Consider the following 100,405-nt stretch of genomic DNA (forward strand, 5'->3'; position numbering starts at 1 on the left):
TAGACATCCATCCGGGCGCGAGAATTGGGAAGAACTTCTTTATCGATCACGGATTTACGGTCATCGGTGAAACCGCCGAGATCGGCGACAGCGTCACTATCTATCAGTGCGTGACCCTGGGCGGTACAAATCCCACAAACGGCAAGGGCGGTAAACGCCATCCGACGCTTGAAGACAACGTGATCATCGGTTCAGGCGCGCAGATCATCGGCCCAATCACGGTCGGTGAGCGCGCGCGGGTGGGAGCCAGCGCCGTGGTGATGGAAGATGTCGCCGCAGGCGCGACGATGGTGGGCTTCAAGGCGCGCTCGACTCTGGTTCCGGCCGAGGAGTGGATCAAGGAGTTCATTCCGTATGGCTCTACGCCGCAATGCGAAGACGCCGAGGGCAATCGCGTCGATTGTATTGAGAAGCTCGAAGGCGAACTGGCTGCGTTGCGGGCCGAACTGGCCGCGCTGAAGGCTTCCGTGAACAAGCCGCAGCCTCATGAGCCGGTGCAGGCAAGCCTGGATCTTGGCGGTGCGAAGAGCGGGACGCACGACGAATGAGTTCAGGCAGCGGGCCGCGGGGCCACGGAGCCGGTGCAGCAACAATGGGTCAGGTCCTGGCTTTCCCTGGCGCCTCACCCAATGGCCAAAGGGCGCAGGTCGCGTTCGAACGCGACGAGTTGCAGCGCATCCTTGATCTGTACGGACGCATGGTCGCAGCTGGGCAATGGCGGGACTACGCGATGGACTTTGAAAAGGCCTTTGCAAGCTTCTCCGCCTTTCGTCGCGCCGCCGAGCGCCCTCAGGCGCGGATCGAGAAGCGTCCCGCCTTACGGGTCAAGCAGGGCATGTGGACGCTGTTCGGCGAGCATGGCCAAATTTTGAAGCGCGGGCACGAGCTTGCCAACGTGCTTGCGCCGATCGAAAGGCGACTGCTCAAGGCGGTCGAGGACGAGTAGGCTCCGTTCTGATCGCCCTAAAGCGCGGGGCGTGTGGTTGCGAGCGGGACCACCATTTCCGGTTTCGGCAGCTTGGCCTGCACGGTTTCCGGCAAGGCGCCGACCACAGCCGCGCGGATGGTCTGCCAGAACGCCGAAAGGCTGAGGAGAGCTGAACCGATGATGAGCGCGGTCAGCGCGAAGCCCAGCTCAACCGCCCCGAACTCGCGGAACAGAAAGGCGAGGGCGAACAGCACATAGGCCAGAGCCGAAACCAGCAGCGCGCGCCGGTCGATCGCGAGAGCCACAAGGCCAAAAGCGATGTACACTCCCAGCACCGCGAACGCCGCGCCAGCCGTAATCACGCCTTCGGTGACGCCAATAAGCGCGAAAACCGGGTGCGCGATCAGCGGCGCCGCGACAAGGTGCATCCAGAAGGCGACATCGCTGCGCCGCGTGGTGCGCTCCAGATCCGACATGTCCCAGCGCATGGCTAAGGTGAAGACGACACCGCCTGCGACCAGAACCGAGACCAGAAAGGTCGGCGTGTCGGGCTCGATCTGGAGGACGCCCGCCAGCGCAAACAACAGCGACACAACCGCAACGCCCGTTGCGGCGGCGACGGTGATCGGTACCTGGAAGCGGCGCCAATGAAGCAGGGCCGCCCCGGCCGCAATGAGCCCGGAAAGCACAATCAGAAGCGCGCCGATCCCTTCATCCACGTTGGCTCCAAGCGCCATCCCGACGCCAAAGACGCTGACAAAAGCGCCGCCAACGAAGGCGAGAAGGAGCAAGATCGAAGGGAGAGCCATGCGCCGCGCGCGGGTGAAGAACTCGGACAAGGGCCAGGCCGTCACTGTAACGAACAGGCCAGCCAGAGCGGCCGATACGCCCGTCGAATATCCATTTGCCGCGCGCCACGCCTCGCGCTGCGCATCGCTGGGCTCGGGCACCCGGTTGAAGAACTCAAAGGCCGTTTCGACCGGTGCGATGACGCCACCCAGAGCCTGTCCGATCGCACCTACGGCGACCAGCAGGATCACGATCCCGATCGCAACGAAGATATCGTTGAAGCTGTTGATCAGCTTGAAATTCTCTTCCGACTGCCGGGGAAGGGCGCGCGCCCGGCTGATGTGGGAGCGAAAGCTGGCGGCGGCTTCGGCGCTCAGCGCTCCAGCGGCTACAGCCGAATTGATGTCGTCTTCGGAATACATGTCGCGCCCACTCCAACGTGTCGAAGCAAGGCGGGTACGCCAGGTGTGTTATCATGTCAATACACGCAAGGTGTAGTGCCCCCCAGATTTGGACGGCCAAAAAGACTAGGGGCGAGAAGCTATCGAACGCTTCCCGCCCCTTTGGGTGTTTCGGCAACTCTGGCCTGAGGGCTTAGCCGCGCGCGCTTGACGGGCCGGTGCCCGTCACCTTTTGCATCGCCGTTAGGATGGCGCCCGACTGCTCGGAACCCGATTGCGGCGCTTTGAGGTTGGTGAATTCGTTGATCTTGTCCCAATTCGCGGCGAAGCCTTCCACGGTCCGCTCGCCATCGGGTAGCCAGACTGCATCGTTCATGACTACCCAGGCCGAATGGAATCCGCCCGCGCCCGCGCCCACGATCTGGTTGGTCGGCGCATCTTCGCTGACCAGGAAGAGCGCGGCGGGAACCACGTTTTCAGGCGCAAACAGCTTGAAGGCTTCTTCGGGGAAGAGGTCTTCGGTCATCCGTGTGCCCGCGACCGGGGACAGCGAGTTGACGCGGATATTGTATTTCGCGCCTTCAAGCTGGAGCGTCTTGGTAAATCCGGCCAGGCCCAGCTTGGCCGCGCCGTAATTCGCCTGGCCGAAATTGCCGAACAGGCCGGTCGAAGACGCGGTCATCAGCACGCGGCCATAGCTTTGCTCGCGGAAGGTTTCCCAGCACGCCTTGGTGACGAAAGCCGAGCCGGTGAGGTGGACTTTCAGGACGAACTCAAAGTCGTCCGGGGTCATCTTGGCGAAGGTCTTGTCGCGCAGGACGCCCGCATTGTTGATGAGGATGTGGACGCCGCCCCATTTCTGCTTGGCGTCGGCGACCATCTTTTCCATCTGATCGTATTCGGTGACAGAGCCGCCATTGGAGATGGCCTCGCCGCCCATCTTCTCGATTTCCTCGACAACCTCGAGCGCCATGTCCGAATGGCCCGTTCCGTCGCGCGCGCCGCCCAGATCGTTGACGACAACCTTTGCGCCGCGCTTTGCCAGTTCCAGCGCGTAGGCACGACCGAGACCGCCACCGGCACCGGTTACGATCGCGACCTTGTCCATAAAGTCGATGCTCATGAGAATTCCTCCCTCGGGGGTTTATGAAGGCGCGCGCTTGACGCGCGCGTAAAGCCATCCGTGCGCGCTGCGTGGCACTTTTGCGGCGGCCTTGCAACCTGATGATTGTACAATTCGAAGGAGGGCTGAATGCCGTAACGGCATCATCGCGATCAGAGTCGGGCAAGAGATGGGAGGAGCTGGTCGAGCGAATCGATGACAGCGTCCGCGCCGAATTCTCCGGCCGGTGCATCGCAATACCCATAGGCGGCCGCGATCACCGGCACCCCAGCGGCCCGGGCCGCCTTCATGTCGTAGGAACTGTCGCCGACAAACGCGAACGCGCCGGGGTTTTCGGAATTCTCAGCGCACCGTTTGCGCGCTTCGAGGATAGGATCGGGATGCGGTTTGGAGCGAAAGATGCCGTCCGGACCTTTGCCCATCGTGTCGCCTCCGATCACCGTTTCGAACGGGTCGAGGAAATCGAGTTCGGTCAGAATCGAGCGGGCAAAGCTCTCGAACTTGTTCGTGACCACCGCCATTTTGACCCCGCGCGCGGCGAGCCCGGCGACGGCTTCGCGCGCGTGGGGGTAGGGCTTGGTGTAGACCGCGTTATTCTCGGAATAGAAGCGCAGCATCGCCTTGTAGAGCGAGCGGAAATCATCGCCTTCAAGCCCTCCGGGAAGGCCGCCTTGAGCGTTCACCGCCTGGGCCAGCATGATCTTCGCGCCTCCGCCAATCAGGTCCTGACTCGATTCCATCGCCACCGGCGCAAAACCGCCGAGAGCCAGTGCGTGGTTCACTGCGGCGCCAAGATCGCGGAAGGTGTCGAGCAGGGTTCCGTCAAGGTCGAACCCGACCGTCTCAAAAGGTATATCGGTCATGCCTTGGCGCCGTGGTGCAAACGACTTCAAACCGCAAGCATTTGCTGCCAAGCGGCGCGCAGCTTAAGGAGTGTGCATGACCGATTTCGCCGCCATCATCCTCGCCGCGGGCAAAGGCACGCGCATGAAAAGCGATCTGCACAAAGTGCTGCACCCGATCGCGGGCAAGGCTATGCTCCTGCATCTGCTCGACAGTCTGGCCGAGCTTTCACCGACTCGTACGGTGGTCGTGGCGGGCGACCGGCGTGATCAGCTCGAAGCAGCGCTCGCGGGCTATGACATCTCCACCGCGCTGCAAGAACCGCAATTGGGCACCGCGCACGCCGCGCTTCAGGCCAAGCCGGCGCTGGAGGGTTTTTCCGGTCATGTGCTGGTATGCTTTGGCGATGTGCCGATGGTGCGTGCCGAAACGGTGCAGCGTTTGACTGCGGCGCTGGAGGAGGGGGCAAAGGTCGCGGTGCTCGGTTTCCGCCCTGGCGACCCACTCGCTTATGGTCGGATTATCGCCAATAGCGATGGGACCGTGCGCAAGATGGTCGAATTCAAGGATGCGACCGAGCGTGAGAAGAAGACCCGCCTCTGCAATGCCGGGCTAATAGTCGCGCATTCCGACGATATGTGGCCGCTGCTTGAGGCTGTCGGAAATGACAATGCGCAAGGCGAGTACTACCTTCCGGATGTCGCGACCGGTGCGATCGCGCGCGGTGACAAGGTTGTGGTGGTTGAATGCGAGCCGGAAGAAGTCGCTGGCATCAATTCGCGCGCCGAACTCGCTGCCGTCGAAGCGTGGTGGCAGTCGCAGCGGCGCGAGCGGGCGATGGCGGACGGAGCGAGCCTGCGCGCGCCGGAAACCGTCTTCTTCAGCCACGACACCGTGCTGGGGCGCGACGTTACGGTTGATCCTCACGTCGTGTTCGGTCCCGGTGTGACCATCGCCGATAATGTCCACATCAAGGCCTTTAGCCACATCGAAGGGGCACAGATCGCCAGGGGTGCAAGCGCGGGCCCCTTTGCCCGACTGCGACCGGGTGCGATCATGGAAGAGGGCAGCTTTGTCGGCAACTTTGTCGAGATGAAGAAGGCGGTGCTCGGCAAGGGCGCCAAGGCAAGCCACCTGACCTATCTCGGCGATGCGACAATCGGAGAGGCCGCCAACATCGGAGCCGGGACGATCACCTGCAACTACGACGGCTATTTCAAGTATCAGACCACGATTGGGGAACGGGCCTTCATCGGTTCGAACAGCGCTCTGATCGCGCCGGTGAATATTGGCGCCGACGCAATCGTCGCCGCGGGATCGACCGTCAGCCGCGATGTCGCGGCGGGTGAACTTCGGATGGTGCGCGCCGAACAGCTCGTCAAAGACGGTTGGGCCGATCGCTTTCACGACACGATGAAGCGCAAGAAGGAAGCGGCGAAGAAAGACTGACCCAAGGAGGCTACCCATGACGCCAATCCTGTTTACCGCAACGACCAAGCCCGATGAGGCGCGGGATTTCTACACACAAGTGATGGGCTTCGCGCTAACCGAGGACAGCCCCTTCTCGCTCAGCTTCGATGCCTGCGGAACCATGTTGCGGGTGCAAAAGGTTCAGGACTTCACGCCGCTTCCCTTCACTCTGTTCGGTTGGCAGGTCGACGACATTGCCGCCAAGATTGACGAATTGCACGGCCGCGGAGCCGTCTTTGAACGCTTTGATTTCATGGGACAGGACGAGCGCGGTGTCTGGACGGCTGCCGATGGCGCGAAGGTGGCGTGGTTCAAGGATCCGGACGGCAACACCTTGTCTCTTAGCGAGTTCGGCTGATTGTCTGAGAGCGATCTCACCTGCTGGCTCTGTGGGCGCCCGTTCGAAACGCTTATCCAGTGGCACCATCCAGTGCCCAAGTCGAAGAAGGGGCGCAGCACCGTTCCTCTCCATCCGATCTGTCACAAGACTATCCACGCCAATTTCACAAACGCCGCGCTTGCGAGGATTGGCGATGATCCGGATCGTATCCGAGGGAACGAAACGATCGCGCGGTTTGTCCAATGGGTAGCGAGCAAGCCTCCCGATTTTCACGCCCCGACACGGCGATAAGCGATGATCCGGGAACCTTTGGCCAGCGCAACGGCTGGTGAAAGGCATGGCGAAAGGATCATGGATATGGGTTGGCCTGAGCGACTTGGCATCGGACTTGGTTTGGCGATTGGTCTGGGGTCGCTCGCGAGCGTGACTTATGCTCAGTACCGCGATCGCGGCGAGGGCCCGGCCTTCGACCTGATCCTTTCCGACGGGGCCTTCGAGCTGCGCGATTACGCGCCCATGATCGTCGCCGAGACGACCCATTCGGGCGACCGCCGCAGCGCCAGCGGCAAGAGCTTCGGTCGACTTGCTGCGTATATCTTCGCAAAGGACCGTCCGGAGGGGGGCGAGACCATCGCGATGACCGCCCCGGTCCTTCAGGAGGAGACGCGGGACAACATCTGGCGCATGCGGTTTGTGATGCCGGAGCGCTACACTCTGGAAACGCTTCCCGCCGCGCCCGATGATATTGCGCTGACCCAGGTGCCCGCGCGCCGTGTCGCGGCGGTCCGGTTCAGCGGCAACGGGTCAGCGCGTGATCTTGCGCGGATGGCCGCGTCCTTGAGCGAGTGGATCGCAAGCAGGGGCCTTAAACCCAAGGGCGATGTCGAATACGCCTTTTACGATGCGCCGATGGTGCCGGGGCCGCTTCGGCGCAACGAAGCGCTGATCGAAGTCGTCGCCGAATAGGGCGGCCCGGCGTTACGCGGTTTCGTGTTTTCGCTCGGTTGCCACTTCGTTGGCGTTAACGGGCGGGAAGCTGCGCTCCCATTGCTCAAACTCACCGCGGCTCAGCAGATAGCGCTCGCGCGCTTCGTGGAAGCTGATGACCCGGTCGTGCACCGCCTGGACCACATCGGCCTTGCGGGTATCGGACCAGTGCACGCGGTGGCTCTTGGGCAGGCCATACTGCTTGATGACATCGGCGATAGACATGTCGCGGGGGTACGCCATTTCCTCATTTCTCCTTTTTCGCCCCACCTGGTTGATCGGGGTGATCGCCTTCGTGGTGATGGGAGAATTGCCGGAGACACTTAACGAGATCTTTCGAAACATGGTTAATTTTGGGTTAACCGCCTTCCTTGTGCTTGGCCTGCGGTGAACGGAGGCAAAAGTGTCGGATGCGTTTACATCTCCACCAAGAAGGGCTCCGGCGCCGACCGCGCCGAAGCCCTTTTCCTGACCCGATTGCGCGGCCCTATCCGCCCTCGCGTTCGTCCATCAGACGCTGCATCAGGTAAACGAACTGGAGCGCCTGGAGCTTGGCGCGCTGCTCGTTATCGACACCGCCCGAATGGCCGCCCGTCGTGTCCTCGAAGTAAAGGTAGGGCTGATCGAGCCCTTTAAGCTTGGCGGCTCCTTTGCGCGCGTGAGCGGGGTGGGTGCGGTCATCGGCGGTCGAGGCCCACAGGAACGGCATCGGGTAATCCACGCCCTCCTCGATCTTCTGATAGGGCGAGTAGCCGTCGATCCAGGCGCGCTGTTCGGGAATGCGCGGATCGCCGTATTCGCCAATCCACGAAGCGCCGCGCCCGATCAGGTGATAGCGCACCATGTCGAACAGCGGGATCTGTACGATCGCCGCGCCGAACAGGTCCGGGCGCTGTGTAAACGCGGTCCCGACCAGCAGGCCGCCTTGCGAGCCGCCCTGGATACCCAGATGCTCCGGCGAGGTGAAGCCGCGCGCCACCAGATCCTCGCCCACCGCGATGAAGTCGTCCCAGGTGCGCTGCTTGTTCTCGCGGATCGCGGTTTGGTGCCACATCGGGCCGAACTCGCCCCCGCCGCGCAGGTTCGCGAGCACATAGGCGCCGCCCTTCTCCAGCCACATCTTGCCCGTGCTGCCGAGATAGGCGGGCAGGCGCGGGATCTGGAATCCGCCATAGCCGGTCATCAGCGTCGCGGTCTCACCGGTCAGCTCCATGCCAGCGGGCTTGACGATGAAGTAAGGGATCTTCGTCCCGTCCTTGCTCGTCGCTTCATGCTGTTCGACATCCATGCCTGTGGGGTCGAAATAGGCGGGCGAGGTCTTGATCACCCTGGGATCGGAAGACCCGTCGGTGTAATAGAGCGTCGTCGGATTGAGGAAGTCGGTGACCGTGAACATGATCTGCTCGCTCTCATCCGAGCTTGCCGCGATGCCGACGGTCGCGTTGTCGGGCAACTCCACCTCTTCGCTGGTCCACGCGCCCCCTTCGTCATTGGCAACGAAGTTGAACTTCAGAACCTTGCCCACGACGTTGTCGAGCAGGCCGACATACAGCGCCCCCGCCGTAATCGCTCCGCCGCGTTTGGTCTGGCGTTCACCGGGCGCCCAGACGAGGGTCTTGGCCGCTGCGTTCGGGTCCTTCTTCCATTCTTCAAGTTCCATGGCGATGAGGCTGTCCGCGGGGAAGGTCTGTCCATCGACTTCCCAATCCTCATCGGTGGTCATCAGCATGTGCCCATCCACAATGCCGTAGGGCGAGGCCTTCTTGGGGATGTCGAGCTTCACCCACTCGTAATCCGGATTGAGCCAGAAATACTCGCTCTCGTGAAAGCTGATGCCGCGAAACGCCGTCGTCGCATGGATCGTACCGGTGTTGTCGCGCACAAGGTTCGCGCCCGCCCACACATCGCTCGGCTCGCCGCGGAACAGTTCCTTGGCCTCGGCGATGTCCGTGCCCCGCTTCCACACGCGGGTGGTGAAGGGGTATTCGCTGTCCGTGAGCGTGCCCTCGCCAAAATCGCGGCCAACGAACAGCGTGTCTTCGTCGAGCCACTGAACACCGCCCTGGCTCTTCTCGGCCAGCTCGAACCCGCCTTCCACGAAGGTCTTCGTGGTCATGTCGAATTCGCGCATGATGGTTGCGTCTTCGCCCCCGTCGGAAAGCGCGATCATGCACTTTTCAAGCTTGGGCGGTAGGCAGGTTGAGCCCTTGTAGACCCATTCCTTGCCTTCCGCGGCCGCCAGCGCGTCAACGTCGAGCACGGTTTCCCATTCCGGCTCCTCGCTCTGATAGCTTTCCAGCGTCGTGCGGCGCAGCAGGCCTTTGGGGTTCTGCTTGTCCTGCCAGAAGTTGTAGAGCCCATCGGGGCGGAAGCTCACATAGGGAATGCGGTCTTCGCTGTCGAAGATGGCCAGCGCCTCGGCCTTGAGATCCTCGAAACGCGCATCGGTTTCCAGCATCGCAAGCGTGCGCTTGTTCTCTTCCTCGACCCAGGCCAGCGCTTCCTCGCTGCGGGCCTCTTCGAGCCAGATATAGGGATCCTCTTCGGGGCCGGGGATGGGCGCCGTTTCGGCGTCCTTTGCGGCGTCGGTGTGACCGTCGGCGGCGGCGGGCGTCGCGACTGTCATTGCCAGCGCTGCCGTGATTGCAAGGGTGGATACAAGCTTCAAAAGTCCTCTCCTGTGAGAATTGCTGACCGCGTTTTTGCCGGGGATGAGATCGCTTGTGAAGGGCGAATGTGGACGCGCCCGCGCCCTCGGTTCGTCGCATGTGGAGAACGGTTGGAACACATGGAACACTGTCCTGGAGTCAAAAAACCCGGCGTCGGCCCGGCGGTCTTCGGGCCGGCCGGACGAGCGGTCGGTTCGGTGGGAGAGGCGCGCGCGATGAGCATGTCGCGCAGGCTGCCAAAAGCCGCGCCAGTAGGAAAACGCAAAAGCGGCGCGCCGACGCAAAAAAGGGCGACCATATGGCCGCCCTTGCAATGGTTGCGTTTCCGGAGGCGCGTTACCCCTCGACATGCTCCGCGAGCACGGTCAGGCCAGCATTGCCCACCTCGGCAAAGCCGCCGCGCACTTCAATCGTCTCGGGCGCGGCGCCCGGCGTCTTGTAGACCTGCACCGCGCCATCGCGGATTGTGCTCATGAAAGGCGCGTGCCCTTCGAGCACGCCGAATTCGCCATCGGTGCCGGGCACGACGACCATGTGGACGTCCTCGCTGCGAACTAGCTTGGCGGGCGTTACGAGTTCGAAGTGAAGTGGCATTCTTCAATCCTTTTATCCCCTCCCGTTCGGGAGGGGCAACGAGACTTGGCAGCTTGCTGCCTAGTCGCAGTGGGGTGGGTGGGCGAAACAACGGGCGTCGAACCCCCACCCCCAACCCCTCTCCAAGGGGAGGGGAGTCTCAATTACGCGTCCTCGGCCATCTTCTGGGCTTTCTCGACCACCATGTCGATGCCGCCGACCATGTAGAAGGCCGCTTCGGGCAGGTGATCGTACTCGCCGTCAACCACCGCCTTGAAGCTCTTGATGGTGTCCTCAAGCTGCACGAAGATGCCGGGGATGTTGGTGAAGACCTCGGCCACGTGGAAGGGCTGAGAGAGGAATTTCTGGATCTTGCGGGCGCGGGCGACGGTGAGCTTATCCTCTTCGGAAAGTTCGTCCATGCCAAGGATCGCGATGATATCCTGCAGGCTCTTGTACTTCTGCAAGGTCTCCTGGACCTTGCGCGCGGTCTCGTAGTGCTCCTGTCCGACAACGCGCGGCTCAAGGACGCGGCTGGTGGAATCGAGCGGGTCGACCGCCGGATAGATGCCCAGTTCCGAAATGGCGCGGTTGAGCGTCGTCGTCGCGTCCAAGTGCGCGAACGAGGTGGCCGGAGCCGGGTCGGTCAAGTCGTCCGCGGGCACGTAGATCGCCTGGACCGAGGTGATCGAACCCTTGGTGGTCGAGGTGATGCGTTCCTGAAGGTTGCCCATGTCGGTGGAGAGAGTAGGCTGGTAGCCCACCGCCGACGGGATACGACCGAGCAGCGCGGACACTTCCGACCCCGCTTGGGTGAAGCGGAAGATGTTATCGACGAAGAACAGGACGTCCTGGCCTTCCTGATCGCGGAAGTATTCCGCCATGGTCAGGCCCGAGAGAGCGACGCGCGCGCGTGCGCCCGGAGGCTCGTTCATCTGGCCGAAGACGAGCGCCACCTTGGAGCCATCGCTGATCGCGTTGCCGTCCTCATCCTTGGCGATGACGCCCGCGTCGAGGAATTCGTGGTAGAGATCGTTGCCTTCGCGGGTGCGCTCACCAACGCCCGCAAACACGGACACTCCGCCGTGACCCTTCGCGATGTTGTTAATGAGTTCCTGGATCAGCACGGTCTTGCCGACGCCCGCGCCGCCGAACAGGCCGATCTTGCCGCCCTTGGCGTAAGGGGCGAGCAGATCGATGACCTTGATGCCGGTGACGAGGATTGCCGCGTCGGTCGATTGATCGACAAAGGGCGGAGCCTCGGCGTGGATCGGTGCGGTCATGTCCGCGCCGACCGGCCCGCGCTCGTCAATCGCTTCGCCGACGACGTTCATGATGCGGCCCAGCGTCTTGGGGCCGACGGGCACGCTGATCTGCGCGCCGGTGTTGATCACTTCGCTGCCGCGCGTGAGGCCTTCGGTTGAATCCATCGCGATCGTGCGCACTGTGTTCTCGCCAAGGTGCTGCGCGACTTCGAGAACCAGCGTCTTGTCGCCGTTCTTGGTTTCAAGCGCGGTGAGGATCGCGGGCAGTTCGCCTTCGAACTGCACGTCGACGACAGCGCCGATGACCTGGCTGATAGTGCCAGCGGTGGTCAGGTTTACAGGTGCGGTGGCCATTATCTGGGTTCCTGATGCGTGAGATTAGGCGCCTTGGGCGCAAACGGTTTCGGGTTCGAGGAGGACGTATTCGCCATCCACCTCGGAAAGGACGCCTTCGTGGCGCAGGTAGTCGTCATCGCCGAGGCCGTATTCGCAGGTGAAATCGTGGCTGCCCATGCCCTGCGCGAGGCAGGTCGCCTTGTTGACCGGCTTTTGCGACGGGCAGGCGGCGGCGAACTTCTCGGCGAAGACATCGCGATCGGGCGGGCTGAGCTTGCCGCCCTTCTCGATCGCGGCCTGAACTTCGCGAGCGGTCGGAGCCTGCGGCTCGGCTTCTTCATTCGCGCCTTGCGAACAGGCGCTAGCGGCCAGGGCGAGCGGGGAGAGGATAATAAGAGTGCGGATCATAGTGCTTCTGCGCCTGCAATGATTTCAATGAGTTCGGTGGTGATCGCGGCCTGGCGGCTGCGGTTGTACTGGATGGTCAGATCCTTGATGAGCTCGCCCGCATTGCGCGTGGCGTTGTCCATCGCGGTCATCGAGGCGCCGTGCTCGGACGCCTCGCGCTCCAGCAGCGCGCCGAAGAGCTGGGTCTTCACGTATCGCGGCAGGAGCGCTTCGAGGATTTCCTCCTCGCCCGGCTCGTATTCGACCACCGCGCCGCTGTCGCCCGCCGCTTCCTCGGGGGAGGGGACCGGGATCAGCTGGTCGATGGTCGGGTCCTGGCTGAGCGCGGTCTTGAACACCGGATAGACGAGGTGCGCGACATCGAACGCGCCCGCCTCGAACATCTCCAGCAATTCGGTCCCGATCGCGTCGGCTTCGTCAAAACCCGGCGTCTTGACGGTGCTCGTGTCGAAGTGCTTGCCGATGCGATCGGCAAAGTCGCGTTTCAGGGGCGCACGGCCTTTCTTTCCGACCAGATAGAACTCGACCTGCTTGCCCTGGCCGATCAGGCTTTGCGCCTTGGCCTTCGCGGCCTTCACAAGATTGGAGTTGAGCGCGCCGCACAGGCCCTTGTCGGTGTTGACGACGACAATCAGGTGCTTGGTGTCCGAGCCTGTGCCGCTGAGCAGTTTGGGCGCGTTGTCGCCGGAAACCTTGCTCGCAAGGCTCGCCATGACGGCTGCCAGACGCTCCTGATAAGGGCGCGCGGCTTCGGCAGCGCTCTGAGCGCGCCGCAGCTTGGCCGCGGCGACCATCTGCTTGGCCTTGGTGATCTTTTGGGTCGATTTGACCGAGTTGATCCGACCTTTGAGTTCCTTGAGACTTGGCATTCCCTTGCCCCTAATCCGTTCGCCCTGAGCATGTCGAAGGGCTGTTCTTCACTTTTGACGTTCGTCCGAAAAGAAGTGCAGTGCTTCGACGGGCTCAGCACGAACGGGTGTGGAGGTTGCTCCTTGTAATCTTACGCAAACTGCTTCGCGAACGCGTCCAGCGCGGCGACGGTGCGATCCTTTACATCGCCGTCGAACTTCTTCGTCTCGCGGATCTCGTCGAGAATGTCGGCGTGGTTGGCGCGGATGAAGGCGAGCATGTGCTCTTCGTATTCGCCCACGCGGCTCACTTCGACATCGTCGATATAGCCGTTGGTTCCCGCAAAGATCGACACGGTCTGCTCTTCGAACGGCATCGGCGAGAACTGCGCCTGCTTCAAAAGCTCGGTCAGCCGCGCGCCGCGATTGAGCAGCTTTTGCGTCGCCGCATCGAGGTCCGAGCCGAACTGCGCGAACGCCGCCATTTCGCGGTATTGCGCAAGGTCGAGCTTCATCGAGCCCGAAACCTTCTTCATAGCCTTGGTCTGCGCGGCACCGCCCACACGGCTGACCGAGAGACCCACGTTGATTGCCGGGCGGATGCCCTGATAGAACAGGTCGGTTTCCAGGAAGATCTGACCGTCGGTGATCGAGATCACGTTGGTCGGAATGTAGGCCGACACGTCGCCAGCCTGCGTTTCGATGATCGGCAGCGCGGTCAGCGAGCCGTGGCCGTTATCCGCGTTCATCTTGGCCGCGCGCTCAAGCAGGCGGCTGTGGAGGTAGAACACGTCACCCGGATAGGCTTCGCGGCCCGGAGGACGACGCAGCAGCAGCGACATCTGACGATAGGCGACGGCCTGCTTGGAAAGGTCATCATACACGATCACCGCGTGCATGCCGTTGTCGCGGAAGAATTCACCCATCGCGCAGCCGGTGTAGGGTGCGAGGTATTGCAGCGGGGCGGGCTCGGACGCGGTGGCGGCGACCACGATGGAATATTCCATTGCGCCGTTCTCTTCGAGCTGCTTGACGATCTGGGCAACCGTCGAACGCTTCTGACCGACCGCGACATAGACGCAGTAGAGCTTCTTGCTCTCATCATCGCCTTCGTTGATCGGCTTCTGGTTGATGAAGGTGTCAATCGCGACCGCGGTCTTGCCGGTCTGGCGGTCGCCAATGATGAGCTCGCGTTGGCCACGGCCCACGGGCACCAGCGCGTCGATGGCCTTGAGACCGGTCTGCACCGGCTCGCTTACCGATTCGCGCGGAATGATGCCCGGCGCCTTGACCTCGACGCGGCGGCGCTCGGTCGTCTCGATCGGGCCTTTGCCGTCGATGGGATTGCCCAGCGCGTCGACCACGCGGCCCAGCAGGCCCTTGCCGACCGGCACGTCCACGATGGTCTCGGTGCGCTTGACGGTGTCGCCTTCCTTGATCTCGGCGTCGGAGCCAAAGATCACCGCGCCGACATTGTCGGCTTCGAGGTTGAGCGCCATGCCCTGAACGCCGTTGGCAAACTCGACCATTTCCCCGGCCTGCACCTTGTCGAGGCCGTGGATGCGGGCGATCCCGTCGCCGACGCTGAGCACGGTGCCCACTTCGCTGACTTCGGCCTCTGTGCCGAAATTGGCGATCTGGTCCTTGAGAACCTTCGAGATTTCTGCAGCGCGGATTTCCATCGGATTTGTCCTTTAAGCCTTCATGGGCCGTATCTGGGATCAGGCCTTCATGGCCTGGGCAAGAGAGTTCAGGCGAGTGCGGATCGAGGCGTCGATGCGTTTCGATCCAATGGTGACGACAAGACCACCGAGCAGGTCGGGGTCGACATCGGCGGACAGCATGACCGTGCGCCCTTCGCGCGCCGTCAGCTTGTCCTTGAGAGTGCTTAGCTGCGCGTCGGTCAGCGGATGCGCGCTGGTGACTTTCGCGGTGACCTCGCCGCGTTGGGCTGCGGCAATGGTCTTGAACGCGGCGATCATATCGCCCAGCGCGGACAGGCGGCGGTTGGCCGCGAGTACGCCGAGAAAGTTCGTGGTAAGCTCGGAAAGATCGAGATGCCTGGCCACAGCGGCCATGCCCTCTCCCTGCTCTTCGCGGGAGAGCTGGGGATTGGTCGTGACGTTTGACAGCGCATCCGATTCGGCGATCGCCGCATCCAGCTTTTCAAGGTCGGTTTCAACCGCGGTTACGGTTCCGTTTTCGCTCGCAAGCTCGAACAAGGCCGACGCGTAGCGGCCTGCTAGGCTAGCCTGAATACCGGCGGAAATATCCACGCGCTCGTTCTTCCTTCTCGGGAGGCGGTAAAAGTGTCTCGTCTCGCCTTGAACATTGGTGTGTCCCACAAGGCGCAAGAAAGCGTCCCCGTCCAAGGCTGGCGCGCGCCTAGCACCGGGGAAATCATGATGCAAGCCGCCCTCTGGACACATGGACCATTGTCGGTAACTTTAGCCTACAAAGGGGCGAAAAGTCCGATGGGAGAGAGATGAATGAAACTGACCGCGATGGCGCCTGAATGCGGCGTGGAAGTATCCGGCGTGGAGCTGGCAACCTGCAACGACGCGCAGATGCAGGACATCAAGAACGCGATCTACGAGCATGGCGTTGCCGTGTTCCGCGATCAGGAGTTTACGCCCGAAGAGCACATTGCCTTCGCCAAGCGCTGGGGCGGGATCGACATCAACAACTATTTCCCCTTGAACGAGGCCTATCCCGAGATCGCGCTGGTCAAGAAAGAGCCCGATCAACAGACCAATATCGGCGGCGCGTGGCATACCGATCATTCCTACGATCAGATACCCGCAATGGGTTCCATTCTCGTCGCGCGCGTTCTCCCGCCCGCAGGCGGCGACACGATGTGGGCGCATATGGGCGCGGCCTATGATGCGCTGCCCGACGATCTGAAAGAAGAGATCGAGGGGCTTGAAGCCTTTCACACCGCCGATCACGTCTACAAGTCGGACGGCCTCTACGCGCAGACCGATCAGGGCAAGAGCCTTCGCGGGCACGATGTCGATACCGGAGCGGTGCACCCCGTGGTGATCCGTCACCCGCACACCGGACGCAAACTGCTCTACGTGAACACGGCTTTCACGATTCACTTCGTCGGCCAGACGCGCGAGGAGAGCCTTCCGCTCTTGTCGAAGCTGTTTGCCGCGGCCCTGACCAAGACCAATCAATGCCGCCTGGAATGGAAGCCGGGTACGGTCGCGATCTGGGATAACCGCACGACGTGGCACAACGCGATCAACGATTATCAGGGCCACGCGCGCGAAATGCACCGTATTACGCTTTCGGGAGAGGCGATCGCGGCTTAGATTGAAGCGCTCACGCTTCGCTGATTGACTGTCGAGCATCCTCAAACGTCGTCATTGCGAGCGAAGCGAAGCAATCCAGGGGCGTTCCGCTCAGCGCTCTGGATTGCCGCGCGGCTGCGCCGCTCGCAATGACGAAAGTGGGTAAGTTGGATGGAACGTGAGCAGGAGGCTGCCTTTCCCAAGCTCCGTCTTCGGGGCAGCCGCCGTTCGCTAAACTCCGTGAGACGCCTCCGTGCGATGGCAATAAGCGCGAACTTGGGCGCAAAGTGCGGTTCGTACGTCGCCATCGAGGATTATCCACTATTCCGCTTCCTGCGGAACGCCGCGCGCGGCCTCGCAGATATAGACGAGGCGTTCGTTGGGACGCTCGGGCAGGATCGAGAGTATCGCCGATTGCTGTTCGCCCAGAACGCGCGCCGCGTCGGTCACACCGCAGGCGGGCGGTGTGTAGGCGTCGCGGATCGCGCGCGCATTCTTCATGGCCGCGCGGCCCAGCAGATACCGATCGGTCCGGAAAATCCGGGTCTGGGGATCGTAGGAGTTGATCGAAACGGCGGATTCGTCGTTCGGGACGAACACGCGGGTCCAGTCGCCATTGGCAAAGCCGTATTGCGTGCGCGAATTGACACAGCCATCGGCGGCCCAGTCGAATTCGACATCGTCGGTGCGCGCGCCGGTCACCCGGCTGCGTTCCGGGATGAAGGTGCAAAGCAGCGTTCCCTCGCTCGCGAGCGAGGGCTGGGCCGGCGTTTCGTCCTCGCCTGTCTCCAGCTCGCCCATGATTGAAGCGACGCGGTCCTCAAGCTCGGAGAAGCCGGGGCGCGTGATCCATACGAGCGCCATTGCGATGAGAAACGCGCCCGAGAGCCCGGCTGCGATGATCACGCGCGGTTGCGGCACAGCCTGCGCGGAGCCGTCGGCGCCGCTGGCGGATCCCGCTTGCCGCAAACGCACAGCGACTGCCGCGCAGACGAGCGCCAGCAACAGCAGGACAAGGGCCAGCGCCACCGCGTTGTCGCGCGCCTCGGTAATGTCGAGCAACGCCTGCAGGCGCGCCGCCTCGCGCGCCTCGCGCGCCTTTGCCTCGCGCGCCGCGATACGCTCGCGCGCCTCGGCGCGCTCGGCTTCGAAGCGCGCGCGTTCGGCCGCGTTCAGCTCCGCGAACGAGCGACACGGCGCCGTGCTCGTGTTGGGCTCGACGTCGTTGGCGCGCAGGAATGGCAGCAATTCGCGCAAGGACACAGCGAAGTAGAACTCCGCATCCGAACCATCCGAATCCGCGCCGAACGAATTGACGCCGACCACGCGCCCGCAGGAATCGAGCAGCGGGCCGCCCGAATTGCCCCGCGCAATGGGCGCGGTGTGAAGCAGCGTATCGAACTGGCGGCTGGGGCGCTGACCGGAGAGAAAGCCGCGAGTCTTTACCGGCGGTTGCGCATCAAAGATATCCGCAAAGTCGAGCCCCTGCGCCAGATCCACGTTCATCGGATAGCCGACCGCCGAAACCTCTCCCATATCGCCGCTGACCACGCCCGCTATCGTCAAGGCGGGCAGGCGCAGGCCATCCTCGGCGATTTCCAGCAAGGCCAGATCGTTGCGCGGTGACACCGATATCGCGCGCGCAAAGGCGCCGTTGCCGGCCTCGCCCACGCTTTCGGAAGGAACCACACCGATGCGCAGCGTGTCGTCCTGCAAAGCCTCGCGGATGACATGGGCGTTGGTGACGATCAGCGTGGGCGTTACCGCAAAGCCGCTGCCGTGGCTCACCGGGATCACCGCTTCCTCGCCCTCGGGCCCCTGCGTGCCGATCAACACAACGCGCACGACCCCGCGCGCCGCCGCTTCGACGTCGGCGGAATCGGCGTGCGCGGGCGATGTCAGCAGCGCCATCAGCGCCGCAAAAATCCAGAAGGCCTGTTTCATTCGGCCTCCCTTTAGGCGCGCTGCGACATTGACCGCAAGCTTCGGGACGCGCCTGTTCCCTCTCTGGGTTAAGCGTGAAGCCATCAGGAAAGGCACCGCGCTATGGACTATGTCATCGAAGGGCTCGATCCCGCCGCATTCAAGCCCTATTTCGGGCTTGACGACACTCAGTTGAAAAGCCGCAACGCCGCCCGTTTCCAGGTCGATGCAAAGCCGGGCTATCCGTGCCGCGTGAGTCTGGAGGATGCCCAGGTGGGAGAGACCGTTATCTTGCTCAATCACGTCAGCCGGGCCGACAACACGCCGTACCGCGCCAGCCATGCTATCTTCGTGCGAGAAAGGTTGGGCGAAGGCGCACGGTTTCGAAATGCGGTTCCTGAGGTGTTTCATTCCTGTATCCTCTCGCTGCGCGGCTTTGATGAAGCGGGCATGATCATCGATGCACGGCTGAGGCAGCCGGGAGAGGCGGACAGCGATTTGCGCGGCTTGTTTGAAAATGACGCTGTCGTGGAGATCGACGTTCACAACGCGATACGCGGGTGCTTTTCGGCACGGGCAAGGAGGGCGTGATGGTCCAACGCTCCGGTCTTACAGATGATGATTGCTGGCGCATTGCGCTTGCCAAGGATCGTCGTTTCGATGGTGCGTTCGTGACGGGCGTGCACTCGACCGGTATCTATTGCCGCCCAAGCTGCCCGGCGCGCGCGCCGCTTCGGCGCAATGTACGCTTCTATGCGACACCGCAGGACGCGCGCGCGGCGGGGCTAAGGGCGTGCAAGCGCTGTTCGCCCGACACCCAAAGCGCCGAAGAAGCCTGCGTCCTGGCGGCGATCGCCGCAATTCGATCGGGAGAGGCGGCAACGCTTGCCGCCCTGGCCGATCTGACGGGGTACTCGCCGACACACTTCCAGCGCTTGTTCACCCGCACGGTCGGTCTCTCTCCCGCCGCGTTCGCGCGCGCCTTGCGAGAGGACCGGGTCAGGCGCGAACTCGCTGGCGGAGCGGCGGTGAGCGACGCGCTGTACGCCGCGGGATATTCAACGCCGTCGCGGTTTTACGCCGAGATGAAAGGGAAAATGGGAATGAGCGCGAGCGACTGGTCGAATGGCGGCGCGGGCCGTCGCATTCATTGGAGCGTTATCGAAACCTCGCTCGGCCCGATGCTGGTGGCCGCGACATCCAAAGGCGTGTGCTGCCTTTCCTTCAACGAGTGCGAGACGGAGCTTCGCGCGCGCTTCCCCGAGGCCGAATTGGTCGAGGCCGGGGAGGACTTTGCCACCTTGTTCGACCGCGTGGTGGCCGCGGTCGAGAAGCCGGGAACGGGGGGCGGCGCGGCGATCCCGCTCGATGTCAAGGGCACCGCCTTTCAGCAACGCGTCTGGAACGCTCTGCGCCAGATCCCGCCTGGCGAAACGCGAAGCTACGGCGAACTGGCCGCCGCGCTCGGCAATCCCAAGGCCAGCCGCGCGGTCGGCAGCGCAAACGGTGCGAACAACATCGCCGTGCTGATCCCGTGCCACCGGGTGGTGCAGGCGGATGGTTCAATTGGTGGCTACGCCTATGGGTCGCAAATCAAGCGCGAATTGCTGCGCCGCGAAGGGTCCGAGATCGATGAGAATCCAGAAAACCTGTTGTGACCCGGAACGATTCTGAACTTGAGCGTTCACTTATTGCAGCGCGGGGGTCGGCCCCGTGGCAATCAGGGAAAGCGCCGGAATGTCAGATTATCCGCTCGACCTCGCGACCGAGCTTGAACCGGTCGGTGAGACCCGCCTCAAATCGTCGGCGGGGGAGGCGTATTGGAACTTCACCTCGGCCTTTGGCGGGTGGGCGCTGGCGCTGGGCTACAGCGCGGTGCAAAAGGCAAGTCCGCAGACCGGAGCGCTGGCGAGCGCAGTGGCGTCGTTCTTGAAGCCGTTGCCGGAAAGCGGTCTGATGATCGATGTTCGCGCGCTTCGCGAGGGGCGACGCACCAATTTCATGCGGGCCGAGTTCGCGAGCGAAGATACGCCCGACACCCCCGTCTTTACCGCCGATTACGTTTTCAGCGATATGAAGATGAAAGAACTCGACTATACGTGCGACTTTCCCGATGTGAAGGCGCCGGAGGATGCAGCCCGCCTGCCCGACAACCCTGGCCCCAAATTCCTCAGTCGGTACGAACAGCGCGTCGCGCTCGGCCAGCCCTTCAGCGCGCAGGAGCGCCCTCATTCCGCCTTCTGGGTGCGCGATGCAGCGGACAGGCCCTGGGATGCCAAGGCGCTGCTGGCGCTGTCGGACACGCCGATGCCGCGTACCTTCTTTGTCGATCCGACACCGCGCTTTGGCTCGACGGTGCAATACGATCTGCATGTGATGTGCGGCGCCGATGATCTTGCCGCGTGCGGGAGCGACTATCTGCTGGTCGAAGCCTCCAGCGATCGGGTTTTCTCGGGCCGCTTCAGCCAGGTGACGCGCATCTGGTCGCGCGAGAAGCGCTTGCTCGCGATCTCCAACCAATTGGCCTTTTACTGAGCCGACGTCGGGCGCAAGCCTGCGTCTTACGCGTTCTTGATGGTCAGCCCGCCGTCCACCGGGATCACCGCGCCGGTGATAAAGCTCGCCGATGGCAGCACCAGCGAAAGCGTTATGTGCGCCACCTCTTCCGGGAAGCCATAGCGGCGCAGGGGCACGCGGCGTTTGGCGTAGATCTCTTTGTGCTCTTCGGGAATGGCCTCGGTGATGCCGGTCCGGATCGGGCCGGGGCACACGCAGTTGACCGTTATCCCTTCGCGGCCCAGGTCCACCGCCATGCCGCGCGTAAGGCCGATGACGCCGTGCTTGGCCGCGACATAGGGCGAGTTTCCGGGCGTTGCGCCCTGCCCTTCGGTCGAGGCGATATTGACGATACGCGGATGCGCGCTTTGTCTGAGGTGGGGAAGGCTTGCACGGATGATGCGCTGTTGCGCGGTGAGCATCGCCTCAAGGCTGTCGCTCCAGACTTGCGGGTAGTGCTCGTCCTCGATCAGCGCGTGGCGCGCAAATCCGGCGTTGTTGACGACGATATCGAGCCCGCCGAACGCGTCGACTGCGGCGGCGATCGCGGTCTCGATCGCGGACGGATCGGTAACATCCAGCGCCATCGCAAGAGCATCGCCCGGATAGCCCGCCTCGGCGATTTCCTGCGCGACCGCATCGCACTTGGCTTGATCAAGATCGGTCACCGCCACCTTTGCGCCCTGTGAGGCAAACAGATGCGCGCTCGCGCGGCCCATGCCGCTCGCCGCGCCGGTGATGATGGCGGTGTGCCCGGCAATCGAGCGGCTGAGATCCTTGTAGGGTTCCATCAGGCGCCCCTCAATCGAGCTTTGGCGGAAAGCCGGGTTCGGCCTTGGCCATGGCGCGTTGATACGCTTCGCGCGCGCCGATGCGTTTGAGGTAGGCTTGCAGATTGGGCTTGTCGTCGATCGGCTGCTCGCGAAACGCGCGGCTGGTGGTGAGCTGGAACACCATCATGATGTCCGCCGTCGTCAGCTGCGACCCGCCGAAGTAATCGGCCTCGCCCAGCCGCCGCTCGATCTGCGCCCAGGCGTTGTTGACGCGGTTCATCATCGGCTCGGGCATCTCCGCCCCTGCAAAGGCGACCGCGATCTGCATCATCCCGTTGGTCATGAAGGTCGCGTTGGCGAAGTGGAACCAGTAGAGATGATCGGCGAAGTCGGGGTGATCGGGGCCGGGCACCAGATCGCTGTCGGGCGCGTACTTGCCGATGATGTACTCGACGATGGCGCCGCTCTCGCCCAGCAGCACGTCACCGTCTTCGATCAGCGGCGCGATCTGCATGGGGTGGAGCGCCTTCAACTCCGGCGGGGCGAGGCGCGTTTCGGGATCGCGATTATAGAGCTTGAGATCGTAATCGAGCCCGAGTTCCTCGCACAGCCAGACAATGCGTTCGGACTGCGAAATGCGCAGGTGATGAATGGTGAGCATGGCTTTGAGAATCTCCTCTAGTTCTCGCGCGCCCACCCTTTGCGAGCCGGCTGGAGAGAGTCGAGGAATTTGTCGGCGCTTTCGAGATACTCGCGCTTTTTTGCATCGCCCATCCGGTCCCAGGTCGCGTAAATGCGGCCGATGCGATGGTTGCTTTCAAGCCGCTCGCGGTGGCGGTCCATGAAGTGCCAGTAGAGCGGATTGAACGGGCAGGCGCCTTCGCCGGTCTTCTTGCTGACCGAGTACGTGCATTCCTTGCAGTAGTTGGACATCTTGTTGATGTAATTGCCGCTCGCCGCGTAGGGCTTGGTCGCGAGCTTGCCGCCATCGGCGTAGAGGATCATGCCCGATACGTTGGGTAGCTCGACCCATTGATAGGCGTCGGCGTACACCGCGAGATACCAATCCTGGACATCGGCGGGATCGATCCCGGCGATAAGGCAGAAATTGCCCAGCACCATGAGCCTTTGAATGTGGTGCGCGTGCGCGTCCTCGTGGGTGGAACGGATGCAGTCGGCAAGGCAGCGCATGTCGGTTTCGCCGGTCCAGAAGAACTCCGGCAGCGGGCGCGTCGCCTCAAGCGCGTTGTCACTTTCGAGACCCGGCATGTGCAGCCAGTAAAACCCGCGAATATATTCGCGCCATCCGATGATCTGGCGGATGAAGCCTTCGACCGAATTGATCGGCGCGCGGCCTTCCTCGTAGGCTTGCTCGGCGCGTTCGCACAGGTCGAGCGGGTCCAGAAGGCCGCAGTTGAGGCTGGTCGAGAGCATTGAGTGATACATGTCGTCCTGCCCGTGGACCATCGCGTCCTGATAGGGACCGAACTGCTCGATACGCTGTTTGAAGAAGGCGTCGGCGGCCTTGTTCGCTTCGTCCGAGGTGACTGGCCAGTGAAAGCTTTCAAGGCTGCCGAAGTGGTCGCCGAAGCGATTCTCGACCAGATCGATCACCTCGCGGGTGATGTCGTCGGGTTCGAAATGCGGGACGGCGGGCGGGTCCATATCCTCTTTTGGCGGCTCGCGATTGTCCTTGTCGTAGTTCCAGTCGCCTCCCTTGGGTTTGCCGTCATCGGTCATCAGGATGCCGGTGCGTCTGCGCATCTCGCGGTAGAAATGCTCCATGGTCAGGTGCTTGCGACCCTCCGCCCATTCGCGAAAGGTTGCGTGGTCGCAGACAAACCGGTCATCGGGGAATATCTCGACCTCGCAGGCGAACTTGTCCGGCCATTCTTCGAGCGCCTGTTGCACGCGCCACTCGCCCGCTTCGGTTATGTGGACGGCGCGCGGTTCGTGGCGTTCGATCGCGCGCGCGACCTCGCCGGTGAAGCTGCCCGAATTGTCTTTATCGTCGAGCTTCACATAATCGACGCTCCACCCGTCGTCGCGCAGCTCCTTCGCAAAATGACGCATCGCCGAAAAGACGAGGACAATCTTCTGCTTGTGGTGTTTGACGTAAGCGGCCTCGTCCCAGACCTCCATCATCAGGATGACGGTATCGTCTTTGGTCCGGCCCCGGATGCTCGAAAGCGTGCGGGTCAATTGATCGCCGAGGATCGGGACGAGGATCGGAGTTCGAGCGGGCATGGTGGCGAAACGCGCGGGTGGCCGCTTCGCTCCCGGACCGGGATTTGATCGATCAGGGTTCGGCCCTGGCGGCGGCGATCTCCTTCGCCGGCGCTGCGGTCGGCTCGGTCGGCCTGGGCTCGGCGCCGAAATCGGCCCGCTTGAAAGCGTCTGAAGGGACAAACCGGAATTTCGAGGTGCCTTGCCGGTAAAGCACCGAGCCTGTGCAGTTCGTGTCGCGTTTCATATGGCCATCTGAGGCGAAAGCCTGGCGCGCTTCCTCTTCGCTTTCGCGAAAGTAGATCTCGTTGACGTGGTTGCCCGTCGGCCCGTTGATCCATTTGTAGGCGGTTGGCGAGCGATCGCGCAGATAGCCCAGCCAAGCGCCGACGACCGCGTTGGCGTGCGCTTGCGAAATCGCGCTTGGACCATCGAAGATGATCGGGTCATATGTGCTGACCTTGTAGACCGGCTTCTTGCATCGTTCCGGGTCGTAAGGTTCGTAAATGGCGAGCATCACGTACCACGTCTTGCTGGCCTCAGCGTGGTCTGGCGCCGGTTCTGGGGCGGCGGAGGGCACCGTGGCCTTACGCTGTGAAGCTTCTGGCGATGGGGCCCTGGCCGCTTGGGTGGGCTCTGTCTGAGCTAGAGCCGGGAGCGCCAGAGTGGCGCTTGCTACGAGGCCCAGCCATACCGTTGCATGCTTCATATTGCCCTCATGCGTTACCTTCCGACCGGCACCATTCGCACATGAGGATTAGGATAGGGCTAAAGTAACGAACGAGCCGACCTGTTTACACAAAGCTGTAAGGGTCAATGTCGATCCCAACACGCACGCCGGGTGGGAAGTCATGTGCGTCCAGCCAGTCGCGTATTGTCGCCTGCAGGTTGGCGGTTCGGCGCGCGTTGATGAGGAACCGGTAGCGATAGCGACCGCGCAGCAACGCCATCGGGGCAGGGGCTGGTCCCAGGATGTAGAGATCATCGGCGTGGGGGCGTGTATCGCCAAGTCTGGCGGCGGCGGCGCGCGCTTCGCGTTCGTCTTCGCTCGAAAGAATGATGGACGCCCAGCGGCCAAAGGGTGGGGCGCCTGCGTCGCGCCGCGCGTCGGTCTCGGCGGCGTAGAAGGCGTCGCGGTCTCCATTGGCGAGCGCGGCGATGACGGGCGCGTCGGTGTGGCGCGTCTGGATCAGCACTTCGCCCGGCTTGGACCCGCGTCCCGCGCGTCCGGCCACTTGCGCGACCTGCTGGTAGGTGCGCTCTGCGGCGCGCAAGTCTCCGCCTTCAAGGCCCAGGTCTGCGTCGATCACACCGACGAGGGTGAGCTCGGGGAAGTGGAAGCCTTTGGTGACGAGCTGCGTTCCCACGATCACGTCGATCGCTTTGTTCTGCACCTTCTCGAGGAAATCCGCCGTGCGCTCGGGCGAGTTGAGCGTGTCCGAGGTCGCAATGGCCACGCGTGCCTCGGGGAAGAGCTCGCTGACCTCGTCTGCGATGCGCTCAACGCCGGGTCCGCAGGCAACCAAGGCGTCTTTTTCGCCGCATTCCGGGCATTCGTCCGGAACCTGTCCCTCGAACCCGCAATGGTGGCAGGCGAGGCGGCTGGAGAGCCGGTGCTCGACCAGCCAGGCCGAGCAATTGGGGCATTTGAAGCGGTGACCGCAATTGCGACACAACGTCAGCGGCGCGTAGCCACGGCGATTGAGAAACAGAAGCGACTGCTCGCCGCGCGCAAGGCGGTCCTCAAGGCCCTGGACCAGTGGTTGCGCCAGCCAGCGACCCTCGCCCGGCTTGTCGATGGTGAGATCGACAAGCTGAATTTCGGGCAATTGCGCCCCGCCAAACCGACTGGGCAGATCGAGCTTTTGATAGATCCCGCTCGCCGCCATATGCAGGCTTTCAAGCGCGGGCGTCGCGCTGGCAAGTACCACGGGCAGCCCTTCGAAACGGGCGCGCATCACCGAGACATCGCGCGCGTTGTAGCGCACGCCGTCATCCTGTTTGAAACTCACCTCGTGTGCTTCGTCGACGACGATGAGGCCGAGGTTCGCATAAGGCAGGAACAGCGCCGAGCGCGCGCCGACGACGACTTGCGCGGTCCCCTCGCTGATCGCGCGCCACGCGCGCCGTCGTTCGGTCGATTTGAGCGAGGAATGCCAAAGCACAGGCGCTGCCCCGAAGCGCTGCTCAAAGCGCGACAGGAAGTTCTCGGTCAGCGCAATCTCGGGCAGCAACACCAGCACCTGCCGCCCCATCCGGATTGCGGCGGCGATGGGTTCGAAATAGGTCTCTGTCTTGCCTGAGCCTGTCACTCCGTCGAGCAGGAAAGGCGCGTATTCCTGGGCTTCGACCGCTTTCACTAATGTCTTTGCGACCCGCAGCTGGTCGGCTGAAAGCGCGGGCTGGTAGAAGTCCGGTTCGGCGGGCGGGTAGGGGCGGTCTATGGCCACCGTCACCGGCTCGATAACGCCTTGATTGACGAGACCGCGCAGCACGCCCTCGGACACGCCGGCTATCCCGGATAGCTCGCGAATGGTCGCCTGCTCGCCCTCGAGCGCCTCGATAGCGACCGCGCGTTGCGGCGTCATGCGCTCGGGCACACCGCCGCTCAGGCGATACTCGGTGGTCGTGCTCGGCCCACCCAGCGCGCCGCCGCTCGAAAGCACCATCCGCGCTACATTGGCCATGGCGGCGCAGTAATAGTCGGCGGTCCATTCGATCAGGCGACGAAGCGGCTCAGACAGCGGCGGGACGGGCGAGACCTCCAGAATCGCGCGCAGCTTTGCGGCGGGGACTTCGGCGCCCGGCAAGCGGCCTTCATCCCAGACAATGCCGGTGACTTTGCGCGGACCCAACGGGGCGACCACAACACTACCGGGCTCGACGGTGCAGCCCTCGGGCAGCTTGTAATCCAGCGGGCCCAGAGCCGCGTTCAGAACCAGCAGGCGAATGCGTTGCGTCACGCCTCCTCTTATGGGCGCAGCGCCGTGTGCGGTTCAAGCGGTGCGGCGACGCAATCGACTGGTGATTGCAGCGTTACGAGCACCCCTTGCGCATCGTAAACTGAATGTGGGGACGCCCTGCGATGCGCCAGCCGCCGCCTTCAAAAGGCCCCTTTAGCCACCAGCGCGGACGCCTTCTTCATTCGACGCCGGATAAGCGCGGTCTTGCTCAAAACGTGGAATGCAGACCCAGTATCGGCGCGTGGCCCACGGTCTCAACTTCCCGTTGCTCGAGATCGTATTGCATCAGATAGCCCGCTTTCAGCTTGAGATTTTCGCTCACTTTGTGCGCCACGGCGATCTGAGTCCGCATCTCGGACTTGCCGATATCGCCTCCCGGATTTGAATTGCGCAGAGTGACGAAGCTCTCGATATCGGGCGAGAAGAACCAGGTTTTCCGACCGTCGAGCGGAATATCGGCGCCGATGCGGGCGCGCACACGGAGCCCCATCCGGCCGCCTGAGTTTTCAGCGAAGCGTTGTTCCAGCCGCAGACGCATCCGGGCTACGCTATATCGGCCGGTGGCTTGCTGCATGGTGCGGACTTCGTCGCGCCGTCCGTCATTGATGCGCCGTTCCACAGCCCCGGCCAGGGTCAGGCCCGAGCTTACCTTTTGCTTGGCCCACAGGCGAAAGAAATAGGTGTCAGGGCGCCCTTCGCTCTCGCGTCTGAGGCGCTGTGCGGTTTCCAATTTGACCGATGTGTCCTCATCAAGGGCAACAGCAATGGTGGGATTGAACCAGAATTCGATGTCATCGTCGGTTGCGTGAGCGGCGCAGGGCGTCGTGGCCATCAGAGCAACCCAGCATGCGTGTAAAACAGGTCTTGAGGTGAGAGGCATTGGAAAAATACCCCTTTGCCGGGCATGTCTTGCTCCGACGCGCGACCCCTCTCCCGCGAGCCCGAGCAGACGTTCAAAAATTCATGAAGAGCATGACATTGGCGATGTGGTCCGACCGGTCACGTCCATCGCGAAAGACGTGCTGATTGAGATAACCTGGTACGGCCTCAACACCGCGGGCGATGGGTATCGAAATCCCTGCAAAATTGCGCCACAAGGCCAGCCCGCCGCGCTGAACTGGCGTCTCATTGAGCGCGACAAGCGGCTCGGTGTAGACAACCAGCTTGTTGCGTGCGTTCAAGGGCGCCCTGAGCTGAACAAAGTTGCGAAAACGCCAGGCGAGTTCGCCGTCCTCTTCGAAGGTGCGTTGCTCCAGCCGCGTGCGCGAGTGGAGAGTTAATCCGCCTTTCTCGACCAGGTGGATGTTCAACTCTTGATAGAAACGATGTTCGTTGACTTCGGCCGGGCCCTCTGGATCAGTCAGGATATAGGCGTACCCACCGCCAAGATCGACGCGCTTTGAGATCCGGTATCCCACAAAGCTGCGCAAAAGCAGCTGGCCCAGCCGGTCCGCATCGTTGGTAAAACGCTCCTGCGCTTCGCCGCGTATGTAGACATCGTCGGTGATATCGATCGAGGCAAATTGAGCGCCCCAGATGTTGAAATCGTCCTCATTGGCGCTGGCAGGCGCAGCGGTGAGGGCCGTAAGAATGCCAAGGGCAAAGGCGCAGCGCATCGGAAAAATCCTGTTTGGCGAGAGGCGCGCTGCGCGGGCAAACTGTCGATACCGCGCTGGCCTCACAGGCGACGCTATGCCATCGCTCGCGTCAACCGAGTCGTAACCACGTTCTGAGGGAAAACGCGCGTATGAAATTCTTCGTCGACACCGCCGAGATTGACGACATCAAGGAACTGGCCGCCACCGGGTTGCTTGATGGCGTCACCACCAATCCCTCGCTGATCCACAAGTCGGGCCGCGATTTCATGGAAGTCACCAAGGAAATCTGCGGGATCGTTGATGGGCCGGTGAGCGCCGAAGTCGTCGCGCTCGATCACGAAACGATGATGAAAGAGGCCGAGGTGCTGCGCAAGATTGCGGACAATGTCTGCATCAAGGTGCCGCTGACCGTCGATGGCCTCAAGACCTGCCGCGCGTTGACGGGCGATGGCACGATGGTGAACGTCACGCTGTGTTTCTCCGCCAATCAGGCGCTGCTTGCGGCCAAGGCGGGCGCGACCTTCATCTCGCCTTTTGTCGGACGCCACGACGATAACGGTTTCGACGGGATGGACCTCATCAGCGATATCCGCCTCATCTACGACAATTACGACTTCGAGACGGAAATTCTCGTCGCGAGCGTGCGCCACGTGACCCACGTTCTGGAAAGCGCAAAGATTGGCGCGGACGTGATGACCGCGCCGCCCAAGGTGATCCATGGCCTGTTCAAGCATGTCTTGACCGACAAGGGGATCGAAGGATTCCTCAAGGACTGGGAAGCGACCGGGCAGAGCATTATCTGACCGCTCTGCGCTCCTGCGAAGGCAGGAGCCTAGCGAGATTTTTCGCAGCCCTGGCTTCCTGCTTTCGCAGGAAGTCACGAGTTGCTAACGAAAACCCATATGTCAGAAGAATCCCCCCTCGATCAGTTCAAACAGGCGCTTACCGGCGCCGCGCGCGCCATTTCGCACGATCCCGATGTCGAAGTGGCCTGGAGCGCGGACGTGCCGGGCGCGTCGGGCAACCGCTTTCGGGTGCCGCTGCCGGGGCGCGACCTGCCACCCGAACAGATCACCGAAGCGCGCGGCTTTGCTGACAGCTTTGCCTTGAAGCTGCGCCATCACGACGCCGGCCTGCACGCAGGCGCCGCTCCGCCCGAGCCGGTCGCGCGCGCGTGCTACGACGCGATCGAGCAGGTGCGCTACGAAGCGATCGGCGCCAACCGGTTTGACGGGATCAGGGACAATCTCGACGCGGCGACCGAGATGCGCACCTCGGGCGATTCGATCGTGCGCGCCTACAACGCCGCCGAAGTGCCCTTGCAGACCGCGCTGGCGCTGATGGTGCGCGAGGCGCTGACCGGGGAAGCGGTGCCCGACAAGGCCGAGCGGGGGGTGAGCCTTGTCCGCTCCGATATCGAGGCCAAGATCGGCGGCGATTTCTCCGCGCTGCTCGACAATCTCGACGATCAGGAGGCCTTCCAGAAGCTCTCGCTCGATATCCTGCGCGATCTCGATCTCACCCGCCCGACCGAAACGCCCGACGAAACCGATCAGGACGAGGGTGACGAGGAGGATGGCCAGGACGACGATCAGCCCGGCGATGACGAGCAGGAAGGCGACGCCGATCCGCAAAGCGCCGAGGTTGCGGGCGATATGGCCGAGGGCGACGGCGAGGGCGAGGCGGACAGCGATCTCACCTCCGATGAAGAGATGCAGGATGGCGAGCCGAGCGAAGAGGGCGATGCCTCGAACGCGCCGGTGCGCCCCAATCGTCCGCCGCCCGACATTCCTGAAGGCCTCGACTACAAGGCCTTTACCGAGAAGTTCGACGAGGAGATCGAAGCCCCCGAACTGTGCGACAGCGAGGAGCTTGATCGCCTGCGCGCTTATCTCGACAGTCAGCTAACCGGGCTGCAAGGCGTCGTCACGCGGCTCGCCAACCGCTTGCAACGCCGCCTGATGGCGCAGCAGAACCGCAGCTGGGACTTCGACCAGGAAGAGGGCATTCTCGACGCCGCGCGCCTTTCCCGCGTGGTCGTCTCGCCGGGGACCGCGCTCAGCTACAAGGTTGAGCGCGATATCGAGTTTCGCGACACGGTGGTGACGCTGTTGATCGACAATTCGGGCTCGATGCGCGGGCGGCCGATCAGCATAGCTGCGATCAGCGCCGACATTCTGGCGCGCACGCTGGAGCGCTGCGGGGTCAAGACCGAGATCCTCGGCTTCACCACCCGCGCGTGGAAGGGCGGACAGAGCCGCGAAGCGTGGCTAGCCGATGGCAAGCCGCAAGGGCCGGGCCGCCTCAACGACCTCCGGCACATCATCTACAAACAGGCCGACGAGCCCTGGCGCCGCGCGCGCCGCAATCTCGGCCTGATGATGCGCGAGGGGCTGCTGAAGGAAAACATCGACGGCGAAGCGCTACTCTGGGCGCACAGCCGCCTGATCTACCGCCCCGAGGAACGCCGCATCCTGATGGTGATCTCCGACGGCGCGCCGGTGGATGATTCGACGTTGAGCGTGAACAGCGCAGGCTATCTCGAAGCGCATTTGCGCGGCGTGATCGAGTGGGTCGAAAAGGTAAGCCCCGTGCAACTGGTCGCCATCGGCATCGGCCACGACGTGACGCGCTACTACCGCCGCGCGGTGACGATCATGGATGTCGAACAACTCGGCGGCACGATCATGGAGCAACTCGCGGAGTTGTTTGAGGATGAGAAGGGGCCGGGGAGGGGGCGGCGGTGAAGCTCTGGGTCCCAATCTCGCTGGCACTCGGCATGCTCTATTGGATGTGGGTGGATTCTCAGCTCGGCGTAACCGAGCCATGGGACTCTGAGCATTTCTGGTCGTACTACCTTCCCGCCTTGCCAATTGGCTTCCTGATCGGGTTTGTATCCCGGCAGCGAAGCGTGTTGATTGGTGGGATATTCGTTCTTGCCATGTTGCCGGTGATGGCACTCCAATCCGGTGTGGGGCCTCTGATCGCGGTGGGCATTTTGCTGCTCCTTTTCCTGTCAGCCCCGGCGGCTGTCTCAAGTTGGGTAGGAGGTCACCTCAGGCAGAAGCTATCTGGACCCCTGCCTTCGCAGGGGTGACGAAGAAAGAGAATCGATGAACGTCACCGAAGCCGTCACCAGCCGCCGCTCTGTGCGGGAATTCCTCGACAAGCCGGTCGAGCTCGAAACGATCCGCCGCGTCATGGACAAAGCCCGCTGGGCGGCTTCGGGCTGCAATTATCAGCCTTGGGAAGCGACCATCCTTACCGGTCAGCCGCTCAAGGATCTGCAGGCCAAGATCACTTCCACGCCGCCGCAACAGCTCGAATACGATTGGGACGCTCCCAAAACCGAGGACGCTTACAAGGAGCGTCTCTACGGCATTTCCAAAGGCATGTTCGAAGCGCTCGGCATTGCGCGCGACGATGGTGCGGCGCGCATGGCGGCGATGGGCCGCAACGCCACCAGCTTTGATGCGCCCGCGGTGATGTTCGTCTACTTCCCCAGGCTGATGAAAGAGCCGCAATGGTCCGATACCGGCATGTGGCTGCAAACGGTCGCGCTGCTGCTGCGCGAGGAAGGGCTCGATAGCTGTTTTCAGGAATTCATGGCCTACTACGCCGACGTAATCCGCGACCACCTCGGCCTCGATCACGAGCGCTACATGTTCTTTTGCGGCATGGCCATCGGCTATCGCGATCCGGACGCGCCGGTGAACAAATTCGAGCGCGAGCGTGTGCCTTTGGAAGAGCAGGTCAGGTTCGTCGGGTTCTGAGCTTCGTCATTGCGAGCCGTAGGCGAAGCAATCCAGGGCGATCGAGCCCGGCGGCTCTGGATTGCCGCGGCGACTGCGTCGCCTCGCAATGACGATGCGATTGACGGGTCGCTAAACGCTGGGCAAAGCGCAGTGTAGCTATGACCGATGATACAACATCTCATGATCTGTGCCTGTTCAACTCGCTGACCCGCGAGCTTGAGACCTTCACCCCCGTCCACCCCGGTGAAGCGCGTGTCTATTCGTGCGGGCCGACGGTCTACAACTATCAGCATGTCGGCAATATGCGCGCCTATGTGTTCGCCGATACGTTGGGGCGCGCACTGCAATACAAGGGCTATAAGCTCACCCACGTCGTCAACATCACCGATGTCGGCCACCTAACCTCGGACGCCGATGAGGGTGAGGACAAGATGGAGAAGATGGCGGCGCTTCAGGGTAAGTCGGCTTGGGATATCGCGGCCTTCTACCAAGCGGACTTCGAGCAGGATTTGCGCCGTCTCAATATCGAGCCCAAGCAGCATCCGCGCGCGACCGAATATGTCGACAAGATGATCGAATGGGGCAAGAGCATCGCCGACAAGCATTGCTACGAACTCGACAGCGGGCTCTACTTCGACGTCTCGACGATCGAAGATTACGGTCGGCTTGCGCGCGCCGTTACCGAAGATGGAGAAGGCCGCATCGACACGGTCGAGGGCAAGCGCAACGCCGCCGATTTCGCAATCTGGCGCAAAACGCCTGAGGGCGAAACACGCCAGATGGAGTGGGACAGCCCGTGGGGCAAAGGCGCTCCTGGCTGGCATCTGGAATGCTCGGTGATGGGCGAGGAATTGCTGGGCTTTCCCTTCGACATTCACACCGGCGGGATCGATCACCGCGAGATCCACCACCCCAACGAGATTGCGCAGAACCAGGCCTATTGCTGCGCGGGCGGGCTGTCCGAGGCGAGGAATTCGGGCGCGAACATCTGGATGCACAACAACTTCCTGGTGGAACGGTCAGGCAAGATGTCGAAGTCGTCGGGCGAGTTCCTGCGGCTGCAATTGCTGGTCGACAAGGGCTTTCACCCGCTCGCCTATCGCCTGATGTGCCTGCAGGCGCACTACCGCAGCGAGCTGGAGTTCAGCTGGGAAGGGCTGGAAGCGGCGCTGACCAGGCTGAAGCGGATGGTGATGGCGGTGCAGACGCTCAAAGCCCGACATGCTGAACTCGTTTCAGCATCCATCGCCGACGCTGCGCCATGGATGGCGGATGAGGGATGGACCCTGAAACAAGTTCAGGGTGACGGCTGGGGCAAGCTTGGACCATCCCTTGAGAAATTCGACGGCGCCATTTCGGATGATCTGAACACTCCCGTCGCATTGACGGCACTGGATGATGTTCTCGGAATGAAGAAGGTTGACCCTGTCAAGAAGGGCAAACTCGCCGCTGCCATGGACGAGGTTCTTGGCCTTAACCTGTTTGGTCTCACACGCGTAGACTTGCGCATCCGACCGGTCTCAGCCGAGATCACCGAAGCCGAAATCGAGGACGCGCTCGACCGTCGCAAGGCCGCGCGCGCTCAGAAGGACTTTGCGACCTCCGATGCCATCCGCGATGAACTTGCGGCCAAGGGCGTGGAGGTGATGGATGGCGATCCGCTGGGCTGGGAGTGGAAGCTCTCTTGATCCGTCATTGCGAGGAGCGTAGCGACGAAGCAATCCAGAGTTCGTAGCAGAGCGGCTCTACGTTGCCTCGCTTGGTTTATCCAAAGCGACTGCTGCAAGCGGTCAGCTGAAGGGCTCGCAATGACGAGGGAGAGGAAAGCATGACCAAACTCGCCATTTCCGGTCTCATCCGCCCGCTCCTTGAACCTCGATTTCCCGGCGATCTCGACGTGCGCTGGTTCATGACCAAGGAGGAGGCGATCGATGCTGTCGCCGACGCTGAAATCGGCTGGTTCGACATGAACGAGCAGGACGCGATGGCTGAGACATTGCTCGCGGCCAAGAAGCTCAAATGGCTCAATTCGATCTACGCCGGGCTCGATTTCCTGCCGATGGACGTGCTGATCGAGCGCGGGATTACCGTTACCAACGGCGCCGGGATCAACGCCATCACGATCGCCGAGTATGTCGTGATGGGCATGCTCGCTATGTCCAAGGGGTACCGCGACGTCGTGCGCGCCCAAGACCGCCGGGAATGGCTTACGGATTCGCCCGGCAAACGCGAACTCTACGGCTCGGAAGCCCTGTTGCTGGGCTATGGCGCGATCGGCAAGCTCATCAAGCCGCGGCTGGAAGCCTTCGATGTCGAAGTGACGGTGGTGCGCCGGACGCCCGCCGAGGGCGCGCTGACGCCCGATCAATGGCGCGGCAAGCTCGGCGAATTCGACTGGGTGATCCTGGCTGTTCCCGCAACGCCCGAGACCGACAACATGATCGGCGCGGACGAGTTGGCGGCGATGAAGCGGGACGCGGTTCTGGTCAACATCGCGCGAGGGGCGGTGGTCGATCAGGAGGCGCTGGTCGCGGCCCTTGAGGCGAAGTCGATCGGTGGGGCGTTCCTCGATGTGACCACGCCCGAGCCGCTGCCCGCCGAACACCCCTTGTGGGGCCTCGACAACGCGCACATCACCATGCACCTGTCCGGGCGTGCGCAGGACAAGATGTTCATCCGCAGCGCCGAGCGGTTCCTCGACAATCTCCAAAAATACCGCCGAGGAGAGCCGGTGTCCCCGATCTTCGATCCCGCGCGCGGATACTAAGGCGCGAAAACCCCTATCCTATTGCCAACCGCTTGACTCGCGTCCTCGGAAAGCTCCACGGGTCGTCGCGACTGTTACTCCGGGATCGAACACAGCCACAGTAATCCAGCGCCGCGCGTCTTGCGGCGCGTCCGGCCATGGAGACGTCCACGTGAGCGATACCAAGAAAGCGTCAGACCTGTTCATCGAGTGCCTTGAGGCGGAAGGCTGCGAGTACATCTTCGGTGTTCCGGGTGAGGAAAACCTCGATCTGCTTGATTCGCTTAGCCGAGCAAAGCGGATCAAGCTGGTGCTGACCCGCCACGAACAGAGCGCGGCGTTCATGGCCGCCACCTATGGTCGGCACACCGGCAAGGTTGGCGTGTGCCTCGCGACGCTCGGGCCGGGCGCGACGAATCTTGTAACCGGCGCGGCTTACGCAACGCTGGGCGGTATGCCCATCATGATGATCACCGGCCAGAAACCGATCAAGCATTCCAAGCAGGGCCGTTTCCAGATCCTTGACGTGGTCGATATGATGGGGCCGATCACCAAGTTCACGCACCAGCTAGCAAGCGGCGACAATATCCCCAGCCGAGTGCGCGAGGCGTTCCGTTTGGCGCAGGAGGAAAAGCCCGGCGCAACGCATCTGGAATTGCCCGAGGATATTGCGGACGAGCAGACCGGCAGCCGTCCGCTGCAACCCTCGCTGGCTCGGCGCCCCTCCGCCGAAGCGAAGGCGGTTCGCATGGCGGTTGAGGCGATCGAGCAGGCGCGCAAGCCCGTGCTCGTTATCGCGGCGGGGGCAAACCGCACGATGACGGGCCGGATGCTCAACCAGTTCATCGAGAAGACCGGTATTCCCTTCGTCACGACGCAAATGGGCAAAGGCGTCATCGATGAACGCCACCCGCTGTTTCTGGGCTGCGCGGCGCTCTCCTCAGGCGATTTCTGCCATCGCGCGATCGAGGACGCGGACTGCATCATCAATGTAGGCCACGATGTTATCGAGAAGCCGCCGTTCTTCATGCGTGACGCCTTCGACGATCCCAAAGAGGGCGGCACGAAGGTCATCCATATCTCGAACAAGACCGCCGAGGTGGATCCCGTCTACTTCCCCCAGATCGAGGTGATCGGCGATATCGCCAACGCGATCTGGCAGATCAAGGAAGCGATAACACCCCAGCAGACCTGGAATTTCGACCCCTTGCTTTGCTATCGCCGCGCGGAGGTCAGACACTCCGAACCGCTGGAGCAGGATGCGCGTTTTCCCATCTTCCCCCCTCATCTCGTCAAGCAAGTCAGGGAGGCCATGCCCGAAGACGCCATCATCTGCCTCGACAACGGGATCTACAAGATCTGGTTTGCGCGTAATTACACCGCCTACTTTCCCAACACGGTGCTGCTCGACAACGCGCTCGCCTCGATGGGGGCGGGGCTGCCATCGGCGATGATGAGCGCGATGCTCTATCCCGAGCGAGCGGTCATGGCGATCTGCGGCGATGGCGGCTTCATGATGAACAGTCAGGAGATGGAAACCGCGGTGCGCCTTGGGCTAAATCTCACCGTCCTCATCTTGCGCGACGATGCCTACGGAATGATCCGCTGGAAGCAGGCGAATATGGGCTTCGCCGATTACGGGCTGACCTATGGCAACCCCGATTTTGTCAAATATGCCGAGAGCTATGGCGCGAGCGGCCACCGGGTGGAATCGTCTGAACACCTGACCGAACTGCTCGCCTCATGCCGGAATACGCCGGGGGTTCATCTGATCGACTGCCCGGTCGATTACAGCGAGAACGACCAGATCCTGAACCATGATATCAAAGAATTGAGCGCGGACCTGTAACGCGGATCGGCACTGGAGAAGAGCCATGTCGCAGTTGAAAGACACCTACCCTCTCTATCTCAACAACAAGGCCGCGCAGCCCAACACCGATCTGGAAGTCACGGACAAGTACACCGGTGAGGTTGCCTTTCGCACGGCGCTCGCCGACCCTGAAACGATCGACACAGCGATTGTCGGCGCAGTGGCGGCGACCGAGCCGATGGGGAAGCTGGCGGCATACGAACGCCAGGATGTGCTGATGCACTGCGTCGCCCGCTTCAAGGAGCGCTTCGATGAACTGGCCTACGCCTTGTGCGTGGAGGCGGGTAAGCCGATCAAGGATTCCGAAGGCGAGGTCACACGGCTGATCGACACCTTTCGGATCGCGGCCGAAGAGGCGGTGCGCATTTACGGGGAGATCATGCCGCTCGACATTTCCGCGCGCGCCAGGGGCTATTCCTCGATGTGGAAACGCTATCCGATTGGCCCGTGCAGTTTTATCTCCCCTTTCAACTTTCCGCTTAATCTCGCGGCGCACAAGATCGCGCCTGCCCTTGCGGTGGGCTGTCCGTTCGTGATGAAGCCCGCCTCCAAGACGCCGCTTGGCGCGCTCATCATGGGTGAGGTGCTGGCCGAATGCGACATCCTGCCCGAAGGCGCTTTTTCGATCCTGCCCGCGCGCCGCGATGGGGCGGACCTGTTTACCGAGGATGAGCGCCTCAAACTGCTGAGCTTCACCGGCTCACCGGCGGTGGGCTGGGCCCTGAAAGCCAAGGCGGGCAAGAAGAAGGTCGTTCTGGAATTGGGCGGCAACGCAGCGGTTATTGTTGATCACGATGCGGACCTGGAAGACGCGTTGGAGCGGATCATCTTCGGGGCGTTTTACCAGTCCGGCCAGTCGTGCATCGGGGTCCAGCGAATCCTCATTCACGAAAATGTCTATGACCGCTTCAAGGAGATGCTCGTCGCGAAGACCAAGACGCTCGTGGCAGGTGATCCCAAGGATCCCGACGTGTTCATCGGCCCGATGATTTCCGAGGGCGAGGCGACGCGCCTGAAAGGCTGGATCGATGAAGCCGTCGAAGCGGGCGCGAGCCTTTTGTGCGGAGGCGGGTTGTCGCGTGGCAACATGCTGGAGGCGACGCTGCTTGAGAATGTCGACCGGGACGCGCGGGCGCTGAACGACGAGGCGTTCGGTCCGCTCGCGGTCCTGATCAAGTTCGCGGATTTCGATGAGGCGCTCGCTGAAGTAAACCGCTCCCAATTCGGCCTTCAGGCCGGCATCTTCACGCGCGACCTGTTCAAGATGTTCGACGCCTGGGACCGACTGGAAGTGGGCGGCGTCGTCATCAACGATGTGCCCAGCTACCGGGTCGACAACATGCCCTATGGCGGCGTCAAGGACTCGGGCCTTGGCCGCGAGGGCATCCGCTTCGCGATGGAGGACATGAGCGAAATCCGCAATCTGGTGGTGCGGCGCGCTTAGCCCGCTGTACCTGAGGAGGCGCTTACACCTCCTCAAGCAGCAGCAGGACGCACGTCACCACCATGCGCTCATCGGCGCCGAAGCGGTGGTCCACTTCGCGCACGCTGGCGTCGGCGACCAGTTGTCCGGGAATGCGGAATTCGTGCTCGGGCAACTCGGCGATGAAGGTCTCCCCGGCTTCGACCGCGTCGCAGCCGTCAAAGTCGAGCACGACTTCATGGCGGGTGCCGGTGAAGGTGATCGACGACCACGCGCTTTCTTCATGCGTCACCACTTCGCCGTGGCTTTCGGCGAGCGCGAGCAGCGCCGCCCGCAGACGGTCTGCGGTCGAGCGGCGCGGGCGGTAACGCGCCGGGCGCGCTGGAGTTGCATTCGCGGCTTTATCCGATTCGGCGGATTTGGTTTCGAGCAATTCGATTTCAAACATGGGCAAACCCCTTCGTTTCGCTGGCGGCTTCGGTTGGGACGGGGGCTGGGTCCGGAACTGAGGCCGGGACTGGGGCCGGGGCCGCGACTGTGCGATAGCTTGCCATCCAGGCCAGGGTGCGCGCCTCGGTCTCGGCGCGCGGGATCCGCCCCATCCGCAAGTCGAGCACAAAGCGAGGGTCGTGCGCAGCGAGGCGTCCGAACTTGGTGGCTGGCATATCGTGCTCGCGCAGGAATTGTTCGACTTTCCGAATCAGCATGACGGTGGTTCTCCCTGTTGTTTGTGTGCGGGTGGGTGGTGGTTCACCGAGCGACCGATCCCGCGAATCGCCCGGTGTTCTTGAAACGTTCCACGCGAAATCCTACTTGTCTAGGAAAAATCCTTCATGTAGGAAGAATGGCATGACCAAATCGACTGAAACTCCGCTGTCCGGCGCCCGTGCGCGCCTTCTCGCACTCTCGCAGGAGCGCGGGGCAAGCCTCTCGAGCCTGTCCGAGATGCTAGGTCGCAACCCGAGCTATCTCCAACAATTCATTCGCAAAGGATCACCGCGAAAGCTGGAGGAGAGTGATCGCCGCACACTGTCGCAGTTCTTCGGTGTGGATGAGAATGAGCTCGGTCCTGAAGGGTCTTCTTTAAAGGAAAAATCCTATATCAGGCGGCAGGATGATCTTACGCCGAGCTATGTTGACGTGCCGCGGCTCGCGATTGGCGCGTCCGCCGGGCCGGGTTCGCTGCCCGATGCTGAGGTCGTGTTCGACGCGTTCAAATTCTCACGGCGCTGGCTAACCGAGCAGGGGCTGGAGCACGGGCAGTTGTCGGTGATTACGGTCGAGGGCGATTCGATGGAGCCGCTGCTCAATGACTGTGACGAAATCCTGGTCGATCGCTCGCAACGCGCGTTTCGCGATGGCGTGCACGTCGTGCGGCTGGGTGAGACGCTGATGGTCAAACGCGTGGCGAGCGCTGGGGCGGGGCGGTTCTCGCTGCTAAGCCAGAACCTGGCCTATCCGCCGGTCAATGTGGAGGCTGACGAGGTGGAGATTATCGGTCGGGTTGTGTGGAAGGGCGGGCGGATTTAGATGGGCGCCATGACCGACCAACCGCTTCCCCCCATGCGCGCGGCAATCCTTCCCGTGACGCCGCTCCAGCAGAACTGCTCCCTCATTTGGTGCACCAGGACCATGAAGGCCGCGCTGGTCGATCCTGGGGGCGATCTCGACAAGTTGAAAGCTGGCGTCGCCAAAGCGGGCGTGACGCTGGAAAAGCTGCTCATCACGCATGGGCATCTCGATCATTGCGGGCAGGCGGGGATGCTCGCGGATGAGCTTGGGCTACCGATCGAAGGCCCGCACAAGGATGATCTGTTCTGGATCGAGCAATTGGACGATGACGGCGCGCGCTGGGGGATGGAAGCCAAGACGTTCACACCCACGCGCTGGCTTGAGCATGGCGACACCGTGACGGTCGGCGATCTCATGCTCGATGTCATCCATTGCCCCGGCCACACGCCCGGGCATGTGGTGTTCTTCCATCGGCCGAGCCGGTTTGCGATTGTCGGCGACGTGCTGTTCCAGGGCTCGATCGGGCGCACGGATTTTCCGCGCGGCAATCATCAGGATCTGATCGATTCGATCACCCAGCGCCTCTGGCCGCTCGGCGAAGACATCACCTTCATCCCCGGACATGGTCCCACCAGCACGTTTGGTCAGGAACGCAAGAACAACGCGTTCGTCTCGGATTACGCTTTGTCCTGATCGCCCGATGCGGCCTTGTTCATCGCGTGGCTCTCGCGCTTGAGCGGGTGCGACACGGGGCAGACTTCCTGCACATAACCGTCGAGCGTGTTGGTCAGGTTTTCGCGCACGATCCGGTAGTGAACGAACTGCCCGCGCTTTTCGCTTTCGATCAATCCGGCGTTTTGCAGCACGCTGAGGTGCTGGGAGACCGCGGGTTTGGAGATGTCGAAGCGGTCCGCAATCTGCCCCGCTGTCAACTCGGTCTCCGAGAGATAGGCGAGGATCTTGCGGCGAACGCTGGATGCAAGGGCTTCAAAGACTTTCTGCATCGCCCCGATATATAAGCGCTTGCCTAATTGCTTACTGGTTTGCGGGTAGCGCTGGGAGAACGATAAGGGTTCCGCGGGATGGAGCGCGGCCAATGACGCGCGAGACAAGGCCCTTCGCACAATACTTGCGCTCCAGAAAAATTTCGCTATAGGCAGCGGCTTTCCGACACAACCGGGCCGGAACGCTGCGCGACAACGCTTGCGCCGCCTGCTGCGGACCCCTAAGTGCGGCATCGAGTTACCTGAGCGCCCCGCGCTGCAAACGCATGAATTTTGAGGAATTGGTGTAGCCATGGCTGTCCCAAAGAGAAAAGTATCGCCCCACCGCCGTGGCAATCGCCGCGCGCATGACGCGCTGAAGGTTGAAGCCTTCCACGAATGCCCGAATTGCGGCGAACTCAAGCGCCCGCACAATGTGTGCGGCCATTGCGGCTATTATAACGGCCGTCAGGTGCTGATGCCCAAGGGCATCTGATCACACATTTGAGTGAAGGATAAACGGCATGGCCCTTCCGCGTATCGCTCTTGATGCGATGGGCGGCGATGAGGGTGTGCGCGTCATGATTGAGGGCGCGGCGCTCGCTCGGCGTGATCACGACGCGTTTCAATTCCTGTTAGTCGGCGATCAGGCGCGTATCGAGCGCGCGCTGGATAATCACCCCGGTCTTCGCGGCGCTTCTGAGATTCTTCATTGCGATGACGTCGTGGCGGGCGACGAGCTGCCCAGTAAGGCCTTGCGCCGATCCAAGACGACGTCGATGGGACTGGCCGTGAACGCGGTGAAGGCGGGCGATGCGGGTGCGGCGGTGAGCGCAGGCAACACCGGCGCTCTGATGGCGATGAGCAAGATCGCGCTGCGCACTATGCCCGGTATCGACCGGCCGGCGCTCGCAGCCTTGATGCCGACGCTCGAAGAGCACGATGTCGTGATGCTCGATCTGGGCGCCAACACAGAAGCGGACGCGCGCAATCTGGTGCAGTTTGCCGTCATGGGTGCGGCCTATTCGCGGATCGTGAACGGTTTCGAACGTCCGCGCGTGCGCTTGCTCAATATCGGTACCGAAGAAATCAAGGGAACCGACGCTCTGCGCGATGCGGCCGCTCAATTGCAGGCGGCGAGCGAAGACGAAGTGGGTGGTCTGGCGCTGGAATTTGCCGGGTTCGTCGAATCCGACAAGATCAATCGCGGGGAAACCCATGTGGTCGTCACCGACGGGTTTTCGGGCAATATCGCGCTCAAGGCGATCGAAGGCTCCGCTCGTTTCGTGACCGACCTCTTGCGGCAGGCGTTCACCAGTTCGCTGCGCTCCAAGTTCGGTTTTCTCGTCTCGCGCCCGGCAACCGAGCTGCTGCGCCATCATCTCGATCCCAACAATCATAACGGCGCGGTCTTTCTTGGCCTGAACGGCGTGATCGTGAAGAGCCATGGCAGCGCCAACGCCAAGGGTGTGAGCCATGCGGTGGCTGTCACCGCCAGCCTTTTGTCGAACGCACTGACGGAACGGATTGCCGAGGACCTAGCGCGGCTGGGAAGCGATTGGGGCAACGGCGCCGGAGCCGGTACCAGCGCAGGTGCCGGAACCTCGTCCTCGCCAAGCCAAGCGTCGGATAAAGAGCAAACCGCGTGACAGGTCCAACGCCCGGCGCCCGATTGCTGGGCTCAGGCTCAGCTCTGCCGCCGCGCGTCGTCACGAACGCGGAACTCGCTGAGAAGATCGACACCAGCGACGAGTGGATCGTCGCTCGCACGGGCATTCGTCAGCGGCATATTGCCGGTGATGGGGAAACCACCGCCACGCTCGCGACACAGGCGGCGCGCGCCGCTCTCGATGACGCTGATCTGACACCGGCTGATATCGATCTGATTATCGTCGCAACGGCGACGCCGGATAACACCTTCCCGGCAACCGCGACCAAGGTGCAGCACGCGCTCGGCTGCAACGGCGGACCGGCCTTCGACGTTGCGGCGGTGTGCTCAGGATTTCTTTACGCGCTGGCGACAGCCGATTCGCTGCTTCGGACCGGGGGAGCGACTCGCGCGCTTGTCATCGGCGCGGAAACGTTCAGCCGTATCCTCGACTGGGAGGACCGCACGACCTGCGTCCTGTTCGGAGACGGCGCGGGTGCCGTGGTGCTTGAGGCGCCGGGCCTCGACACCGCGCGCAAGGGCGAGGCTGGGATCCTCGCAACCCGCCTTCACGCCGACGGCGCGCAGCACGATCTGCTTTACGTTGATGGCGGCCCGTCAAGCACGCAAACGGTTGGGCACTTGCGGATGAAGGGACGCGAAGTGTTTCGTCACGCGGTCGTCAATCTCGCCGGGGTTCTCGGTGAAGTGCTTGAAGACGCTGGCGTTTCGGCTGAAGAGATCGATTGGGTCGTGCCGCACCAGGCCAACGCCCGCATCCTTGATGCCACAGCGAAGAAGCTGGGCATTCCGCCTGAAAAAGTGATCGTGACGGTTGATCGCCACGCCAATACTTCCGCCGCTTCGGTGCCGCTCGCGCTCGACGAAGCGCGCCGCGACGGTCGCATAAAGGCCGGAGACCTGCTCATGCTCGAAGCAATGGGTGGCGGTTTCACCTGGGGAGCCTGCCTCCTGCGGGCCTGACGGCCAGGCGGCTTCACGTCGACATTTGTGCACAGGCAGCGTCTGACGGGCGTGTTATGTTGCGGGAATAGTGGGAAAGTTGTATGTTTCTCACACGCTTGGGTCGCACCAAAGAGAAAGGATCGCGCGCAATGCGTTCAGTTGGAACTCTGACACGGGCCGACTTGGCTGAGACCATCAATCGCAAGATGGGTCTTAGTCGAGCGGAATCGCTGGAGCTGGTGGAATCGATCCTCGACCATATGTGCGACGCGCTGGCCAACGGCGAGAATGTGAAAGTGTCCGGGTTCGGCAGTTTCGTTCTGCGGGACAAGAATGAACGGATCGGTCGCAACCCCAAGACCGGCGTCGAAGTGCCGATTACGCCGCGCCGGGTCATGACGTTCCGCGCCAGCCAGCTCCTCAAAGAACAGATCGCCAAAGCCGGTTAGCGCGCGAAACCATGGCGGAATTCGACGACGGCAAGGACGAGAACGCGCTTCGCACGATTGGTGAGGTCAGCGAAGCGCTCGAGATAAAGCCGCACGTCCTGCGGTACTGGGAACAGCAATTCTCGCTTCTCAAGCCCCTGAAACGCAGCGGTGGGCGTCGCTATTACCGGCTCGACGATGTCAAGCTGGTCGAAGAAATCGATCGGCTGGTCAATCAGGAAGGCTATACGCTCAAGGGCGCCGAAGCCGTGTTGCGGGCTCGAAGCAAGTCGGAGCTCGATCGGCGCAGCGGAGAGGACCGCCGAAAGGGGGACCGCCGCGCAAACGAGGGCGCGAACCCCGATACGCACGTCACTGTTGAAACGCTCAAGCCCGATCACTCGGAGACGATCGCGGCGCTCAAGGCTGTCCGGGACCGGCTGGCCAAAGCGATCAAGGCCTGAGGATCGCTGTGCGCGCGCGTCGTTGACAGGCGAGGGCGCGGGTCACTCCGCGGCCATCAATTCCGCTTCACCCAGGTCAACGCTGACGAGGCGCGAGACCCCTTTTTCGGCCATAGTTACGCCAAATAGGCGATGCATCCGGCTCATCGTGACCGCGTTGTGCGTGACGATTAGATAGCGCGTGGTTGTTGTGCGCACCATCGAATCGAGCAGATCGCAAAACCGCTCCACATTGGCATCATCAAGCGGCGCATCAACTTCGTCGAGCACGCAGATCGGCGCCGGATTGGTGAGGAACAAAGCGAAAATGAGCGCGGTCGCGGTCAGCGCCTGCTCGCCGCCTGACAGGAGCGAAAGCGATTGCAGGCGCTTGCCCGGCGGCTGAGCGAAAATCTCAAGGCCGGCTTCCAGGGGGTCATCGCTGTCCACCAGCGCAAGATGGGCCTGGCCGCCCTGAAACAGGCGCGGGTAGAGCTCCTGAAAATGGGCGTTCACCTCTTCGAAGGCCGTGCGCAAGCGTTCGCGCCCTTCGCGGTTGAGATTGCCGATCGAACCGCGAAGGCGCGCAACCGCTTCGGTCAGCTCGGCCTGTTCGGACGCGTTGGCGCCGTGCTCCTCCTCGATCCGCTTGAGTTCGTCGGCGGCGACAAGGTTGACCGGACCGATGCGTTCGCGCGCGGCGGTAAGCCGGTCGAGCTCTTCGCTCTCGGCCTGCGCGTGCTCCACCGCCTCCACCTCGAAGCCGAAGCGCTCCGAAAGCAGCGGTGGAGGAGCCTGGAATCGTTCGCCGGAGATTCGAGCCAGTTCGCTCCGGCGCGATTCCTGGCTTTCGGCTCGCGCGGCGAGGGTTGCGCGGCCCTCGCGCGCGACGGCGAGCTCCTCGTTCGCGGCGGCGAGCGCTTCGTTCGCCATCCGCGCCCGCGCCTCGCAATCGTCGAGCGCCAATTGGGCCTCGTTGAGCTCACGGGTCAGCCGCTCGCGCACTGTATCGCCCTGTTCGATCTCAGCCATCAGTGTTGCCGGCTTTGCGGCGATGACGGCGCTTTCCTCTTCGATCTCTTCCAGCCGCCGGCCCGCTTGCGCGACGCGTTGCTCGGCCTCGCTCGAGCGCGATTTCCAGTTCGCGTAGTCAGCCTGTTGCGCGGCAAGCCGTTCGCGCGCCACCGCCAGAGTCTGATCGTGCGCGGCGAGTTCGGCGAGGGACGCCTGCACGGCGGTGCGCGCGGCGTCGTGCTTGGCTTGCGCGGCTTCCAGCGCGGCGCGCCCGGCGTCCGGTGCGGGCAGGGCGGAGCGCGCGGCCTGCGCCGACACCAGATCGCCGCGCGCGGATGAGAGCTGTTCGGCAAGATCCTTCGCCCCCGCGCCGAGTTCGTCCAGCCGCGCCGCAAGCCTTTCCCTGGCCGCCTCGGCGGCGTCGAGCTGACGAAGCGCGCCGCGTTCCGCCTCGACGGCGCCCGCCAAGCTGCGTTCAAGGGCAATAAGGTCGCGCTGAAGCGTCGAAAGATCTTCGCGAGCGGTGGCTTCGGCTCTCGCCGCTTGCTCGACTGTCTCGCGCAAGGAGGGCAATTGCGATTCAAGCTCCGCAAGCCGGTTGGCCGCCTCAAGCCGCGCCGCCTCTGCCGAGCCCTCGCCGCGCGCGATGAAACCGTCCCAGCGCCGCAAATGCCCAGCGAGCGTCACCAGCCACTCGCCGGGCTTCAGCGCGCGGTCGTCATCCTCTTTGACAAGGTGGACGAGCGCCAGGCGCGCGCGGAGCTCGGAAGGGCAATCATCGATGTGAGCCAGCAGGCTGTCGGCGACCGCCTCGGGAGGCTCACTGCCGGTCCAGAACCGCCCATCGGTCACGCTGGAAGAGGTGCCAAGAGGGGACTTCGCGTCGCGGCCGAGCGCCGCGGCCAGCGCACGCTCATAGCCCGGAGCCACGCGGATCCGATCGAGCGCTGCGGGCAATCCTTCGCGGTTTTTGGCGCTCTTGAGGCGGGCGTCGCGATCACGGGCGAGGGCATTGTGCTCGCGCTCAACCCCCGCCAGTTCCGCCCGCGCTGTCGCAAGCGCGTTGGCCGCCTCGTCGCGCGCGATCTGGAGCTCGCCCTTGCGCGTCTGATCCGTCTCCAGTGTGGTCCGCAGACGCGTCACCTCGCCCGCCGCTTCCTCGGCGGCTTCGCGCGCTGCGATCACCGCATGTTCGGCGTTGTCTCCGCTGCCGAGTTCAGCCCGCGTGGCGACGATACGCTCTTCGTCGCGCTGGAGACGCTCAAGGCGGCTCTGCGCTTGCTCTATGGCGGCTTCGGCGACGCGCCATTCGGCTTCGACGCCCGCCTGATCCGCCGTTGCCTTTGCCAGCGCCATTTCCGCAGCCCGGCTAGCGCTCTCGGCCCGCTCGTTCCGCTCGACAACTCGAGGGCGTTCGTCCTCGGCTTCGGCTAGCCCCGCGCGGCTGGCTTGGAGGTCGGCTTCCAGCTTGGCAAGCGCGTCGACCGCGTCACCCGTCAGGCGATCCGCCGCCGCGCGATCCTGCTCAAGCTGCTCGCGTTGACGTGTGAGATCAGCCAAGCGGGCTTCAGCCGCTTCGAGCTTCTCCGACAAGGCCGCCATGCGGTGGCCGTGCGCGCTGGCGTCATCGCGGCGGTCGGCGAGTTCCTCGCGCGCTTCGGACAATTCCTGCGCAATCGTCGCCTGATCGCGCTCGGCGGCCTCGGCGGCCTGCTTCGCCCTGGCGACGTTGTCCTCAGCTCCTTGCGCGGCCTCGCGCGCTTCCTTTGCGGCCTGCGCCGCTTCGCGCCAGCGGGCAAACAGCAGGCGCGCTTCGGCGGTGGTGATCTGCTCGGTCAGCTTGGTGTAGCGCTCGGCCTGCTTCGCTTGCCGCTTGAGCGCGGCCATTTGCGAATCCAGTCCCGCCATCAGGTCCTCGAGCCGCGCCAGATTGGCCTCGGTGGAGCGCAGCTTGCTCTCGGCGTCCTTGCGCCGGACATGCAGACCCGCGATTCCGGCGGCTTCTTCAAGCATCTGACGGCGCTGGGCGGGCTTGGCCGCAATAACCTGCGCGATTTTGCCCTGGCTGACCAGCGCGGGAGAATGCGCGCCAGTCGCGGCGTCGGCGAAGGTGAGCGCTACATCCTTGGCGCGTACATCCGCCCCGTTCACCCGGTAGGCCGAGCCCGCGCCGCGTTCGATCCGGCGGGTAACCACCAACTCTTCGCCTGCGTCGTCTTCGGCGTGCAGCACCACTTCGGCAAAGGCGCGTTCGGGCCGCGTCGAGGTGCCCGCGAAGATCACATCTTCCATGCCGCCCGAGCGCATCGACTTGGCCGAGGTTTCACCCATGACCCAGCGGATGGCTTCCAAGACGTTGGATTTGCCGCAACCATTCGGCCCGACGACACCCGTCAGCCCCGGCTCGATTCGCAATTCAGCGGGTTCGACAAAGCTCTTGAATCCGCTGAGTTTGAGCCGGTTTATCTGCATAGACGCGCCCCCGCGACCTTATTCCTGACGCGCGCCGGCGCGCTGGAGGATCGGTTCGAGCCCGTCCCACTGGTTAGCGTCGACCTTCGCGCCGTTGAGCGTGAAGGTCGGTGTGCCTGTGACACCAACCTCGTTCGCTTTGTCACCGGCGGCCTCGACCATCGCTTCGATGTTCTCGCTCTGCGCAAGGCACATACGCGCCTGATCCGACGAAAGCCCGCGCGCGGCGAAGAAATCAATGAGGCCCGTGACCTCGCCGATCCGAACGAAGCGTTGGCTTACATCGAGCTGTCCGGCGGACTGGGCGGCCTCGGAATTATTCTGAATGCCTTGCATCACGCTCGACAGGTTCTGCCACACCTCGTCTGAAAGCGTCTGAAAGCGCTCATCCGGCCCACACCGAGCAAGCGATGCGATCACCACGTCAAACGTGTTCAGGAAGACTTCGCGCTGTTCGAAACTTACAACGCCTGTCTCGACATATTCTTTCAGCGATGGTTTGCCTGTCACGGCAAAATTCGCGCACGCGCCGCAGGTGTGAGAGGCGTATTCCGCAAGCTTCAAGGGCGCCTCGGGATTGCCCACTATGTAACCTTGGCCATCTTCCGACACGGTGAAGGTTTCGAGCCACGCTGTGCCTTCCGGCGCTGCAATCGGCGCGATCGGCTCGCCGCGCGGGATGTCCTGGACGGCGGCATCTTCACTGCAAGCCGCCAGAGCAAGCGGTGCGCCGAGCGCCAGAGCGAGCGCGGAGAAAGGGGTGCGAAAGGTGAGGCGGGCGGAAATCATGGAGGTATCCTTTTTGTCACGTGAGGTTTGCAGCGAACACGCCGCAGGTAAAGGTCAGGCACGCAGCGCTTGTGTAAAATTGTGTCAGTTCTGTGTAGAAACCCTTAGAGGCGCCCGCATTTCAGTGAGAGTGTGGATCAGAATCCTCGGCGCCCGTCGCGTTTTCAACCGCCGGTGACGCTCTCTTGCGGATCGGGACGGAACCTTGCCTGCAGCGTGGCCGACAGCGCAGGCCAATCGTGAACTTCGTCCAGCTTTTCCCCGTTGAACGCGAAGGTAGGCGTGCTGGTTATCTCGAACTTGGCCCGGTCGTCCTTGTCGTTAGCGAGGATTTCCTGCGCCGCGCGCTCATCTCTTAGGCAGGTGTTGATTTGAGGCATGGTCACCCCTTTGGCCACGAGGGTCTGTTCAAAACCGAGCGCTTTGGCGGCGTTGATCCGGCCCTCCGCTGTTCCGCGCGACCATATCGCTTTCTGGGATTGCGGCGCCTTGATCGCCTTATCGAGCCACTCGTCTTGCGTGTAAAGAAACGTGCGGTGGCGGTCTTTGAACCCGGCTGGGTCTCCGCATTGCACAAGCATGGTCACCACCAGGTCGAGATAGTTGCGGATCACCGGGCGCACTTCGACAGAGAGATAGCCCGGACCAATGGCTGCCACATCAAGGGTGCCGTCGCTCTGTTTTGCGAAATCCGCGCAGTGGCTACAGGTGTAGCTGATAAACTCGATGAGCTGTCCTTCAGCCTCGGGTTTCCCGATGCGATAGCCGTGCGACGTTCTCTCGACCACACTTAGCCAGGCTTGCGGTGGCAGGTCGACAAAGTCGCTTTGCGGGTTAGCCAGGCTCTGAGCGCCACCCGGCGCCGCTGAGCCCAGTCCAAGAGCGAGCGCAGACAGGCCGACAAACGCGCCGCAGGCGACCCGCAGGGCTGATAGCGTGCGAAAGGCTCTCACTTTGAAGTTTCGTCCTTCGTATCGTCTTTGTTGTCGAGACTGCGGGCCAGCGATTCCAGCACGGTGCGCAATTCCGGGTCCCCAATATCGCGCAAACTGTCCCCCAGTTCCATCGGGATGGGCTTAAGCGAAGGTGGCGCTTTGGCAGCGGCCTTGTCTTGAGGAGGCTTAACCGCACCTTGACGCAGCTTGATGCGGGCAACCGCGCTGTAGCCGAAAAAGCGGTTCACCCGCTCAATGATCTCTGGCGTGACCTGCTGGATCAGCGGGGCATGAGCGGGCGTGACAACGAGTTGGAGGATGCCCTCGGACTTTTCCCCCGGGGGGAAACGCAAGCTTTCCGGCGCGCAGAAACGGGCGTGGTGCGGGCCGACAATTTCGGGCCAGCGCGTGACGATCGAGCTTTGCACAAAGCCGAAGCGGCGAAACGCGGTCCGACCGATTTCGGGCATGAGCTCGCCGATAGGCTTCGCCGCGCCCCCGCGTGGGCGCTCGAAATGCTTGGCGCGTTTCGAGGTTTTCCCGGAGCTTCGTTTGGTGCCGCTTCCCATGACGCTCGTGCCCATGCCATAAAGCGTGCGTGACCTCCAGCGCCCCCGAAACAATATCCCAGCGTCTGCTCGACTGGTACGACAAGAACGCGCGCGAACTTCCTTGGCGCAACCCTCCCGGTAGGGCCAGACCCACCGATCCGAACTGGCCCTATCGCGTGTGGCTTTCAGAGGTCATGTTGCAGCAGACGACGGTTGCGGCGGTGAAGCCTTATTTCGAGAAGTTCACAAGGGTGTGGCCGAGTGTCTTCGATCTGGCCGCGGCGGAAGATGAGGCGATCATGGCGGCCTGGGCGGGGCTGGGCTATTATTCGCGGGCTAGAAACCTTGTGAAGTGCGCTCGAGAAGTGGCCGTTCTTGGTGGCTTTCCCGAAACGGAGGCCGAACTGCGCGAGCTCCCGGGACTCGGCGCCTACACGGCGGCCGCGATCGCAGCGATTGCCTTTGGTCAGCGTGCCGTGGTGGTGGATGCAAATGTTGAGCGGGTGGTTGCGCGGCTGTTCGCGATTGAGAAGCCGCTGCCCGGCGCGCGCAAGGCGATCCGCAGCGACGCCGAAGCCATCACGCCCGAGGCGCGAGCCGGTGATTTCGCGCAGGCGATGATGGATCAGGGCTCCAGCATATGCACGACCAAAGCGCCGCGCTGTCTGTTGTGTCCGGTAAGCGAGGTATGCGAGGCGCGAAAGCAGGGCGAGCCTGAGCGATTGCCGGTCAAACCCGCCAAGAAAGCGAAGCCTGAGCGACTGGGCACTGCCTACTGGATCGAGCGCGAAGGGCAGGTGTGGCTCGTCACAAGACCTCCAATGGGCATGTTGGGATCGATGCGGGCGATTCCGGATGATGGCTGGACCGCACAGAGCGATGGTTCGGACGAGCCTCCTATCGCTGCGCAATGGGAAGATTTGGGTGCCGTCCGCCACACCTTTACCCATGCGCACCTGACCTTGCGGGTAAAACGCGGAAGTGTCGAAATGAATCCTGCCATTGCAGGCGAATGGTGGCGGATAAGCGATCTCGACGAAGCGGGTCTGCCAAGCCTGTTCGCCAAGGCGGCCAGGCTCGCGCTGGTCTAAAAGTCCGCGCGGGCCGTCAGGCGACTCCGCCAAAGACGGACAGCCGCAGGATAATCAGCACAAACACCAGAATGTTGAAATTGCGTCCGCTGTCTTTCGAGGACAGCGCGCCGATCAGAATGCCCAGCGCGCAAACCGGCAGGAGCAGCCACAAGAGGATGCCGACGACTGGGATCAAGAGCGGAATCCCGAGGATGAGGCAGACAAGGCCGATGAGCCAGGAGATCAGATTGAGCATGTGTGTTATATGGGTATAACACCTCGACATTGCAAGGCTCAATATGAGGCAGGCCGAGCGGATTGACGCTTTGGGTGATCTGCCCCAAACACGCGCGCAAAACCTCTTGGGAGATTCCTCAGATCATGGCTTTCCGCACCTTCGATACCCTCGGCCACGCGCCGGAAATCTCGCGCCGTTCGCTTTTTCGCGGCGGCGCCTATCTGGCGAGCGCAGCGGCTTTGTCGGGCCTGCCCTTCGGTCGAGACCTGCTGGCGCACGACGTAGCAGAAGCGTGGCCCAATGTGGCCGCCATGGCCGAGAAGTACGTCTCGGAAGGCAAAGTGGCGAACATGTTCCTGACCTTCGGCTGGGATCAGGAGGACCACGCGCATACCGTAGGCGGAGGTACGCTCAGCCTGAATGGCAGCGCTCCGGTCGACGAGGACACGCTCTATCGCATCTACTCGATGTCAAAACCGATTACCGGCATGGCGATCATGATGCTGATCGATGAAGGTAAGCTCGGTCTCGAAATGCCCCTGCAGGAGGTGATCCCCGCCTTTCGCGATATGCAGGTTCTGGTCGATCCTGAAGGCCCACTGGATAACACCGTGCCCGCCGAGCGCCCGATCACGATCCGCCAATTGCTGACCCACACCGCGGGGCTCGGCTACACGATCGTCAGCAAGGGCCCGCTGCTCGACGCCTATGTTGAGAACGGAATTGTCGGCGGGCGCGTCAGTCGCTTCCCGATCCCGGGCGTTCCGAACCCCGAGCCGGCCCCCGGCCTTGAGGTGTGGGCCGATCGCCTGGCCGAACTCCCGCTCATGTACCAGCCGGCTAGCAAGTGGAGCTATTCGTGCAGCATCGACCTGTTGGGCCGCGTGATCGAGGTGGTCTCGGGCATGGAGTTTGAAGCGTTCCTCAAGGAGCGTCTGTTCGATCCTCTGGGCATGACCAGCACCTTCATGACAGTTCCGGAAAGCGAGAAGGGGCGCCTGGCGGACAATTACGGCGTCTTGAACGGCACGGTCCTGCCGCTCGATCCAGCTTCGAACTCGATCTATCTTGATCCGCCCAAAGTGCCCTCGGGCGGGGGCGGCCTGGTCTCCAGTCCCAAGGATTATGACCGCTTCCTGCGCATGCTGCTGGGCTTTGGCAAGCTCGGTGAAGAGCGGATCATGAGCGAGCAAGCGGTGCGCGTGGGGACATCGGACCTTATTCCAGCGAGCGTCGACAAGACCGGTTCGTGGATGGAAAAAGAGGGCCACGGCGCTGGCGGACGCTCGGTCGGCGACACGTTCGGATGGGGCGGCGCGGCGGGCACGCTGGGCGCGATCGATTACAAACTGGGCCTGCGCACCGCCTTGTGGACGCAATACATGCCGCCGGAAAGCTATCCGGTGCGCGAAGAGTACCTTGCAGCGATTCAGGAAGACCTGAAAGTCATGAAGAAGGGGTGAGAGAAGCCATGCTCGATGCGAGCTGCGCTCCGATTGCCTTTGCGGGGTCGCCCATGGACCGCGCGGACAATATCCGCGTCGATCCAGAGGCGCTCGGCAACCTGATGAACTGGCGCGCGCGCGTCATGGAACTGGATGGCCTGCTTCCGTCAGTCGACGAGACGGGCGGGTTGATCTGGGGCACGCTCGCCGACGTTGATCCGGATACCGAGCTCGTCTTTCTCGGCATGATGGATGACAAGGCGCATTTCGCGCCGGTCCCGCCGCAGGGTTCCACTTCCCCCGCCATGCCGCGCGCCTGGCAAGTGATGCAGCTGCTACGTCCGGAAGAGCTGGCGGTGTATGGAGGCGCGAAGTCGCTTGTCGACTGGCACGCCCGGCACAAGTTCTGCGCCAATTGCGGAGCGCCGACCAAGATCACCAAAGGCGGCTGGCAGCGAGACTGCGGCAATTGCGGCGCGCAGCATTTCCCGCGCACCGATCCCGTCACGATCATGCTTGTTGAGCATGAGGACAAGTTGCTGCTGGGCCGCCAGCCGCGCTTTCCGCCCAAGATCTATTCCGCGCTTGCAGGCTTCGTCGAGCCGGGCGAAACGATCGAGGAAGCGGTGGCGCGCGAGGTGTGGGAGGAGGTTGGCGTGCGCGTTTCGGGCGTGCGCTATCTCGCCAGCCAGCCCTGGCCCTTCCCAAGCCAGATGATGATCGGCTGCACGAGCATCGCCGAAACGACCGAGCTTACCATCGACAAGACCGAGCTGGACGACGCGCGCTGGTTCGACCGCGAAGAGCTGGAGGACGCGCGAAACGCCGGGCCGGGCGGCAATGAGACGCTGATCTTTCCACAGCGTTTCGCCATCGCACACCGGCTTGTGACCTGGTGGCTGGATAAGGGAGCCGACGCATGACCGAGCGCCTGACCATCGATATCTATTCCGACGTGGTGTGCCCATGGTGCGCGATTGGCTACGGCCAGCTGACCAGGGCTCTCGCCGAACTGGAGGGTGAGATTGAGGCTCAGGTGCGCTGGCGCCCGTTTGAGCTCAACCCGGGAATGCTGCCGGAAGGCGAAGGCTTCGAGGAGCATTTGAGCCGCAAATATGGCCGCTCGGCCGAGGAAGGCGCGGCGGTGCGCGCGCAGATGAAGGACATCGCCAAAGAGGCGGGCGTTTCGCTCTCCTATGAAGGGGAGGGCACCCCTCCTCCTCAGCGCATGTGGAACACGCGCGATTGCCACAAGCTTTTGACCTTCGCGCTCGAGGAAGCGGGGCCAGAGGTGCAGACCGCGCTCAAGCTCGCTTTCTTCAAGGCGCATTTCAACCAGCGCCAGCCCCTGAACGATCGCGATGCGCTGCTCGACATTGCGGCGAGCGTCGGCGTGCACCGCGAAGCGGCGAAAGCGGCGCTGGATGATCCCGATCTCGAAGCCCGTGTGATCGCTGAAGAAAAGCAGGCCTGGGATTACAACATCACCGGCGTTCCGGCGATGATCGTGGGCGGCAAATTCATGATCCCTGGAGCGCAAGCGCCTGAGACCTATGTCAACGCGCTGCGCAGAGTGGTCGAGAAAACGCGCAGCGCTGCATCCGCCTGATCGATCGAGCGCGTATATGGGGCAGTCATGAAAAGCATCCTCACCTTCCTGATCGTCACGGCTATCGCGTTTGCTTTCGGCATTGCGGCGGGCTCGCAGACCATCGCGGTCGGGAATTATTCCGCCTATTTCCTGTGCGTCGTGCTGGCGATGGTCATCAACTGGGTGGCTTTTGTGCCCTCCGCCATCGCCAAGTCGGACACATTCTACGACACGACCGGTGCGATCACCTATTTCACCGTGACGGTGGCGGCGTGCTTCATGGCGTACAGCCACCACGGCGCAATCGATCTGCGCAGCCTGGCAATCGCGGCGATGGTGGTGATCTGGTGCGCGAGGCTCGGCACCTTCCTGTTCATTCGCATCCACGCGATGGGCGGCACGGATTCGCGCTTCGAGAAGATCAAGGTGAACCCGGCGCGCTTTCTTGTCGCCTGGACCCTGCAAGGGCTGTGGGTGGTGCTCACCGCTTCGGCGGCGCATGTTGCGATCCTGGCCCAGACCCGCGCGCCAATCGGGCTTTACTTCTTCATCGGCGCGGCGGTGTGGTTGTTTGGCTTTGTCTGGGAGAGCGTCGCCGACGCGCAGAAAAGCGCGTTCAAGAAGGACCCCGCGAACAAGGGCAAGTTCATCAATGTCGGTCTGTGGCGCTGGTCGCGCCATCCCAACTATTTCGGCGAGATCACGCTGTGGACCGGCGTGCTGATCGCCGCGATCCCGGTGCTGAGCGGCCTTTCCTGGCTGGTGGTCATCTCGCCCATCTTCATAACGCTGCTCCTCACAAAGGTCAGCGGCGTCAATCTGCAGAAGCAGCAGGCGCTTGAACGCTGGGGCGATGACCCGGACTACCGCGAATATCTGGCGAACACGCCGATGCTGGTGCCCCAGCCGCCCAAGCTGGGCTAGACCCTAGATCAGCGCCAGCTTCTCCAGCTTCGCCGCCAGCTTGCCCGGGAGAGCATCCCCGATGTCTTCGCCCGGTGCCAGATCGCGCGGAGGATCGCCTTTCAGATAGCGCCAGCCCTGATGCGCGCGTTTGGAACGTGGGTGGACGCGGATGAGTTCGGGCTCCAGCTCGATCCGCCAGCGCCCGCTTTCCTCCTGGCTGAAACCGGTGATCTCGGAACGCGCGACGATCGCGTGCTGGTGGATCCAGTAAAGCGATCCGCCGATGCACTCCTGCCACTTGGTGGGGCGGTACTTCGTCGTCAGGTACGGGCTGCGTCGCCCCGCATACCAGCTTTCGATATCGGAATAGCTCTGCGCGCCAAACGCGATCTTCGTCAGATGAAGGGGCATGCGAGGAAGGTAGGGCGAGGGCGCCGGCGGCTCAACCCATGGGGACAAGCCCACTCACAACGGCAAGGCCGAGGAAAGCGAAGAAGCCCATACTGTCGGTGATCATCGATACAAAAACCGACGAAGCCACCGCCGGATCTTGCTTCAAGCGTTCGAAAATCACGGGCACCAGAACGCCCGCCATGCCCGCCACCACGATGTTGATCACCATGGCGAGCGCGATCACCGCGCCCATCATGGGCTCGAAGATCAGCCCGGCGGCGATCCCGATCAAGATGGCGACCGTCGTGCCATTGAGCATAGCCACGCGCAATTCGCGCCAGACGATCCTCCAGGTGTTGGCCCTCGTCAGCTGATTGGTCGCTATCGCCCGTACCGCCACCGCCATGGTCTGCGTGCCCGCATTGCCCCCGATGCTGGCGACGATCGGCATCAGCACGGCGAGCGCCACCAGCGCCTCAATCGCTGCGCCGAACAGTGCAATGATCGCCGAGGCGACGACAGCCGTCCCGAGATTGGCGATGAGCCAGCGCACGCGGGCGGAATAGGCCTCGCGGATCGGTTCGTTGATGTCGCCATCGCCCGCGCCCGAGAGCAAAAGCGCGTCCTCGCCCGCTTCCTGGGAGATGATGTGGACGATGTCATCGACCGTCATCTGGCCCACAAGCCGCCCGCTTTCGTCCACTACCGCGGCCGAGATCAGCGCGTATTTCTGGAACATCAGCGCGACCTCTTCCTGATCCATGGTCACTGGGATCAGGGTCTGGTCGCGTTTCATGACGTCGGTAAGCTTGACCGTGCGCGGGCTGGTGAGGATCCAGTTGAGCGCGCAGGTGCCCACCGGGTGGAACGAGGCGTCGACGACGAAGACCTCGAAGAAATCGTGTTCGAAATCGCCTTCGTTGCGCAGGTAATCGATGAGGTCGCCGACCCGCATATGCTCTGGTGCCGCCATCACATGACGGTTCATCAGACGCCCGGCGGTTTCCTCCGGGTAAGCGAGCGCGCTCTCGACCGCGGCCTGTGTTTCCGGCTCCAGCTCGGCGATGATCGCCTTCTGATCGTCTTCGTCGAGGTCTTCTAGCAGCTGGACCGCATCATCGGTCTCAAGCTGCTCGGTGATTGCGGCAACATCGACGGGGGCCAGAGCCTCCATCATGTCTTCGCGAACGAAATCATTGAGCTCCGCAACGACGTCGGAGCTCATAAGGTCGGTGATCGACGCGGCGAGACCGGCGCGCTCATCCTTGTCGAAGATTTCGAGGAGATCGGCGATGTCAGCCGGGTGAAGCGGCTCAACCAGCTCGTAGACCGTGCCCTTCTCGCCCGCTTCCAGCGCGTCCCGCACGCTGGCGATATAGCTGGGTTTCAGCCGGTTTTCGGTGTCGTGGCGGTCATCGTCGATCCGGTCATCGGGCCGCACTTCTTCTTCGGTCGCGGAGTCCGCTTCCAGAACATCGTCCTCAAGAGCCGGATCGTGCGCCATGGGCACGGGGTTTAGGCGGGGGAACACGAAAAGCAAGCGCGGTCCGGTGGTTGTGGGTGACAGCTAGAAGCAAACCCTTTAGGCGCAGGGCCAACGCAATTCAGGAGATTCCAAATGGCTGAGAAGCTCACATTTACGCTCGACACCGGAGATGGTGAGAACAAGGACGTCGTCATCAAGCTGCGCCCCGACCTTGCGCCCGGCCATGTGGAGCGCATCACTGAGCTCGCGAGCGAAGGTTTCTATGACGGCGTTGTCTTCCACCGCGTGATCGATGGCTTCATGGCGCAGGGCGGCGATCCGACCGGGACCGGCATGGGCGGCAGCGACCGTCCGGACCTGAAGGCCGAATTCAACGATGAGCCGCATGTCGAAGGCGTGTGCTCAATGGCGCGCGCGCAGAACCCGGACAGCGCAAATTCGCAATTCTTCATCTGCATCGACGACGCGCGCTTCCTCGACAAGCAATACACCGTGTGGGGCCAGGTCGAGAGCGGCATGGAACACGTCCACGCGCTGCCCAAAGGCGAACCGCCGGCCGCTCCGGGCAAGATCGTGAAAGCGAGCGTTGCCTAACCTCGCCAGCGAGGTCAGTCAGTCTCTGAGCGCGGTGGCGCAAGCGCTAGCCACAGCGCGTGATCCCTGGTGGGTGATAGGGAGCGCAGCGGTCGCTCTGCATGGCGGAGCACCGGGAGCGATCGCTGATGTGGACGTCATCGTCTCGCTTCACGATCTCGATCATCTCTATCGACGCCTGCCTCTCACCAACACGCCGGAAGAGGGCAAGATCTTGTTCACGTCCGACCGGTTCGGGCGCTGGTCCGAGCCGCCATTGGACGTTGAGTTCATGGCCAATTTGAAGCTGCGTGTAGAGGATGAGTGGCAGCCGATTCAGCCAGCAACGCGCCAAGCCGCCCAGCTTGGCGAGCGCAGGCTATACGTGCCCGAAAAGGGAGAACTGATCGCCATTCTCCACCGCTTCGGGCGCGAGAAAGACCGGCGACGAGCAGCAAGCCTGACCTAGGTTCGCTTTTCCACAATCCCCTCCAGCACCTTCGTCACCGGCACATGAAACGGCAGCTTTGTGTTGGTGTGGTGCCGCGCAGTGATCGGCATTCCGCTTCCCCGCGGAGGCGGGGATCCAGGGTTAGGTTGCTCGGAAGTTGCTCTGGGCCCCCGCCTTTGCGGGGGAGCATCGGTAGGGCGCAGGGCAAGGCAATCAGCCTCGCGCGATTTTCTCCAGCACCTTTGTCACCGGCACATGAAACGGCAGGCGCGTATTCGTGTGGTGCCAGGCGTTCGGGATAGTCACGTCCACCGCGATATCGGGGCGTGAGTTGAGCGCGCCGAAGCTGTCGAGATCGCCCATCACATCGATGACCCGCTCGATCTGGTTCGGCATCGCGATGCGCGCGCCGAAGGTGACGATGGGCACCTCGCGCGCGACCGTTTCGAACCGCTTGGGGTGACGTGCGCGCAAGGCGTAGAGCGCTTCGGATATCACCAGATTACCCTTTGAGTGGCCGACCAGCCAGTCGGTCTCCACCTCGCGCGCCAGCAGTCGCATGAGCGCCTTTACGTCTTCGCTGAAACTGGCGAGCTGAAAGCCTTGCCCGGGATCGACGCTCGATAGTGGGGGCGAGGGCAGCCAGGGGTTCAGCGCTCGTATCGCGTCAACGGTCCGGTCGAACGAATTCACACCGTGGCGCATCGCGTTGAGACCGCCGAACAGGAAGAACCCGCCCATCGCCTCGCTGGCGATGTCCGCGACGCCGTGGCCCGATACCACCGCGAGGACCCTGCCCCTGACCGCGTCCGCGACGTTGCGTGCGAGCGCCGCAGCGCCAAGCGCGGAACTGCCGACACCCGCCACGGTGATCGCGCGATACCGCTTGGCCAGCCCCTCGCACTGGGAGAGTTTGTACCACACGCGCAAGGATGCGTCCCAGGAGGGACCAACCTCCAGGATCATGCCCTCGACCTTGCTGGGATGCCGAAGTCTTGTCCTCTCATCGCGGCTCAGAGCGTCGAGATCGTAGAAGAGGCCATCAAGAGCGGTGTTTTCCGCTAGGTTGAGCGAGGAAAGGGGAGAAAGCGCCATAAATCGCGCGCCTTCTATCGCCTTCCTTCTCGCAGTGCACGCCCTCCTTTGTGCGGAGATCCCCGATCAAGCGAGCAATTGAAGCGGCGCCGCAATCCCGCTAAGGCGCGGCCGATCATGAAACCGCAAACACTCCCCCTGAACCGGCCAAAGACCTACCGGGTCAAGTCCTTCGGCTGCCAGATGAACGTCTATGATGGCGAGCGCATGGGCGAGCTTCTGGCCGAGAAGGGCATCGCGCCCGCGCCCGAAGGCGAAGAGGCCGATCTGGTGGTGCTCAACACCTGCCACATCCGCGAGAAGGCCGCCGAAAAGGTCTATTCGGATATCGGGCGTCTCAAGAAAGAGGACGGCACCAAGCCGATCATCGCGGTCGCGGGATGCGTCGCGCAGGCCGAGGGCGAGGAGATCATGGAGCGCGCGCCCTCGGTCTCGATGGTGGTCGGCCCGCAGGCTTATCACAGGTTGCCCGACATGCTCGACAAAGCGGTGAAGGGCCAGCGCGCGACCGATACGGACATGCCTGCGATCGCGAAATTCGATTCGCTCCCCAAGCGAAAGAAACGCTCGCCGACCGCGTTTCTGACGGTGCAGGAGGGCTGCGACAAGTTCTGCACCTATTGCGTGGTGCCTTATACGCGCGGCGCTGAAATCTCGCGCCCCTACAGCGACTTGATCGATGAAGCTTACAGACTGGTTGACGCTGGCGCGCGCGAGATCACGTTGCTGGGACAGAACGTAAACGCCTGGTCGGGCGAGGATGCGAATGGCCGGCGCGCGGGGTTGGGCGAACTCATCCACGCCATCGCCAGGATCGATGGCCTCGAGCGCATTCGCTACACCACAAGCCACCCGAACGACATGGATGACGCGCTGATCGAGGCGCACGGCTCGTCCGACAAGCTGATGCCCTATCTCCATTTGCCGGTGCAGTCTGGCAACGACCGGGTGCTCAAGGCAATGAACCGCGCGCACACCGCCGAGAGCTATCTCAGGCTGCTTGAGCGTTTCCGCACGGTCCGGCCCGATATCGCGCTGTCGGGCGACTTCATCGTCGGATTTCCGGGCGAGACCGAGGCGGAGTTTGAAGACACGCTGAGCCTGATTGACGAAGTGCGCTACAGCCAAGCGTTCAGCTTCAAGTATTCCCCGCGCCCCGGCACGCCCGCTGCGACGATGGACAATCAGATCGCGCCCGAGGTGATGAGCGAGCGCCTGCATCGTCTGCAGGCGCGCCTCAACCGCGATCAGATCGCCTTCAACGAGGCAAGCGTAGGCAAGACGTGCCAAGTGCTGGTCGAACGCAAGGGCAAGCATCCGGGCCAATGGCTCGGCAAATCGCCCTGGCTGCAAAGCGTGTGGTTCGAAGGCGAGGCGCAGATCGGCGATCTGATCGAAGTCGAACTGGTCGAAGCCGGGCCGAACTCACTCAAGGGCGCGCTTTTGACACCGGCCATCGCCTGAGGAGGCGGATGACAACCCGGTGACTTTCCACCGCTACGCTCTGGTGATCCGCTTGCTTTGCGCGAGGTAGCCCCTAGGCTTCCGACTCGACCGTCCAACGCAGCCAAAAAGGGACCTATGGGCCGCAGACCGACACGCAAGATTGATCCAGCCGCCTTGCCCGAGGCTATCGCAGACGATGGCACGCAGCGCGCGAAGGCGGAGCTGACGTTCGAGAACCAGTCGCTGCTCGGTGCGCTGTTTGGCCAGTTCGACGCCAACCTGGTTCAGGTGGAAAACCGGCTCGGTGTGTTTATCCACGCGCGCGGTGACAAGATCGTTATCGAGGGGCCTGAGGACTCGGTGGCGCGGGCGCGCGACACGCTCAACACGATGTATGATCGCCTTGCCATGGGTCAGGACTTAGACGCGGGCGCAATCGAGTCGCTCATTGCCCATTCGATCCAGGTGTCCAACGAGCCGACGCTCGACGGCATTGTCCGCAGGGACAAAAGCGAACCGCCGATCATGATCCGCACGCGCAAGAAGACGATTGTGCCGCGCTCGGCGGCGCAGATCGACTACATGCGCGCGCTGGTTCGCGACGATATCGTCTTCGCGCTCGGCCCGGCAGGCACGGGCAAAACCTATATCGCGGTCGCGCAGGCGGTCAGCCAGCTTATCACCGGCAGCGTGCAGCGCCTGATCCTGTCGCGCCCGGCGGTGGAAGCAGGCGAAAAGCTGGGCTTCCTGCCCGGCACGGAGAAGGAGAAGGTCGATCCCTATCTGCGCCCGCTCTATGACGCGCTCAACGATTGCATGCCGCCCGAACAGGTCCAGCGCCGGATCGACAACGGCGAGATCGAGATCGCGCCGATTGCGTTTATGCGCGGGCGCACGCTGTCGGATGCGTTCGTGATCCTCGACGAAGCGCAGAACACGACGCGCGAGCAGATGAAGATGTTCCTAACCCGCTTTGGCCAGAACAGCCGGATGGTGGTGTGCGGAGACCCGTTGCAGGTCGACATTCCCGGCGGCATAGTGATGAGCGGCCTGGCTGACGCGGTCGAGAAGCTGGAGGATGTCGAGGGCTTCGGCACCATCCGCTTCAGCGCTGCCGATGTGGTCCGCCACCCGATCGTGGGCCGAATCGTCGAGGCGTATGAGGGCGATGGATAACCTGGCCTTTTCCCGTCGCATCGGCTCCTGATGGTCACCACAAGAAGAGAGCATAAATGGCTACGCTACGCTCTAGGTCGTTCCTTATGGCCGGACCTCCTTTCCGCCCTCGCAGCGGTGGTCGGGGTAGTCGCGCTTGCTGACTATGTCATAGCCTATCTGGCGGGCGCGCTTACGAGCGCCAACATCGCATTTGCCATAATCGCAAGCGCTTCAGTTGTTCTGAGCGTCGTCCTCATTTGGAGAGGACGAGCGTCCTACGTGCGGAAGGCCAATGCAAAGCTGAATGCGACGCTTGCGACTAAGATCGCATCCGATCTGAAAATTGAATTACCCAGCGATTACAGGACGAGCGGGTATGAGTTGGTCGGAGGAAAACACGGATTCGGATTTTGGAGTAGATACACTACCTCTCAATTATTCCGTAAGTCGGGAGCGAAAGAATTGTCGGGGACGATTCGTATTCGCGCCGGAAAGTTTACAGGACGAGAGGATCTGCGGCGTTCGATAGGCGCAAGGAATGCAGTGAACGCAATCCGCAGTCAGACACTCTTCCGCAATGATCGGAAGATCAGACTGCGCAGCAATCTGTTAAAGGCGACCTGGAGTGGCGGAAATGTCGAACTTCAAGAAACCGATTATCTTGCGTCGCGCATCAGCAACGATATCTCTTTTCAGACCATCAGTTTGCGCAACGCAGCGCTCGATAGTCCGGACGAAGCCACGACCGAAGTTCTCTATGACGGGCTGTCATTCTTTCTCAAGACCAAAGCTGAGGGTCGCGAGTTTCGCGGCTATTGCGATACCGATTGTTCGAACCAGATTGGAGTTTCGACGCTCGCCTTCACTAGCGATGGTTACCTGTTGCTCGTAGACCAGTTGAGCGGTGGCCTCGAAAGTGCTGAACTTATTGCACCCAGTGGTTCCGGCTCTCTCGATTGGGAAGACTTGCCGTCTGATCCCGATGGTAAGGATTTCTGGACATGGATTACTCAAGCAGCTAAGCGCGAACTGCGAGAAGAACTTGGTCTGTGCCACTACAGCCTCTCTTTGCTCGAGCGAATAAGGCATCGTCATAAAGTGCGATGGATGAAATCACTCAGCATTGAGCCCGCCCTGATCGGCATAGGGGGCCTGATGCATCGCGGTGGAAAGCCAGACCTATTCTTCCTTGCCAAGCTTGATTGCACCGTCGACGATATTCGAAGATACTCCGTTTACGGAGCCGAGGAAAAGTTTCTTTCGCAGCGTTGTGGATTGGATGCTGCGAAGAAACTGACTGATTGGACGCCGCAAAGCGTGCAGGAGTTGGTAGGCCGAAACACGACAGATCGGGATTCGTTCCCATTAGAGTTGTGCTTCTTAATGCTGTTGGAGTTGTGCCAGACTTGCCCCGGAGAGTTGCAGTCATTCCTTGAAGACTAACCCGTTGGTGTGGAACCGGCAGGTCACCAAACTGGTCGCTTCCATGGGGCCGAGCCTACGCTAGTGAGCGTTTCAGAGTTGCAGAATTCGCGATGAAATTGGATATCGACATCGAAGGTTGGCCCGCGGGCGAGTGGAAGACGCTTGCGGCGCGATCGGTGGATGCGGTGAACGGCGTCGCCTCCGAACTGGCGAACGCTCGGCTGACCGCGAGTCTCCTCCTCACCACCGACACCGAGGTCCACACCCTCAACCGCGAATGGCGCGAGCGCGACAAGGCGACGAATGTGCTGAGCTTCCCCATGCTCGACCGCGCCGAATTGCTCGACCTGACCCGGGACGGCCCGCCCGTCATGCTCGGCGATATCGCGCTCGCTTACGAGACCTGCGCGCGCGAGGCTGAGGAGAAGGGTATCGAACTCGAAGCGCACGCTGCGCACCTTATCGTCCACGGATTGCTGCACCTCGCGGGATACGATCATGTGCACTCGGACGAGGAAGCCGAGGCCATGGAGGCGCTGGAAACGCGCGCTCTTGCAAAATTGGGCCTTGAGGACCCATATGATGACAGAGACTGAACGGAGGAAACCTCGCTAGGGCCATGCCCGATTCACAAAGCCCCGCGGGAGACGCGGAGAGTAGCAGCGGGCTCTGGTCCAATCTGGGGCTCGCTTTCAGACGATTGACAGGGGCCGGTGACGGCGATCGCTCCTTGCGTGCGCAGCTTGAGGAGGCAATCGACGAGCACGAGGGCGAAAACGGCGACGACACGCCCGATGAGGGCGGGAGCGCCAGTGGCGACCTGTTGCCGGTTGAGCGGCAGATGTTGCGCAACCTCCTGCACTTCTCCGACCACGACGCCGACGATGTCGCAGTGCCGCGCGGTGAGATCGTCGCGGTGGACGCCAAGATCGACTGGGAAGAGCTGGTCGCCACCTTCTCCGAGCACGGTCATTCGCGCATGCCGGTCTATCGCGAGACGCTCGATGAGGTGATCGGCATGATCCACATCAAGGACGTGTTTTCCTACCTTGCCAACGGCAAAACGCCGCCTTCGGACTGGACGACGCTGATGCGGCAACCGCTCTACGTGCCGCAGGTGCGCGGCGCGCTTGATGTGCTCGCGGACATGCGCGCGCGGCGAGTGCACCTTGCCATCGTGCTTGACGAGTTTTCCGGGACCGACGGTATCATCACCATCGAAGACCTGGTCGAAGAGATCGTCGGGGAAATCGAGGATGAACACGATGAGACGCCCGAAGCGCTGATCGTTCCGATTGGCGAGGGCATGTGGGATTGCGACGCGCGCGCCGAGCTGGAGGACGTGGCTGAGATGGTCGATCCGCGCCTTGCCGAGGTTGAAGAATCGGTCGACACTCTGGGCGGGCTGGCGTTCGTTCTCGCCGAAGCGGTGCCACAGGTCGGCGCAATGGTGGAACATCCCAGCGGCTGGCGGATTGAGGTAACAGCGGGCGATGAGACGCATGTGAAACGTCTGCGGCTGCATCGACCGGACGCCGCGCCAGTTGCGAGTGACATGCAATAATCGCACGGCAAGAGCGTTTTTTCACCGAAATCTTCCGTTTTTTGCATCCAATTCGCTTGGCGAACGTATTTCCTATCAGGGATAGGAGTTTGCATGCCTTCACGTCGTTTGCCACCGCTTCGCGCGCTCGAAGCCTTCATGCGCACCGTTCGCCTTGGCTCCGCGCGCGCCGCCGCTGAGGAGATCGGGCTGAGCCCGTCCGCGCTCTCACGCCGGATCACCAATCTGGAAGAGTTTGTCGGCAAAAAGCTCTTCACTCGCGCGCGCCAGTCGATGCAGCTGACCGATGAAGGCCAGGCCTTCTATGAGGCGGTGAACCCGCATCTGGAATCGCTCGCGCGCGCGGTCGAGAGCCAGTCGGACAACGTTTCGCTGCTGCGCCTGCGCCTCGGCGTCCTTCCCATGTTCGGCAGCCAGCGCCTGTTCCCGCGTCTTGGCGAATTGCGCAAGCGCCATCCCCTGCTGCACATCGATATCGACACCGCTCCGCATCTGGAAGACCGGGTGGGCGACACGCTGGATGCGGCCATCATCCTCTCTCGCGGCCCCGACACCAACCTTCACGCCGTGCGGCTCGACCACAACCTCGTCCACGCGCTGTGCTCGAAAGAGATCGCGCAGATTGTCGGTGAGGACATCACCGCCGAGCGGCTCGCCAAGCAGACCTTCCTGATCCACAACGAATTGCCCGAGAGCTTTCGCGCGTGGAAGCAGGCCTATCGCCTCGAAGATATGGAGCCCGCCGCGATTGATCACTACGATTCCGGCCAGCTGATGCTGGAGGCCGCCGCCCAAGGGCTAGGCATTGCGATCATGCACGACGATCACCTGCGCCGCGCCGCCGACAGCCGCCTCACCAATCTCGGCTCGCTGACCGTGGAGAGCCCGTACAGCTACTGGTTTGTGTGCAAACCGACAGCGTTGGAGGCGAGGCCGGTGCGGCTGTTTCACGATTGGCTCGTGCGCGCGGCCCTTTAGGCGCGCAAAGCCCTTGTTCGGTTTCCTACGCTGTTGATGTGTGGAAGACCTCGACTTCGCGTCCGCATGTGGGATCAACAGTGCGTCGATCAAAGCGCATGCCGAGCTTTTCGATCACCCGCCGCGAAGCTACATTCTCGATCTGAAAAACGCTCACAATCGTTGGCAGTCCAAGGTCCTGCAGGCCAAATTGAAGCGCCGCCTGTGCGGCCTCCGTTGCATAGCCTTGTCCCCAGTGCTTGTGGGCAAGCCTCCAGCCAATCTCCACGGCAGGCATGATCTCGGGAAGAAAAGTGGGCTCGGACAGACCGGTAAAGCCTATGAAATTTCCATTCTTCAAGAGCTCCACCGCGAACAGGCCGAAGCCCTTCTCATCCCATTCGCGTTCAAAGGCGTCGATTGATCGTTCGACCTCTTCGCGTGTTCGGGTGTTTCCGCCGCCGATGAACCGCATGACCTCGCGATCGCGGCACATGGCTGCGAAGAATTCGATATCGTCAGAGCGCCATCTTCGCAGCAGGAGGCGGCCCGTTGTGATTGATGGGTCCATTATCGTCACATAACAAAGACAAGGGAGAACCGGCCACAATCAGATCTGAGCAAGCCTCACTGCGTCTCCACCGGCACCTTTTCGCGCGGCGCTTCGTAGCGCACGGGCGGCACCGAGTGGCTGAACTCGCGCAAGGGTTTGCCCAGCGCGTCGCAAAGAGCCTCTTCGATCCGGCGGCGCGCTTCGGCGCTGATCGCCTTGCGCCCGCGATGGTCCTCGGGGCTGAAGGGCTCAAGAAAGGTTACGCGCAAGCGGAAGGTGCCCTTGCGCGACAAAAGGCGTTTGGCGTTGTTCAGCCCGCCTTCCTCGCCGATCCAGCCGATCCATTCGGCAACCGGTCCATAATCGAGCAGAACCGGCTGAACGAGCACGCCGGGGGGAGGGGGCTCCAGCACCGAGAGCATGCTGGTCTTGAAGGGCAGCAGCGATTGCCCGTCCGTCGTGGTTCCTTCGGGAAAAACGGTGACCGACCAATTGTCCGCCAGCGCCTCCTTGAGCGCGTTGATCTGTTCCGCGACGCCCAGCCGGTGTTCGCGTTTGACGAAGACGGTGCGATTGAGCGAGGCGAGCCAGCCGACGATGGGGGATTGTTCCAGCTCCGCCTTGGCGACGAAGGCCGTCCCGCTCGCCCCCGCCAGCGCCAGAATATCGATCCAGGAGACGTGGTTGGCGACGTAGAATACATCGCGCTTCAGGTGGGTGCCCACGGTCTCGACCCGCGCGCCGCACACCCGCGCGGCGCAGCGCAGAAACAGCATCGGGAAAGGCGAGCCGTAAAGCACCGTGCGGTATATGTAGTGGAGCGGCATAAACACCGCGAGAAGCCCGATCAGGCCCAGCGCGCGCCAGACGATGCGCATCCAGCCGATAGCCGAGATCGCGGTCGTCTCTCCGCGCGCCGCGGCGACGCGATCCTGCCAGGCTTTGGTGTTCTCTTCTGTCATTCGCCCCTTCGTGCGTCCACCGCGTCGGCTCAATCGTCGCGAGAGAGCCGCACGCCGTATAGCTCCATCCGGTGGTCAACCAGGCGGTAGCCCAGTTTTTCCGCGATCTGGCGTTGCAGCGACTCGACCTCGGGATCGACGAATTCGACCACTTTGCCGGTTTCGACATCGATCAGATGATCGTGGTGCGCCTCGGGCACCGGCTCATAGCGCGACCGGCCATCGCCGAAATCGTGGCGATCGAGGATGCCGGCCTCCTCGAACAGGCGGACGGTGCGGTAAACGGTCGCGATCGAGATCTTGGGGTCGATGGCCGAGGCGCGGTTGTGCAGCAGTTCGACGTCGGGGTGATCGTCGCTTTCGGACAGAACCTTGGCGATGACGCGCCGCTGCTCGGTGATGCGCAGACCCTTTTCGGCGCACAATTGCTCAAGATCGATCTTCTGGCTCAAGGTGGCTCCCCTGACGTGATGGACGCCGTGTGGCCGCAACAGCGGCGCCCGAAAGCCGCGCCCGGTAGGTGTGTTCGCCCGCTGTCTTACAAAGACGAGAGCGATGGCTCAAGCGCGAGCCGTGGAAAGGTGTCGGACCACCTTTCAAGCGACTGCGCTGCGTTGCCTCTGGGAGAGACTCGAAACCGCCGCCTTGCGCACACGGCATAGCGGCGGTTTGCGGTACCAGTGAGGCGCTCAATCGCGCCTTTTCGTCAGGCGGTCCTAGGCAGCCTTGCGGCGGCCGCGCCCGCTGCCCGGCTTGCGGCCCAGACCGATTTTCTTCGCGAGATCGCGGCGCTTTTCAGCGTAATTGGGTGCGACCATCGGATAGTCCGACGGCAGGTTCCAGCGCGCGCGGTACTCTTCAGGCGTCATGTTGTAATTGGTGCGCAGATAGCGCTTGAGCATTTTGAGCTTCTTGCCGTCTTCCAGGCAGACAATGTAATCCGGCTTGACTGACGCGCGAATGGAAACGGCAGGCTCGGGCCGTTCTTCGGCGGCTTCAGCGGCCTCGCCAAGACCAGACAGAGCGCCAAAGACGTTGGTTATCAGCCCCGGCACATCATCCACCGCCACATCGTTGTTGCTGACATGCGCTGCGACGATATCACTGGTTAGTGTGATCAGTGTTTCTTTCATTTCTGAATCAAGTTCTTGCATGAGTTCCTCGTCTCTTTTGTCGAAGTCCAGCTATCTTGCCGGTGACCTCCCTTTGGACTGTAGGTTTCGTCTGCGCAAGACATAGATCGTTTAAGATGTGATTAAACTCATCTAAAACGAAGATAACTCGGTGATTAAAGGGCGCGACCGAAAGTAATGGCATCGATTCGGCTGCCGTCCGAGGAACTGTAATAGTTGGGGCGCTCGCCGATCGGCTCAAAGCCGAGTTTGCGGTAAAGATGGATCGCCGGATTACCACGCCGCATTTCGAGAAAGACACGGGTAACGCCTCGCCGTGCGGCGGCCCAGAGCAAATGATCTATCAACGCGCGGCCCAGGCCTTGCGCTCGGTGTTCAGGCCGGACCGCAATCAACAGCAGCTCCTCCTCATCCGCCGCGTGGCGCGAGAGCACAAATCCGGCTGGAGCGACGTCCGCATCTTCGGTGATCGCACCGCCCTTGGCGTCGACCAGCAGAGCGTGTGTGCTCGGCAAGAGCAGCGCGTCGCTGATCTGGCGACGGTTCCACGCCTCACCGAAGGCCGGATCGAAGGCCGCGTCCATCACCTGCATGATGCCATCGACCAGATGCGGGCGAAGCTGCGCGGGCCGGGTGCTCACGAGGCGGCCGCCGCCTTTTGCGGGGTGGCATCGGGCGCGCGGCCATAGATCGGGCGCAGGTCCCGCGTGAAGCGATCGGGGCCGAGGCGATGCGCATCCCGCGCGTCCGGCAAAAGCTCCAGCACGGTGCGATCATCGGCGAACAGAGCGGCGCACTCGCTTGCCCGGTTGCCCGCGATCACGCGATGCACATCGGCCGCGCGCGTCTGCTCCGGCGTGAGCGAGCGGGCCGCGTCCTGGGGACACCCGTCAGCGGCGAAGTTCTGAAAGAACCACTCACCGTGCCCGCCATTCATGCAGACACTCACCGGACCCGTCTCGCGGTGAAGGGCTGCGTGCGCGACAAGGCTTAGCGTGGGGTAGCCAAGAACCTCGGCTTTCCATGCCACACCCAGGGCGCGCGCGGCGGCGAGCCCCACGCGAACGCCGGTAAAGCTGCCCGGGCCGAGCGAGACGATGATCCGCTCCGCGCGGCCTTTGTCGGGCAGAGCCGCGATCATCGGGACCAATTGCTCGGCGTGGCCGCGACCCAGCACACGGTGGTCGCGCGCGATCACGCCCTCAGCGTCCGAAAGGGCGATCGAGCAGGCCTCGCTGGCCGTCTCTATGGCGAGAACACGCATCCCCTCCGCCCTGCCTCAGGCGCGGGCCGGGAGCAAGTCACACGATGGTGTTGAACTTTTCAAAGTCCGGGCGCGGCGAGCGATCGAAGATGCTCTCGGGATCGCCATAGCCCACCGAACACAGGAAGTTCACGCGGTGGCGCGGCGCATCGGCAAAGAACGCCTGGTTCACCGCGTCCGCGTCAAAGCCGGACATCGGCCCGCAATCGAGACCCAGCGCGCGCGCGGCGAGGATCAGGTAGGCGCCCTGCAACGACGAATTGCGAAACGCGCCCTCCTTGCGGCCCTCTTCGTCGCCCTCGAACCAGCTCTTGGCGTCGGTATGCGGGAAGAGCCAGGGCAGTTCCTCATGAAAATCAATGTCGTATCCGACCACCGCCGTGACCGGCGCGGCCTTGATCTTGTCGCGATTGCCTTCCATCGCGCAGCCGGCGAGCCGGGCCTTTTCTTCCTCGGATTTGACCCACACTATCCGGACTGGCTGCATATTGGCCGAGGTCGGCGCCATCTTCATCAAATCCCAGATGGCGTGAAGCTGCGCGTCGGAAACCGGCTTGTCGAGCCAGCCATTATAGGTGCGCGCTTCGTTAAACAGCTGAGCGAGAGCGTCGCCGCCCAGCGCGTGATCGTGAAACTGTTGGGTCATGGAAGTCCTTGGAGAAACGGCGAAAGTCAGGCGGCTCTGACTTCAACGACTTCCGGGACATAATGTTTCAGGAGACTTTCGATCCCCTGCTTGAGCGTCGCGGTGCTGGAGGGACAGCCAGAGCAGGCGCCCTGAAGGGCAAGGTAAACGACCCCGTCCTGAAAACCGCGATAGGCGATGTCACCGCCATCCCCGGCCACAGCCGGGCGAACGCGCGTTTCGAGCAATTCGTTGATGTTGGCGATGATTTCGGCGTCTTCCTGACGATCCTCGACAACCGGAGCTTCGTTGTCCGCCGGGACATGGATACCCTCCGCGCTGCCGCCGGCAAACAGCGGCGCTTCGGAGACAAAATGGTCGAGCAGGATTGCGGTGACTTCGGGCTTGAGCGCGCTCCAATCCGCGCCGGGCGCGGCGGTCACCGTCACGAAATCGGAACCGAAAAAGACGTTCACCGCCTCGCCCGTGTCGAAAATCGCTTGCGCCAGAGGGCTCGCCTCCGCCGCTTCGGGCGAGGCAAATTCGCGCGTGCCGGTCGGCATCACAGTGCGTCCGGGCAGGAACTTGAGGCTGGCTGGGTTCGGCGTCGTTTCGGTCTCGATAAACATACCAGAGGATATAGGATGCCGCCTGCGAGCGGGCAAGCGATCACAATCGGTCATGTGTTCACTATCCCTTCAGCGCTTTGCGTCCTATATGGTCGGGTTATGAATCTGCTTTATCGGGGCGCACTCGCGCTCAGCCTGATCGCCGCGCCCCTTGCGCTCGCCTTTCCCTCGCTCGCTCAGCCGACCCCGGTTACGCCGGCGATCCCGGCTGAGGAGGCGTTTCCGGTTCCTGAACCCACAGCGATTCAGGGTGAAGACGAAACGCCGTGGCTCTATCGCGGAAGCGACGTTCCGGTCGATCGCGAGTGGCTGTTCGGCGAAATGGAAAACGGCCTGCGATACGCGGTGCGAAAGAACGGTGTTCCGCCCGGACAGGTTTCGATTCGCGTGCGGGTCGATGTCGGCAGCCTGCACGAACGCGACTTCGAGCAGGGCTACGCGCACTTGCTGGAACACCTGCTGTTTCGCGAGAGCAAGTATCTTGGCCAGGCTGAGGCGATCGCCGCTTGGCAGCGCCTGGGTGCGACCTTTGGCGCGGACGCAAACGCCGAGACGAGCCCGACGCACACCGCCTACAAGATCGACCTGCCAAATATTGACCGCGCGAAGCTGGTCGAGAGCTTCAAGTACATCTCCGGCATGATCCGTGAACCGGTGCTCAACGATTTCAACGTCAACGCCGAATTGCCGATCGTCCTCGCCGAAAAACGCGAGCGCGGAGGCGCGGGGCAACGCGTCTCCGAGCTTACACGCACGACCTTCTTTGCCGGGCAACGCCTCGCAACGCGCAGCCCTATCGGCATTCTGGAAACCCTCAACGCGGCCGACGGCGCGAAGGTCGCTGAGTTCCACCGGCGTTGGTATCGCCCCGAAAACACGGTCATCGTCGTAGCGGGCGATGAAGATCCGCGCGTTCTGGCGGGTCTGGTCGAGCAATGGTTCGGCGATTGGGAAGCGCGCGGAGAGGCTGCGATTACGCCGGACTTTGGCGATCCTCTCCCGCCCGAAGGCACGCAGAAAGCCGCGGGCACTGGCTGGCCGATCGGGCAAATGGCCGTGGCTGTCGAGCCTGACCTGCCGCGCAACCTGACCTATGCGATCATGCGTCCGTGGCGCAAAGTGGACGACACCATTGTTTATAATGAAGGGCTCCTGCTCGACGCCCTGTCGACCTCGATCATCAATCGCCGTCTCGAAGCGCGCGCGCGGTCGGGGGCCAGCTTCCTCTACGCCAGCGTCCAGCAGGATGACATTTCGCGTTCGACCGATGCGACGTTTGTCAGTTTCGCACCGTTGAGCGATGACTGGGCGGCCGCGCTCGCGGATGTGCGCAGCGTCATCGCCGATGCAATCGCCAACCCGCCCACACAGGAAGAGATCGACCGCGAAGCTGCCGAATTCGCGGTGGTGTTCGAAAATCAGGTGGAGCAGGAGAGCGTGCAGGCCGGGTCCAAGCTGGCGGATAACATCGTCAACGCGGTCGATATCCGGGAAACCGTGGCCGCGCCCAAGGTTGTGCGCGATGTGTTCGCCGGGATGAAAGACCGGCTCAACCCTACCGAAGTGCTCGAGCGAACCCGCGCGTTGTTTCAGGGCGATGTCGTGCGCTCGGTCTATGTGACGCCGCAGATGGGGGAAGCCGATGCCGACGCCTTGCGGCTGGCGCTGGCAACCGAAGTCGACATCGATTCGTCCGCGCGCCTGGCCGCGCAGTCGATCGAGTTTGACGACCTGCCGGCAATCGGCGCGCCCGGCGCGATTGTGAGCCGCCAGCCGCTCGGGATCCTTGAGGTGGAGCAGGTCAATTACGCCAATGGCGTGCGCGCGCTGCTCTGGGCAAACGACGCAGAGCCCGGGCGGGTGACGGTCAAAGTCCGCTTTGGCGCGGGCTATCGCGCGTTCGACCAGGACAGCGCGGTCTACGCCAAGATCGGCGAAGCGGCTCTGGTCGGTTCCGGCCTCGGCGAACTTGGCCAGAACGAGATCGACCGACTGGCAACGGGGCGCAAGCTCGGCTTTCAGTTCTCGATCGAAGACGCGGTGTTCACCTTCGAGGCGCAGACCCGCTCAAGCGATGTGGAGGACCAGCTTTACCTGTTCGCCGCCAAGCTTGGTATGCCGCGCTGGGATCCGGACCCGGTGATCCGGGCCAAAGCCGCCCTGCAACTCGCTTACAACACCTACGCGACAAGCCCCGGCGGGGTCGTCGGGCGGGACCTGGAATATCTCGTGACCGATCGTGACCCGCGCTTTGCAACGCCCGATCCGACCGCCCTCCAGACGGTGACGCCCGAGGCCTTTCGCGAGGTGTGGGAACCGCTCTTGAAGCAAGGCCCGATCGAGGTTCTGGTGTTTGGCGAGTTCGACAAGGAAGCGATCGTCGCCAAGCTTACTGAGACATTCGGCGCCTTGCCGCCCGCGCAGCCTGTGCCGCTCGAAATCGCAAAGCGCGAGCCGGGCTTTCCCGAAGGCGAGCCGCTGCCAACCGTACTTGAGCACCGGGGCGACGACAATCAGGCCGCAGCGGTGGTCGCTTGGGAGAGCGGCGCCGGAATGCGCTCCATCCGCGAATCGCGCCAGGTCGAGATCCTGACCCAGATCTTCAACAACCGTCTGCTCGACGCCCTGCGCGAGGATGCAGGTGCGGCATACGCGCCGCAGGTCTATTCGAACTGGCCGACCGATATCGAAAGCGGCGGCACGATCACCGCCATCGCGCAGATCGAACCGGAAATCCTGCCGCTGTTCTTCTCCGAAGCTGACCGGATCGCGAAGGACTTGGCCACCAATCCCCCCACCGATGACGAAATCGCGCGGGTGACCGGACCGCTTTCGCAGCGCATCCGGCGCGCCTCGACCGGCAACCTATTCTGGTTGTACAATCTTGAGGGGGCGAGCTTCGACCCGCAGCGTGTCGAGCTGTTGCGCTCTTTGCTCGCCGACTATTCGCGCACGGACCCCCGGATCATGCAGTTCCTCGCCGATCGGTATTTCGCGCGCGGCGCGCCGCTGCGCCTGGCGATCATTCCCGAGGGCCAGGAACTGGCCGAGGTCGCGCCGCTCGCGCCGCCCAAGGCCAAGGGCCCGGCGTCGCCGATCGGGCCGGTTCAGGGGCCCGGCGTGGCGGGGCGTTGACGCGCGTGGTCATCGACGGAAGCGATTGCTGTGCGCGCGAAACATAATTGTCGCAAATGCACGCAGCCCTTTACAAATGTAACGGGACGCGTGTAGCGGCGCTCTCCATCTCGGGCGGTGCATTTGATAAGGCCTGGCCCGACTTTGTGACCCCATTGATCAGACAAAGACCGATTTATTCCTATGGCTCGCACTTGGAACCCGGACAGCTGGACCCGCTTTGAAGCAAAGCACCTCCCACATTACGAGGACGCGGCCGAACTGGCCGACGCGGAGGCGACGCTGGAGGCCTATCCCCCGCTCGTCTTTGCTGGCGAGGCGCGCGCGCTGAAGGCCGATCTCGCCGAGGTCGCCGAGGGGCGCGCCTTCCTGCTGCAGGGCGGCGATTGCGCCGAGAGCTTTGCCGAGTTCCATCCCAACAACATTCGCGACACCTTCCGTGTGCTGCTGCAAATGGCGGTCGTCATGACCTTTGCCAGCAAGCGCCCGGTGGTGAAGGTCGGACGCATGGCGGGACAGTTTGCCAAGCCGCGCTCCTCGCCCACGGAAAGCAAGGGCGATGTGACGCTCCCAAGCTATTTCGGCGACAACATCAACGGTATCGAATTCGATCCGGTTGAGCGCCGCAACGATCCGGGGCGCATGGTGCGCGCCTATTCGCAGGCGGCGGCGACGCTCAATCTGCTGCGCGCCTTTGCCGGCGGGGGCTACGCGAACCTGCGGCAGGTCCACCAGTGGACGCTCGATTTCATGGGCCGTACGCCGTGGACCGAGAAGTTTTCGGAGACCGCGGACCGGATCGGCGAGGCGCTCGATTTCATGGAAGCGTGCGGGATCGACCCGGCGACGGTGCCACAATTGCAGGGCACCAGTTTCTACACCAGTCACGAAGGGCTGTTGCTGCCCTACGAACAGGCGCTCACCCGCCGCGATTCGCTCACGGGCAGCTGGTACGCCACCTCGGCGCACATGCTGTGGATCGGCGACCGCACGCGCTTCCAAGGCAGCGCTCACGTCGAATTCGCGCGCGGCATCGGCAATCCGCTGGGCATGAAATGCGGTCCGAGCCTTGAGCCCGACGCGCTTCTGACGCTGCTGGACGAGTTGAACCCGTCGCGTGAGCCGGGCCGCATCACGCTGATCAGCCGCTACGGGCACGACAAGGTGGAGGAGGGCCTGCCCAAGCTGGTGCGCGCGGTGAAGCGCGAAGGGCACCCGGTCGTGTGGAGCTGCGATCCGATGCACGGCAACGTCATCAAATCGGAAAGCGGCTACAAGACGCGCCCGTTTGATCGCATCCTGACCGAGGTGAAGGGCTTCTTCGCGGTTCACCGCGCCGAAGGCACTCATCCGGGGGGCATCCATATCGAGATGACCGGACAGGACGTGACCGAATGTGTCGGCGGCGCGGTGGCGATCACCGATGACGCGCTGGGCGATCGCTATCACACGCATTGCGATCCGCGGCTGAACGCCGAACAGTCGCTCGAGCTTGCGTTCCTGATCGCCGAGATGCTTAACGATGCGGCGAGCGAGCGACAGGCCGACGCGGCCTGAAAGCCCTGGTTCCGCGCGCCCCTCGGGGCGAAAAGCTAGGTAAACAAACCTAGGACGGCTTGCGGCTCTTTGACGGGTTGTGGCGCTACGCCGAAAGGCATGGCGACCATCTCTGCCTGTGTACTTGGCGCGATTCCCGGCGATCCGCACGTCGTCGCTACGCTGGCGCTTGGCGCGCTGGGGCTGGCGGACGCCCCTTTGGCGCTGGGCGTCGCGGTCGGGACAGAAACGCTCCTTTTGCTCGTCGCTCTCATGATCGCGGTGGCGTTGGTGTCTCTTGGCACGGTCGTCGCCGTCCGGCGCGAGGCGCGCGACGCGGCCCGGCTCGCTCGCCAGCGCGCGCGGGCCATGAACGAGCTGCTGCGCACCGTGCGCATGGCCGAGAACATGGCCGATCTGGGGGTATGGCAATACGATCCCGTAACGGGCGAGCAGCAATGGTCCGACGGGATGCGACAATTGTTCGGCGTCGACCACACGGACGAGTTTGTCGCCGGGGACGCCGAGACGCTGCTCTACGCCAACGACATCGATCTGATCTCGCAGGTCTCGCAGCGCGCTAACGAGCGCACGCCCTTCACCTTGCGCTACGAAATTCATGGCTATGACGGTGTTCCACGTTCAATCTGTGTGCAGGCGTGCAACCTGTTCGGGGAAGGCGGCGTTGTCGTGAGGATCGTGGCGGTGGTGCGCGATGTCACCGACCAGATAAGCCGCGAGCGGCAGCTTGAGGATTCGCGTATGGCCGCCATTCGCGAGGCGCGGCGCGCGCGCGAGCTGGCTGACACCGATCCGCTGACCGGCCTTGCCAACCGCAGGCGGGTGATGGCCGAACTCGATCGCCTCATCATCGAAGCGCGCCAGGAGCGTAAGCCGCTGGTCCTGATCGTGTTCGATATCGACCGCTTCAAACAGGTCAACGACACTCATGGCCATCTGGAGGGCGACAAGGTGCTCAGACGCGTGGCGCAGATCAGCCAGGACCATGTGCGTGATCTCGACCTTGTGGGCCGGGTGGGCGGCGAAGAGTTTGTATGGGTCGTCCCGCAGGTCAGCCAGTTTCAGGCCGAGCCGATGGCGCAGCGCCTGCGCGAAGCGGTGGAGAACGGAAGCGGGGTCGGGGCGGTGCCTCATGTGACGATCAGCGTCGGCCTTGCCGAACTGCAGGACGGCGACACCTCGCTCACCCTGTTTTCGCGCGCGGACAACGCGCTCTACGCCGCGAAGAAGGGCGGGCGAAACACCGTCAAGCTCGCCGCCTGAACCATCGCCAGGCTTGCCTGTCAGTCGCGTTTGACATCGGCTTGCGACAAGCTGGCCTGAAATAAAGCTCTGACACGCCTTTCTTTTGTCACGGTGATGGGCCATGCCGCACGCTCGCTTCTGATGGGAGCGCAAATGCGAGGATGGCCGATGAGCAAAACCGCGAGCAAACGCCCCGATCCCGGGATCGCAGGATCGCCTGGCGAACCGGGCCTTGCGCGCCGCTTTGCCGCCACGCGCGCTCTGAGCGAGGCGCTTGTCGCGCCGCTCAGCGAAGCGGATGCGTGCCTTCAGTCGATGGAGGATGCCTCGCCCGCCAAGTGGCATCTGGCGCACACGACGTGGTTTTGGGAGACCTTTCTGCTGCGCGATCGCCGGGCCGGATACCGTCTGTTCGATGATCGCTATCCCTATCTCTTCAATTCCTATTACGAGGCCGAGGGCGCGCGCCACGCGCGATGCGCGCGCGGGCTGCTGTCGCGCCCGAGCCTTGTCGAGATCCTCGAATGGCGCGCGGTGGTCGATCGGGCGATGGAGGACATGTTGGACGATCCCGCGCTCTCGCTGCTCATCGAGCTGGGTATCGCACACGAGCAGCAGCACATTGAGTTGCTGCTGACCGACATAAAGCACGCTCTGTTCCAGAACCCGCTTGGCCCGCAGATGTGGGAGAGCGCGCCGGGCCCGTGCGCGGGAGGGGCGTGCGCAGGGGGCGCCGAAATGGGTTGGCACGCGCACCCCGGCGGTGTGGCGCGCATCGGCCATGACGGTGAGGGCTTTGCCTTCGACAATGAAGGCCCCGCGCATCGCGTCCTGTTGGAGCCCTTTACGCTTGCCGACGGTCTAATCACCAACGCCGAGTGGGACCAGTTCATCGCCGATGGTGGCTATCGCACGGCGAGCCTGTGGCTGGCCGATGGCTGGGCCTGGGTGAACGAGAACGCGATCACCGCGCCGCTCTATTGGCGAGGGGCCGAGCGCTTTACGCACACCGGCTGGCGCGAGCGCGATCCGAACGCGCCGGTGACGCATATCTCGCAATTCGAAGCGGACGCGTTTGCAGGCTGGGCCGGAGCCCGGCTGCCTACCGAATTCGAATGGGAGGCGATCGCGCGCGGACAGGACGCCGAGGGCACGCCCGCCGCGCACGATGCGAACGCGGGCAACCAGCTCGACCGCGCTACGCCGCCGGACCCGCGCGGCGGCGGTGATCTGTTCGGCGACGTCTGGCAATTCACTTCGTCCGCCTATCTGCCCTATCCGCGCTTTCGCGTCGCCGAGGGCGCGGTCGGCGAATATAACGGCAAGTTCATGAGCGGGCAGAGCGTGCTGAAGGGCGCGAGCTGCGCGAGCGTGCGCGGCCACTCGCGGGCCTCTTATCGTAACTTCTTCTACCCCCATCAGCGCTGGCAATTCACTGGCCTGCGCCTTGCCAAGGATCTCTAAGCCATGCCCCAGGAACGCGGCCTAGCGCTGGTTGAACGCGACGCAGACGGGATCGACACGGCCTTTCGCGCCGATGTGCTCGACGGCCTGTCGCAGCCGCAAAAGGCGATTCCGGCTCGCTGGCTGTACGATGACGCGGGTTCGCAATTGTTCGAAGAAATCACCAAGCTGCCCGAATACTACCCGACCCGCGCGGAAACCGAGATCCTGAAAGCGCGCGGGCGTGAATTCGCAAAGCGGATCGGCACAGGCCGCGCGGTGATCGAGTTTGGCTCGGGCTCTTCGGTCAAGACGCCGCTGCTGCTTGAGGCGATCGACCCCGCCGCCTACGTCCCGCTCGACATTTCGGGCGATTTCCTGCGCGCCTCGGCCCGCGAATTGGGCGCCAAGTTTCCCGGCCTTCCCGTGCACCCGGTCGAAGCGGATTTCATGCGCCGCGTCGAATTGCCCAAGGCCGTGGAAGACCTGCCCAAACTCGGCTTCTTTCCAGGCTCGACCATCGGCAACATGGTGGCCCCGAGCGCGGTGGATTTGCTGCGCACCATGCGCGCGACCTTGGGTGAGGGCGCCAAGCTGTTGATCGGGATGGACCTTATCAAGAACAAGGACACGCTGATCGCGGCCTATGACGATGAGGCGGGCGTCACGGCGCGCTTCAACCTCAATCTCGTCCACCGTATAAACCGGCAGCTGAAAGGCGATATTCCCGTCGACGCGCTGAAGCACGAGGCGCGCTGGAACGACGAGCACGCCCGGATCGAGATGCATCTGGTCGCGACGCGCGCGATGGTGTTCACGGTGGCGGGCAAGGGCTTTGCGATGGCCAAGGGCGAGAGCTTTCACACCGAGAACAGCCACAAGTTCAGCCGTCGCACCTCTTACATGGCGCTGCTGGCGGGCGGGTGGGAACCCGAGGCGCGCTGGCTCGACAGCGAAGAGCGTTTCTCGCTGCTGCTTGCCGAGGCGAGACCGCCGCGCATGGCGCCCTGAAACGAAACCGGGTGGGAAGTGGGGCGTTGAGCCTTCCATGAGCGCATCACACAGCGATATCGCGATCATCGGCGCCGGCATGGCGGGGCTGGCCTGCGCGACCAGGCTCAAGGCGGCTGGCCGCTTGGTGCGGGTGTTCGACAAGGGACGCGGACCGGGCGGTCGCATGGCCGCGCGGCGGGTCGAACTGAACGGCGAAACCGTGCGCTTCGATCACGGCGCGCAATACTTCACAGCGCGCGATCCGGCCTTTCGCGACGCGGTAGCAGGCTGGGAAGCGCAAGGCGTGGTGGCGCGCTGGCACGCGGCCTCGCGGGCCGCGGAAGACCCCGCCTTTGTCGGCGCGCCCGGCATGAACGGGCCGATCAAGGCGATGGCCAACGCGGTCGGGGGTGTGCATTGGAGCACCCGGATCAAAGACCTCACGCGCGACGGCGATATGTGGCGCATGACCACGACCGACAGCGCGGACTACACCGCCAGCACCGTCTTGATCGCGATTCCCGCTGAACAGGCGAGCGACCTGTTGCAAACGGTCGCACCCGAATTCGCCGATATCGCCGCGAGCGTCACATCCGAACCGTGCTGGGCGGTCATGGCCGCCTTTGCCCGGCCTCTCGCGATCGAACCGGATACCTTGCGCGATGCCGAGGCGAAGATCTCTTGGGCGGCGCGCAATTCGGCCAAGCCGGGGCGCGGCGGGCCGGAGGGCTGGGTGCTGCACGCCTCACCGCGGCGCAGTCGCCAGATCATCGACCGGGCCAAACAGGACGCCGCCGAAATCCTGCTCGCCGATTTCTTCGATCAAACCGGCACGGATCGTGTGGACCCCATCCACCTTGTCGCTCACCGCTGGCTGTACGCGCAGCCCACCAGCCTCAAGGGCGAGCCGGCGCGCTACGAGCCCAAGGCGCGGATCGGGATTGCGGGAGATTACCTGCACAGCCCGCGCGTCGAGGGAGCGTGGGTATCGGGGACCGCGCTGGCGGATCTGGTTCTGGGCGGTGGCTAGCTCCCACATTGCGATTTCGGTCCGAAGGGCCGCAAGCGCGACCGTGCGCCCGGACCGGCCCCGCAGTGGAGCGAAGCGAAACGAAGGGCATTGCCGGGAGGACGAACCGGCAATGCCGGTTCATGAAGCAGGAATGGCTGGGGTGGCAGGGATCGAACCTGCGAATGGCGGTACCAAAAACCGCTGCCTTACCACTTGGCTACACCCCAGCAGGAGGAGGGCCGTATAACGCGCCCCGCACAAATGTGAAGGCTCTAATCGCGCTGGTCCTCACACGGTCGAACGCCGCGCGGTGAGATCGGTTTCCACTTGTCGCATCAGCTTGTGGCTGAGCGGGTAGAACATCATCGCGATACCGGCCGGGATCAGGACGAGGCCGGGCAGCCAGGCGAAGGCGAACTCGATGCCCGCCAGCGCCTCGGCGCTTTGCGCAACCTCGCGCTCAAAGCCGGTCAGCTCCAGCACCAGCCCCGGCGTTGCAGCGCCAAGCCCCGCGCCCACCTTCACCGCGAAGATCGAGGCCGACATGGTCAGCGCGGTCATCTGCACGCCCGAGCGCCAGTCGATGAACTCGGCGATATCGGTGAACATCGAGAAGGATAGCACCATAAGAAACCCAAAGCCGGTCCCGACCATCAATTGCGCGAGCGTCTGCGGCCAGACCGCGTCGAGCGGCAGGAGGTAGAAGATCGCGATGCCGCTGATCTTCATGAGGCCGCCTGTGATGATCAGGTGCGACTTCTCGAACCGTCTTTGCAGCGCGTAGCCCAGCACAACTCCGCTCACCTGGCCCAGCGCCAGCGCGGTCAGGAACAGGCCGAAGCGGTCGAGGAACAGGAAGACAGGCGCGCCGTCATCGCCCGCGACATATTTGAACCAGAACCGCGCGCTGGTGGCGCGGCTGGCGATGGAGAGGACGCCGAAAATCGCTGCAATCGCGGTGGCGATCCACGCGCCGGTGCGCACCAGTCGGCCCAGATCGCCCTTGACCGAGCCGGTGGTGGGCGCGGCGGGTATGCGCTCCTTGGTGGTCGCAAAGGTGATGAGAAAGCACAGGCTCGAAATTGCAGCGAACAGCCCCATGGTGAGCTTGATGCCGAGCGCTTCGTCCCCGCCGCCCAACTCGCGCACCAAAGTGGTCGCCAATACCCCCACCATGATGCCGGCAAAACCGGAGAAGAACATGCGATAGGCGGTCACATTCGCGCGTTGCTCGGTGGAAGGCGAGATCACGCCGAGCAGACCGGAATAGGGCACATTGGTCGCGGTAAACGCCAGCATACACAGACCGTAGCTGACGTAGGCCCAGACCAGCAGCCAGCCGGGCGACAGATCGGCCGCGGCGAAGATCAGGTAGCCCGTCACTCCATAGGGGATCGCGCCGAATGCGATGTAAGGCCGATAACGCCCCCAGCGGGTGCGGGTGCGATCGCTGATCATCCCCATCACAGGATCGGTGAACGCGTCGAACACGCGGCTCAAAAGCAGCATGAGCGCCATCGCTGCGGGTGCGACGCCGCCCAGATCGACGAAGAAAAACAGCAGGTAAGCGCTGAAGAAGTTGAGATAGAGCCCTGAGGGGATGTCCCCCAGTCCATAGCCCAGCTTTTCGATTAGGCCGATGCGCTCATCCGCCCCTTTTTCCGCTGGTGTGTCCGCCGGTGATGGCGCGCTCGGTATGGTTGGCTGTGAGGCCAATCGCGATTTCCTCTCACTGCCAATCGATAATGGGCCCGGACCGAAGCAATTTCCAGCCCATTATCCTTTGGTCAAGCGGAGGGGTCAGAACGACCAGTCGAGCTTCTTGCCTTCGAAATCGGCCGCCGAGTGCCGCTCGATCAGCTGCGTTTCCTCATCGCCCCACGACTTGTTGACGATGCGCCCGCGCTGAACCGCAGGCCGCGCGGCGATCTCGCGCGCCCAGCGACCGACATTCTCGTAGCCGTCGATCGAGAGGAAGGTCTTGGCCTCGTTATAGATCGTGCCGGCGACGAACGGGGCGAGCCAGGGCCAGTTGGCGACATCGGCAATCGTGTATTCGTCGCCCGCCAGATAGCGCGTTTTTGCCAGGCGCTGGTCGACTACATCGAAGATACGCTTGGCTTCCATCGCGTAGCGGTTGATCGGGTATTCGTACTTGTCCGGCGCGTAGGCGTAGAAGTGGCCAAAGCCCCCGCCGATAAAGGGGCCGGTGCCGACCTGGAAGAAGACCCAGCTCAAGACCTCGGCTCTGGCGGCGGGATCGGCGGGAAGGAATTCTCCGAATTTTTCGGCAAGGTGAACGAGGATGGCGCCGGATTCGAACACGCGGAAGGGTTTACCGCCGCTCTTGTCCAGCAGCGCGGGGATCTTCGAGTTGGGGTTGACCGCGACAAAGCCGCTGGTGAACTGCACGGCCTCGCTGATATTGACCGTGTAGGCGTCGTATTCAGCCCCTGCATGGCCCTTTTCGAGCAGCTCTTCGAACATGATGGTCGCCTTGACGCCGTTGGGCGTAGCGAGGCTGTAGAGCTGGAACGGGTGGTCGCCCTCGGGCAAGTCCTTCTCTTCGCGCGCGCCCGCGGTGGGGCGGTTGATGCTGGCGAACCGCCCGCCCGATTCGGTGTCGTGCGTCCAGACTTCGGGCGGCGTGTAGGTGGGATCGGCCATGGTACGTGTTCTCCTGATTGAGAGCGGAAATGCGGTAACACCCTGACGCGCTTCCAACTGGCGCTTTGTCACCTTGCGCGCAACCGCCCCGATGGCTGCAATCGCTGCTAGTCCTGATAGCGCAGCTTTGCAGCCCTGCGCGAAGCCGCTAGAGCGCATCGCATGGCCGAGACCGCAACCACCCACCGCTTTTTCGACATGCACGCGCAGGGCTTTGTGCGCGTGGCGACTTCGACACCGTGCGTGCGACCGGCGGATGTGGCCTCCAACACGGCGGGGGTGATAAGCGAGGCGCGGCGCGCGGCGCAGAGCCATGTCGACCTGCTGGTCTATCCCGAGCTGACGCTGTCGTCCTACGCGATCGACGACCTGCATCTTCAGGCTGCGCTGCTGGACCGGGTGGAGCAAGGCGTCGCCGAGGTGATCGAGGCGAGCCGTGATCTTGCCCCGGTGCTGATAATCGGAGCGCCGCTGCGCCGGGGCGACAAGATCTTCAATTGCGCGCTGGTGATCGCGGGCGGCGAGCTGCTGGGCGTGGTGCCCAAGAGCTATCTTCCCAATTACCGCGAGTTTTATGAAAAGCGCTATTTTGCGCATGGCCGCGATTGCCAGGATCTGTGGATCGCGGTGGCAGGAGAGGAGGTGCCGTTCGGGACCGATCTGGTGTTCGCCGCCTCGAACCTGCCCGGCTTCACCTTTGGCGTCGAGATTTGCGAGGACTTCTGGGCGCCCTATCCCCCCGGCCACATGGCCGCGCTCGCGGGCGCGCGCATCGTGTGCAACCTTTCTGCCTCGCCGATCACGATCGGGCGCGCCGATGACCGCCACTTGCATTGCCGCTCCAGCTCTTCGCGGGCCATGTGCGCGTATGTCTATTCGGCGAGCGGCCACGGGGAGAGCACGACCGACCTCGCCTGGGACGGGCAGGGCGTGATCTACGAGCTTGGCGGATTGCTTGGCGAAAGCACCCGCTTCGATCTCGAGCCCGAGCTGTGCATCGTCGATGTCGACACCGATCGCATCGCGCTGGAGCGAATGCGCAACGGCACGTTCAACGACGCCGCCGAAGCGCATGGTCGGCCCGAAGATACGTTCCGCCGTGTGGTGTTCGAACACGCCTGTGACGAAGGCGATGTCGGTCTCATGCGCCCGGTGCGCCGCTTTCCGTTTGTGCCGAGCGATCCCAGGTCGCTGGACGAGGACTGCTATGAGGCCTTCAACATCCAGGTCGATGCGCTCATGCGCCGGATGCAGGCGACCGGTACCAAGAGCCTCATCATCGGGATTTCGGGCGGCCTTGATTCCACTCACGCGCTGATCGTGGCGGCCAAGGCCTGCGACCGGCTGGGCCTGCCGCGCAGCACGATCCGGGGCTACACCATGCCCGGCTTTGCGACCTCGGGCGCGACCAAGTCCAACGCGTGGAAGCTGATGGAAGCCTTTGGCATCGCGGCGCAAGAGATCGATATCCGCCCGGCGGCGACCAAGATGCTCGAAGACATGGGCCATCCCTTCAGCAAGGGTGAGCCGGTCTATGATGTGACCTTCGAGAACGTGCAGGCGGGCCTGCGCACCGATTACCTGTTTCGCCTGGCCGGACAGCATTCGGGTTTTGTCGTGGGCACGGGAGACCTCTCCGAGCTGGCGCTGGGCTGGTGCACCTATGGCGTGGGCGATCATATGAGCCATTACGGCGTCAATTCGGGTGTGCCCAAGACGCTGATCCGCTATCTCATCCGCTGGACGGTGGAGACCGAGCAATTCTCGCCCGAATGCAGCGACATCCTGATGGCGGTCTACCACACCGTCATTTCGCCCGAACTGGTGCCAGCGGACGACGAAGGCGCGATCCAGGACACCGAGGCGCATATCGGCCCCTATGAGCTGAACGACTTCTTCCTCCACCACACGATCCGGGTCGGCCAGCGACCGGGCAAGATCGCCTTTCTCGCCTGGCACGCGTGGAAAGACGCGTCAGCGGGCGCGTGGCCCGCCGGATTTCCCGAAGAGCGCAAGAACGAATACGACCTTGCCACCATTGCCGACTGGCTGGAGGGGTTTGCCAAGCGTTTCTTCGGCTTCTCGCAGTTCAAGCGCAGCGCGCTTCCCAACGGCCCCAAGGTCTCCTCGATGGGCGCGCTATCCCCCAGAGGCGACTGGCGTGCGCCCAGCGACGCGGTGGCCGATGTCTGGCTTGAGGATCTCAAGAACAGCCTGCCGCCGCTCGATTAAAGCGACCAGCTTGCCAATCGCCTCATAGCCGTTAGCCTTGGCATCAGGGCGGCGGCGTTCGGGGAAGTGTGTTGTGAATGATGGCAATGGCGGCGGTCTGATCCTCGAGCGCTCGCGCCCCTTGCGCTTTTTCTCGCTCTTCATCCTCTATGTCGGTCAGGGAATGCCCATCGGCCTGTTCTGGTTCGCCATCCCCGCCTGGATGGCGGTAAACGGCGCGAGCGCGGCGGACGTGGGAAGCGTGGGCGCGCTCACGGCGCTGCCTTGGTCCCTTAAGCTCATGAATGGCTTCATCATGGATCGCTACACCTTCCTCGCCATGGGGCGGCGGCGCGCTTGGATTCTCGGCGCGCAAGGGGTCATGATCGGCTCGCTAATCGTTGCTGCGATCGTAAACCCTTCCTCGAGCGATGTCGCAATCCTCGGCGCGTTGGGCTTTACGGTCAATCTGGCGACCACCTTCCAGGACGTGGGCGTCGATGGGCTTGCCGTTGACATAATGACGGAGGACGAGCGCGCTCGCGGTTCGGGTATGATGTTTGGAGGCCAGTCGATCGGTATTGCGACCGCCACTGCCATTTGCGGCTTCGTAATCGAGGATCTTGGCGCGCCCGCCGCCTTCCTGGTCGTAGCGGCAATCATCTTCGTCCTGTGCGTCTACATCGCTGCGTTTCGCGAACGAGAGGGCGAAAGGCGGATGCCATGGAGCGCAGGGAAGGCGCATGCGCGCAATGTCTCGATCCAGCTGGAGGCCTGGTGGCCGCTCTTGAAGACGACGTTCGGCTCGCTCAGCCAATGGGCCAGCGTGTTGTGGCTCCCGGTCATTTTCGGGCGCGGCATCATGTATGGAACGCTGACAGGCGCAACCCCGCTGATCGGTGCCAATTACACCGGTTGGAATGTCTCGGAAATTTCGTCGCTCACCGCCACTGCCGGGCTGGTCGCGGGAGTTTTGTGCATGACGTTGGGCGGATGGCTGGGAGATCGGTTCGGGTCCAAGCGCATTGTGATCATCTGGCAGGTCATCGGAATAGCCATGTGCGCGGCCATGTTCTCGGGCGTATCGAGCTGGAGCGCAGCCCCCATTTTCATAGCTTTTGTCTACCTTTGGGTGTCGCTCGATATGCTGTTGACGGTCGCAAGCCTGCCCATAAGCATGCGGCTGTGCGATGCGAAGGTCGCCGCGACCCAGTTCACGATCTACATGGCGGTGTCGAACTTCGGCATTTCCTTCGGGGCCTTCATGCTGAGCCAGGCAGACGCGATGGGCGGACTGCCATCCATTTTCGTTGTGACCGGCGCGGGACTGCTTGTGGGCCTGACGCTGATGCTGACTGTCCGATATCCCCGCCGCCCCGAATATTACGCCAACCAGACCGAAGCGGCGCTGGTGTTTGACACGGCTGATCCGCTGCCGGAGGCTACACGGTAAGGAAAGGGCCGGGCCCGCCATGCGGCTGACCCGGCCCTCCCTGCGACCCTCGGACTGCGAGGGACAGCTTTTTTGCGTTTGTCCGTGCTCGCGCGTCGAAAGACTACGCAGCGAGCGCGACCTTGGATGCCTTGTCGAGCGCGGCGGCGATTTTGGCTTCAGCGTCAGCTCCCATGATGCCATCGGCGGCGATCACTTCGACGTCCTTGATGCCGAGGAAGCCGAGGAAGAACGTCAGCCAGCTCGACATGTAGTCCATCCCAGAGCCGATCGGCGTGCCACCCGATGCGGCGGTGATATGCGCCTTCTTGCCCTCAAGCAGGCCAACGGGGCCATTTTCGGTGTATTTGAACGTCGTGCCTGCGCGGGCAACCAGATCGGCCCAGGCTTTCACGGTGGCCGGCACCCCGAAATTGTAGACCGGCGTCGCTATAACAATCGTGTCCGCCGCCATCAGTTCCTCGATCAGCGTGTCGGCATAGGCGGCCAGATGCGCCTGTTCCGGCGTGCGGTCGTCCTTGGCGGTGAGCCCGGCGTTGAAACGCTCCCAGCTTTGGAAGGGGATATCGTTGGTCGCAAGATCGCGCGTGACCAGGCTGTCGCCACCGGTCTTGATGCTGTCCAGAAGCGTTTGCCCGATCCGGTTCGAGACGCTTTCGTCTCCGCGGATGCTGGCGGTGAGGTAGAGGATGTTCGACATGGGGGTTCTCCTAAGGATCAAGGGGGGCTGGATTGTTTGAGAAACGCGGTGAGCCAGCCGAGGTGCCCCGGCTGGCTCTGCGTTGGGTCAGGCGGCGTCCACCAGGACGATTTCACTGTCTTCGAGCGCGGTGATCGTCACTTCTTCAAGCTGCGTGATCGCCACGCCGTCGCGCGCATTGGCGATGGTGTCCTTGATCTGGACCTTGCCGGTGGCGGGAACCAGATAAAGGTGCCGCCGCGCGTCCGCGATATCATAGGTCACGCTTTGGCCAGCCTTGATCGTTGCGCCCATCACCTTGGCGTCCGTGCGGATCGGCAGCGGGCCGTCATTGTCGTTGACGCCATCGGGAACCGCGCCGCTGGCGAGCGTCACGAATTGCCCGGCGCGCTCACCCTTGGGAAAGGCGCGGGCGCCCCAGGCTGGCTCGCCGCCGCGTTCGCTCGGGATGATCCAGATCTGGAAGATCTGCGTGTCCTCGTCCTCGCGGTTGTATTCGGAGTGGCGCACGCCGGTGCCCGCGCTCATCACCTGAACATCGCCCGCTTCGGTGCGGCCTTCATTGCCCATCGAATCGGTGTGCGTGATCGCGCCTTTGCGAACATAGGTGATGATCTCCATGTCCTGGTGCGGGTGAGTGGGAAAGCCGGTTCCGGGCGCGATGGTGTCATCGTTCCAGACGCGGATTGCGCCCCACTGCACGCGGGCCGGATCGTGGTAGCCGGCGAAGGAGAAGTGATGGTGCGCATCGAGCCAGCCGTGATTGGCCGCACCCAGGCTTTCAAAGGGACGAAGTTCGATCATGGTGTGTCTCCAGTTTCGCAAGAGCCAGTTTCTCAGGAGGATGTCTCGAATGGGCCTCTCGCTGCGTTGAGTGCGAGATAGGTGATCCGGGCTAGCTGGATAAGTGCGATAAAACTTGCAAAGATGTTCAGATTATCCGAACATCCAGCCATGAAGCTCGGCGAGCCGTCTCTGGATCAGTTGCGCATTTTCCTGAGCGTCGTCGAGCACGGCAGTTTTGGCGGAGCGGCGCGGTCCATGGGGCGCGCGGTCTCGGCGGTGAGCTACGGCATCGCGCAGCTGGAGCAGCAACTGGCGGTCACGCTGTTCGAACGCGAAGGCTCGCGCAAACCCGTCCTCACCGAGGAGGGCGAGGGGCTGCTCGCCGAGGCGCGTGCAGTCGCCGACCGGGTTGATGCGCTGCTGGCCAAGACCCGCAGCCTGCACGCCGGGCTTGAATCGAGCCTGGGGCTCGTGGTCGATGTGATGGTGCCGGGCGAACTTACCGCGCAAACCCTGCGCGAGTTTCGCCGCATTTTCCCGACGGTCGCGCTGAGCTTAAATATTGAAGGGCTGGGCGCGGTGGCGCAGTGCCTGCTTGAGGAGCGATCCGAGCTGGCCATTGGCGGCCCGGTGATCGGCGAGCATCCCGCGCTCGAACGCCAGGCTCTTGGCGAGGTGGATCTGATCCCCGTCGCCGCGCCCGATCACCCGCTGGCTGTTGCGGTGGCCGAAGGCGCCATTACCCCCGGCCTTTCGCGCCGACATCTGCAACTGGTCCTGGCCGACCGCTCGGACCTCACCCAGGGCCGCGAGTTTTCTGTGCTGAGCCCCCAGACATGGCGGTTGGGCGATCTGGGCGCGAAGCATTCGCTGCTCAAGGAGGGGCTTGGGTGGGGCAACATGCCGCGCGAGATGGTCGCCGGCGATCTTGAACGCGGGCGGCTGGTCGAGCTCGACCTTCCGGAAAAGCCGGGCGATCACTACACGCTCAGCGCGCTCTGGCGGCGCGACACCCGGCTGGGCCCGGCGTCAAGCTGGCTGATCGATGCGTTTCGCGAGGGGCTTGCCTAGGCCTTCGCCTTCCCCTGTGCCCGCCCGTCGGAATCTCTTGCGGAGCGCAGCCAGCGCAGGGCTTCGACCTTGTCATCAAAGAACTCGACACGCGTCCGCTTCGCCAGCCGGGCGTATTGCATCTTGGTTATACTCGACGCGCCGATGATCGCGACGCCTTGCAGGCCGTGTTCGGTTGCCACGTTGATCTGGTCGCGCACCGCGTCGGCCACCTCTCGGTCCTGAGGCACATAGCCGGTCATGTCTCCGAGGACGCTAAAGGGCGTCTGGCTTTCGATGAAAGGCAGCGTCTTGATCGTCAGTTCCTTGATAAAGGCCTGAGCGACCTCAAGCGTGTAAAAGCCGCGCGTGGAAAAGTGCATCTCCGCGTGAGTCTCATTACGCGTGATCACATAGTTTGGTGCCAGATCCTCCATTGCCCTCACTTGCTGCTAGGGTTCTTCTTTAGCCGATGGCGTTCGCGCGGATGGAAAGGAGTTTCCTCTCGGGTGGGTTTTCACCGCTGCCAATTTCTTACGTTGCTAGCGGGAAGAGGGTGGTTTGAGAGTTAACCCACAGCTAGGGGCGTTTGCCGAGCGTCGCTTGCGAGTTCGGGATCGGAGTGTTCGTTTACCGGCGCTCGCTAGTCTGTGCGCAGCCAGGCGAGCGCTTCGGCGCGGTCGGTGAAGAACTCGCACTGCAGCGCGTCGCTGGCACGCCGAAACTGCTGTTTCATCAGGGTCGATCTGTAGAGGATTGCCATCTTGTCGACGCCGACCTTGGCCGATGTGTCCTGCGAGAGCTTGAGCTTGTCCGCCACCTCTCGCGTCTGGACGACCATTTCGCGCAGATCGCCGAGCACGCGAAAGCCCTGGCGATCATCGATAAAGGGTTTCGCCGCGCGCAGGAGCGCGACGAACAGCTCTTCCATCTTTCCCGAGGTGAACAGGCCGGAATGTGAGTAGAGAATCTCGCGCCTGGCTTCGTCGCGTGACACGGTGAAGGTGGGAGCCAGGGTTTCCATGCCGCGGCCCTATCGGGCCGTGGTTAACGATTTTTTCGGAAGGGCCTGTGGTGTTTATCGGGGTCCGCTGGCCTAGGAGCGCAGCCAGGCGATGGCGTCGCCCTTAGTGGGGAAAATCGCGGTGTTGGAGCCCTCGGCGAGGCGCTCATACTGCATCCGTACCAATGGCGCGGTGATCACGATGGCCAGCCGTTCCATGCCCAGCTTTTCCGATTCATGGAGCATGAAGCGCATCGATTCCGCCATGAGCCGGTCCTGCACCGCAAGGCCGCTGAGATCGCCCATCACGCGGAACGCTGTCTGACTTTGATAGAGCGGCTTGGATTTCTCCAGAAGCGAACTCTGGAACCGCGCCATATCCTGCGGCGACCAGAAGCCCGAGGCCGCGAAATGCACCTCGCGCCGGGACTGGTCGACCAGGATTGTGAAATGAGGTTTGAGCTCGCTCATAGGGGTCACCCCTTAGAGCATGAGTGGTTAAGGATTTACCACGGGGCTTGCGGGGGCCGAAATCGTCGAATGCCCTGCCGATCACTCGCGTCGATCAAACCCGCATCACCCAGCCATGGCGGTCGGGTTCGCGCCCGTGCTGGATATCGACGAGCTTGGTGCGCAGCTTTGAGGTGAGCTGACCGTTGCCGCCCGCGCCGATCTGGAACTCGCCTTGAGGGGAGGCGACCGTGCCGACCGGCGTGACCACCGCAGCCGTGCCACAGGCCATGGTTTCCAGCAGCTCGCCGCTCTGCGCCTCGGCGCGCCATTGATCGATCGAATACGGCTCCTCGCGCACATCAAGGCCCTCTTCGCGCAACAGAGCGATCAGGCTCTCACGTGTGATACCGGGCAGGATCGTGCCGGTCAGCGGCGGCGTGATGACGCTGCCGTCGGCTCTGACGAAGAACAGGTTCATTCCGCCCAGTTCCTCAACCCATTTGTGTTCGATCGCGTCGAGGAAGACGACCTGGTCGCAGCCGTGCGCAATCGCCTCGGCCTGCGGGACCAGCGAGGCGGCGTAATTGCCACCGGTCTTCGCCGCGCCGGTGCCACCGGGGGCGGCGCGGACATAATCCTGGCTCACCCAGATCTTCACCGGGTTCACGCCACCCTTGAAGTAATTGCCCGAGGACACGAGGATGACGATAAACTTGTATTGCTTGGCCGGACGCACCCCCAGAAACGCTTCGGATGCGAACATGAAGGGGCGGATGTAGAGCGAGCCGCCCTCGATTTGCGGCATCCAGTGCGCGTCGGTCTCGACCGCGATCCTGACCGCGTCGAGAAACAGGTCTTCCGGGATTTCCGGCATCGCCATCCGCCGCGCGCTGGCGTTGAAACGCCCCGCGTTCGCTTCGGGACGAAACAGTGCTAGCCCGCCACCCTTGTGGGGAAAGGCCTTCATCCCTTCGAAGATTTCCTGCGCATAATGCAGCACGCTGGCGGCCGGATCGAGCGCGATCGGTTCGCGCGGTCCAATGCGCGGCGAGTGCCAGCCGCCCGCCACGCTGCCCGGGGCGCCCTCGTCGTATTCGACCGTGACCATATGATCGGTGAAGGTGGTTCCGAAACCGGGGTCTTTGATCGCCTCGATCCGATCTGCGTCGGGCGTGGGCGAGGGGTGAGGGATGCGTGTGAACTGCATGGAATTGCGGGTAATAGGACTGGGCGCGGGGGGCAAGCGAAGTGTGCGCTATCGCCCGCAAGACCGCGCGCTGGCCACGCGCGTCAGGTCGGTGCGCGAGCCACACGCATCACGTCGGTGCGCCAACCGCGCGCATCATTTTAACGCGCATGAAAGCTCGATCACATCCGCAGCGAGATCGAATGTCAGGCGCGAGCAATGCGCGATCTGGCTGCGACCGATCCGTGTGACGACATCCGGCTTGCCGCGGCCCTTTCGCCGGCTGACGACAATCGCGCCATCCACAAAGCGGGGATCGTTCTCGTCAATGTTCCCGACTTTGTTGGCCTTGCCATGATCGTTCACGCGCACGGCAAAGGTATCCAGCTGCAAATCGCCCAATTCCAGTGGGTAGGCAAGGCGCATGTCTTTCGTAGGCCGGCGCATCGCGAACGCGGCCATTTCGACCACATTCTCGCTGCCTTCGACAAAGCCGCCTTCTTGATGGGTGGCGAGGAAATTGGCCGTCGAGGCGGAGACAAGATTGGGCTCAATCCCGAGAGCAAAGACGGCAAACAGTTTCTTGTCCGCCACCTCAAGATCGGTCCCAATCCGCAGAAAGTCGGGACGTCCCTTGCGCTTGAGGGGGAAACGCTGCACGCGCTCGGATGCGGAGGGTTCGCCAAGGACGAAAGTGACGCGATCATAGGGCAAGTGTTGGACTCCGATGACGCCATCGGCGCGGTTAGAGGCCGCAATCTTGGTCCAGGTCACCCGCCGTTTCCTTGGCTCCGAACCAAAATTGAGGCTCGTGTTCGTCACGTAAGTCGGGACCTGATACTCGCCGAAATCGTATGTCAGCCGATCCGAGGCGCGCAGCTTGGCTTTCTCGGCGATATCCGGGTTGATCAGGATCGGCCCCGAGGCGCTGGGATTGACTTCGAGCCTGGTGGGCACGCCGTTGACCAACACCTCGATTGTGTCGAGGCCCTCAAGTCGCAATTCGCTGGACAGTTCTTGCGGCTGCGATGCGGCGGCGGGGGTGCGCGCGAGAGCAAGCCCAAGCGCGGGCGCGAACGCAATCAAAGCAAGGGGGCAAAGACGTGAGCTAGCGTGCATGGCAAAGGCGTATTTTAGCGTGGATGCGCGTTAGTCCGGGATTTGTGAAGAACTTCCGGGATTTGTGAAGATGCATAGCCTCAAATGTAAAGGGCAGTTCCGCCCGTCGGGGAACTGCCCTTTGCATGGTCAGCGGCCGGAAGCGCCGCTCACGTAGCCTTACTCGGCAAGGAGAGTTACCGAATATGCTCCGTAGGGATCTTCACCGACCTCGCTACTGAACCATGAGACATCGGATCACCTCCTTTCGCGCTATGAAGCCATGACCCCGAACGTTTCACCGGGGGCCGAGCCGATGCGTGTACCGCTGGCCTGAGTGTGTTGTGAATCATGTGATTTGCTCACACAAGACTTGAATTCTGGTTTTCCCACGTCACAATAGTTGGCCGCCGTAATGATCGCGGCGCGATGACGCTCTGGGGAATGGCCCGGGGCGTTTTTGATTCCGCATCCCGGAGCCTGCGGCGCACCGCGCAAGCCTGTGGATAAGTCTGTGCGAATCGGGTGGGCAAGTCTGGGGAAAGCGCTCGGACAAACCCGGGAAAAAGCTCTTATCGGCAATCCTCGATCACGCGGCTGACCTCGGCCCAGGCGGGGATGTAGAGCGCTTCCTCACCCTCGACCTCGATCGCAAACCGCCCTTTGGTGATCGCGATGGCATCGAGCAGCGGATCATCGGGCGCCAGCTCTGCGGCCACCAGACCGGCCCCCTCGACCGAATTGGCCACTAGCTGGCGGGTCGTCGTCTCCGCCTGCACCACCATCGTGAGCGGGCCTTGGCGGGCTGTGCGCCGGGCAAGGCCGACCTGCCCCGTCCGCTTGTCGCACCGGATGATGAAGGGAAGGGCGCGATCGGGCACGCCGAAAAGGCCGAGGCTTTCGGCCGGCTCGTCCACATATTGCCAGGTTCCCGGCGTTTGCGGCGCGTCGAGATAGTAGTCGGATTCCAGCGCGCTGGAGGGATTGTCCTGAGCGCAAGCGGCGGTGGCGATGGTCAGCGGCACGCAGAGCGCGCCCAGCGCGGCTGAGAGAGTGGAGAGCGAAGCTTTCATGCCCCCTCAATGCGCGCTAACGGCTTACGCGTCCATGACCAAGCCGGCCTCTTCCCTCAAGAAAATGCGGATTGACCAATTGCTGGTCGAGCGCGGGCTCGCCGAGAGCCGCACGCGCGCCCAGGCGTTGGTTATGGCGGGCACGGTGTTTGTGGGTGAAACGAAGGTCGAGAAACCGGGCCAGTCCGTTCCCCGCGACGCCGCGCTGGAGGTGCGCGGGCGCGATCATCCCTGGGTCAGCCGCGGCGGGATCAAGCTGGCCCACGCGCTTGAACACTTTGCGATCGATGTCACCGGCGCGGTGGCGATGGACATTGGCAGCTCGACCGGCGGCTTTACCGATGTTCTGCTGACGCGCGGCGCGGCGCATGTCTTTGCGGTGGACAGCGGAACCAATCAGCTCGCCTGGAAGCTGCGCCGCGATGACCGCGTGACGGTGCTCGAGCAGACGAGCGCGCGCCTTCTCACACCCGATTTGATCGACCGGGCGTGCGATCTGGTGGTGTGCGATGCAAGCTTCATCAGCCTCGCCAAGGTGCTGGAGGTGCCGCTGCAACTGGCCGCGCCGCAGTGCCGTCTGGTGGCGCTGATCAAGCCGCAATTCGAGGTCGCGCGCGCGGAGGTGGGCAAGGGCGGTGTGGTGCGCGACCCGGCTCTGCATGAACGCGTATGCGACGAAGTTCGTGAGTGGGTTCAGGGGCTTGGCTGGGCGGTTGAAGGGATAATCGAAAGTCCGATCACCGGTCCCAAGGGCAATGTGGAATTCCTGATCCACGCGGTGCGGTCTTGAATGGCGCAGCCCATACGGGTTGCGCTCCTCGCTAGACGCCCTCCGGCGAATTCTCGCCTGCAGACCCGCTGCGGGCGCGCGCTTGCGCTTGCGAAATCTCAGATCTCGAAACAGCTCGTCTTCGCCGTAGTCGCTCCGCCAAATGTTCGCGAAAGCGAACCGCAAGTCCAAGGGCCGCCCCGCAGGCGCCCCGCAGGCACCCCGCAGGCTCCCCGCAGGCACCCCGTAGCCCAGGATCAGGCGGAGGGAACAGCGCCGAGGAGTTCGCCCGGATGGGCGAACACATGACGAGCCTTACACGCCTTCCAGGTCCAGCGAGCCGATTTTCGTGTCGAGATCGATCGGTATCTGCGCCAGCACATCGACGCCGCTCGCCTTTTCGTAAGCGGCATCGCCAAGCTCGGCGACCAGTTCCTCCTGAACGGCGTCGCGCTTGCGCAGCAGGTCCGCGATTTCCTCGCGATAAAGCGCCACCATGGCGGTGACGAAGCGGTTTACGAGATCGTCCTGCTTGGTGTCGTCGACGTTGAAGGCGGGCAGGTGCTCGATCATCACGTCGGCGGGATAGAGAAACTCGTTGGTGACGTAGCGATTGGTCGCGAACCAGGCGCGCGGGATGCCTAGCGCATCAATCGAAAGGCCGATCAGGTGCGTGACATGCGCCTTCGCGTCTTCGCCCTGCGGCGGCCAGACCTTGGGCTCCAGCCCCTCGGGCAATTGGGTGCGGTGGAGGAAGAGGTGAAAGTGGCCGTGCTCATCCTCATCCCGGTCTCCCGCCGCATGGACGTGATAGTACCATCGCGCCTTGCAGCTCTGGCTGCGCGCGTCGCCCTTGGGATAATGCGTCCAATAGGTCGCGCCCCCTTCCGGGATCACCCGCAGCATAAGTGGCTTTTGCTCGGCGGCCATGGCGGTGATCGTCTCTATGACGGTAAGGGCGGCGCGTTCGGGGGTCATGGTGCGGGGGCTTGGATTACCTGCTTCCTTGAAATCCTGGGACCGGAACGAAAAAGGCCAGTGGCAACCTGTTCGTCGCCACCGGCCTCTTTGTTACACGCATCGAAGCGTGAGGCTGAACCCGATTACTCGGCGGCAGCGCAGTCTTCAGCGCCGCACTCAGCGCCTTCGCAAGCCGCTTCGCAGCCCTCGGCGCCGCACTCGGCGCCTTCGCAAGCCGCTTCGCAGCCTTCAGCGCCGCACTCGGCACCTTCGCACGCCGCCTCACATGCCGGAGCCTCGACCGAGGTCGCGTCGGCGTCGGTGGTCGCTTCGTCCGCCGGTGCCGAGCACGCCGCAGTGGTTACAGCGAGGCCGCCGGCGACAGCGAGCATCGAGGCAAAGTTGGTCTTCTTCATGTAAGTGTTCCCCTCATGGAGCCCTGAACAATTGCGGGACGCGCGGATTTCTCCGTCTTGCCGAACCGCGCCCCCGAATCACGGCAAGAATGTGGCAACGCTAGCACATTGTTCGCTGAGCGCTATCCCCTTTGCATTCTTTGCACTCAACCCGGCGCGAACGGAGGAAAAGTTGCGACGAAGCGCATCGCGCGCATAGGCTCCTGGAAGGGCCGACGACGCGCACGAAAACCGCCCCGAAGCGCCGACCTTCGGCGCCGCGCGTCGGCGCCGCTGTTTGGCGCGCGGGCAAGGGTGGTGTATCGGCCTCCCGCAAACGAATCCGGTTGAAATTTCAGCCCTTGAGGGAGCCGCGTCAACGCCCGGGCCAACACGGGCATGAAAAGCGCGCCTCCAAGGCTGGCTCATCGAAAGGGCTTGAATGAACGTCCTGGCTTCCAAGGCGCAGCTGCGCGCCAGTTTTCTGCGGTGGTCCTTGTTTTGCGTGCCTCTGATCCTGCTGATCGGCTTTGTGGGTGGCCGAATGGGCACGCCCGATACGCTGTGGTTTCAGAGCCTGACGAAGCCGACGATCTTTCCGCCGCCCGCCGCTTTCGGGATCGTGTGGTCGATCCTGTTCACGATGATCGGCTTTGCGCTCGCGCTCGTGCTCAGCGCCTGGGGAGCCTACGGTCGCGGCCTAGCAGTGGGTCTGTTTGTGCCGCACTTCCTCATCACGACCGCGTGGACGCTGGTGTTCTTCGGCCTTCAGGACATGCAAGGGGGCCTTATCGTCCTTGGCCTGGCGGTCGTAAGCCTGCTGCCGGTGCTATGGGCGTTTTTCCGGGTCCGCTCGCTCGCCGCCTATCTGCTGGTGCCCTATTTCGGCTGGCTGTGCTTTGCGAGCGCGCTCAATTACCAGTTCATCGTCGAAAACCCCGACGGCGGCGTCCAGACGCAAAGCGGCGCCGAGGTCGAAGTTAGCCTCTAGACAACCCCGGGCAAGGCGACCACATAGCGCGTCATGCAAAGCGAAAACCCGATCATCGCCGACCTTGTGAAAATGGCCAACAGCGCCGCTGGCACCATGGCCGGCATGACCCGCGAAGCGCGCGAGAGCGCGCGTGAGCGGATGCGCGAGGCGATGGGCGGTCTCGATTTCGTCAGCCGCGAAGAGTTCGAGACGGTAAAAGCCATGGCGCAAAAGGCGCGCGAACAGGCTGACGCGCTCGAAGCGAAGCTCGCCGAGCTGGAAGCAAAGCTTAAGTAAGCGTGCCAAGCCGGTGAGGCGATGAACCTCCCCGTCTCTCTCAAAAGTCCTGCCATAGTAATCGCGAGCCGGCCGCACGCCGAGACGGCGGTGATCGCGCGTCTGCTGACCGAAGAGCACGGCCTTGTCGCAGGCTATGTCGCGGGCGGGCGAGGGCGGCGCCTGCGCCCCGTCCTGATCCCCGGCAACCTCGTCTCGCTGGAGCTGCGCGCGCGCTCTGACAGCCAGTTGCCGTTTGCCCGGATCGAACTGGTGGAGAGCCGGGGGCCGTGGCTCTCCGAACCGCTTCCCGCGGCCGCAATCGCGTGGGCCTGCGCGCTCACCGCCAGCGCTTTGCCCGAACGCAATCCCTACCCCTCGCTCTACCACGCGCTCACCGCGCTGCTTGATGCGATCTGCAACGCCCCGTCCGCGCGCGGCTGGCTGGCGGCGATGGTGCTTTACGAGGCGATGCTGCTGCGCGAGCTTGGCTATGGCGGTTCGAAGCCCGACGCCGCTGCGCCCCTTGAGGAGCAGTTCGAGGCCTTCCGCCAGCTCCACAAGCCGATTTCGCGCTATCTGCTTGTGGATCAAACCCGCGATGTTATGGCCGCGCGCGTGGCGCTGGGCGAACGGCTCGCGAGAATGATCGGATGAGGATAACGGCGTGAAGATAGCGGTTCTGGCGGGCGATGGCATCGGTCCGGAAGTGACAGCCGAAGCGGTGCGGGTGCTGGAGGCGTGCAATCTATCGGTGATCACGCTGACCCACGCCGATGTCGGCGGCGCCGCCTACAGGAACCACGGCCATCCGCTGCCCGAGGCGACGCTTGAAGCCGCGCGCGCGGCGGACGCGGTGCTGTTCGGCGCGGTGGGCGATCCCGCTTGCGACGCGCTCGAACGCCATCTGCGGCCCGAACAGGCAATCCTTGGCCTGCGCCGCGAGCTTGGCCTGTTCGCCAATCTGCGCCCGGCCAGGATTTTCCCCGGCCTTGAACATCTCTCGCCTTTGAAGCCGGAGATCGCGCGCCAGGTCGACACGCTGATCGTGCGCGAACTCACGGGCGATGTGTATTTCGGCGACAAAGGCGTTCGCGAGACCGCCGAGGGCGCGCGCGAGGGCTGGGACATGATGGCCTATTCGGCGCCCGAGATCCGCCGTATAGCCAGGGTCGCCTTCACCACCGCGCAAGGCGCAAGCGGCGCGCTCACCAGCGTGGACAAGGCCAATGTGCTGGAAACGAGCCAGGTCTGGCGCGACGAGGTCAGCGCGATGGCGGCGGATTATCCCGAGGTTACGCTCTCCCACATGTATGTCGACAACGCCGCGATGCAGATCATCTCCAACCCTGCGCAGTTCAGCGTGATGGTGACGGGCAACCTGTTCGGCGACATCCTCTCCGATCTCGCCAGCGCGGCGGTGGGCTCGATTGGCCTGCTCCCAAGCGCCTCGTTGGGTGAGCGGCAGACGGACTATGGCACTTTCGGCCTCTACGAGCCGATCCATGGCTCCGCGCCCGATATCGCCGGGCGGGGCATCGCCAACCCTATGGCGACCATTCTCTCAGCCGCGATGATGCTGCGTCATTCGCTCGGCCGCGCGCTGGAAGCGGACCGGATCGAGGCGGCGGTCGCCAAGGCGCTGGCGGACGGCGTGCTGGGCCGCGATCTCGGCGGCGAGCACGGCACGCGCGCCATCGGCGACGCGGTGATCGAGCGCTTGTCGCCCTGAGCCATGCCGCTGCGGCTCGCGATCATCCTGCCAACGCTCAACGAAAGGGACAATCTGCCCCCTCTGATCGAGCGGATCGCGGCGGCGCTCGACCCGGTGCTTGGCGAGGATGGATGGGAAGTCCTCATCGTCGATGACAACAGCGCGGACGGCACCGCCGACCAGGCGCGCGCGCTGGCGCTTGCCGACCGCCGGGTTCGCGTGATCCAGCGCATCGGGCGACGCGGGCTTGCCAGCGCGGTGATCGAGGGGTTCTGCGCGACGCCCGCGCCCTATGTGGCGGTGATGGACGCCGACCATCAGCACGATCCCGCGCTGCTTCCCAAAATGCTCACCGCGCTGGAAGCGGGCGAGGCCGATATCGCGGTTGCCAGTCGCTTTGCGCGCGGCGCGAGCACACAGGGGTGGGGCGATATGGAGCGCGAGAAGCTCTCCGGCCTCGCCAACGCGCTCGCGCGGCGGATCACCCGCGTGGATCTGACCGATCCGATGAGCGGGTATTTCATGCTGCCGGGGCAGGCCGCGCGCGGCCTGGCGCCGAGGCTCTCCGGGATCGGTTTCAAGATCCTGCTCGACGTGCTGGCGAGTTCTCCCACACGCATGCGGGTGACGGAATTCCCGCTCGCCTTCGCCGCGCGCCGCGAGGGCGTGAGCAAGCTCGACCGGGCGATCGCGTTCGACTTTCTCGCCGGGCTTTACGACAAGGCGCTGGGCCGGGTGATCCCCACGCGCTTTGCGCTGTTCGGCACGGTCGGAGCGCTGGGCGTCGTCGTCCATATGGCGGTGCTATCCGCGCTGCTGCTGGGCTTTGGCGAGGGCTTCGCTTTTGCGCAAGGCGTGGCGGTGCTGAGCGCGATGAGTTTCAACTTCTGGCTCAACAACTGGCTGACCTATCGCGACAAGCGCCTGCTTGGCTGGAGAGCGAAACTGCGCGGCTGGGCCGGGTTCGTCGCGACCTGCGCGGTGGGTGGTTTTGCGAACGTGGCGGTCGCGACGCTGCTGGAAGGGCGCGGGGTGCACTGGGCGCTGGCGGCTTTGTGCGGCATCCTGATGGGATCGGTGTGGAACTACGCGCTCAGCAGCCGATTTGTGTGGGGGCGGTTTTGAGGGGGGAGGTAGGGCGTAGGCGCTGGGTTTCCGGTTGGCTGTGAATAGGGTCAGCCAAGGGGTAGGAAGCGGGCACTAACATTGTCGTCATTCCCGCGCATGCGGGAATCCACTCTGTCACAACGGCTCAAATCCAAAGTCCTCAGCCAAATCTCGCCATCTTGCGTTGTCTTCTTCGATCAAATCCACCTTCCAAGCGCGCCGCCATTTCTTGATCTGCTTCTCGCGCAAGATGGCTTGCTCCACTGTCGCATGTTGTTCGAACCAAACAAGACGATGCACATCGTACTTCTTGGAGAAACCTTCGAATG

Annotated in this window: 102 protein-coding genes, 1 tRNA gene and 1 pseudogene (1 of these 104 cut by a window edge); 52 read left to right on the top strand and 52 right to left on the bottom strand. The window is 63.0% G+C overall.

Features of this window, described 5'->3' with window-relative positions:
• Together epsC and QNI87_RS09630 are read left to right on the top strand one after the other, a co-directional pair.
• Nucleotides 1–548: the 3' portion of a serine O-acetyltransferase EpsC gene (gene epsC, locus QNI87_RS09625; protein ID WP_300595994.1), read on the top strand. Its footprint begins 193 nt before the window's first position; the window shows 548 of its 741 coding nt (coding positions 194–741); its start codon lies beyond the left edge, outside the window; the stop codon is at nucleotides 546–548.
• Nucleotides 545–946, top strand: a complete 402-nt coding sequence (locus tag QNI87_RS09630) for a DUF2794 domain-containing protein (protein ID WP_300595995.1) — start codon at nucleotides 545–547, stop codon at nucleotides 944–946. The genes epsC and QNI87_RS09630 overlap by 4 nt, the downstream gene beginning before the upstream one ends.
• A 17-nt stretch (nucleotides 947–963) precedes the next feature.
• Here the strand turns inward: QNI87_RS09630 and QNI87_RS09635 are convergent, their stop codons facing one another.
• From QNI87_RS09635 to QNI87_RS09645, 3 genes are all read right to left on the bottom strand, one after another.
• Nucleotides 964–2,139: a hypothetical protein gene (locus tag QNI87_RS09635; RefSeq protein WP_300595996.1), complete on the bottom strand. Its 1,176-nt coding sequence runs from the start codon at nucleotides 2,137–2,139 to the stop codon at nucleotides 964–966.
• Nucleotides 2,140–2,311: 172 nt separating this feature from the next.
• Nucleotides 2,312–3,241, bottom strand: coding sequence for an SDR family NAD(P)-dependent oxidoreductase (locus tag QNI87_RS09640; protein ID WP_300595997.1), 930 nt, complete (start codon nucleotides 3,239–3,241; stop codon nucleotides 2,312–2,314).
• A gap of 152 nt (nucleotides 3,242–3,393) precedes the next feature.
• Nucleotides 3,394–4,104 (bottom strand): HAD hydrolase-like protein, encoded by a 711-nt coding sequence (locus QNI87_RS09645; protein WP_300595998.1) that lies wholly within the window; start codon nucleotides 4,102–4,104, stop codon nucleotides 3,394–3,396.
• A gap of 76 nt (nucleotides 4,105–4,180) precedes the next feature.
• Between QNI87_RS09645 and glmU the strand changes: the two genes are divergently transcribed.
• The 4 genes from glmU to QNI87_RS09665 are packed head-to-tail and all read left to right on the top strand — an operon-like array spanning nucleotide 4,181 to nucleotide 6,860.
• A complete protein-coding gene (glmU, locus tag QNI87_RS09650) occupies nucleotides 4,181–5,533 on the top strand; it encodes a bifunctional UDP-N-acetylglucosamine diphosphorylase/glucosamine-1-phosphate N-acetyltransferase GlmU (protein ID WP_300595999.1) in 1,353 nt (450 codons plus the stop codon).
• 16 nt (nucleotides 5,534–5,549) lie between these two features.
• Nucleotides 5,550–5,912, top strand: a complete 363-nt coding sequence (locus QNI87_RS09655; protein ID WP_300596000.1) for a VOC family protein — start codon at nucleotides 5,550–5,552, stop codon at nucleotides 5,910–5,912.
• Nucleotides 5,913–6,185: an HNH endonuclease gene (locus QNI87_RS09660; protein WP_300596001.1), complete on the top strand. Its 273-nt coding sequence runs from the start codon at nucleotides 5,913–5,915 to the stop codon at nucleotides 6,183–6,185. It begins immediately after the preceding gene.
• 60 nt (nucleotides 6,186–6,245) lie between these two features.
• Entirely contained in the window at nucleotides 6,246–6,860 is a 615-nt protein-coding gene (locus QNI87_RS09665) for a heme-binding protein (protein WP_300596002.1), read from the top strand.
• A gap of 12 nt (nucleotides 6,861–6,872) precedes the next feature.
• On the opposite strand, the gene QNI87_RS09670 is transcribed toward QNI87_RS09665, so the two are convergent.
• From QNI87_RS09670 to QNI87_RS09705, 8 genes are all read right to left on the bottom strand, one after another.
• A complete protein-coding gene (locus QNI87_RS09670) occupies nucleotides 6,873–7,124 on the bottom strand; it encodes a DUF1153 domain-containing protein (protein ID WP_300596003.1) in 252 nt (83 codons plus the stop codon).
• A 244-nt stretch (nucleotides 7,125–7,368) separates the two neighbouring features.
• Nucleotides 7,369–9,549: a prolyl oligopeptidase family serine peptidase gene (locus QNI87_RS09675; protein WP_366146180.1), complete on the bottom strand. Its 2,181-nt coding sequence runs from the start codon at nucleotides 9,547–9,549 to the stop codon at nucleotides 7,369–7,371.
• A gap of 337 nt (nucleotides 9,550–9,886) precedes the next feature.
• Nucleotides 9,887–10,144 (bottom strand): ATP synthase F1 subunit epsilon, encoded by a 258-nt coding sequence (locus QNI87_RS09680; protein ID WP_300596004.1) that lies wholly within the window; start codon nucleotides 10,142–10,144, stop codon nucleotides 9,887–9,889.
• A gap of 143 nt (nucleotides 10,145–10,287) precedes the next feature.
• Nucleotides 10,288–11,742: a F0F1 ATP synthase subunit beta gene (atpD, locus tag QNI87_RS09685; RefSeq protein ID WP_300596005.1), complete on the bottom strand. Its 1,455-nt coding sequence runs from the start codon at nucleotides 11,740–11,742 to the stop codon at nucleotides 10,288–10,290.
• A 24-nt stretch (nucleotides 11,743–11,766) separates the two neighbouring features.
• Nucleotides 11,767–12,132 carry a hypothetical protein gene (locus QNI87_RS09690; protein WP_300596006.1) on the bottom strand — a complete coding sequence of 122 codons (366 nt, stop codon included), beginning with the start codon at nucleotides 12,130–12,132 and terminating at the stop codon, nucleotides 11,767–11,769.
• A complete protein-coding gene (locus QNI87_RS09695; RefSeq protein ID WP_300596007.1) occupies nucleotides 12,129–13,001 on the bottom strand; it encodes a F0F1 ATP synthase subunit gamma in 873 nt (290 codons plus the stop codon). Before QNI87_RS09695 ends, QNI87_RS09690 begins: the two co-directional genes overlap by 4 nt.
• A gap of 131 nt (nucleotides 13,002–13,132) precedes the next feature.
• A complete protein-coding gene (gene atpA / locus QNI87_RS09700) occupies nucleotides 13,133–14,662 on the bottom strand; it encodes a F0F1 ATP synthase subunit alpha (RefSeq protein WP_300596008.1) in 1,530 nt (509 codons plus the stop codon).
• Between the two features lie 39 nt (nucleotides 14,663–14,701).
• Nucleotides 14,702–15,256, bottom strand: a complete 555-nt coding sequence (locus QNI87_RS09705) for a F0F1 ATP synthase subunit delta (protein ID WP_300596009.1) — start codon at nucleotides 15,254–15,256, stop codon at nucleotides 14,702–14,704.
• Nucleotides 15,257–15,469: 213 nt separating this feature from the next.
• Here QNI87_RS09705 and QNI87_RS09710 point away from each other — a divergent pair, with 213 nt between their 5' ends.
• Nucleotides 15,470–16,297, top strand: a complete 828-nt coding sequence (locus QNI87_RS09710; protein WP_300596010.1) for a TauD/TfdA family dioxygenase — start codon at nucleotides 15,470–15,472, stop codon at nucleotides 16,295–16,297.
• Between the two features lie 300 nt (nucleotides 16,298–16,597).
• Here the strand turns inward: QNI87_RS09710 and QNI87_RS09715 are convergent, their stop codons facing one another.
• Entirely contained in the window at nucleotides 16,598–18,220 is a 1,623-nt protein-coding gene (locus QNI87_RS09715) for a serine protease (RefSeq protein ID WP_300596011.1), read from the bottom strand.
• 102 nt (nucleotides 18,221–18,322) lie between these two features.
• Here QNI87_RS09715 and QNI87_RS09720 point away from each other — a divergent pair, with 102 nt between their 5' ends.
• The 3 genes from QNI87_RS09720 to QNI87_RS09730 all read left to right on the top strand — a co-directional run bounded on the left by QNI87_RS09720 (nucleotide 18,323) and on the right by QNI87_RS09730 (nucleotide 20,734).
• Nucleotides 18,323–18,790 carry a DUF1203 domain-containing protein gene (locus tag QNI87_RS09720; protein WP_300596012.1) on the top strand — a complete coding sequence of 156 codons (468 nt, stop codon included), beginning with the start codon at nucleotides 18,323–18,325 and terminating at the stop codon, nucleotides 18,788–18,790.
• On the top strand, nucleotides 18,790–19,857 hold the full coding sequence (locus QNI87_RS09725; protein ID WP_300596013.1) for a methylated-DNA--[protein]-cysteine S-methyltransferase: 1,068 nt from the start codon (nucleotides 18,790–18,792) through the stop codon (nucleotides 19,855–19,857). The genes QNI87_RS09720 and QNI87_RS09725 overlap by 1 nt, the downstream gene beginning before the upstream one ends.
• A gap of 79 nt (nucleotides 19,858–19,936) precedes the next feature.
• Complete coding sequence (locus QNI87_RS09730) at nucleotides 19,937–20,734, top strand: thioesterase family protein (RefSeq protein ID WP_300596014.1); 798 nt, start codon at nucleotides 19,937–19,939, stop codon at nucleotides 20,732–20,734.
• 26 nt (nucleotides 20,735–20,760) lie between these two features.
• Here the strand turns inward: QNI87_RS09730 and QNI87_RS09735 are convergent, their stop codons facing one another.
• The 7 genes from QNI87_RS09735 to QNI87_RS09765 all read right to left on the bottom strand — a co-directional run bounded on the left by QNI87_RS09735 (nucleotide 20,761) and on the right by QNI87_RS09765 (nucleotide 28,333).
• Entirely contained in the window at nucleotides 20,761–21,546 is a 786-nt protein-coding gene (locus tag QNI87_RS09735) for an SDR family NAD(P)-dependent oxidoreductase (RefSeq protein ID WP_300596015.1), read from the bottom strand.
• Nucleotides 21,547–21,556: 10 nt separating this feature from the next.
• Complete coding sequence (locus QNI87_RS09740) at nucleotides 21,557–22,189, bottom strand: glutathione S-transferase family protein (protein WP_300596016.1); 633 nt, start codon at nucleotides 22,187–22,189, stop codon at nucleotides 21,557–21,559.
• A gap of 17 nt (nucleotides 22,190–22,206) precedes the next feature.
• Complete coding sequence (locus tag QNI87_RS09745) at nucleotides 22,207–23,775, bottom strand: cryptochrome/photolyase family protein (protein WP_300596017.1); 1,569 nt, start codon at nucleotides 23,773–23,775, stop codon at nucleotides 22,207–22,209.
• A gap of 52 nt (nucleotides 23,776–23,827) precedes the next feature.
• Nucleotides 23,828–24,334, bottom strand: a complete 507-nt coding sequence (locus tag QNI87_RS09750) for a hypothetical protein (protein ID WP_300596018.1) — start codon at nucleotides 24,332–24,334, stop codon at nucleotides 23,828–23,830.
• Between the two features lie 214 nt (nucleotides 24,335–24,548).
• Nucleotides 24,549–26,717, bottom strand: a complete 2,169-nt coding sequence (locus QNI87_RS09755; protein ID WP_300596019.1) for a primosomal protein N' — start codon at nucleotides 26,715–26,717, stop codon at nucleotides 24,549–24,551.
• 208 nt (nucleotides 26,718–26,925) lie between these two features.
• Nucleotides 26,926–27,549, bottom strand: coding sequence for a DUF2490 domain-containing protein (locus tag QNI87_RS09760; protein WP_300596020.1), 624 nt, complete (start codon nucleotides 27,547–27,549; stop codon nucleotides 26,926–26,928).
• Between the two features lie 121 nt (nucleotides 27,550–27,670).
• The gene (locus QNI87_RS09765; RefSeq protein ID WP_300596021.1) at nucleotides 27,671–28,333 is read right to left on the bottom strand and encodes a DUF2490 domain-containing protein; all 663 of its coding nucleotides are present in this window, start codon (nucleotides 28,331–28,333) and stop codon (nucleotides 27,671–27,673) included.
• A gap of 131 nt (nucleotides 28,334–28,464) precedes the next feature.
• On the opposite strand from QNI87_RS09765, the gene fsa reads away from it, so the two are divergent.
• From fsa to QNI87_RS09800, 7 genes are all read left to right on the top strand, one after another.
• A complete protein-coding gene (fsa, locus tag QNI87_RS09770; protein ID WP_300596022.1) occupies nucleotides 28,465–29,118 on the top strand; it encodes a fructose-6-phosphate aldolase in 654 nt (217 codons plus the stop codon).
• Nucleotides 29,119–29,217: 99 nt separating this feature from the next.
• The gene (gene cobT / locus QNI87_RS09775) at nucleotides 29,218–31,062 is read left to right on the top strand and encodes a cobaltochelatase subunit CobT (protein WP_300596023.1); all 1,845 of its coding nucleotides are present in this window, start codon (nucleotides 29,218–29,220) and stop codon (nucleotides 31,060–31,062) included.
• 366 nt (nucleotides 31,063–31,428) lie between these two features.
• The gene (locus tag QNI87_RS09780) at nucleotides 31,429–32,088 is read left to right on the top strand and encodes a nitroreductase (RefSeq protein ID WP_300596024.1); all 660 of its coding nucleotides are present in this window, start codon (nucleotides 31,429–31,431) and stop codon (nucleotides 32,086–32,088) included.
• A gap of 140 nt (nucleotides 32,089–32,228) precedes the next feature.
• Nucleotides 32,229–33,758, top strand: coding sequence for a cysteine--tRNA ligase (gene cysS / locus QNI87_RS09785; RefSeq protein WP_300596025.1), 1,530 nt, complete (start codon nucleotides 32,229–32,231; stop codon nucleotides 33,756–33,758).
• A gap of 140 nt (nucleotides 33,759–33,898) precedes the next feature.
• Nucleotides 33,899–34,837: a D-2-hydroxyacid dehydrogenase gene (locus tag QNI87_RS09790; protein WP_300596026.1), complete on the top strand. Its 939-nt coding sequence runs from the start codon at nucleotides 33,899–33,901 to the stop codon at nucleotides 34,835–34,837.
• A 151-nt stretch (nucleotides 34,838–34,988) separates the two neighbouring features.
• On the top strand, nucleotides 34,989–36,665 hold the full coding sequence (locus QNI87_RS09795; protein ID WP_300596027.1) for an acetolactate synthase large subunit: 1,677 nt from the start codon (nucleotides 34,989–34,991) through the stop codon (nucleotides 36,663–36,665).
• A 25-nt stretch (nucleotides 36,666–36,690) separates the two neighbouring features.
• Nucleotides 36,691–38,130: an aldehyde dehydrogenase family protein gene (locus QNI87_RS09800; protein WP_300596028.1), complete on the top strand. Its 1,440-nt coding sequence runs from the start codon at nucleotides 36,691–36,693 to the stop codon at nucleotides 38,128–38,130.
• A 22-nt stretch (nucleotides 38,131–38,152) separates the two neighbouring features.
• On the opposite strand, the gene QNI87_RS09805 is transcribed toward QNI87_RS09800, so the two are convergent.
• Complete coding sequence (locus QNI87_RS09805; RefSeq protein WP_300596029.1) at nucleotides 38,153–38,557, bottom strand: hypothetical protein; 405 nt, start codon at nucleotides 38,555–38,557, stop codon at nucleotides 38,153–38,155.
• Complete coding sequence (locus QNI87_RS09810; protein WP_300596030.1) at nucleotides 38,550–38,816, bottom strand: hypothetical protein; 267 nt, start codon at nucleotides 38,814–38,816, stop codon at nucleotides 38,550–38,552. Before QNI87_RS09810 ends, QNI87_RS09805 begins: the two co-directional genes overlap by 8 nt.
• Before the next feature lie 142 nt (nucleotides 38,817–38,958).
• On the opposite strand from QNI87_RS09810, the gene QNI87_RS09815 reads away from it, so the two are divergent.
• On the top strand, nucleotides 38,959–39,639 hold the full coding sequence (locus tag QNI87_RS09815) for a S24 family peptidase (protein ID WP_300596031.1): 681 nt from the start codon (nucleotides 38,959–38,961) through the stop codon (nucleotides 39,637–39,639).
• Between the two features lie 9 nt (nucleotides 39,640–39,648).
• A complete protein-coding gene (locus tag QNI87_RS09820) occupies nucleotides 39,649–40,314 on the top strand; it encodes an MBL fold metallo-hydrolase (RefSeq protein ID WP_300596032.1) in 666 nt (221 codons plus the stop codon).
• Here the strand turns inward: QNI87_RS09820 and QNI87_RS09825 are convergent.
• The gene (locus QNI87_RS09825) at nucleotides 40,299–40,625 is read right to left on the bottom strand and encodes a metalloregulator ArsR/SmtB family transcription factor (RefSeq protein ID WP_300596033.1); all 327 of its coding nucleotides are present in this window, start codon (nucleotides 40,623–40,625) and stop codon (nucleotides 40,299–40,301) included. The genes QNI87_RS09820 and QNI87_RS09825 overlap by 16 nt on opposite strands.
• Nucleotides 40,626–40,917: 292 nt before the next feature.
• On the opposite strand from QNI87_RS09825, the gene rpmF reads away from it, so the two are divergent.
• The 5 genes from rpmF (at nucleotide 40,918) to QNI87_RS09850 (ending at nucleotide 44,110) form a co-directional block, all read left to right on the top strand.
• On the top strand, nucleotides 40,918–41,100 hold the full coding sequence (rpmF, locus tag QNI87_RS09830) for a 50S ribosomal protein L32 (RefSeq protein WP_300596034.1): 183 nt from the start codon (nucleotides 40,918–40,920) through the stop codon (nucleotides 41,098–41,100).
• 28 nt (nucleotides 41,101–41,128) lie between these two features.
• A complete protein-coding gene (gene plsX / locus QNI87_RS09835; protein WP_300596035.1) occupies nucleotides 41,129–42,253 on the top strand; it encodes a phosphate acyltransferase PlsX in 1,125 nt (374 codons plus the stop codon).
• Nucleotides 42,250–43,236 (top strand): beta-ketoacyl-ACP synthase III, encoded by a 987-nt coding sequence (locus QNI87_RS09840; RefSeq protein ID WP_300596036.1) that lies wholly within the window; start codon nucleotides 42,250–42,252, stop codon nucleotides 43,234–43,236. The genes plsX and QNI87_RS09840 overlap by 4 nt, the downstream gene beginning before the upstream one ends.
• A 131-nt stretch (nucleotides 43,237–43,367) precedes the next feature.
• On the top strand, nucleotides 43,368–43,667 hold the full coding sequence (locus tag QNI87_RS09845; RefSeq protein ID WP_300596037.1) for an integration host factor subunit alpha: 300 nt from the start codon (nucleotides 43,368–43,370) through the stop codon (nucleotides 43,665–43,667).
• An 11-nt stretch (nucleotides 43,668–43,678) separates the two neighbouring features.
• Complete coding sequence (locus QNI87_RS09850) at nucleotides 43,679–44,110, top strand: MerR family transcriptional regulator (RefSeq protein WP_300596038.1); 432 nt, start codon at nucleotides 43,679–43,681, stop codon at nucleotides 44,108–44,110.
• Nucleotides 44,111–44,152: 42 nt separating this feature from the next.
• Here QNI87_RS09850 and QNI87_RS09855 read toward each other — a convergent pair whose 3' ends face one another.
• From QNI87_RS09855 to QNI87_RS09870, 4 genes are all read right to left on the bottom strand, one after another.
• Complete coding sequence (locus QNI87_RS09855; protein WP_300596039.1) at nucleotides 44,153–47,575, bottom strand: AAA family ATPase; 3,423 nt, start codon at nucleotides 47,573–47,575, stop codon at nucleotides 44,153–44,155.
• Nucleotides 47,576–47,593: 18 nt separating this feature from the next.
• A complete protein-coding gene (locus QNI87_RS09860) occupies nucleotides 47,594–48,364 on the bottom strand; it encodes a thioredoxin domain-containing protein (RefSeq protein WP_300596040.1) in 771 nt (256 codons plus the stop codon).
• A gap of 164 nt (nucleotides 48,365–48,528) precedes the next feature.
• Nucleotides 48,529–49,317 (bottom strand): thioredoxin domain-containing protein, encoded by a 789-nt coding sequence (locus QNI87_RS09865; RefSeq protein ID WP_300596041.1) that lies wholly within the window; start codon nucleotides 49,315–49,317, stop codon nucleotides 48,529–48,531.
• Complete coding sequence (locus QNI87_RS09870) at nucleotides 49,314–49,868, bottom strand: DUF721 domain-containing protein (RefSeq protein WP_300596042.1); 555 nt, start codon at nucleotides 49,866–49,868, stop codon at nucleotides 49,314–49,316. Before QNI87_RS09870 ends, QNI87_RS09865 begins: the two co-directional genes overlap by 4 nt.
• A 29-nt stretch (nucleotides 49,869–49,897) precedes the next feature.
• Between QNI87_RS09870 and QNI87_RS09875 the strand changes: the two genes are divergently transcribed.
• Nucleotides 49,898–50,941 (top strand): A/G-specific adenine glycosylase, encoded by a 1,044-nt coding sequence (locus tag QNI87_RS09875; RefSeq protein ID WP_300596043.1) that lies wholly within the window; start codon nucleotides 49,898–49,900, stop codon nucleotides 50,939–50,941.
• Between the two features lie 16 nt (nucleotides 50,942–50,957).
• On the opposite strand, the gene QNI87_RS09880 is transcribed toward QNI87_RS09875, so the two are convergent.
• Complete coding sequence (locus QNI87_RS09880; protein WP_300596044.1) at nucleotides 50,958–51,179, bottom strand: hypothetical protein; 222 nt, start codon at nucleotides 51,177–51,179, stop codon at nucleotides 50,958–50,960.
• A 125-nt stretch (nucleotides 51,180–51,304) separates the two neighbouring features.
• On the opposite strand from QNI87_RS09880, the gene QNI87_RS09885 reads away from it, so the two are divergent.
• From QNI87_RS09885 to QNI87_RS09900, 4 genes are read left to right on the top strand one after another with little or no spacing between them, the layout of a single operon-like run.
• Complete coding sequence (locus QNI87_RS09885) at nucleotides 51,305–52,624, top strand: serine hydrolase domain-containing protein (RefSeq protein WP_300596045.1); 1,320 nt, start codon at nucleotides 51,305–51,307, stop codon at nucleotides 52,622–52,624.
• Nucleotides 52,625–52,632: 8 nt separating this feature from the next.
• The gene (nudC, locus tag QNI87_RS09890) at nucleotides 52,633–53,529 is read left to right on the top strand and encodes an NAD(+) diphosphatase (RefSeq protein ID WP_300596046.1); all 897 of its coding nucleotides are present in this window, start codon (nucleotides 52,633–52,635) and stop codon (nucleotides 53,527–53,529) included.
• The gene (locus QNI87_RS09895; RefSeq protein WP_300596047.1) at nucleotides 53,526–54,215 is read left to right on the top strand and encodes a DsbA family oxidoreductase; all 690 of its coding nucleotides are present in this window, start codon (nucleotides 53,526–53,528) and stop codon (nucleotides 54,213–54,215) included. Before nudC ends, QNI87_RS09895 begins: the two co-directional genes overlap by 4 nt.
• A 27-nt stretch (nucleotides 54,216–54,242) precedes the next feature.
• Nucleotides 54,243–55,121 (top strand): DUF1295 domain-containing protein, encoded by an 879-nt coding sequence (locus tag QNI87_RS09900; RefSeq protein ID WP_300596048.1) that lies wholly within the window; start codon nucleotides 54,243–54,245, stop codon nucleotides 55,119–55,121.
• Between the two features lie 3 nt (nucleotides 55,122–55,124).
• Here the strand turns inward: QNI87_RS09900 and QNI87_RS09905 are convergent, their stop codons facing one another.
• Nucleotides 55,125–55,514 carry a DUF1489 domain-containing protein gene (locus QNI87_RS09905; RefSeq protein WP_300596049.1) on the bottom strand — a complete coding sequence of 130 codons (390 nt, stop codon included), beginning with the start codon at nucleotides 55,512–55,514 and terminating at the stop codon, nucleotides 55,125–55,127.
• A gap of 31 nt (nucleotides 55,515–55,545) precedes the next feature.
• Nucleotides 55,546–57,000 carry a magnesium transporter gene (gene mgtE / locus QNI87_RS09910; protein WP_300596050.1) on the bottom strand — a complete coding sequence of 485 codons (1,455 nt, stop codon included), beginning with the start codon at nucleotides 56,998–57,000 and terminating at the stop codon, nucleotides 55,546–55,548.
• A 114-nt stretch (nucleotides 57,001–57,114) separates the two neighbouring features.
• Here mgtE and QNI87_RS09915 point away from each other — a divergent pair, with 114 nt between their 5' ends.
• Nucleotides 57,115–57,576, top strand: coding sequence for a peptidylprolyl isomerase (locus tag QNI87_RS09915; RefSeq protein ID WP_300596051.1), 462 nt, complete (start codon nucleotides 57,115–57,117; stop codon nucleotides 57,574–57,576).
• On the top strand, nucleotides 57,569–58,024 hold the full coding sequence (locus tag QNI87_RS09920; protein ID WP_300596052.1) for a hypothetical protein: 456 nt from the start codon (nucleotides 57,569–57,571) through the stop codon (nucleotides 58,022–58,024). Before QNI87_RS09915 ends, QNI87_RS09920 begins: the two co-directional genes overlap by 8 nt.
• 195 nt (nucleotides 58,025–58,219) lie before the next feature.
• Here QNI87_RS09920 and QNI87_RS09925 read toward each other — a convergent pair whose 3' ends face one another.
• Nucleotides 58,220–59,101, bottom strand: a complete 882-nt coding sequence (locus QNI87_RS09925) for a hypothetical protein (protein WP_300596053.1) — start codon at nucleotides 59,099–59,101, stop codon at nucleotides 58,220–58,222.
• Between the two features lie 117 nt (nucleotides 59,102–59,218).
• On the opposite strand from QNI87_RS09925, the gene miaB reads away from it, so the two are divergent.
• The 6 genes from miaB to QNI87_RS09955 all read left to right on the top strand — a co-directional run bounded on the left by miaB (nucleotide 59,219) and on the right by QNI87_RS09955 (nucleotide 65,672).
• Nucleotides 59,219–60,565, top strand: coding sequence for a tRNA (N6-isopentenyl adenosine(37)-C2)-methylthiotransferase MiaB (miaB, locus tag QNI87_RS09930; RefSeq protein WP_300596054.1), 1,347 nt, complete (start codon nucleotides 59,219–59,221; stop codon nucleotides 60,563–60,565).
• 117 nt (nucleotides 60,566–60,682) lie between these two features.
• Nucleotides 60,683–61,723, top strand: a complete 1,041-nt coding sequence (locus QNI87_RS09935) for a PhoH family protein (protein WP_300596055.1) — start codon at nucleotides 60,683–60,685, stop codon at nucleotides 61,721–61,723.
• Between the two features lie 30 nt (nucleotides 61,724–61,753).
• A complete protein-coding gene (locus tag QNI87_RS09940; RefSeq protein WP_300596056.1) occupies nucleotides 61,754–63,148 on the top strand; it encodes a hypothetical protein in 1,395 nt (464 codons plus the stop codon).
• 92 nt (nucleotides 63,149–63,240) lie between these two features.
• Nucleotides 63,241–63,726 (top strand): rRNA maturation RNase YbeY, encoded by a 486-nt coding sequence (ybeY, locus tag QNI87_RS09945; RefSeq protein WP_300596057.1) that lies wholly within the window; start codon nucleotides 63,241–63,243, stop codon nucleotides 63,724–63,726.
• A gap of 23 nt (nucleotides 63,727–63,749) precedes the next feature.
• Nucleotides 63,750–64,694 (top strand): hemolysin family protein, encoded by a 945-nt coding sequence (locus tag QNI87_RS09950; protein WP_300596058.1) that lies wholly within the window; start codon nucleotides 63,750–63,752, stop codon nucleotides 64,692–64,694.
• A 93-nt stretch (nucleotides 64,695–64,787) separates the two neighbouring features.
• Nucleotides 64,788–65,672, top strand: a complete 885-nt coding sequence (locus tag QNI87_RS09955) for a LysR substrate-binding domain-containing protein (protein WP_300596059.1) — start codon at nucleotides 64,788–64,790, stop codon at nucleotides 65,670–65,672.
• Between the two features lie 25 nt (nucleotides 65,673–65,697).
• Here QNI87_RS09955 and QNI87_RS09960 read toward each other — a convergent pair whose 3' ends face one another.
• The 8 genes from QNI87_RS09960 to QNI87_RS09995 all read right to left on the bottom strand — a co-directional run bounded on the left by QNI87_RS09960 (nucleotide 65,698) and on the right by QNI87_RS09995 (nucleotide 70,817).
• Nucleotides 65,698–66,222 carry a GNAT family N-acetyltransferase gene (locus tag QNI87_RS09960; RefSeq protein WP_300596060.1) on the bottom strand — a complete coding sequence of 175 codons (525 nt, stop codon included), beginning with the start codon at nucleotides 66,220–66,222 and terminating at the stop codon, nucleotides 65,698–65,700.
• Nucleotides 66,223–66,278: 56 nt separating this feature from the next.
• Nucleotides 66,279–67,166, bottom strand: coding sequence for a lysophospholipid acyltransferase family protein (locus QNI87_RS09965; protein WP_300596061.1), 888 nt, complete (start codon nucleotides 67,164–67,166; stop codon nucleotides 66,279–66,281).
• A gap of 29 nt (nucleotides 67,167–67,195) precedes the next feature.
• Nucleotides 67,196–67,618 carry a Fur family transcriptional regulator gene (locus tag QNI87_RS09970; protein WP_300596062.1) on the bottom strand — a complete coding sequence of 141 codons (423 nt, stop codon included), beginning with the start codon at nucleotides 67,616–67,618 and terminating at the stop codon, nucleotides 67,196–67,198.
• Between the two features lie 264 nt (nucleotides 67,619–67,882).
• Nucleotides 67,883–68,320, bottom strand: coding sequence for a MucR family transcriptional regulator (locus QNI87_RS09975; protein ID WP_300596063.1), 438 nt, complete (start codon nucleotides 68,318–68,320; stop codon nucleotides 67,883–67,885).
• A 134-nt stretch (nucleotides 68,321–68,454) separates the two neighbouring features.
• Nucleotides 68,455–68,892: a GNAT family N-acetyltransferase gene (locus QNI87_RS09980; RefSeq protein WP_300596108.1), complete on the bottom strand. Its 438-nt coding sequence runs from the start codon at nucleotides 68,890–68,892 to the stop codon at nucleotides 68,455–68,457.
• A 44-nt stretch (nucleotides 68,893–68,936) separates the two neighbouring features.
• Nucleotides 68,937–69,563: a tRNA (adenosine(37)-N6)-threonylcarbamoyltransferase complex dimerization subunit type 1 TsaB gene (gene tsaB / locus QNI87_RS09985; protein ID WP_300596064.1), complete on the bottom strand. Its 627-nt coding sequence runs from the start codon at nucleotides 69,561–69,563 to the stop codon at nucleotides 68,937–68,939.
• Nucleotides 69,564–69,600: 37 nt separating this feature from the next.
• Nucleotides 69,601–70,209, bottom strand: coding sequence for a malonic semialdehyde reductase (locus QNI87_RS09990; protein ID WP_300596065.1), 609 nt, complete (start codon nucleotides 70,207–70,209; stop codon nucleotides 69,601–69,603).
• A 26-nt stretch (nucleotides 70,210–70,235) separates the two neighbouring features.
• Nucleotides 70,236–70,817, bottom strand: coding sequence for a NifU family protein (locus QNI87_RS09995; RefSeq protein WP_300596109.1), 582 nt, complete (start codon nucleotides 70,815–70,817; stop codon nucleotides 70,236–70,238).
• 99 nt (nucleotides 70,818–70,916) lie between these two features.
• On the opposite strand from QNI87_RS09995, the gene QNI87_RS10000 reads away from it, so the two are divergent.
• The 6 genes from QNI87_RS10000 (at nucleotide 70,917) to QNI87_RS10025 (ending at nucleotide 80,220) form a co-directional block, all read left to right on the top strand.
• On the top strand, nucleotides 70,917–73,952 hold the full coding sequence (locus QNI87_RS10000; protein WP_300596066.1) for a M16 family metallopeptidase: 3,036 nt from the start codon (nucleotides 70,917–70,919) through the stop codon (nucleotides 73,950–73,952).
• 183 nt (nucleotides 73,953–74,135) lie between these two features.
• On the top strand, nucleotides 74,136–75,509 hold the full coding sequence (locus tag QNI87_RS10005) for a class II 3-deoxy-7-phosphoheptulonate synthase (RefSeq protein WP_300596067.1): 1,374 nt from the start codon (nucleotides 74,136–74,138) through the stop codon (nucleotides 75,507–75,509).
• A 99-nt stretch (nucleotides 75,510–75,608) separates the two neighbouring features.
• Complete coding sequence (locus QNI87_RS10010; RefSeq protein WP_300596068.1) at nucleotides 75,609–76,772, top strand: GGDEF domain-containing protein; 1,164 nt, start codon at nucleotides 75,609–75,611, stop codon at nucleotides 76,770–76,772.
• Between the two features lie 150 nt (nucleotides 76,773–76,922).
• Entirely contained in the window at nucleotides 76,923–78,218 is a 1,296-nt protein-coding gene (gene egtB, locus QNI87_RS10015) for an ergothioneine biosynthesis protein EgtB (RefSeq protein ID WP_300596069.1), read from the top strand.
• A 3-nt stretch (nucleotides 78,219–78,221) separates the two neighbouring features.
• On the top strand, nucleotides 78,222–79,208 hold the full coding sequence (egtD, locus tag QNI87_RS10020; RefSeq protein WP_300596070.1) for an L-histidine N(alpha)-methyltransferase: 987 nt from the start codon (nucleotides 78,222–78,224) through the stop codon (nucleotides 79,206–79,208).
• A gap of 37 nt (nucleotides 79,209–79,245) precedes the next feature.
• Nucleotides 79,246–80,220: an FAD-dependent oxidoreductase gene (locus QNI87_RS10025; protein ID WP_300596071.1), complete on the top strand. Its 975-nt coding sequence runs from the start codon at nucleotides 79,246–79,248 to the stop codon at nucleotides 80,218–80,220.
• Between the two features lie 134 nt (nucleotides 80,221–80,354).
• Here the strand turns inward: QNI87_RS10025 and QNI87_RS10030 are convergent.
• The 3 genes from QNI87_RS10030 to yghU form a co-directional block, all read right to left on the bottom strand.
• Nucleotides 80,355–80,429: transfer RNA gene (locus QNI87_RS10030), tRNA-Gln, on the bottom strand.
• Nucleotides 80,430–80,490: 61 nt separating this feature from the next.
• Complete coding sequence (locus tag QNI87_RS10035; protein WP_300596072.1) at nucleotides 80,491–81,918, bottom strand: glycoside-pentoside-hexuronide (GPH):cation symporter; 1,428 nt, start codon at nucleotides 81,916–81,918, stop codon at nucleotides 80,491–80,493.
• An 84-nt stretch (nucleotides 81,919–82,002) separates the two neighbouring features.
• Nucleotides 82,003–82,869, bottom strand: a complete 867-nt coding sequence (yghU, locus tag QNI87_RS10040) for a glutathione-dependent disulfide-bond oxidoreductase (protein ID WP_300596073.1) — start codon at nucleotides 82,867–82,869, stop codon at nucleotides 82,003–82,005.
• A 162-nt stretch (nucleotides 82,870–83,031) separates the two neighbouring features.
• Here yghU and QNI87_RS10045 point away from each other — a divergent pair, with 162 nt between their 5' ends.
• The gene (locus QNI87_RS10045) at nucleotides 83,032–85,101 is read left to right on the top strand and encodes an NAD(+) synthase (RefSeq protein ID WP_300596074.1); all 2,070 of its coding nucleotides are present in this window, start codon (nucleotides 83,032–83,034) and stop codon (nucleotides 85,099–85,101) included.
• A gap of 73 nt (nucleotides 85,102–85,174) precedes the next feature.
• Complete coding sequence (locus QNI87_RS10050; protein WP_300596075.1) at nucleotides 85,175–86,533, top strand: MFS transporter; 1,359 nt, start codon at nucleotides 85,175–85,177, stop codon at nucleotides 86,531–86,533.
• A gap of 103 nt (nucleotides 86,534–86,636) precedes the next feature.
• Here QNI87_RS10050 and QNI87_RS10055 read toward each other — a convergent pair whose 3' ends face one another.
• Together QNI87_RS10055 and QNI87_RS10060 are read right to left on the bottom strand one after the other, a co-directional pair.
• Nucleotides 86,637–87,233, bottom strand: coding sequence for an NAD(P)H-dependent oxidoreductase (locus tag QNI87_RS10055; protein ID WP_300596076.1), 597 nt, complete (start codon nucleotides 87,231–87,233; stop codon nucleotides 86,637–86,639).
• Nucleotides 87,234–87,320: 87 nt separating this feature from the next.
• On the bottom strand, nucleotides 87,321–88,037 hold the full coding sequence (locus QNI87_RS10060; RefSeq protein ID WP_300596077.1) for a pirin family protein: 717 nt from the start codon (nucleotides 88,035–88,037) through the stop codon (nucleotides 87,321–87,323).
• A gap of 150 nt (nucleotides 88,038–88,187) precedes the next feature.
• On the opposite strand from QNI87_RS10060, the gene QNI87_RS10065 reads away from it, so the two are divergent.
• Nucleotides 88,188–89,090, top strand: a complete 903-nt coding sequence (locus QNI87_RS10065) for a LysR family transcriptional regulator (protein WP_300596110.1) — start codon at nucleotides 88,188–88,190, stop codon at nucleotides 89,088–89,090.
• Here QNI87_RS10065 and QNI87_RS10070 read toward each other — a convergent pair.
• The 6 genes from QNI87_RS10070 to QNI87_RS10095 all read right to left on the bottom strand — a co-directional run bounded on the left by QNI87_RS10070 (nucleotide 89,087) and on the right by QNI87_RS10095 (nucleotide 93,882).
• On the bottom strand, nucleotides 89,087–89,452 hold the full coding sequence (locus QNI87_RS10070; RefSeq protein ID WP_300596078.1) for a hypothetical protein: 366 nt from the start codon (nucleotides 89,450–89,452) through the stop codon (nucleotides 89,087–89,089). The two genes, QNI87_RS10065 and QNI87_RS10070, sit on opposite strands and share 4 nt — an antisense overlap.
• Nucleotides 89,453–89,712: 260 nt before the next feature.
• Nucleotides 89,713–90,093, bottom strand: coding sequence for an STAS/SEC14 domain-containing protein (locus QNI87_RS10075; protein WP_300596079.1), 381 nt, complete (start codon nucleotides 90,091–90,093; stop codon nucleotides 89,713–89,715).
• A gap of 72 nt (nucleotides 90,094–90,165) precedes the next feature.
• Complete coding sequence (locus QNI87_RS10080) at nucleotides 90,166–90,543, bottom strand: hypothetical protein (protein WP_300596080.1); 378 nt, start codon at nucleotides 90,541–90,543, stop codon at nucleotides 90,166–90,168.
• Between the two features lie 94 nt (nucleotides 90,544–90,637).
• Nucleotides 90,638–91,732 carry a branched-chain amino acid aminotransferase gene (locus tag QNI87_RS10085; RefSeq protein WP_300596081.1) on the bottom strand — a complete coding sequence of 365 codons (1,095 nt, stop codon included), beginning with the start codon at nucleotides 91,730–91,732 and terminating at the stop codon, nucleotides 90,638–90,640.
• A 135-nt stretch (nucleotides 91,733–91,867) separates the two neighbouring features.
• Nucleotides 91,868–92,830 carry a hypothetical protein gene (locus tag QNI87_RS10090; protein ID WP_300596082.1) on the bottom strand — a complete coding sequence of 321 codons (963 nt, stop codon included), beginning with the start codon at nucleotides 92,828–92,830 and terminating at the stop codon, nucleotides 91,868–91,870.
• Between the two features lie 551 nt (nucleotides 92,831–93,381).
• Nucleotides 93,382–93,882 (bottom strand): hypothetical protein, encoded by a 501-nt coding sequence (locus QNI87_RS10095; protein WP_300596083.1) that lies wholly within the window; start codon nucleotides 93,880–93,882, stop codon nucleotides 93,382–93,384.
• 34 nt (nucleotides 93,883–93,916) lie between these two features.
• Between QNI87_RS10095 and QNI87_RS10100 the strand changes: the two genes are divergently transcribed.
• A complete protein-coding gene (locus QNI87_RS10100; RefSeq protein ID WP_300596084.1) occupies nucleotides 93,917–94,672 on the top strand; it encodes a TlyA family RNA methyltransferase in 756 nt (251 codons plus the stop codon).
• 294 nt (nucleotides 94,673–94,966) lie between these two features.
• On the opposite strand, the gene QNI87_RS10105 is transcribed toward QNI87_RS10100, so the two are convergent.
• Together QNI87_RS10105 and QNI87_RS10110 are read right to left on the bottom strand one after the other, a co-directional pair.
• A complete protein-coding gene (locus tag QNI87_RS10105) occupies nucleotides 94,967–95,629 on the bottom strand; it encodes a hypothetical protein (RefSeq protein WP_300596085.1) in 663 nt (220 codons plus the stop codon).
• 125 nt (nucleotides 95,630–95,754) lie between these two features.
• Entirely contained in the window at nucleotides 95,755–96,027 is a 273-nt protein-coding gene (locus tag QNI87_RS10110; RefSeq protein ID WP_300596086.1) for a hypothetical protein, read from the bottom strand.
• Between the two features lie 421 nt (nucleotides 96,028–96,448).
• Between QNI87_RS10110 and QNI87_RS10115 the strand changes: the two genes are divergently transcribed.
• From QNI87_RS10115 to QNI87_RS10135, 5 genes are read left to right on the top strand one after another with little or no spacing between them, the layout of a single operon-like run.
• A complete protein-coding gene (locus QNI87_RS10115) occupies nucleotides 96,449–96,997 on the top strand; it encodes a TspO/MBR family protein (protein ID WP_300596087.1) in 549 nt (182 codons plus the stop codon).
• Between the two features lie 33 nt (nucleotides 96,998–97,030).
• Entirely contained in the window at nucleotides 97,031–97,276 is a 246-nt protein-coding gene (locus QNI87_RS10120; RefSeq protein WP_300596088.1) for an accessory factor UbiK family protein, read from the top strand.
• A gap of 21 nt (nucleotides 97,277–97,297) precedes the next feature.
• Nucleotides 97,298–97,912, top strand: a complete 615-nt coding sequence (gene recO / locus QNI87_RS10125) for a DNA repair protein RecO (RefSeq protein ID WP_300596089.1) — start codon at nucleotides 97,298–97,300, stop codon at nucleotides 97,910–97,912.
• A gap of 10 nt (nucleotides 97,913–97,922) precedes the next feature.
• Nucleotides 97,923–98,987: a 3-isopropylmalate dehydrogenase gene (gene leuB, locus QNI87_RS10130; RefSeq protein ID WP_300596090.1), complete on the top strand. Its 1,065-nt coding sequence runs from the start codon at nucleotides 97,923–97,925 to the stop codon at nucleotides 98,985–98,987.
• A 3-nt stretch (nucleotides 98,988–98,990) separates the two neighbouring features.
• Entirely contained in the window at nucleotides 98,991–100,094 is a 1,104-nt protein-coding gene (locus QNI87_RS10135; RefSeq protein WP_300596091.1) for a glycosyltransferase family 2 protein, read from the top strand.
• 117 nt (nucleotides 100,095–100,211) lie between these two features.
• Here QNI87_RS10135 and QNI87_RS10140 read toward each other — a convergent pair.
• Nucleotides 100,212–100,405 (bottom strand): annotated as a pseudogene (locus QNI87_RS10140) (GIY-YIG nuclease family protein); the annotation flags it as partial.

The sequence above is a fragment of the Erythrobacter sp. genome, from assembly GCF_030066995.1.
Classification (GTDB): Bacteria; Pseudomonadota; Alphaproteobacteria; order Sphingomonadales; family Sphingomonadaceae; genus Erythrobacter.

Bases quoted from the DNA above. Each gene is read 5' to 3' on its own strand.
- QNI87_RS09720 (WP_300596012.1), top strand. From the start codon at position 18,323: ATGGACTATGTCATCGAAGGGCTCGATCCCGCCGCATTCAAGCCCTAT.
- QNI87_RS09980 (WP_300596108.1), bottom strand. From the start codon at position 68,892: ATGCAGGTGATGGACGCGGCCTTCGATCCGGCCTTCGGTGAGGCGTGG.
- QNI87_RS09640 (WP_300595997.1), bottom strand. From the start codon at position 3,241: ATGAGCATCGACTTTATGGACAAGGTCGCGATCGTAACCGGTGCCGGT.
- QNI87_RS10115 (WP_300596087.1), top strand. From the start codon at position 96,449: ATGAACGTCCTGGCTTCCAAGGCGCAGCTGCGCGCCAGTTTTCTGCGG.
- QNI87_RS09630 (WP_300595995.1), top strand. From the start codon at position 545: ATGAGTTCAGGCAGCGGGCCGCGGGGCCACGGAGCCGGTGCAGCAACA.
- QNI87_RS09895 (WP_300596047.1), top strand. From the start codon at position 53,526: ATGACCGAGCGCCTGACCATCGATATCTATTCCGACGTGGTGTGCCCA.
- QNI87_RS09800 (WP_300596028.1), top strand. From the start codon at position 36,691: ATGTCGCAGTTGAAAGACACCTACCCTCTCTATCTCAACAACAAGGCC.
- QNI87_RS10025 (WP_300596071.1), top strand. From the start codon at position 79,246: ATGAGCGCATCACACAGCGATATCGCGATCATCGGCGCCGGCATGGCG.
- QNI87_RS09965 (WP_300596061.1), bottom strand. From the start codon at position 67,166: ATGACAGAAGAGAACACCAAAGCCTGGCAGGATCGCGTCGCCGCGGCG.
- QNI87_RS09760 (WP_300596020.1), bottom strand. From the start codon at position 27,549: ATGGCCACGACGCCCTGCGCCGCTCACGCAACCGACGATGACATCGAA.
- QNI87_RS09740 (WP_300596016.1), bottom strand. From the start codon at position 22,189: ATGCTCACCATTCATCACCTGCGCATTTCGCAGTCCGAACGCATTGTC.
- QNI87_RS09915 (WP_300596051.1), top strand. From the start codon at position 57,115: ATGGCTGAGAAGCTCACATTTACGCTCGACACCGGAGATGGTGAGAAC.
- QNI87_RS09925 (WP_300596053.1), bottom strand. From the start codon at position 59,101: ATGGCGCTTTCTCCCCTTTCCTCGCTCAACCTAGCGGAAAACACCGCT.
- ybeY (WP_300596057.1), top strand. From the start codon at position 63,241: ATGAAATTGGATATCGACATCGAAGGTTGGCCCGCGGGCGAGTGGAAG.
- glmU (WP_300595999.1), top strand. From the start codon at position 4,181: ATGACCGATTTCGCCGCCATCATCCTCGCCGCGGGCAAAGGCACGCGC.
- QNI87_RS09710 (WP_300596010.1), top strand. From the start codon at position 15,470: ATGAAACTGACCGCGATGGCGCCTGAATGCGGCGTGGAAGTATCCGGC.
- QNI87_RS09905 (WP_300596049.1), bottom strand. From the start codon at position 55,514: ATGCCCCTTCATCTGACGAAGATCGCGTTTGGCGCGCAGAGCTATTCC.
- QNI87_RS10005 (WP_300596067.1), top strand. From the start codon at position 74,136: ATGGCTCGCACTTGGAACCCGGACAGCTGGACCCGCTTTGAAGCAAAG.
- QNI87_RS10100 (WP_300596084.1), top strand. From the start codon at position 93,917: ATGACCAAGCCGGCCTCTTCCCTCAAGAAAATGCGGATTGACCAATTG.
- QNI87_RS09870 (WP_300596042.1), bottom strand. From the start codon at position 49,868: ATGGGAAGCGGCACCAAACGAAGCTCCGGGAAAACCTCGAAACGCGCC.
- QNI87_RS10090 (WP_300596082.1), bottom strand. From the start codon at position 92,830: ATGCACGCTAGCTCACGTCTTTGCCCCCTTGCTTTGATTGCGTTCGCG.
- QNI87_RS09725 (WP_300596013.1), top strand. From the start codon at position 18,790: ATGGTCCAACGCTCCGGTCTTACAGATGATGATTGCTGGCGCATTGCG.
- QNI87_RS09995 (WP_300596109.1), bottom strand. From the start codon at position 70,817: ATGTTTATCGAGACCGAAACGACGCCGAACCCAGCCAGCCTCAAGTTC.
- QNI87_RS10060 (WP_300596077.1), bottom strand. From the start codon at position 88,037: ATGATCGAACTTCGTCCCTTTGAAAGCCTGGGTGCGGCCAATCACGGC.
- recO (WP_300596089.1), top strand. From the start codon at position 97,298: ATGAACCTCCCCGTCTCTCTCAAAAGTCCTGCCATAGTAATCGCGAGC.
- QNI87_RS09665 (WP_300596002.1), top strand. From the start codon at position 6,246: ATGGATATGGGTTGGCCTGAGCGACTTGGCATCGGACTTGGTTTGGCG.
- QNI87_RS09655 (WP_300596000.1), top strand. From the start codon at position 5,550: ATGACGCCAATCCTGTTTACCGCAACGACCAAGCCCGATGAGGCGCGG.
- QNI87_RS09690 (WP_300596006.1), bottom strand. From the start codon at position 12,132: ATGATCCGCACTCTTATTATCCTCTCCCCGCTCGCCCTGGCCGCTAGC.
- atpA (WP_300596008.1), bottom strand. From the start codon at position 14,662: ATGGAAATCCGCGCTGCAGAAATCTCGAAGGTTCTCAAGGACCAGATC.
- QNI87_RS10010 (WP_300596068.1), top strand. From the start codon at position 75,609: ATGGCGACCATCTCTGCCTGTGTACTTGGCGCGATTCCCGGCGATCCG.
- nudC (WP_300596046.1), top strand. From the start codon at position 52,633: ATGCTCGATGCGAGCTGCGCTCCGATTGCCTTTGCGGGGTCGCCCATG.
- miaB (WP_300596054.1), top strand. From the start codon at position 59,219: ATGAAACCGCAAACACTCCCCCTGAACCGGCCAAAGACCTACCGGGTC.
- QNI87_RS09990 (WP_300596065.1), bottom strand. From the start codon at position 70,209: ATGACCCAACAGTTTCACGATCACGCGCTGGGCGGCGACGCTCTCGCT.
- QNI87_RS09855 (WP_300596039.1), bottom strand. From the start codon at position 47,575: ATGCAGATAAACCGGCTCAAACTCAGCGGATTCAAGAGCTTTGTCGAA.
- QNI87_RS10105 (WP_300596085.1), bottom strand. From the start codon at position 95,629: ATGACCCCCGAACGCGCCGCCCTTACCGTCATAGAGACGATCACCGCC.
- QNI87_RS10085 (WP_300596081.1), bottom strand. From the start codon at position 91,732: ATGCAGTTCACACGCATCCCTCACCCCTCGCCCACGCCCGACGCAGAT.
- mgtE (WP_300596050.1), bottom strand. From the start codon at position 57,000: ATGGCGCACGATCCGGCTCTTGAGGACGATGTTCTGGAAGCGGACTCC.
- QNI87_RS09790 (WP_300596026.1), top strand. From the start codon at position 33,899: ATGACCAAACTCGCCATTTCCGGTCTCATCCGCCCGCTCCTTGAACCT.
- fsa (WP_300596022.1), top strand. From the start codon at position 28,465: ATGAAATTCTTCGTCGACACCGCCGAGATTGACGACATCAAGGAACTG.
- yghU (WP_300596073.1), bottom strand. From the start codon at position 82,869: ATGGCCGATCCCACCTACACGCCGCCCGAAGTCTGGACGCACGACACC.
- QNI87_RS09680 (WP_300596004.1), bottom strand. From the start codon at position 10,144: ATGCCACTTCACTTCGAACTCGTAACGCCCGCCAAGCTAGTTCGCAGC.
- QNI87_RS09805 (WP_300596029.1), bottom strand. From the start codon at position 38,557: ATGTTTGAAATCGAATTGCTCGAAACCAAATCCGCCGAATCGGATAAA.
- QNI87_RS09850 (WP_300596038.1), top strand. From the start codon at position 43,679: ATGGCGGAATTCGACGACGGCAAGGACGAGAACGCGCTTCGCACGATT.
- QNI87_RS09950 (WP_300596058.1), top strand. From the start codon at position 63,750: ATGCCCGATTCACAAAGCCCCGCGGGAGACGCGGAGAGTAGCAGCGGG.
- QNI87_RS09645 (WP_300595998.1), bottom strand. From the start codon at position 4,104: ATGACCGATATACCTTTTGAGACGGTCGGGTTCGACCTTGACGGAACC.
- QNI87_RS09845 (WP_300596037.1), top strand. From the start codon at position 43,368: ATGCGTTCAGTTGGAACTCTGACACGGGCCGACTTGGCTGAGACCATC.
- cysS (WP_300596025.1), top strand. From the start codon at position 32,229: ATGACCGATGATACAACATCTCATGATCTGTGCCTGTTCAACTCGCTG.
- QNI87_RS09955 (WP_300596059.1), top strand. From the start codon at position 64,788: ATGCCTTCACGTCGTTTGCCACCGCTTCGCGCGCTCGAAGCCTTCATG.
- QNI87_RS09730 (WP_300596014.1), top strand. From the start codon at position 19,937: ATGTCAGATTATCCGCTCGACCTCGCGACCGAGCTTGAACCGGTCGGT.
- QNI87_RS10080 (WP_300596080.1), bottom strand. From the start codon at position 90,543: ATGAGCGAGCTCAAACCTCATTTCACAATCCTGGTCGACCAGTCCCGG.
- QNI87_RS09735 (WP_300596015.1), bottom strand. From the start codon at position 21,546: ATGGAACCCTACAAGGATCTCAGCCGCTCGATTGCCGGGCACACCGCC.
- QNI87_RS10120 (WP_300596088.1), top strand. From the start codon at position 97,031: ATGCAAAGCGAAAACCCGATCATCGCCGACCTTGTGAAAATGGCCAAC.
- QNI87_RS10075 (WP_300596079.1), bottom strand. From the start codon at position 90,093: ATGGAAACCCTGGCTCCCACCTTCACCGTGTCACGCGACGAAGCCAGG.
- QNI87_RS09780 (WP_300596024.1), top strand. From the start codon at position 31,429: ATGAACGTCACCGAAGCCGTCACCAGCCGCCGCTCTGTGCGGGAATTC.
- cobT (WP_300596023.1), top strand. From the start codon at position 29,218: ATGTCAGAAGAATCCCCCCTCGATCAGTTCAAACAGGCGCTTACCGGC.
- egtB (WP_300596069.1), top strand. From the start codon at position 76,923: ATGAGCAAAACCGCGAGCAAACGCCCCGATCCCGGGATCGCAGGATCG.
- QNI87_RS09810 (WP_300596030.1), bottom strand. From the start codon at position 38,816: ATGCTGATTCGGAAAGTCGAACAATTCCTGCGCGAGCACGATATGCCA.
- QNI87_RS09715 (WP_300596011.1), bottom strand. From the start codon at position 18,220: ATGAAACAGGCCTTCTGGATTTTTGCGGCGCTGATGGCGCTGCTGACA.
- QNI87_RS09815 (WP_300596031.1), top strand. From the start codon at position 38,959: ATGACCAAATCGACTGAAACTCCGCTGTCCGGCGCCCGTGCGCGCCTT.
- QNI87_RS09935 (WP_300596055.1), top strand. From the start codon at position 60,683: ATGGGCCGCAGACCGACACGCAAGATTGATCCAGCCGCCTTGCCCGAG.
- QNI87_RS09825 (WP_300596033.1), bottom strand. From the start codon at position 40,625: ATGCAGAAAGTCTTTGAAGCCCTTGCATCCAGCGTTCGCCGCAAGATC.
- QNI87_RS09885 (WP_300596045.1), top strand. From the start codon at position 51,305: ATGGCTTTCCGCACCTTCGATACCCTCGGCCACGCGCCGGAAATCTCG.
- QNI87_RS10135 (WP_300596091.1), top strand. From the start codon at position 98,991: ATGCCGCTGCGGCTCGCGATCATCCTGCCAACGCTCAACGAAAGGGAC.
- QNI87_RS10110 (WP_300596086.1), bottom strand. From the start codon at position 96,027: ATGAAGAAGACCAACTTTGCCTCGATGCTCGCTGTCGCCGGCGGCCTC.
- QNI87_RS10000 (WP_300596066.1), top strand. From the start codon at position 70,917: ATGAATCTGCTTTATCGGGGCGCACTCGCGCTCAGCCTGATCGCCGCG.
- QNI87_RS10070 (WP_300596078.1), bottom strand. From the start codon at position 89,452: ATGCACTTTTCCACGCGCGGCTTTTACACGCTTGAGGTCGCTCAGGCC.
- QNI87_RS09900 (WP_300596048.1), top strand. From the start codon at position 54,243: ATGAAAAGCATCCTCACCTTCCTGATCGTCACGGCTATCGCGTTTGCT.
- QNI87_RS09975 (WP_300596063.1), bottom strand. From the start codon at position 68,320: ATGCAAGAACTTGATTCAGAAATGAAAGAAACACTGATCACACTAACC.
- QNI87_RS09765 (WP_300596021.1), bottom strand. From the start codon at position 28,333: ATGCGCTGCGCCTTTGCCCTTGGCATTCTTACGGCCCTCACCGCTGCG.
- plsX (WP_300596035.1), top strand. From the start codon at position 41,129: ATGGCCCTTCCGCGTATCGCTCTTGATGCGATGGGCGGCGATGAGGGT.
- QNI87_RS10045 (WP_300596074.1), top strand. From the start codon at position 83,032: ATGGCCGAGACCGCAACCACCCACCGCTTTTTCGACATGCACGCGCAG.
- QNI87_RS09745 (WP_300596017.1), bottom strand. From the start codon at position 23,775: ATGCCCGCTCGAACTCCGATCCTCGTCCCGATCCTCGGCGATCAATTG.
- QNI87_RS09860 (WP_300596040.1), bottom strand. From the start codon at position 48,364: ATGATTTCCGCCCGCCTCACCTTTCGCACCCCTTTCTCCGCGCTCGCT.
- QNI87_RS10065 (WP_300596110.1), top strand. From the start codon at position 88,188: ATGAAGCTCGGCGAGCCGTCTCTGGATCAGTTGCGCATTTTCCTGAGC.
- atpD (WP_300596005.1), bottom strand. From the start codon at position 11,742: ATGGCCACCGCACCTGTAAACCTGACCACCGCTGGCACTATCAGCCAG.
- QNI87_RS09670 (WP_300596003.1), bottom strand. From the start codon at position 7,124: ATGGCGTACCCCCGCGACATGTCTATCGCCGATGTCATCAAGCAGTAT.
- QNI87_RS09880 (WP_300596044.1), bottom strand. From the start codon at position 51,179: ATGCTCAATCTGATCTCCTGGCTCATCGGCCTTGTCTGCCTCATCCTC.
- QNI87_RS09960 (WP_300596060.1), bottom strand. From the start codon at position 66,222: ATGGACCCATCAATCACAACGGGCCGCCTCCTGCTGCGAAGATGGCGC.
- egtD (WP_300596070.1), top strand. From the start codon at position 78,222: ATGCCCCAGGAACGCGGCCTAGCGCTGGTTGAACGCGACGCAGACGGG.
- QNI87_RS09940 (WP_300596056.1), top strand. From the start codon at position 61,754: ATGGTCACCACAAGAAGAGAGCATAAATGGCTACGCTACGCTCTAGGT.
- QNI87_RS09635 (WP_300595996.1), bottom strand. From the start codon at position 2,139: ATGTATTCCGAAGACGACATCAATTCGGCTGTAGCCGCTGGAGCGCTG.
- QNI87_RS10095 (WP_300596083.1), bottom strand. From the start codon at position 93,882: ATGAAAGCTTCGCTCTCCACTCTCTCAGCCGCGCTGGGCGCGCTCTGC.
- QNI87_RS09820 (WP_300596032.1), top strand. From the start codon at position 39,649: ATGACCGACCAACCGCTTCCCCCCATGCGCGCGGCAATCCTTCCCGTG.
- QNI87_RS10055 (WP_300596076.1), bottom strand. From the start codon at position 87,233: ATGTCGAACATCCTCTACCTCACCGCCAGCATCCGCGGAGACGAAAGC.
- QNI87_RS09695 (WP_300596007.1), bottom strand. From the start codon at position 13,001: ATGCCAAGTCTCAAGGAACTCAAAGGTCGGATCAACTCGGTCAAATCG.
- rpmF (WP_300596034.1), top strand. From the start codon at position 40,918: ATGGCTGTCCCAAAGAGAAAAGTATCGCCCCACCGCCGTGGCAATCGC.
- tsaB (WP_300596064.1), bottom strand. From the start codon at position 69,563: ATGCGTGTTCTCGCCATAGAGACGGCCAGCGAGGCCTGCTCGATCGCC.